Genomic DNA, 113,093 nt, shown 5'->3' with positions numbered 1-113,093 from the left:
GACATGCAGCGCAATATCGACGACATGGCCGTCTCGATGATTGCCCGCCGCCAGCCCATGGCCTCGGACCTGCGCGCCATCATCACCTCGATCCACGTCGCCAACGACCTCGAACGCGTCGGCGACATGGCCAAGCAACTGGCCCGCCGCTCGCTCAAGCTCGAAGGTATGAGCCTGCAACCCACCTTCTACAATGGCGTCAAGAACATGACGGCCCTGGTGCTGCGCCAGATCAAGGATTCGCTGGACGCCTATTCCAGCCGCAACGCGGCCGCCGCCATCCAGGTCTGCAACCACGACGACGAAGTCGATGCCATGTACACCTCGCTGTTCCGCGAACTGCTCACCTACATGATGGAAGATCCGCGCAACATCACGCCCTGCACCCATTTGCTGTTCTGCGCCAAGAACCTCGAACGCATTGGCGACCACGCCACCAACATCGCCGAGCACGCCTATTACCTGCAGACCGGCAAACAGCTCACCAGTGATATCCAGGAACTGCATCGCACCCAGATCAAGGCGTAACATGACATTCGATCCGTCGGAACATTTCGGCCCAATTGGCTAGCATGGTGACAGCGCGCGGATCACTTCCCGGCCTCACCAGGCAAACCGGCCTTCCTTTGTCCTAAAACGGGGTTGCACCCATGCCCGCTACCATTCTCGTTGTCGAAGACGAAGGCGATATCGCCATCCTGCTGCGCTACAATCTCGAAGCCGAGGGCTTCCGCGTTGTCACCGCCGAAACCGGCGACGAAGCCGCCCAGGCCATTCAGGACAAGCTGCCCGATCTGATCCTGCTCGACTGGATGCTGCCCGAAATCTCCGGCATCGAAATGTGCCGTCGCCTGCGCGCCCGCGAGCAAACCGCCCGCGTGCCGATCATCATGCTCACCGCACGCGGTGAGGAGGAAGAGCGCGTCCGCGGCCTGGCCACCGGCGCCGACGACTATGTGGTCAAGCCCTTCTCGGTGCCCGAGCTGATCGCCCGCATCCACGCCCTGCTGCGCCGCGCCAATCCCAATCTGGTCACTGCCGCCCTCAAGGTCGGCGATCTCGAACTCGACCGCACCACCCACCGCGTTCGCCGCGCCGCCCGCGACGTTCATCTCGGCCCCACCGAATACCGCCTGCTCGAATATCTGATGCGCCATCCCGGCCGCGTCTATTCGCGCGAGCAGCTGCTCGATGGCGTCTGGGGCAATGATGTCTATGTCGACGAGCGCACCGTCGACGTCCATATCGGCCGCCTCCGCCGCGCCATCAATCGCGGCCGCGAAACCGACCCCATCCGCACCGTCCGCGGCGCCGGCTATGCCTTCGATGAGCGCTTCGCCCAGGTCGCCTGAGGCTTCCGGGCCCCCGATCTGTCCCTCCCCCTTCAGGGGGAGGCTAGGAGGGGGCGCCCGCCCCCCTCCGCCTCTAAACCTCGGGCACGCTGCGCAGCGGCGTCTCGTCGGCCAGCGGCACGGTCTGCCGCTCGATCATCCGGTGCACCTGTGGCGGGCCATCGCCCTGGTGCAGCGTCCGCAAGGCCAAGAAATTCTCCGCATCCGCCTTGGTGCGCCGCAGATTATGCCGCACATAATCCACCCAGGTCGGCACATGGTAGCTTTCCACCCACAGATCAGGCTGCTCCAGATCGCGCAGCAGCGCCCATTGCCGCGCTCCGTCGCGCAGCCGCACCTTGCGTCGCTCGGTCATCAGCGCCAGGAACCTGGGTATGTCATCCTGGGCAATGCGATAGTCGACCATCACCATGATCGGCCCGCTGCGCGGGGTCAGGTTCAGCCGCAACACCGGTTCGTTGAAGGTGTTGAGCGGGCCCAGATCGCGCGATTCAAACTCCCGCAGCGGCAGGATGAACCCCACCAGCGCGCAAAGCACCAGTACCAGCGCGGCCATGGCCAGCGCCCAGTCAATCCCGAACGCGTCGGCGCTGACGCCCCACAGCCAGCTGCCCATCGCCATGCCGCCAAACGTCGCCGTCTGGTAGAGCGACAGCGCCCGGCCCACCACCCAGCGGGGCGATGACAGCTGGATCGATACGTTGAACAGGCTCATCGACAGCACCCAACACGCCCCCGCCGGCACCAGCACGGCGTGGCTCAGGATCAGGTCGCGGCTGAACCCCAACCCCGCGCAGCTCAGCGCAAAACCGATACAGGCCGCCCGCACGATCCACTCATTGCTGAAAAGCTCGCGCACCCGGCCATTGATGAACGCGCCGCCAATCGCCCCCAGACCGAAGCAGCCCAGCAGGGTGCCATAGGCCAGCGCCCCGCCGCGCACATACTCCGCCGCCACCGAGGGCAGCAGCGCCAGAACCGCAACGGCGGACAGCCCGAACAGGAAGCTGCGGAACAGCACCGTGGTCAGGCTGGGCGACAGCGACACATAGCGAATGCCGGCCAGAATGGCACTGCCAAAGCCTTCGCGCGGCAGGCGGTTGGCGGGCCGCTCCGGCTTCCAGCGCAGCAGCGCGGTAATCAGCGGCAGATAGGTCACCGCATTGAGCGCAAACGCCGCTGCGGCGCCTGCCAGCGCCACGATCAGCCCGCCCACTGCCGGGCCGACGCTGCGCATCATGTTGAAGCCCATGGCGTTCAGCGTCACCGCGCCGGGCAGATCGCTGCGCGGCACGATATCGCCCATCGACGCCTGCCAGGACGGATTGAACAATGCCGTCCCGGCGCCGATCATGAACGTGAGCGACAGCAGCAGCCAGGGACTCATCAGGTTCATGAAGGCCAGCACCGCCAGCAGCAGCGACACCAGCGCCATCCCGCCCTGCGCGATCATCATCACCACGCGGCGATCGAAATTGTCGGCCAGTGCGCCGGCAGCCAGGGAGAAGATCATGATGGGCAGCGTGGTCGACGCCTGCACCAGTGCCACCATATTGTGCGAGTCGGTCAGCGTGGTCATCATCCAGCCGGCACCCACCGACTGCACCAGCCCGCCCAGATTGGACACCAGCGTGGCGGTCCACAACAACCTGAAGGTCTCATGCTTGAACGGCGCCAGTATGGCGGGTCTGTCAGTCATTTCTCATTCTCGTGGCAGACGGCATCACCCCGTCTTGGGCCAGACTGGCCGGTTTGACAAGCCGCTCGCGCTTTCCATACCGCCTATGCAACCTCTCCCGCCTCCCCTACATTGACCCGTCATCTGCAATCAAGCATCGCCGCCCCCGGACTGGCCTTCGGCCTGTCCGACCGCGTCGCCATGGAGCCAAGCTTTGAGTGTTGCCTTTACCAAGGAAGACAGTGCCGAAACGGCTGCGGAAACGCTGCTGCCCGATCGCCCGATTTCCAGCCATGCCAATCTGGTGACCGAAGCCGGTCTGCGGGCACTGCAGCAGGCCCTCGAACAGGCTCGCCTGGCCTATGATGCCGCCAGCACCGTCAGCGATGTCAATGAGCGCCGCCGTCAGGCGGCCATTCCGCTGCGCGACCTGCGCTATTACGCTGAGCGCGTCCGCACCGCCCAATTGATGCCCGAGCCGGCCGCGACCGATACGGTGGCCTTTGGCAGCACGGTCACCTTCCGTCGCGCCGACGGCCGGGTGCAAACCTATCGCATTGTCGGCGAGGACGAAGCCGAGCCGGGCACCGGCACGATTTCCCATGTCTCGCCTGTTGCCCGCGTTCTGCTCGACCGGGCCGTCGGCGACGTCGTCAGCCTGGGTGCCCAGGAATTCGAGATCACCGCCATCGCCTGAGCCGCCCGCCTTCACCATGCGCGGCAACGACAAACGGCCCCTGGCTTGCGCCAGGGGCCGTCCGGAATGTGTCTGCGGCCGATATGGCTTAGCCGGCAGCGGTATAGGCTGTCTTGACCACGGTGAAGAACTCGGCCGCATACTTGCCCTGCTCGCGCGGGCCATAGCTGGAGCCCTTGCGACCGCCGAACGGCACGTGGAAGTCCACGCCCGCTGTCGGCACATTGACCATCACCATGCCGGCTTCGGCATTGCGCTTGAAGTGCGTCGCATATTTCAGCGAGGTGGTGACGATGCCGGCTGACAGGCCGAACTCGGTGTCATTGGCCGTCGCCAGCGCTTCTTCATAGTTCTTGACGCGAATGACCGAGGCCACGGGGCCAAAAATCTCTTCACGGCTGATGCGCATCTGGTTGGTCGCCTCGGTGAACAGCGTCGGCTGCAGGAAATAGCCTTCCGTCGGGGCGTTCACCCGATTGCCGCCCACCCGCAGGGTGGCGCCTTCGGCCTGACCAATGGCGATATAGTCCATATCCTGTTTGAGCTGGCCCGGATCGACCACGGGGCCGATTTCGGTATCCTTGGCCAGGGCATCGCCCACCCGCAGATTCTTGGTGCGCTCGCACAGCGCGTCGACGAAGGCATCGTGAATGCCCTCGGTCACGATCACCCGCGACGATGCCGTGCAGCGCTGGCCGGTCGAGAAGAAGGCCGACTGCGCCACGCTTTCCACCGCCACCTTGAGGTCGGCGTCGTCCAGCACCACGGTCGGGTTCTTGCCGCCCATTTCCAGCTGGAACTTGCGGCCCACCTCGATGGAGGCTGTGGCCACGCGCTTGCCTGTGCCCACCGAGCCGGTAAAGCTGATGGCATTGACGTCCTTGCTGTCCAGCATGGTCTGGCCGACGACCGAGCCCTTGCCCATCACCAGATTGACCACGCCATGCGGCAGGCCGGCGCGATGCAGAATGTCGACAATCGCCCAGGTTGACCCCGGCACCAGATCGGCCGGCTTGATCACCACCGTATTGCCATAGGCCAGGGCTGGCGCCATCTTCCAGGCCGGAATGGCAATCGGGAAATTCCACGGCGTGATGATGCCGATCACCCCGATCGGCTCGCGGGTGATCTCCACGCCCACGCCGGGCCGAACCGATGGCAGCACTTCGCCGGCCAGCCGCAGGACTTCTCCGGCAAAAAAGTCGAAGATCTGCGCCGCACGGGTCACTTCACCAATGCCTTCTGGCAGGGTCTTGCCCTCTTCCCGGCTCAGCAGTTCACCCAGTTCGGCCTTGCGCGCCAGGATTTCCTGGGCGGTCTTGGACAGGATGGCATGGCGTTCGAGAATGCCCGAGCGCGACCAGGCCGGAAACGCCGCCTTGGCTGCGGCAATGGCCTGCTTGGTGTCTTCGACGGTGCCCCGCGCGTAAACGCCGACCACTTCGCTGATATTGGAGGGGTTGATGTTCTCGACGCCGTCGCCGCCAACCCATTCCCCATTGATGAGGTTCTTGTAAATTTCAGCCATTTTTGGTGCCTTTCGGGAGGAGACTAAAGGAGATCTGCCTTGGCCAGGTCGCGCAGCAGATGGCTGCTGCCATAGGTCCAGGGCGGGCATTTGGTGGAGAGGTTCACTGTGTTGGACAGGGTACCCAGACTGGATGTCGAGATTGAGACGACGTCGCCGAGCTTGTGGGTAAAACCCATGCCGGCGCCGCCACGATCCTGCACCGGCGCAAACATGGTGCCCAGATACAGCACCAGCCCGTCGGGATATTGATGATGCGCGCCCAGCGTCGCGGCCACCAGCGATTCCGGGGTGCGCGAAATCTGGCTCATCGAGGAATGGCCCTCGAGCACAAAGCCGTCTTCGCCTTCCACCCGCAGCGCAATCTCGGACTGCTTGATGGTTTCCAGGGTGAAATCGCCGTCGAACAGCCGCACGAATGGCCCCAGTGAAGCCGAGGCATTATTGTCCTTGGCCTTGCCCAGCAGCAGCGCCGAGCGGCCTTCCACGTCGCGCAGATTGACGTCATTGCCGAGCGTGGCGCCAATAATGGCCCCCGCACTGGTCACCAGCAGCGCCACTTCGGGCTCGGGATTGTTCCAGCTCGAACTCGGATGCAGCCCCACTTCAGCGCCATAACCCACCGCGCTCATCGGCTGGCCCTTGGTGAAAATCTCCGCGTCCGGCCCGATCCCCACTTCGAGATACTGGCTCCACACGCCCTTTTCCATCAGCGCCGCCTTGACCTTGATGGCCGCGTCCGACCCCGGCACCAGCTCGCTGAGATCCATGCCGATCAGGTCGAGGATTTCGCTGCGCAGCGCATCAGCACGCGACTTGTCGCCCCGCGCCTGCTCCTCGATGACCCGTTCGAGCAGCGACACCACAAAGGTCACCCCGGAAGCCTTGATGGCCTGCAGGTCGATCGGCGACAGCAGGCTCGGCACGCTGGCATCATGATCGGCCGCCAGGCTATTGGCCAGCACGGCCTGGGCCGAGCCCAGCGACACGCCCGGCGCGCTGCGCACATGCTCTGCCGCCCGGCCGCTCTCGGCAATGTCGCGCACCGTGGCCAGGCCCTTGGCCGTGATGTCGAACAGGTCGCCATCGCGTACCGTCACAATGCGCGGGTGATCATGGCCCGGCACGCGCGCCCGACCCACCAGAATGCCGTCCGGATAATCCATGTCGCTCATCTTGCTGCCTTGAAATACTAGCGCAGTGACTACCCCAGCCGTGCTGCACCATGCAAGCGCAGCGTGGCAATAAATCATACTTATAAGAAGTCGTATCGTGAACGCTTCATCCACAGCGCCGTTCAACCCAGGTTCATCCGTGCCGTAATACTGACGCAATGGATGGGGATTAGTCCCCGCGATCAACTCACGGAGTTATTCAATGCGTCACCTCGCTGCCCTCATTCCCTTCGTCCTGCTCACCGGGCTGACCCTGCCCGCCCTGGCCGGCACGATCACCATTGAAGGCCGCGGCGAAGTTGCTGCGGCGCCGGACATGGCGATGATCAATTCGGGCGTCACCAGCCAGGGCGCCACCGCGCGTGAGGCGCTCGACGCCAATACCGCTGCCATGGCCGAACTGATCGCCACCCTCAAGCAGGCCGGCATCGAGGCGCGCGACATCCAGACCTCGGGGTTCTCGGTCAATCCCAACTATGTCTATTCCGAGCAGCGCGACGCCAATGGCTATACCTTGCCGCCCAAGATCAATGGCTATCAGGTCAGCAACACCGTCACCGTCAAGGTGCGCCAGCTCGATGCCCTGGGCACCATTCTCGATAAATCGGTGACCGTGGGCGCCAATACCGTCAACGGCGTCAGCTTCTCGGTGGCCGATCCGGGCGAACTCTACAACCAGGCGCGCAAGGCCGCCTTCGCCGACGCCAGCGCCAAGGCCGCGCTCTACGCCGAAGCCGCCGGCGGCACGCTGGACGATATTGTCTCGATTTCCGAGACCCAGGGCTTCAATGAGCCGCAGCCATACCCCATGTATGCGCGAGCCGAGATGGCCGCGGGTTCACCGGTACCGGTCGAAGCCGGCGAGTTGAGCTTTGCCATCAACGTCAAGGTCCAGTGGGACCTGGACGACGGTACGAAATAAACGTTCCAATACCCCTCATTGAGGGGGCTTGGGCGGTGGGGACGGTCCTCCGTAGTCAATCCGTCCCCACCAACCCTCCTTATCCGGCCAGCACCTTCCACAGCATGTTCAGGCCGACCAGCACCAGAAAACCCGCGAAGACATATTTCAGCGTCTTCTGGTCCAGCTTGTGTGCCAGCGCCGCGCCCAGCGGCGCGCACAGCGCCGCCAGCACTGCCACCAGCAACAGCGCCACCAAATTGATATAGCCCAGGCTGAGCGGCGGCAGGCCGGCCACGCCCCAGCCCGAGATCACAAATCCCAGCGTGCCCGATACGGCAATGGCGACGCCGATGGCCGCTGAGGTGCCCACGGCCGTGTGCATGGTGGCGCCAAAGGCCACCAGCGTCGGCACCGTCAGTGAACCGCCCCCGATCCCCATCAGCGCCGAGATGAAGCCGACCACGCTGGCCGAGATCCGGTGCGTGAGGGCCGAACCATGCAGATGGCCCATCAGCCTGGTCTGGAAGCCGAACACGATATTGCCGGCGATGATGAAGGCCATCACCGCAAACACGATGCGCAGCACGTCGCCCGAGAACAGGCCGGCCATCAGCCCGCCGATGAATGTCCCCGCCACGATAAACGGCAGCCACAGCTTGAGCGCGGCACTGTCGAGCGAACCGCGCTTGTAGTGCGAGCGCGCGCTGACCACGCCGGTCGGAATGATGATCGCCAGCGAGGTGCCGACCGCCACGTGCTGCACCAGCTCCGAATCATAGCCCATGGCCGACAGGGCCGTCGCCAGCGCCGGCACGATGATCGCCCCGCCGCCAATGCCGAGCAGTCCCGCCGCAACGCCCGAGCATACACCCGTGATCATCAGCCCCACCACGAACGGCCAGTATTGCGCCACCAGATCCACTATCGGTCTCCAATAAGGTGAAGCACCACCTCGCGCCGATGGGGTCGGCGGCGGTGCTCATAAAGATAAATGCCCTGCCAGTTGCCCAGCACCGGTGCCCCATGGCTGACCGGCACGCCGATCGAGGTCTGCGTCAGCGCTGCCCGGATATGGGCCGGCATGTCGTCGGCGCCCTCGGTGGTATGCACCAGCCAGTCCATGCCCTCCGGCACCAGGCGCGCAAAGAACCCGTCAAGATCGGTCTTGACGTCGTCATCGGCGTTTTCCTGGATCAGCAATGAACAGGAGGTGTGCCGGACAAACAGGGTCAGCAGTCCGGTTGCCACGTCAGCGGCGCTGACGAAGTCCTGCACCGCACGGGTAAATTCGTACAGTCCCTGGCCCTGGGTGGAAATGATGATGGTGTCGATGGCTTGCTGCATCCCTTGGGCCTAGCACGGGAACGCCCGCCTCAACAGCGCAACCACAAGCCAATTCGTTCGGCATGCCGCATTCGCGCCACTATCGCCGCGCCTGTGATGACGCGCCAGGGCAGGGAACCATGGCAAACCCCAGGCGTTCTGGCCTTGCGGGATTGTCACATCATATCGCAGTGCACTGAATCCATTCAGACTGCATTCACACTGCCACCGCGATGCTTGGCCCAATCGCCAATCGACTTAAAGGAAAAAACAATGCGCCTTAGAAACTGGCTTCTTACCGGCACCAGCATCGGCCTGATGGCCATGCTGCCGATGACCGCCCGTGCCCAGGACGGTGACCTTGTCACTGCCTATCAGGCCTATACAGCTGCACAGGCATCAGGCGACGCCGCTGCCCTTGCTGCTGCCGAGGGCACCTTCACCGAGGCCTGTATCGTTGCCGGCTATGTCAGCATCGAGGAGTGCATCGCGGCCGTCGAGGCCAATGCCGCCGTCGCGGCTGAACCGGCTGCCCCGGCCCCTGCAGAGGCCGCTCCGGCTGAAGCTGCACCCGTAGAGGAAGCAGCACCGGCTGCCGAGCCTGCCCCTGAGGCAGCCCCCGAGCCTGCCGCCGAAATTGCGCCCGAGCCCGCACCGGAACCCGCTCCCGAGCCCGCGCCTGAACCCGTGGCCGAGCCCGCGCCAGAGCCCGAAGCTGCGCCCGTTGCAGAAGAGGCCGCTCCGGTTGAAGAGCCAGCCCCGGTTGCCGAACCTGCAGCCACTGCAGAAGAAGAACCAGCACCCGCTGCAGAACCAGCCCCGGCTGAAGAACCCGCACCCGTTGCTGAGCCCGCTCCGGCTGAAGAGGCGGCGCCAGCTGCTGCGCCCACCATGGACATCAGCGCCGAGCTGCAGGTCCAGGTCGATCTCTACAACGCCGCCATCGCCGACATGATGGCCGGTGGCGACCAGGCTGCCGCCCAGGCCCAGATGACGGCTGCCCAGCAGGCCATCGCTGACCTCTGCGCCCAGGCTGGCGTGGCTGACGTTACCGCATGCCTGGCCAATTATGGCCTGGAACTGCCGGCCGTCCCCAATATGGAACAGCCCGCAGCAGCCGTCGACCCAGCCGCACCGGCCGAAGAGCCTGTGGAACAGGTAGAGGCCCTGCCAGAAGGCGTGACCGAGGAGCAGGTCGCCCCCGTGCTCGACAGCGCCAAGGATCCCGAAGCGCCGGTCGAGGGCGAAGCATCGGCTCAGCCGGCGCCTGAAGTCGCTGCAGAACCGGCACCGACCGACGATGCCAGCTCGCAGGCCCGCTTCGAGGCCATGGACATCCAGGCCGTCACCGCAGAGGAAGGCCTGATGGTTGAGGCCGCCGCCCTTGAGGAGCCGACGACGCCACAGAACGTGACGATCATCAACCAGACCACCGTCACCAATAACAACACCACCAATATCGACAATACCGGCGCCACGATCGGCCAGCAGCAGAACAACGTCATCACCGAACAGGCGGCTGACGTAGCAACTGGCCAGGCGGCCGGTACCGGCGTTCTGCAGCCTCTCGATCCGGGTCAGGCCATCACCCAGGTGATCCTGCAGATCGGCTCGCAGCTGATCGTCAACTCGATCGGCCAGGATACCGACCGCTTCTACAATGCCCAGGAAGACGAAATCTTCTACGAAAACCTGAGCAATGGCCGCGTGCGCGAAACCATCACCCGTCCCGATGGCAGCCAGATCGTCACCGTCCGCAATCGCTATGGCGACGTGCTGCGTCGCTCGCGCATTGATCCCGATGGCCGCGAATATGTGCTCGCCTATTTTGACGATCGCTATGACAACGACCTCAATGTATGGCGTGACCCGGGTCGTGACCTGCCCCCGCTCAGCCTTAACATTCCGGTGCAGGACTACGTGCTGGATGCTGAATATGCCGACGAGAATGAAGTCCAGGTCTTCTTCAGCCAGCCACCGGTTGAGCAGGTTGCCCGGCTCTATTCCATCGACGAGGTCAAGCGTTCGGCCCGCGTCCGCGACAGCGTGCGCAAGCTCGAAGTGGGCGGTCTGACATTCGACACCGGCGCCGCCACCATCAGCCGTGACCAGGTTGGTGCCCTGTCCAATGTCGCCAATGCCATGCTGCAGCTGCTCGACCGCAACCCCGGCGAAACCTTCCTCATCGAAGGTCATACCGACGCGGTGGGCTCGGAAATCTCCAACCTGCAGCTGTCCGATCTGCGCGCTGCCACTGTGGCGCGCATCCTGACCGACTTCTACGACGTGCCGCCGGAAAACCTGGCTACCCAGGGCTATGGCGAACGTTATCTCAAGATCCGCACCGAGTCGGCAGAACGCGAAAACCGTCGCGTTACCATCCGCCGCATCACGCCGCTGATCACCGTCGCCAACAAATAAGGCGACTGCAATCGAGACAACAGGCCGGGCCATTGTGCCCGGCCTGTTGCTGTTCAGACAGTATCTGGCCCTGCCCCCGACACGGGCGGAAAATCAGCGACAACAGGGTGCAGCACGCTTACTGGCGACCCGGCACGCGGTAACAGCGATCAATTGCCGGTCTTCCGCCCAGGCCGCAGCACCGGACAAAGAAATCTTTTGAAACTGTGATCACGTATTCGGGAACAAAAGCAAATTGCGCGCGTTCTTCAGCCATAGGTTCGAACAGAGGATTACGACTATGGCTACTCCCGAACGCGACACTGTCTATACCAATGATGGCAACCGCACCGTCTATACGCGTGAAAGCAATGGCACGGGCTGGTTTGTTGGCATTATCGTTGCCTTGGCCCTGCTGGCCATCGGCTACCTCGTATTCTCCGCCAATTCCGGCCCAGCGACCACGGTCGACGTGAACACCGCGCCAGCTGTCGAAGCTCCAGCCGATCCAGTCACAGCCCCAGCGCCGATGACTGAAGCACCGGCCATGGCGCCTGAAGCCGCGCCGATGACTGACGCTGCACCAGCCACCGAAACCGCTCCGGCAGCCGAAGCACCAGCCCCCGCGGCTGACCCTGCCACCAGCACGACCACTGAAGCCCCGGCCACTCCCGCCGCACCGGCCCAGTAATCCTGCTGTCGGCAGCAGTCCTGGAACCTCCACCAGGCTGCAATGAAGGCCCCGGTCGCCCCGCCGGGGTCTTTGTTTGTCCAGGCGCTTTGCCGGACAAACCGGCCTCTTGCACTGAGCGTTTTTGTTACCCACATCCCCAGCCAGCACCAAGGGAGCCACCATGTTCAATATCGACCAGATCCTCAATGCGCTTCAGAACGATCCCGATACCCGGCGCACGGCGATGACCGGCGCCGCCGGTATGGCTGCCGGCATGTTGCTGAGCGGTGGCGGTCTGGGCAAGCTTGCCGGCAACGCCGTCAAGCTCGGCGCCGTGGCGGCTGTCGGCGGCCTCGCTTACAACGCCTGGCAGAATTATCAGAACAACCAGCCCGATGGTGCCGCGGCCACGCCCCTGCGCGATGCGTTCATCCCGCCCGCGAGCGACGCCACCAGCCAGGAACAACTGGGCAAGACCCTGGTCCGCGCCATGATCGCCGCCGCCAAGGCCGATGGCCGTATCGATGCCGACGAGAAGGAAGCCATCTTTGGCAGGCTGGAGACGATGAACCTGTCGGCCGAGGAAAAAGCCTGGGTCTTTGATGAACTCTCGACCCCGCTCGATATCAATGCCGTCGTGGCGCGCGCTGATACCCCCGCCCATGCCACCGAGATCTACGCGGCCTCGCTGGTCGCCATCTCGGCCGATACCGCTTCCGAGCGCGCCTATCTCGATGTCCTGGCCACCAGGCTCAAACTCGATCCCGCGCTGGTCGGCGAAATCCACAAGGCAGCGGGCGAACGTGCCCCGGAGCCGACACCGGCTGCCGCCAACCCCTTTGCCTATACCCCCTCGTCCAGCAACGTTTGAGCCGGCCCCGCCGCGCGGTTACATCGCTGTGCGTTCTTGATCGTTCGCCCGGCAGGGTTCATCTGTCGGCCAACCAGGAGCGACCAGATGGAACTCGGCCTTTATTCCTTCGCGGAAAACACCCCCGACCCGCTCAATGGCGGCGCCTTGCAGAGCCCCGCCGAGCGGCTGAGCGATCTGCTCGAGGAGATCGAGCTGGCGGACCAGCTTGGCCTGTCCTTTTATGGCCTGGGCGAGCACCACCGCCCCGATTATACCGCCTCCGCGCCGGTCACCATTCTGGCGGCCGCCGCGGCGCGCACCAAATCCATCCGCCTCTCCACCGCGGTCACCGTGCTGAGTTCGGATGATCCGATCCGCGTCTACCAGCAGTTCGCCACGCTCGACAATCTCAGCCACGGCCGCGCCGAAATCATGGCCGGACGCGGCTCCTTCGTTGAGAGCTTTCCGCTGTTCGGGCTCGATCTGAATGACTACGACAGCCTGTTCGAGGAAAAACTCGAACTGCTGCTCAAGCTGCGCCAGGGCGGCCCGATAAATTGGCCCGGTGGCCAGCACACCAAGCCCATTGCCGGCATTGCGCTCTATCCGGTGCCGGTCAGCAACCCATCCCGCTGTGGATCGCGGTTGGCGGCACCCCCAATTCGGTGGCCCGCGCCGCCTATCATGGCCTGCCCTTGATGATCGCCATCATCGGCGGCCAGCCACGCCAGTTCGCCCCACTGGTCGAATTCTATCGTGAGACCGCAACCAAGGTCGGGCGCGACCCCAAAACCCTGCCGGTTGGCATCAGTTCACATGGCTTCATCGCGGCCGACAGCCAGGACGCGCGCGACCTGGCCTATCCGGCCCATAGCGCGGCCATGAACCGCATCGGCAAGGAGCGCGGCTGGCCGCCGACCAGCCGCAGCCAGTTCGACGCCAGCTCGACGCCCGAAGGCGCCTATTTCATGGGCTCGCCGCAGGAGATTATCGACAAGATCCTGGCCCAGCACGAATGGTTCGGCCATGACCGCTTCGGCCTGCAGCTCAGCGTCGGCACCCTGCCGCACGCCAAGGTCATGCAGGCCATCGAGCTTTATGGAACGGTGGTAAAGCCGGCCATCGACAAGGCGCTGGGGACTACTTCCCCGAGCGCTTGAGAGTCTTGATCTCGAGCGGCGGCATGCCCGATTTCTCCGAGATCAGGCGGTCCTGCTCTTCAATCGCGGCCTTGGCGGGTTCGTCCCCGTCCAGGCCGCCCAGCAGGGCCGCATCGACCTTGCGGTTGGAACGCTGGCTGCCATCGACATAAAATACGTCAAACATCACGAATTCGCTGCGCGCGGTGGGTTTCCTGGCCATGGTTTTATACTCCTATGCGGCAGCATGGCCCCCGCGAACCCTCTCGGTCCGCAGGCGCCCCGGCTGCACCAATAATTCTGTCTGTCGAAACTAGCTGAAAATCTTCTCGCCCTGCTCGTCAATGATCTGCTTGCCCTTGGACAGCGCCAGGGCAGTCAGGTCGTCGCGCGAGCTCATCCGGTCGGCCCGAACGAAGCGATGGGTCTTGAGCACCCCGTCGATGGTCTTCTCGATGGTGCCGGCGAGCTGCAATTCGCTGCCGGCCTTCATTTCGATGGCCTTGATGGCAAAGCCCTTATAGGCCTCTTCGCCCAGCACCTTGTCACCGGCGGGCGCGGCGTCGGCCGCGCCACCACCAAACAGGCTTTTCCAGAACGACATGGCTTCGTCTCCTCTTGCGGCCGATTCAGCGCCTGCGGCGGACCGGCAACGGCAATCGTAATTCGCCGCGTTTTTCCATTTCCTCGCGCAGCCACGCCGGCGAGATGTCAAAGTGGTTCGGCCAAGTCGGCACACCATTGGCCAGTTCGACCGAAGCAAAAAACCGTCGATCCCGCAACGGTTCGGTGCCCTCGCCGCGCTCTCCGATCATGCTGGCGGCATCAAACGTGCCCGAAGACTCGTCTGAAAAACTCACCACCAGCTTGAACGGCACGATGGCCCTTATGGCCGTTACCTTGAGCCGCGCAACGGCCATTCCCAGCCGCTCCTAATTGTCGAGGAAGCTCCGCAGCTTCCGGCTCCGGCTCGGATGCTTGAGCTTGCGCAGGGCCTTGGCCTCGATCTGGCGAATGCGCTCGCGCGTCACTGAGAACTGCTGGCCCACTTCTTCGAGCGTATGGTCAGTGTTCATGCCGATACCAAAGCGCATGCGCAGCACGCGTTCCTCGCGCGGCGTCAGCGACGCCAGCACCCGGGTCGTGGTTTCGCGCAGATTGCTCTGGATCGCCGCATCGATCGGCTGGATCGCGTTCACGTCCTGGATGAAATCGCCCAGGTTGGAATCTTCCTCGTCGCCAATCGGCGTTTCGAGCGAGATTGGCTCCTTGGCGATCTTGAGCACCTTGCGCACCTTGTCCAAAGGCATCTGCAGCTTTTCGCTGAGCTCCTCGGGGGTCGGTTCGCGGCCGATTTCATGCAGCATCTGCCGGCTGGTGCGGACGATCTTGTTGATCGTCTCGATCATGTGCACCGGAATACGGATGGTACGCGCCTGATCGGCGATCGAGCGGGTGATCGCCTGACGGATCCACCACGTCGCATAGGTCGAGAACTTGTAGCCGCGGCGATATTCGAATTTGTCGACGGCCTTCATCAGGCCGATATTGCCTTCCTGGATCAGATCGAGGAACTGCAACCCGCGATTGGTGTACTTCTTGGCAATGGAAATCACCAGGCGCAGATTGGCCTCGACCATTTCCTTCTTGGCGATCGCGGCTTCCCGCTCGCCCTTTTGCACCTTGTGCACGATGCGGCGGTATTCGCCGATATTCAGGCCCGCTTCGGTCGCCAGCGTCGCCACGTCGCCGCGGATTTCGCGGATCGTGTCGGCTTCGCGCTTGGCGAACTCGCCCCAGCCCTTGCCATCGAATTCGGCCAGATTGGCTTCCCAGGCCGGGTTCACTTCCTGGCCGTAATAGCTTTCGAGGAACTTCTCGCGCTTGACGCCATAGCTCTCGGCCAGACGCAGCAGACGGCCCTCAAGCTTCACCAGGCGCTTGTTGATGTCGTAGAGCTGCTCGACCAGATTTTCGATACGGCCATTGTTGAGCGCCAGCGACTTCACGTCGGCGATCACTTCGGCGCGGAAACCGTCAATCTTCTTGCGGTCGGCATCACTGACTTTCGCACTCAGATCCTGCGCATTGCGATCCTGGATCTGGCGCATCTTGCCATAGGCCGTGGCGATCCGGTCAAACGTCTCGACGACCTGCGGCTTCAGTTCGGCTTCCATTGCCGACAGCGACAGCGCGTTCTCGAACTCGTCATCATCGTCATCGGGTGCCGGATCTTCCGGAGCCTTGGGCTCGTCGGGCACATATTCGCCATTCTCATTGGTCGAGCGGCGCGGCGTCTGCGCCTTGATCCGCTCGGCAGCCGATTCCACCGTCTTGGGGGCGATCAGGCTGGCCATGTCGGGCGCCGGTGCGGCCTGCTTGGCGTCGGGGCCGGCATAGGTCGCTTCGAGATCAATGATGTCGCGCAGCAGAATTTCGCCTTCAGCGAGCTGGTCGCGCCAGATGATGATGGCCTGGAAGGTCAGCGGGCTTTCGCACAGCCCTTCGATCATGGTCTCGCGACCGGCCTCGATGCGCTTGGCGATGGCGATTTCGCCCTCGCGGCTGAGCAGTTCCACCGAGCCCATTTCGCGCAGATACATCCGCACCGGGTCATCGGTACGGTCAGAGCCGGACTTGGCGTTGGAGGTGCTGGCGACGGCGGTGCCGGTGGCCGGTGCCACTTCCTGGCCCTGGTCCTCTTCGTCCTTTTCGACTTCGGTCTCTTCGACCTCGTCCTCGTCGACGACATTGATGCCCATGTCCGAGAACATGCTCATGAAGTCTTCGATCTGTTCGGAGCTGACCTCGTCCGAGGGCATCACTGCGTTCAGTTCTTCATAAGTCACATAGCCGCGCTTCTTGGCGACCTTGATGAGCTTTTTGACGGCGGCGTCGTTGACGTCGAGCAGCGGGCTGTCATTCATCGTCGCCTCAGGGGCGCCGGATTCCGGCTTCTCGTTGTCCTTGGTGGTTTTGGTAGCTGCCTTGGTGGCCATCTGGTACTCCGTCGGCACCCGTCTGCGCTCGGGCCCGAATAAGGCTTTAAGTGGTGACACCTCAAAGCAAGGTAAAGGTTCGGTCACCAAGGCGTTAACGCCAGCAGCAACCAGGTCCGTCTCGAACTTATCGCATGATCATATGCGAAATCGCGCGTACGCGCTGGCTTTTAGAGCATTCTCTAAAAACTGCGTGTCGCGCGCCCCGATAACGAACCAAATCCTTCGATCAATGCCTCGGTGCCATCGACAGTGGTAATCTGGTTCTTGATGTCCCGCAGCCTTTCAAAGGTTTCTTCGCTCGGGACTTCGCCCAGCGCTGCTTCGGCTGCTTTAAGCTCTCTATTTAGCTGAACTTTCTTGTTATGCAAGGCCAAGGCATGACTCAATCCGGTCTGGGCATCGGCCAGCGCGATCTCCGAGCCGATCTGCCACACCCCCTGCCGCATCAGCACATCCTCCATCCGGGCCAGCGCTGCGCCATGTCCACGCACGCCCAGCGCCGCTTTCAGGTCATTGCCCGAGATGTCGTGATGGCGCACCACCAGGTTGAGAATCTCGCTCATCACTTTTTGCGCAGCCGGGGTTTCAAAGTCCAGATTGGCCAGCATTTCGAAACTGTCCTCCACCAGCGCCGGGTGATTGACCAGGCTGAGGATGATCGCGGCCTCGCGCGGCGTGGCGTCCGCCACCGAGCCCGGCTTGAGCAGCCGCGAATTGCGCAGGGTGTCCGACACCACCAGCTTGGGCGTGCCCCGGCCGGGATAGCCATAGGCGCCGCTCTGGCCATAGCGCTGCTGGCCGTGGCGCGGCTCGAAGCGATTCTGTCGCACCGGCGCCAGAAAGGCCCGCAGCTTTTCATCGAACGCCTGCCCGTAATGGAACCGCACCGAGGAGTCCTGGATCGAGTTGGCGCGCTCGCGCAGCCGCGCCTGCAGCGCCGCCCGCGCTTCGGGCGTCTCGGGCACCAACCCGCCGGTTTCCATGCTCCAGATCACATCCGACAGGCTGCGCGCCCGGTCCAGCACATCGGCGAACGCGGCGCGCCCCTGCTCCTTGATCAGGTCATCGGGATCCTGCCCTTCCGGCAAGGTGGCGATGCGCACGGTAAACCCCGGCTTGAGATGGGGCAGCACCAGATCGGCCGAGCGTTCTGCCGCCTTCTGTCCGGCCTTGTCGCCGTCAAAGCACAGGATCGGGTCCGGGCTCATCCGCCACAGCAATTGCAGGTGTTCCTCGGTCAGGGCCGTGCCCAGCGGCGCCACCGTACCCTCAAAGCCCGCCGCCACCGCCGCAATCACGTCGAGATAGCCTTCCACCACGACAATCGTGCCACCATCGCGCGCGGCCTGCCGCGCCGTCTGCCCATTATAGAGGGTCTGCCTTTTGTGAAACAGCTCGGTCTCGGGCGAGTTGAGATATTTGGCCGGCACATCGGCTGACAGGGCCCGCCCGCCAAAGGCGATCACCTTGCCGCGAAAATCCATGATCGGGAACATCACCCGGTTGCGGAACCGGTCATAGGGCAGCGGGTCATTCTCGCGCACCGCCACCATGCCGGTATCGATCATGTCCTGCGCCGATACGCCATTGGCCGCCAGGTGTTCCTTGAGCCCGTTGCGGCTGTCGGGCGCAAAGCCGATGCGGAAGCGTGCCTGGCTCTGCGCCGATACCCCGCGTTCCAGCAGATAGCCGCGTGCCCGCGCCCCGATATTATGGCTCAGTGCGGCCTCGAAATATTTCGTCGCCAGTTCCATGACATCGGTCAGGCTCTTGCGCTCGGCGGCCCGCTGTTCCTGCCGCTCGTCGCGCGCCGGCATCGGCAGGCCCGCCATTTCGGCCAGCCGTTCCACCGCCTCGGGAAAGCTCATCCCGACCTTTTCGGTCAGAAAGCGAAAATGATCGCCCGACACGCCGCAGCCAAAGCAGTGATAGATGCCGCGCCGGTCATCAGCATGAAAACTCGGGCTTTTTTCGCCGTGAAACGGGCAGCAGGCCCACATATCGCCCTTGGCCGGCTGGCTCTTGCGCTTGTCCCACATGACGTGCTCGCCCACCACCTGCGTGATGGGCAGCCGTTGACGGATCTCGTCCAGAAACTGATCGGAAAAGCGCATGACATGTTAGATAAGCATTCGCGGGGCCTGAGTCACGGCCCATGTTCTTATCCACAGCATGGACCGTTCCGTGGCCATTTCCAGCAAGTTCCGTTTCCGCAATCTGGTGCTGTTCACCACCCTGCCGGCGCTGCTGGTCGGCGCCCTGCTCTGGCTACTCGCCGGGGCCCTGCCCACCTGCAGCAGCATCGAGCGCGCCCGCCTCACCGCGCCCGACGCGACGTTTGACCTGGTGGTCTTTACCCGCACCTGCGGTCCCGACACCGACCCAAACACCCAGGCGGCGCTGATCCCGGCTGGCGCCGCTCTTGCCGACGACGCCGTCAGCTTTCTGTCCATCGGCGCTGACGCCGATCTGGCGCCGCGCTGGGACGGCTTTGGCAATATCGAATTGACCGTGCCGGTGGCCGCGAAAATCCATCGCCAGGACGATGCCGTCGCCGGCATCGCCGTGATCTACCGCTGATCAGCTGGCGTCCCGGGCGGTGATCTGCTTGAGGAACGCCGCCTCGGCTTCCCGGTAGGGCCGCCCGTCGGCGTGGAACACGTCATGAAACCACGGATCGGGTAGCGCATCCGCATAGGACTTGGTCCAGCTGTCCCACGGATAGAGCGTCTGTGACCGCCCGGCCACCAGCCCCCAGCAATAGCTGGCAATGCGCTCGCGCTTGGCAATCGGCAGGATGCCCTCGAAGGTACTGCCGGGCGTCCGGGCCATGAACTCGGTCAGCAACAGCGGTCGATCCCGCGGCAGGCCGAGAAGCTTGGCCTCGAACGCCTCCGGGGTCTGATAGTCATGGAAGCTGACCACGTCCGAATTCTCGATCTGGATCCGGGCATGCGGATCGTCATAGAGCGTCTTCCCCGCCCAGACCCCTGAGGTCAAAGGCTGGCTCGGCCCGGCATTGCGCGTCCACTCGAAGACGCGCGGCAACAGCGCGCTGATCAGCTCGATCTTGTTGTCCAGCTCGGCGAACCGCCCGCCATTGAGATTGCTCGGCTCATTCCACACGTCCCAGACCAGCACGCGCTCGTCCGTGGCAAAGGCGCCGACCACCCCTTCGACATAGTCCTGCAGCCGCCCATACTGATGGGGATCGGCAAGCGCCCTGCCCGGCCCCTGCACCCATTGCGAATTGTGAACCCCCGGACGGGGCGCCGGCTGCGTGCCCAGGGCAACGTCGGGATTCCACACCGAGTCGAACAGCACCAGCATGGTGCTGATTCCCTGGTCGGCGGCGATATCGAGGTAGCGCTCGATCCGGTCTCTGAAGCCTGCCGGATCATCCGCCCAGAGCAGGTCATGCAGAAACACCCGCATCGAGTTCATGCCCAGTCCGGCCGCCCAGCCGAGCTCACGCGCGATCACCTCCGGGCTGAACGTCTCCTTCTGCCACATCTCGAGCTGGTTGGAGGCGGTCGAGGGCACGTAATTGGCCCCGACCAGCCATGGCAGGCGCGCATACCATTCCCGGGCCCGCGCAGCGTCCCAGCGGCCTGGAGCCGATATTTCCGTCATGTCAGATCGCCCTGTATGCTCGTTTGTCAAACCGACTTGCTGCGCTGATACAGCCGCCAGGCCCAGCCAAACAGCCCAAACGACAGCATGATCAGCACCACACCACCGAAAATCACCCCGATCGAGGCACTCAGCAGCGGGAAGAACAGGAACACCAGGCCAAGCAGTACATAGGACACGCCCGACAGCACCACCGGCCAGATCCGTGCATAGTGCTCACGCTCGCGGGTAATCACCACGATCTGCATGATCCCCACCACCAGCGCGATGATACCGACCAGGCCCGCCATCAGGGTGACCGTGAAGATTGTCGCCAGCAGCGGGCTGAGCAGGATCACCACGCCCAGGATGAGCGAGAGCACATTGGACACCACGTCAAACCAGTAATTGCCGCTCTTGCCGCCGCCAAAGGTCAGGCTCCATAGCCCCAGCACACCGTCAATTGCGAGCAGGATGCCGCCGGCCAGCACCAGGATGGTCAGCGCCTCCGTGGGCCAGATCACCGCATAGAGCCCCGCCACGAGCATGAAAAGGCCGCGCAGTGCCGTTGCATATGCAAAGCGTCGTTTCGTGTCAGCCGATACCGTCATGTTTGCCTCCAGGGCCGCAAGACCATCTGTCCCGGCGCCGAGTGTAACCGAGTTACCGCCATTGCCAAGCCTTCATCGTTGCAGCTTTTCTATAGACGCCCGGGCAATTTGTTGATTGCCGCCTTGCCCCGCCTGTGGTTTGAGGTGGCTTCAATTGAGGCCCGCCTTCGGCGGTCATGCGCCATGTCCCTGCCCCTGTTCGCCCTGTTTCTCGCCGCTTTCGCTTTCGGCACCGCCGAATTCGTCATTGCCGGCGTGCTGCCCGAGGTGGCCGGCGGGCTCAATGTGACCATTCCCGTCGCCGGCTATCTGGTGAGCGGCTACGCGGTCGGCATTGCCATTGGCGGCCCCCTGCTGGCCGTGACCACCAAGAAGATCTCGCGCAAGGCCCTGATCATTGCGCTGGGCGCCGTCTTCACCCTGGGCCAGGTGCTGTGCGCCCTGGCGCCCAACTTTGAACTGCTGATGGCCGCCCGGGTCATCGTCTCGGTCGCCCATGGCACCTATTTCGGCATTGCCGCCATTGTCGCGGTTGGCCTGGTGCCCAGGGACAAGCGCGGCTTTGCTGTCGCGCTGATCCTGTCCGGCCTGACCGTGTCCAACATTCTGGGCGTCCCCGGCGGCACGGCCATCGGCAATGCGCTGGGCTGGCGCGCCACCTTCTGGGCGGTCGGCGCGCTTGGGCTGCTGGCCACGCTGATCATCGCCATCGCCCTGCCCCGCACCGCCGGCGCCGCCGCCACCAGCGGCAGCTTCCGCCGCGAATTCCGGGCGCTGGGCCGCCAGCAGATCATCACCTCGCTGATCATCGTCATGCTGGTGATGATCGGCCAGTACAGCCTGTTCACCTATATCGCCCCGCTGCTGCGCGACGTGACGGGGCTCGACGTCAACATGGTGCCCTGGGTGCTGCTGCTCTATGGCGTCGGCTCCACCATCGGCGTGTTCATCGGCGGCCGTCTGGCCGACTGGAAACTGATGCCCTCGCTCATCGCGATTCTGGGCCTGCAGGTCGTGGCCTTCACCGCGCTGTATCTGGTCAGCCCCTACCCCATCGCCATGGCCATCACGGTGGTGCTCTGGGGTGGCGTCAACTTTGCCTTTGGCTCGCCGGTGCAGACCCGCATTCTGGCCTGGGCTGCCGATGCCCCCAATCTGGCATCCTCGCTCATTCCCAGCGGCTTCAATGTCGGCATCGCCATTGGCGCCGTGCTGGGCGCCGCCGCGATCGAGAACGGCCTGGGCTATCGCGCCCTGCCCCTGATCGGCACCGTGGCGCTGATCCTGGCCGTTGCTGTCGCCATCTACTCCCATCTGCGCGAGCAGCGCAGCAATGCCACCCCGCCGGGCCTCACCGGCGCGGTGGCGGCCCAATAGTCAGCTGAGCGCCGCGCGCACCTTGCCGCTGGCCTTGCCGAAATCGATGCGACCGGGATAGTCGGCCTTGAGCTGGCCAATCACCTTGCCCATGTCCTTGGCGCCCTCGGCGCCGGTCGCGGCAATCGCCGCCACGATGGCGGCATCGACCTCGGCCTCGCTCAGCCCCTTGGGCAGGAACTCGTTGAGGATGTCGATTTCTTCCTTTTCCACCGTCGCCAGATCGGCCCGGCCGGCCTGCGCATAAATGGCAAAGCTCTCCTCGCGCTGCTTCACCATCTTCTGGATGATCGCCAGAATCTCTTCATTGGTCGCCGGGCCGCGATTCTCCTGCCGGATCGCGATATCGCGGTCCTGGATTGCCGCCGTGATCGCCCGCAGGGTGGCGGTGCGCCGCTGATCGCGGGCCCTCAGGGCGGTCTTGAGGCCTTCACTGAACTGGTCGCGCATGGGCATAATCCTCTTGTTGTGCGTAATTCGTGACCCATATAGGCCCAATCGACCCGCGTCGCCACTTGCGCCGCCGCGATCAGGCTTCTAATAGGAGGCCTCAATCGACATCGTCGGATGCGTGGTCAGGAAAAGTTCGACAACTTTTCATGCTTTGGCTGCGCGAGCACCTGAAACCAATTTTTGGAGGCCCCCATGACCGGTTGGCAGCAATCCCCCGCGACCGCAGTTCTGATCCTGGCAGACGGTACGCGCCTGGAAGGCCGCGGCATCGGCGCCATTGGTCACGCCGCTGGCGAAGTGTGTTTCAACACCGCCATGACCGGCTACCAGGAAGTGCTGACCGATCCGTCCTATGCCGGCCAGATCGTCACCTTCACCTTCCCCCATATCGGCAATGTCGGCGCCAATGACGAAGACATCGAGACGGTCAACATGGCCGCCCTGTCGGGCGTCCGCGGCGTCGTGCTCAAGGCCGACATCACCAACCCCTCCAATTATCGCGCCGCCGAAAAACTCGATGTCTGGCTCAAGAAGCGCAACATCATCGGCATCACCGGCATCGACACCCGCGCCCTGACCGCCCTGATCCGCGAGCACGGCATGCCCAATGGCGTCATTGCCCATGCCGCAGATGGCGCCTTCGACGAGCCCTCCATCATGGCCGAGCTCAAGGCCTTTCCCGGCCTTGAAGGTCTCGATCTGGCCAAGGAAGTCACCACCGCCCAGACCTACCACTGGGATCAGACCGGCTGGGTCTGGAACAAGGGCTATGGCAGGCTCGAGGATCCCCAGTTCCACATCGTCGCCATCGACTATGGCGCCAAGCGCAATATCCTGCGCTGCCTGGCCGATCAGGGCGCCAAGGTCACCGTCGTGCCCGCCACCGCCACCGCCGAGGAAGTCCTCTCGCACCAGCCCGATGGCATCTTCCTGTCCAACGGCCCCGGCGATCCGTCCGCCACCGGCGTCTATGCCGTGCCCACCATCCAGGCGCTGATGGCCACCGGCAAGCCGGTCTTTGGCATCTGCCTGGGCCACCAGCTGCTTGGCCTCGCGCTGGGCGCCACCACCTCGAAAATGCACCAGGGCCATCACGGCGCCAACCATCCGGTCAAGGATCTGACCACCGGCAAGGTGGAAATCACCTCGATGAACCACGGCTTTGCCGTCGACAAGGCCAGCCTGCCGGCCGGCGTCACCGAAACCCATATGTCGCTGTTCGATCAGTCCAATGCCGGCCTCAGCGTCGATGGCAAGCCCATCTTCTCGGTGCAGTACCACCCCGAGGCCAGCCCCGGCCCGCGCGACAGCCACTATCTGTTCACGCGCTTCCTCAACCATGTGCGCACCCAGAAGGGCATGGCGCCCGAGCCCGAATACGTCGCCCCCACGGCAATGGCGGAATAACCGGAAAGGGCGCCGCAAGGCGCCTTTTCTCTTAGGTGGACCGCACCACCTCCAGCTGCGGCAGCCCCGCCACCTCAAACCCGAGGTCGCGCGCCATGATGCCCAGCGCCTCGCCACCCCGATGCAGCTTGTAGGGCGTTTCGCCATAGCCCACGCCAGCCGCCAGCGCAGCGCGGTTGATCAGCACAAAGCTCTCCCCCACCCCGTCCAGCGGCAACACGCTGAACACCTTCTGCTCGTTCAGATGGACGCGGTGCTCCCCATCGCCCCGCAGCGCGCCTGTGGCGCCACCATCCTTGTACAGCACCTTGAAACTGCCCCCGTGCCGATAGCGGAACAGCGCCGGGTCCGCGTTGTGCCCAACGCCGTCGACACAGCTGGCCGCCACTACCGGCCGCCGCGCTTCCAGCATCCGCACCAGCGCATCGGCCGGCACCGCGCTGATGGACCCATCCACCAGCAGCACGAACTCAGCCTCGACCGGCCGGGCCGCCAGCATGGCATTGAGCCCTGACGCCGTGCCAACACCCTTGATGGCCGTCACCGGCCCGGCAAACCCCGCCCTCGTCACCGAAGCGCTGATCGCCGCCAGATCAGCAGCATCGGCATCGGCGAAAAACTGCAGCGACAGTTTTTCGCGCGGATAGTCCAGCCCCGCCAGCGCCCGCCCCAGCGCGGGACTGAGCGGAGCCCCGCCCAGCCGTACCGCGACATGCACCAGGGGATAGTCATCGAGAGGCGCCGGCGCCTGCTCGAGATAGGGCGCAATCGGGTCGGGGATGACGATCCTTGCCAGCGCCCGATGCCGCTGCCGCCGCAGCCACCATTTGATGGTCGTGGGCACCTGCAGCACCTCCACCAGCCGGTTCGCCCGCATGTGCCAGGGCACCCAGGTGGTCAGCCATTTGTGCGACACCAGCCGCCCCGTCTCCGCGCCGATCACCGTGCCCAGCCCGGCCAGCAGCTGGCGGGCACGCCCATCGCTGCGCGTCCGCTTGCCATTGGACAGCAGCGGCGACCACACTTCGGGCAACAGCAGCACGGGTCGCTCGGCCCGCGGCAGCCCCAGCATCATCGCCGTGATCATCGACGGTCCGGTGGCGTAGAACGTCTCCTGCCCCACCAGCCCGGGCAGCGCCGCAATGATCTTTTGCCATAGCGCATGGTCGGGCACCGAGCCCATGAAGGCATTGGTGAACAGGAACGGCACCCCTTGATGGATGCGGTCGGGGAAGATGTGTTCGAGCGGTTCGACGCCGATAAAGGCGTCATGCTCGAGCAGCGGCGTCATCGGCGCGAACGGCTCGACATCGAGATCGGCGTAGATCCCCCCCAGCTTGCCCAGCACCAGGTAGCGGAACGCATCGGCCCGCTGGATCATCTTGGGGTAGCTGTCATAGACGGCCAGGAAATCGGGATAGGCCTCGGCCACAAAGGCGCGCATGCTCTCGTCAGTCCACAGCCTGATCTCCCAGTCCGGGTGCAATTGCTGCCACTGGCGGTAATAGGCCGCCATCTCGCGCGGCAGCTCGGTGGTTTTCCAGGTGAAATGGAGCAGGCGCGGGATCATGGCTGGTGTGCTCGGCTGGGACAAATACGTCCAGCGCTATCGCCCGGCACGCCGCGCTTGTCCACCCGTCACCCCGCGCCTGCTGTCGTCACACGCTGCCCGCAAACGTGTCACAAGCGCCGGGATTGCCGGTCGTGAAGCCGCGTTCGAACCATTCCTTGCGCTGCGCCGACGTACCGTGATTGAACGTCTTGGGCACGGCAAAGCCCTGCATCTGCTTTTGCAGCGTATCATCGCCGATCTGGTTGGCCGCGTTCAGCGCCTCCTCGATATCGCCCTGCTCGAGCAGGTTTTCCTGGCCGGCATAATTGGCCCAGACGCCCGCATAGCAATCGGCCTGCAGCTCCACCCGCACCGAATAGGCATTGGCCTCCTCCTGGCTCATGCTGGCGCGCCGGCTGTTGAACTCGGGCAACACGCCGGTGATGTTCTGGATGTGGTGCCCCACTTCATGCGCCAGCACATAGGCCTGGGCAAAATCCCCCGGCGCGCCGAACTGGTCGCGCAACTGGTCGTAAAAGCTCAGATCGATATAAACCTTCTGGTCGCCCGGGCAGTAGAACGGCCCGGTCCGCGAATCCGCCGCGCCGCAGGCCGTGTTCACCTGTCCGGTAAACAGCACCACCACCGGCTCGGGATAATCCTGATTCTGCGCGGCAAACACCTCGGTCCACAGATCTTCGGTTTCCTTGACCACCACGCCGACAAAGCTGCGCAGCTCCGCCTGCTCGGCACTGGCCGGCGCCTGGCTGGACGCGCTGGTCGAACTGCTGCTGCCCGAGCCCGTCAGCATGTCGATCGGGTTCTGCCCCGTCACCAGCCAGATGATGCCGAGCACCGCCACAATGCCGATCAGGCTGCCAATGCCGCCGCGTCCGCCGCGCCCGCCACCCGTCGGCATGCGAAAGCCGCCGCCGCCGCGCCCGAACGGACTGCCACCCAGGCCGCCGCTCTGGCCGCGCCGATCATCAATATTCGAACTCTGCTGCCGACCGCGCCATTTCATGCTGTGCACTTCTCCGTGTGACTTGTTCCTAGCAATAAGGGCCGCCGATGCAAACCGTTCCGGTCCACGCCACCATCCTGCACGATTTACCTGTCCATCTTGTCCCCGGCCCGCAAACCGCGCGCATACTGCTGCCCATCACCCCGCACGGGCGGCCTGCAGGCGAACAGTGGCGGGGTGAGCCGGGTGTGGTCTTTGCCTGCCGCACAGGTTCCAGTCCGGCCGTGTGGGGGCGAGCGACCCCCGTGCCGCCGTACAGTTCCAAAAACCGGCGTCCCGAGGCGGTTTCGTCTCACTATTTTAACTTACCAGAGGCGAAAGCCGTCTCGGGGTCCGCTCACCTGCCCAACCGTCCGGTCCGCCGACCGCGCGGCGCCTTTGCCTGCGCAGTCACAAATTGACCAGCCGATCAAAAATCCCTAGCGTCGAGGTCCAGCCGTCATTCAAGCGTCACCTCAGGACGGCATGAGCATGTTCGCTCCCTCCGGAGCGCCACCGCCGGACACTGCGCCGGTTTTCGGGAGCACTGCGCCCCCGAATGTTCAGTTCACCACATGAACGCCTCAGGGAGACGACCCATGAATTTCCTGCCCAAGATCTCGCGGCGCACATTCCTCGCCGGTTCGGCCAGCGTCGGCGCCATCGCCGCCATGCACCCCTTCGCGGCCATGGCCCAGGCCAATCAGGCCCATCTGCGCATTCTCGAAACCACCGATCTGCACGTCGCCGTCTTCGCCTATGACTACTATGCCGATGCTCCCAACAACACGATGGGCCTGGCGCGCACCGCCTCGCTCATCGAGGCGATCCGTGCCGAAGCCGGCAATTCCATGCTGATCGACAATGGCGACATCATCCAGGGCAATCCCATGGGCGACTACCTGGCCTATGAGAAGGGCCTTGAGGACAATGTGCATCCCATCATCGCCGCCATGAACACGCTGGGCTACGAAGCGGCCACCCTGGGCAATCACGAATTCAACTACGGGCTCGACTATCTCGACAAGGCCCTGGCCGGCGCTGAATTCCCCTTCGTCTCGGCGAACCTGGTCAGGGGCGAACTGGCGGCGGAGCCGCTGAGCGACACCACCTATATCAAGCCCTATATCATCGTCGAAAAGCAACTGGTGGACGGCTCGGGCGCCACCCAGACCATCAAGATCGGCCTGATCGGCTTCCTGCCGCCCCAGATCATGACCTGGGACGCCACCCATCTGGCTGGCAAGGTCAACACCCGCGACATCGTCGAAACCGCCCAGGCCTATATCCCCAGAATGCGCGAGGAAGGTGCCGAACTCATTATCGCCCTGTCCCATTCCGGCATCGCCGCCGATCAGGCGACGGGCGCGGAAAACGCCTCGCTGCAACTGGCCGCCATTGATGGCATCGACGTCGTGCTCACCGGCCACCAGCATCTGGTGTTCCCCGGCCCCGATTATGAGGGCGTTGAAGGCGCCGACATTGCCGCCGGCACACTCAATGGCAAGCCTGCGGTCATGGCCGGCTTCTGGGGCAGCCATATGGGCCTGATCGACCTGCTGCTCGAGCAGGATGCGGATGGCAAATGGACCATCGTCTCCCACACCGCCGAAGCGCGCCCGATTTCCGAGCGCGTCGACGGCAAGGTCAATCCGCTGGTCGAGGATGAGGCCGAGGTGGTTGCCGCGGCCGAACCCGAGCATCTGGAAACGCTCGACTATATCCGCCGCGCCGTCGGCGAGACCGCCGCGCCGCTCTATTCCTACTTCGCTCTCGTCGCCGATGATCCATCGGTGCAGATCGTCAGTCAGGCCCAGACCTGGTACATTGCCCAGATGATGAAGGGTACCGAATGGGAGGATCTGCCGATCCTGTCCGCCGCAGCGCCCTTCAAGGCGGGTGGTCGCGGCGGTCCCGATTACTATACCGACGTCCCGGTCGGCCCGGTGGCCATCAAGAACGTCGCCGATCTCTACCTCTATCCCAACACCATCCAGGCCGTCGTCATCACCGGCGCCGACGTCAAGAACTGGCTGGAGCGCTCGGCGGGCATCTTCAACCAGATCGAGAAGGGCGCCGTTGATGCCGAACTGATCAACAATGACTTCCCGTCCTACAATTTCGACGTGATCGACGGCGTCACCTACAGGATCGACCTCACCCAACCCTCGCGCTTCTCGTCCGACGGCAAGGAAGAGCCCAACCCCGAGGCCAGCCGCATCATCGATTTGATGTTTGACGGCAAGCCGATCGATCCCGAACAGAAGTTTGTCGTTGCCACCAACAACTATCGCGCAGGCGGCGGCGGCAACTTCCCGGGCATCAACGCCGAGGTGATCGTGTTCAAGGGGCCCGATACCAATCGCGACCTCATTGTCCGCTACATCGTCGAACAGGGCACCATCAATCCCAAGGCCGACAGCAACTGGTCCCTCGCCCCGATTGGCGACACCACCGTGCTGTTTGCCACGGGCCCCAAGGCCGCCAGTCACGTCGATGACGTATCAGCGATCAGTATCGAAGCCACTGGCGACACCAATGCCGACGGTTTTGGCCTCTACCGCATCGCGCTCTGACCACCGGCACAGGCCAATTTGCTGAGGGGGCCGCTATGGCTCCCTCACTTTCTCTCGGGCGAGGTGAAGCCCTGCTCGATCTCTGCGTTAGGCCGGCAGATCGCCATCAAGCTGCCGGCGCAGGCGATGCAGGCCATCGCGCAGCATATCCACTGCCTCGCGTTCACCCGCCAGCGCGCCATACACCGCCAGCGGGACCGCCAGCGCCTTCTCGCGCAGCGCCTGCCCTTCGGGCGTCAGAAACACCCGCACCTGGCGTTCATCCACAGCGTCACGTTGCCGGCGCAGCAGGCCACGTGTCTCCAGCCGTTTGACCAGCGGCGTAATCGTGCCGGAATCCAGGAACAACTTATCCCCCAGCCCTTTGACTGTGAGACCATCGGTTTCCCAGAGAACGAGGAAGACGAGATATTGCGGATAGGTCAGGCCCAGTGCGTCCAGCCGCGGTTTGTAGAAACGCGTGAACGCATGCCCTGCGGCATAGACCGCAAAACACAGCATGGAATCGAGGTTGAGCGGGTCGGGTTGGGTCATGCCTGGTTTTACCGTCATTGCCATTTCGTTACCAGTCCATGCCGGATTATCAATTGCACAAAATTCAATTGCGCGCTATGGTAATTTACGAAACACCTGAACCAAGGAGCGCACACATGATCAAGACCCCCATTTATACCGCCCATGCCCACACCACGGGCGGCCGGACCGGTGTCAGCAAGACTGATGACGACCGTCTCTCGGTCACGCTCGATACCCCCAAGGCGATGGGCGGCAATGATGGTCCGGGCACCAATCCCGAGCAGCTGTTTGCCGTCGGCTATTCTGCCTGCTTCCTGGGGGCCATCAAGGCCGTGGCGCGCGGCGACAAGATCAAGGTACCCGACGAAACCACCATCGATGCCAGCGTCAGCTTCGGGGAAAATGCCAATGCCGGTGGCGTCGGCTTCAACATCGCCGTCGAGCTCAAGGTTACCTTGCCCGGCTTCGAGCATGCCGCAGCCGTCGCCCTGGTCGAGAAGGCCCACACGGTCTGCCCCTACTCCAACGCCACGCGCGGCAATGTCGACGTCAAATTGACTGTCGTCTGAACGACTTTCCCGGCCGTCCGCTTGGCGCGGGCGGCCGGCCCAATGCTCGCGAGGCACTCTGGCAGGCACTGGCGAAGAATGGCCACCCCGGCGGTCGGCCTTGGATTTGAGCGCTGGTCTGGTAGTCTGTTGCGCCAGCCCGAACGGCACTGAATCCTGAATATTCGGAAGCCCCATGAACGCCCTGCTGTTTCGCGATGCGACCCCCGCCGATATCCCCGTCATGCTCCGGCTCAGCCATGCTGGCGACGCGCGGGGTGCCGACACCCCACCGCTGGACCCGGCAAGCCTGGATGATCCACGCTACCGCCTGGCCTTCGACGAGATCGCCGCAGACGCCAACCAGCGCCTGATCGTGGCCGAACTGGCAGGCGAAATCATCGGCATGCTGCAGATTACCATCGTGCCCGGCCTGCCCAATTTCGGCATGAAACGGGGCATGCTGGAAAACGTCCATGTCCGCGCCGACCAACGCGGCTCCGGCCACGGCGGCGCCATGGTGAACTGGGCGATTGAACGCTGCCGGGAGCGCGGTTGCGGCACCGTGCAACTGACCTCAAACAAGCTCCGCCACGATGCGCACCGCTTCTATGCCAGGCTCGGCTTCGTCGGCAGTCACGAGGGCTTCAAGCTCAAATTATAGTCAAACCTGCTAATTCAGCGCTGCCAGACCCAAAAGCACCAGCGCCAGCACAATAACGATGCCGACCACCATGATGCCAAAGACGATTTTTGCCAGGAACGCAGCGCCCGCAGCCAGGCCGGAAAAGCCGAGAGCGCCTGACACCAGCGCGATCACCACAAGCAGAATAAGCAGTTTGAGCATGACAGAAGTCTCCAGTTGACGCTGACTTGGTAACGTCCCGCCCCCTCGGGCGTTCCACCATCAATGCTCGAAACTCTTCTAGTCAATAGGAGGCCCCCATGGCCGAAACGGGAACCAGGCTCCGCACCAAAACCGTCACCAGGACCGCCAAGCCACCGCTGCACAAGGTCATTCTGGTCAATGATGACTTCACCCCGCGCGAATTCGTCGTGCGGCTGCTGAAGTCCGAGTTCCGCGTGCCCGAAGCCCAGGCCGCGGTCATCATGCTGACCGCCCACACCAGAGGATCCTGTCTGGTGGCCGTATTCACCAAGGAAATTGCCGAGGAGAAGGCCAACCGCGCAACCGAAATCGCCCGCAACCAGGGCTATCCGCTGCTCTTCACCACCGAACCTGAAGACTAGCCGGTCCTAGAAATTCAGATCGGCAGGTACCGGTGGCGGCTCATCAAGCACAGTGATCTTGATGCGCTCATTGGCCGCCTGATAGGGGTCGTTGGGAAAGAATGGATCGGACGTCGAACGGCCGCTGACTGCCTTGATCCGATCATCGGCAAGTCCGAACTCGCCCAGCAGGGCCCGCACAACATTGGCCCGGTCGCTCGAGAGCTCCCATGAACCGTAGCGCGGATTGCTATAGGTGCCCCCCGCCGCCGTGTGGCCGGAGATGGCAATCTGGTTGGACAGCTTCTGCAGGATCGGCCCGAGCGCCGCAATGGCCTGACGCGCCTCCTCGGTGGGATACTTCGAGCCCTCGGGGAACATCGGGCGCCCGCTTTGATCGGCGATCTGGATATTGAGCCCTTCCTCGGTGATCTCCAGCAGCAGATTGTCCTGGATGCTGGTGATGTCGGGCAGTTCCTGCCAGGCCTGCCGGATGCTGGCGGCAGCACTGTGGAAGGCCAGGTCAGTGGCCGCCTTCAGTTCCGCACTGGCAGTGCCGTCCAGCGCTGCCAGGTCACCCTTTTCGCCGTCCTGGCCGAGGGTATCGGTGCTTGGCGTCCCATGGCTCTGGCTTTCCGGCGTCATCGCCACGTCGCGCATGCCATCGACGGCCGAACCCGCCATCTTGGCACCGTCGATGTCCAGCGCTGTTCCACCCATTATGCCGCCGGCGCCACTGGTCGACAGCGACACATTGGAAGGGGCGAAATAGTCGGCAAGACCTTCCTTCTGCTCCGGCGTGGTCATGCTGATCAGCCAGAGCAGCAGGAAGAACGCCATCATCGCCGTTACAAAATCGGCATAGGCAATCTTCCAGGCGCCACCGTGGTGGCCCGCAGCAACCTTCTTGACCTTCTTGATGATTATCGGCTGATCGTATCCGGCCATGACTTAGTGCTCTCTCAGGCTCAAGTGGAGGCGGGCATATTCGAGGTGACTTCGTCAATCTCGGCAAAGCTGGGCCGATCTTCTGACAGCAGCGCCTTGCGGGCGAATTCAATCGCCATCACCGGCACCTGGCCGCCGATATGGGCCAGCAGGCCAACCTTGAGCGACAAAAAATACTTGGATTCGGCATCGTAGATATTCGTCAGCGCCTGGGCAAAGGGAGCAAAAAAGCCATAGGCCACGAACACCCCGAAGAACGTACCAACCAGAGCGCCACCAATCATGTGACCGAGGATTTCCGGCGGCTCGCTGATCGCCCCCATGGTGTGGATCACGCCCAGCACAGCGGCCACAATGCCCAGTGCCGGTGTGCCGTCCGCCAGAGCCTGTACGGCGCTGATTATGCGGTGGCGTTCCTGATGATGGGTCTCGAGTTCCTCATCCATCAGGGCTTCCATTTCGTGCACATTATTGGAGCCCAATGTCACCATGCGCAGATAGTCGCAGACGAATTCTACGGCATGGTGATTGCCGGCAAATGTCGGGAAGCGCGCGAACAGGGTGGATTCGTGTGGGTTCTCGATATGCTGCTCCAGCGCCAGAATGCCCTTGGATTGCACCAGTTTGTACAGGCTGAACTGCATCGCCAGCAGTTCGACATAGGCTGCCTTGTTGTATTTCGGGCCCTTGAACATGGTCCCGAACACGCCAAGGGTTGCCTTGATGACGGGCCCGGTATTCCCGATTACGAACGCGCCAATGGCCGCGCCCAGAATGATGACAAATTCGAAGGGCTGCCAGAGCACTTGCACATGTCCGCCGACCCCCAGATAGCCGCCAAAAACCGAGGCAAAAACGATCAAAATACCGACGATGAGGCGCATATGCCGAACTTTCGCATTAACAACGCGTCGGCAGTCGCATCAGAAACTTCTGCTGCATCCACCGTACGAACCCGTCGACCCGGCTCGACCCATTCCGGCAGGGCCCGATCTGACTTGGAACGATCAAACCGTTCCCACTGGCGCCACTATCAGGGCTTTGCCTTAACAGTGGGTGTATCTGCGACTCTATTGTCCCGGCTTGGTTGTCGCATCATGGGACATTCGCCGTCCGCTACCGACACCACTTCAGCGGCGCCGACGTGCGCCCTCTTCGGCAGCCCCCATCATCCCCGGTGACACTTTGCGTGAGGACAGAACCAAAAATCATCATGGTTTCCCTTGGATGGATCGATCGAGATCAATCCACGCCCCTTCCCTTTCGTGCTCTTCTCCATTAGACAGCCCACTTAACCACCCCGTCCAAACCTTCCCCATGCGCCGCAACGCCCAGTTGTCGTGCGCGAGTGGTGCGGGTGGCCTGAGCGCCGGGTGATTCTTCCCGCCCGGCCCCCGCGTCCTAGAGCCGAGCGAGAACCATGCCAAAACGTACCGACATCAAATCGATCCTCATCATCGGTGCGGGTCCGATCATTATCGGACAGGCCTGCGAATTCGACTATTCTGGCACCCAGGCGTGCAAGGCGCTCAAGGAAGAGGGCTACCGCATCATTCTGGTGAACTCCAATCCGGCCACGATCATGACTGATCCCGACCTGGCCGACGCCACCTATATGGAGCCCATCACCCCCGAAGTGGTCGCCAAGATCATCGAGAAGGAGCGCCCCGATGCGCTGCTGCCCACCATGGGCGGCCAGACCGCGCTGAACTGCGCGCTGTCGCTGCGCAAGATGGGCATTCTGGAAAAATTCAATGTCGAAATGATCGGCGCCGATGCCGAGGCCATCGACAAGGCCGAAGATCGCGAACTGTTCCGCGACGCCATGAAGAAGATCGGCCTGGAAACCCCGCGTTCCATGCTGGCGCACAACACCATCGAGGCGCTGCAGGCGCTCGAAGTCATCGGCCTGCCCTGCATCATCCGCCCCAGCTTTACCCTGGGCGGCACCGGTGGTGGCATTGCCTATAACCGCGAAGAGTATCTGGCCATTGTCGAGAGCGGCGTCGATGCCTCTCCCACCAATGAAGTGCTGGTGGAAGAAAGCGTACTCGGCTGGAAAGAGTATGAGATGGAGGTTGTCCGCGACAAGAACGACAACTGCATCATCATCTGCTCGATCGAGAACATCGACCCGATGGGCGTCCATACCGGCGACTCCATCACTGTCGCGCCGGCACTGACGCTGACCGACAAGGAATACCAGATCATGCGCGACGCATCCATTGCGGTGCTGCGCGAGATCGGCGTGGAAACCGGCGGCTCCAACGTGCAGTTCGGCATCAATCCGGCCGATGGCCGCATGGTGGTGATCGAAATGAACCCGCGCGTGTCACGCTCGTCGGCGCTCGCTTCCAAGGCCACCGGCTTCCCCATCGCCAAGGTCGCGGCGCGGCTGGCGGTTGGCTATACGCTCGACGAGTTGGACAATGACATTACCGGCGGCATGACGCCGGCCAGCTTCGAGCCCTCCATCGACTATGTCGTGGTCAAGATCCCACGCTTTGCCTTTGAAAAGTTCCCCGGTGCCGACAATCGCCTGACCACTTCCATGAAGTCAGTTGGCGAAGCCATGGCCATCGGCCGCACCTTCCAGGAAAGCCTGCAAAAAGCGCTCCGTTCGCTTGAAACCGGCCTGACGGGTCTCAACGAGATCGGCATTCCCGGCCTCGGCGAAGGCGAAGACAAGAACGCCATCAAGGCTGCCCTTGGCACCCCCACACCCGACCGTCTGTTGCACGTGGCCGAGGCCATGCGCCTGGGCATGTCACTCGAAGACATCCACGAAGCCTGCAAGATCGATCCCTGGTTCCTCGAGCAGATGCAGGGCATCATCGATATGGAAGCCAAGGTGCGCGAATTCGGTCTGCCGCAGGATGCCGTCAATCTGCGCGCCCTCAAGGCCATGGGCTTTTCCGATCCCCGCCTCGCTCAGCTCGCCAATCTCAAGGCATCCGACGTGCGCAAGCTGCGCCATACGCTCGACGTCCGGCCGGCCTTCAAGCGCATCGACACCTCGGCGGCCGAATTCGCCTCGCCGACGGCCTATATGTACTCGACCTATGAAGTGCCCTTCGCCGGTGCGGTCGCTGATGAATCCCGGCCAACCGATCGCAAGAAGGTGGTCATTCTCGGCGGTGGCCCCAACCGTATCGGCCAGGGCATCGAGTTCGACTATTGCTGCTGCCATGCCGCCTTCGCACTGGCCGACGCCGGCTACGAAACGATCATGATCAACTGCAACCCCGAGACGGTTTCGACCGACTATGACACCTCCGATCGCCTGTATTTCGAGCCGCTGACCGAAGAAGACGTCATCGAAATCCTTGAGCGCGAAAAGCAGAACGGCACCTTGCATGGCGTCATCGTCCAGTTCGGCGGCCAGACCCCGCTCAACCTGGCTGAAGCCGTGCAGAAAGCCGGCGTGCCGATCCTGGGCACCCAGCCCGACGCCATCGATCTGGCCGAAGACCGCGACCAGTTCTCCAAACTGCTCAACCGGCTGGAACTGACCCAGCCCAAGAACGGCATCGCCTATTCGCTGGAACAGGCCCGCATCGTCGCCGAACGGCTGGGCTATCCGCTGGTCATCCGGCCCTCCTATGTGCTGGGTGGCCGAGCCATGGCCATTGTCCACTCATCAGGCGAGTTCGAGCGCTATGTGCAGGATACGCTGACCGGGCTGGTGCCGCCGCACATCATGCTGCGCTATCCCAATGACAAGACCGGCCAGATCAACTCAGTGCTGTCCGACAACCCGTTGCTGTTTGATGCCTATCTGTCGGGCGCCACCGAAATCGACGTTGACGCCCTCTGTGACGGCAAGGACGTCTTTGTCGCCGGCATCATGGAGCATATCGAAGAGGCCGGCATTCACTCCGGCGACAGCGCCTGCTCGCTGCCGCCGCAGAATCTCAGCCCCGAAGTCATGGCCGAACTCAAGCGCCAGACCGCCGAACTGGCCTTTGCCCTCAAGGTTGGCGGCCTGATGAACGTGCAATATGCGCTCAAGGACGGCGTCATCTACCTGCTCGAAGTCAATCCGCGCGCCAGCCGCACCGTGCCCTTCGTCGCCAAGGTGATCGGCCAGCCCATCGCCAAGATCGCCAGCCGCATCATGGCCGGCGAAAGCCTGGCCAGCTTCGGTTTGGTGGAGAGGACCTTCAAGCACGTTGCCGTCAAGGAAGCCGTCTTCCCCTTCAACCGCTTCCCCGGTGTCGACACCGTGCTCGGCCCTGAAATGAAGTCGACTGGCGAGGTCATCGGCCTCGACACCGATTTCGCCATGGCCTTCGCCAAGTCCCAGATCGGTGCCGGCTCCAAGGTGCCCACCAGCGGCGCCGTGTTCATCTCGGTGCGCGATGCCGACAAGCAGTACATCGTCGATATGGCACGCCATCTCGTCGAGGGCGGCTTCACCATCATCGCCACCGGCGGCACGCAGAAATACCTGGTCGAGAACGGCATTGCCGCCACCAAGATCAACAAGGTGCTCGAAGGCCGGCCGCATATCGTGGACTCGATGAAGAATGGCGGCGTGCAGTTGGTGATCAACACCACCGACGGCATGAAGTCGATCAGCGACAGCCGTGATATTCGGCGCACCGCCCTGTTCGCCAAGATCCCCTACTACACCACCATCGACGGCGCCCTCGCCGCCGTGGAAGGCATCGTCGCCTTGCAGAAGGGCAATCTGACCGTGCGCCCATTGCAGAGCTACTTCGCGCTCTAACCACGAATATGGGGCGTCGCGCATGCTGTGCGACGCCCCAATTGCCGGCTGAGCCGTCAGATCTCTATTGGGCCTCAACGGCAAAGAACTCTGCTACCACCATCAAGGCGCCCTCGACCGCTGCATCGTCGACATCAAGATGGGTAACCCAGCGCTGCTGCCCATAGCGCCCGGTGACGCCAACGCCGCGACTAGCAAGAAAGTCAGTGAAGCGGGCGCCAAGTTGGCGTTCCATATCCACAAAAATGATGTTGGTATCGGGCACGGTGACCGTCAGCGCGGCAAATGCTGCCAGCCCTTCAGCCAGCTTCCGCGCACGGCGATGATCCTCGGCCAGCCGCTCGATATGGTGATCAAGCGCATAGAGCCCGGCAGCCGCCAGAATGCCGGACTGGCGCATGCCGCCCCCCAGCATCTTGCGATGGCGGCGCGCCTTGTCGATCAGATCCTGCCGCCCGACCAGCACCGAGCCAACCGGGGCGCCGAGCCCTTTGGACAGGCAGATCGAGACGCTGTCGAAGGGCGCCGTAAACACAGCGATGTCCATCCCCAGCGCCACGCAGGCATTGAACGCCCGGGCACCATCGAGGTGCAGGCCCAGTCCATGGCGCTGCGCGATGGCCGCAACGCTCTGCATGTATTGGACCGGCAGGACCTTGCCGCCAAACGTGTTCTCCAGGGCGATTACCGTGGTGCGGGCATAGTGGTTGTCATCCGGCTTGATCGCCGCTTCGATATCGTCGAGCGCCATCGTGCCATCAGCCTGATGCGCAATCGGCTGCGGCTGGATCGATCCCAGCACCGCGGCGCCACCTGCCTCATGGCTGTAAAGATGGGCATTCTGCCCGGCGATATACTCGTCGCCGCGGCCGCAATGGCTCATCAGCGCCAACAAATTGGATTGCGTCCCCGAGGGAACGAAGAGCGCCGCATCCTTGCCCAGCATCGCCGCCATGCGCTGCTCGAGCCGATTGACGCTGGGGTCGTCGCCAAACACGTCGTCGCCGACCTCGGCTGCTGCCATGGCCTGCCGCATGTCGGCCGATGGCCGGGTGACGGTGTCGGATCGAAAGTCAAAGCGGATCGCGTTCATGGCAGTTTCCAGTTGAGATCAGACCAGCCTAGCTGCTTCGTCCTGCTCCTGCATACTGCCTATGCCGCGACATCACCGCCCGCACCCGCACCATCATTGGCAGCATGGACATCGAGAGGCGGCTTGCGCGCCACCACCAGCAGGCCATTGATCGGCGCACCGCGATCAAACCGCAACACCACGGCTTCAAAACGCAGGAGTTCAAGCCCGGCCACGACCACCGCATCGCGCGTCGCGCTGGGGCCATGGGCGTAGCGCAGGGACGGCCGCAGGAACACCGCCTCCTCCCCATCATGGGCTTCCAGCGAAAATGCCACCACTCCGCCTGGCCGCAGGGCCGGCACCAGGGCGGCCAGCACAGGTTGCAGCGCGCCGCAGTAGATGAACACATCGGCAGCAGTCACCAGATCGGCATCGGCCCGTCGCCCATTCAGCGCGGCCACCAGTTCGGCCTTGTCCAGACGATCGTAAATGCCCTTGCGGGCAGTTTCGGCAATCATGGCGGCAGAGATGTCGATACCTTCGAGGTAGGCGACCTTGCCACGCAATCTTTGCCCCATCAGGCCGGTGCCGCAGCCCAGATCGAGGCCGCGCTCGAACTGCGCAATACCCAACCGGCCCATTTCTTCGGCCACCAGATCATCAAGCATTTCGGGGACGCGATAGCCGAGCTTGCCAACCAGCGAGTTCTCGAACTTGGGCGCATATTGATCAAACAGCGCTTCGACATAGCTGACCGCCGTGCCCTCCCCCGCTGGGCTGGCGCCGTGCAGCGCCAGTTTCAGCCGCGCACCAAAGACGCCTGCATCATCAAGCGCTTCCAGATGCCGCCAGGCCGCAATAGCTCCGGCAACGTCGCCCGATTTGTCATGGTAATCACCCAGCAAATCCCACCCGGCGGCCCAGTTGGGCACCAGCTCAAGCGCCTGCTGCATCAGGTCAGCGGCGGCAAGCAGCTCACCATCTGCGGCGAGCAGCCTGGCATAGCCCGCACGACGGTCCGCGATGACATCGCCGGAAGAGTAGGACGCCGTGGTCAAGACGATGTGATCTCTGATGGTTTACCGACCCCAATGGCCCGGCGCGCGGTGATTTGCGCCAATTTTGCCGCGAATGCAAGCCTGTCGATCGCCCCGATTATCAAGCCCTGCCCGATGACAGGTTTTCGCGGCGCAGTATTGCGCTATGCTGGCATTGCTCGGTTCGGCCCCACGAGGCTGGATGGGCACGCGACGCCATTGGATTGGGCAAGGCCTGGCATGGTCAGCCAGTCCGGCGCGCGTCTGCTCCAGGCTCTCGAATTCTGGTGCAAATACTTGACGACGCTTTGGTTTGCCCTGACGAGAACAGTGTTCCGCCGGGTTTTTCGGTATGTCTATACAGATATTGAACAGCCCTATGTTTGGCGCTAAGCTGACTGGATCGAATATTGCGGCCGACTGATCTGATTACGCGAACTTTCCTTCGCTTCTGCTGACGTCAATTTCCGTTACTCGATATCACCGATGGCCGGAGCCAATAGTGGCTGCGGCCAGCTACCAGCAGACTGCACGAGGGAACGCGCATCATGGCAACTGGCACTGTAAAGTGGTTCAACGGCCAAAAAGGCTATGGCTTCATTCAGCCGGACGAAGGCGGGGCTGACGTATTCGTTCACATCTCAGCTGTTCAGCGCTCTGGCCTGAACGGCCTGGATGAGGGCCAGAAGGTCAATTACGAGATCGTCAAGGACAAGCGCACGGGCAAGGCCGCTGCCGACGAACTGACCGGCGCCTGAGCATCAGACAGCCAGCTATCGGGAGGGGCGCGTCTACTTGGAGGTGACGCGCTCCTTTTTGCTGGTCATGTCGATGCCAGCTATATCCGACCCAGTTCTTCGGTCCGCTTCCGGGTCTCACTGACTGTGCGATCCATCAGTTCAATCAGGCCATGGCTGCCCATCAGCACCGCCAGACCCGCAGCCGTTGCGCCCTTGGGCGACGTCACATTCTCCCGCAACACCGTCGCCGAGACGGTCCCCGCATCCATCAGGGCGGCTGCACCGATCACGGTGCCCCGCGCCAATTGCTCGGCAATATCGTCAGGCAGGCCCTGCCGTTTGCCAGCGGCGGCCAATGCTTCAACCATGTGGAAGATATAGGCCGGGCCCGAACCCGACACGGCGGTCAGCGCATCCAGTTGCGCCTCGTCGTCGAGCCAGATCACCTGCCCGGAAGCCGAAAGCAAGGTGTCCATCGCTACCTTATCTTCCGCCGTCACATCGGGGCCGGAAACCACCCCGATCATGCCCTTGCGTACCTGCACCGGCGTATTGGGCATGGTGCGCATTACCCGCTGCGTCCCGGCCTTGCTGGCCAGCCGCGCCAGATCAATGCCCGCCGCAATCGACACCACCAGCGTATGCGGCGCGATGACGGGCGCCAGCGACTCCAGCACCTCATCCATGACCTGCGGCTTGACCCCGACCACCAGCACATTGGGCGACAGTCCGCTCGCTTCGGTACTCAACGCCAGGCCATAGTCGCGCGCCAGTTCCAGCAGGTCCTCACCGGGCCGCGGGTGCACGATAACCAGCTGGCTTGCAGCCAGGCCCGCGTCTAGCCAGCCTCGCGCCAGCGCCACGCCCATCTTGCCGGCCCCCACCAGCATGATCGGACCAATTCTGTTGAGGGCCGTGTTCATGCCTCGCCAACCGTTTCAAACATCACATGGCTCAGCGCCTCGGCGGCCGACTTGCCGGCCCAGACCACAAACTGGAAGGCCTGATAATACAGATCGCAGCTATCGGTGGCCGAGCGCAGCAATGCTTCGCACTGCTGCGGCGACACCTCGGCGCCACCCGTCAGCAGGTGCGAGTTGCGGAACAGCACCACGCCTTCCTTGTTCCAGATATCGAAATGACCAATCCACAATTGTTCATTGACCAGCGAAATCAGCTGTTTGATCTCGCCGCGCCGGCCTTCGGGGACTTTCAGATCGAAAGCGCTGGCAATATGCAGGCTCTCCAGATCTTCCATCCAGTTGAATGAAACATGGTAGTCGCACCAGCCACCGCGCACCGAAATGGAAATTTCGTCGGCGTCCTGTCGCTCGAAAGTCCAGTCATTGATCGAGGCGATATGCTCAATGATGTCCACGGGGTGAACATTGCGATCGAGCTCGACTTGGATGAGTGACATTGACGTCTTCCGTCCTGGCAACGCGGAGTATGGATTCATGCTGCCCGATGGGCCGGCAATTCTGGGGTACTCAGGGAACTGTTTGCAGGCACAACGGCTTACGAATCGTCCTGATGAAAACAACCTACACGTGCCAACTGATTCAGGGCACGGGAGCCGTTTGCCGGACGACAATCTCTTGTGGATGATGATCGGGGGCTTAGGGTTAACAGGCTGTTAACAGCGAACCCGTATCAACTGCTGCTTCTGCCTCAAAACGGGGCGGATTGGGCCCAGCCCGAGTTCAGAACCTCCGCCCAGGCCGCAAATCCATTGGCGACGACCTGCGCGGCGGCCGCTTCATGATCATACTCAACCACGCGCAGCGTGGTGAACCACCTGCCGCCACGCCGTTCGATCACGGCATAGCGCGCATCGGGCGACCCATGCACGAGCTGAAACCCCACCGCTCCTGGATTGATGATCCGCCGCCCATCACGCAACCGTACCGAGCGGGCCAAATGGGTATGGCCGCACAGCATGATCGGATAATTGATCCCCTCAGCCGCCGATGTCACCCACTCTTCGTTGGGCAGAATAGCAGCACGGCCAGTATACCAGCCATCGATCCAATTCTGCTCGTCACTGGCCGGGGTGCCGTGACAAAGGAAAATTTCATTGTTGAAAACGGCCGTGGCTGGCAGGGCAGCAAGCCATTTGTGCTGCACCTCGCTCAACTGTTCTGCGGCAAAGCGATCGACCGTGCCCTGCCCGCTTTGGCGCGGCTCAACCACCCAGCGATCATGATTACCGGCGATCATCGGGCCGTCCAGGGTCATCAGGCGCTCAGCGACACCAGCAGGATCCATCGGTCCACTGACGTGGTCGCCCAGACACAGCGTGGCATCAACACTCTGGGTGACGATATCTGCCAGAACGGCGTCAAGCGCCACTGCATTTCCATGCACATCCGAAAGGACCGCGAGGCGCATGCCTACTTGGCTTTGCCCGAACCGCCCTTGAGCGCTGCCAGGTCCTTGCGCAGCGTGTCGATCTCTTCGCCCTGCACCTGCACCAGTTCGCGCAGCGCGTCGAAATCCTCGCGCTTGACCAGATCCATATCGGCCACCAGACGCTGAACCTGCGACTTGACGGCGGTTTCAACTTCCCGGCGCACTCCATCCGCGACACCCGCGGCTTCGTTCATCACCCGCCCGAGGCCATCAAAAATCTTGTTGCTCTGGTTCATTGCACACTCTTTTGGTTGACCTGTTGCGTTGATATTTAGGTGATGGATGCTCACTTGACCAGAGAGAGCGAAGCGGCAATGGTCCCGCCGATTGCCGCAGGAGCCCGCGCGTGCCATTTCCCAATATCGATCCTGTCGCCCTCGCCATTGGTCCCATCGCCATTCGCTGGTATGCGCTGGGCTATCTGTTCGGCGTCGGCCTGGGCGCCGGCTATGGCTACTTGCTGCTGGCCAATTCACGCCTCTGGCACAAGGGGCAACTGCCTTTCAAAGCTGCCGATATCTGGGACTTTGCTTTCTGGACCATGCTGTCGATCGTGCTCGGCGGTCGGCTGGGCTATGTGCTGTTCTACAATCTGCCATTCTATCTGGAGAACCCCGCCCAGATCCTCAACACGCTTGATGGCGGCATGTCTTATCACGGCGGCATGCTGGGGCTGATGCTGGCGGCCATCGTCTTCACCCGCTCCAAACAGGGCAATTGGCTGAGCGCGCTGGATCTGATTGCCTCGGTCAGCACTATCGGCATCTTCCTGGTCCGCATCGCCAATTTCATCAATGCCGAGCTCTACGGCGCCCCCACAACCCTGCCCTGGGGCGTGATCTTTCCCACCGACCCCGAACAATTGCCGCGCCACCCCAGCCAGCTCTATGAAGCTGTGCTCGAAGGCCTGCTGCTATTTCTGATCATCCGCGTCTTCACCCACGTGTTCTATAGCCTGCGCCGCCCCGGCATGGTCGCTGGCGTGTTCGGCATCGGCTACGGCCTGTCGCGTATCGCCGTCGAGTTTGTCCGCTTGCCTGATGCCCATATCGGCTACCTGTTTGGCGGCTGGCTGACCATGGGCATGCTACTCAGCCTGCCGCTGGTGCTCGCTGGCATTGGCCTTGTGATCTATGCGGCGACGCGCAGCCAAAGCGCATTGCGAGCTTAACATGACTGAGCAAACGCCTCCCACCCTGCCCGAACTCATCGACATGCAAATCCGCACCACCGGTCCGATGTCGGTGGCCACCTATATGGGCCTGTGTCTAACCCACCCGACCAAGGGCTACTACAAGACCGCCGACCCGCTCGGCAGCGCCGGCGACTTTGTCACTGCACCGGAAATCAGCCAGATGTTCGGCGAATTGATCGGCTTCTTTGTAGTCAATCTCTGGCAGCAAATGGGGAGCCCAAAAGCGTTCACCCTGCTCGAACTTGGCCCCGGCCGCGGCACGCTGATGGCCGATATCCTGCGCGTTGCCTGCCGCGCCGAAGGACTTCGCGACGCGCTGGACCTGCGCCTGTTTGAGACCAACCCCGCGCTGATTGCCGAGCAGAACGCCCGGCTTGAGGTCTATGGCGCCAAGTGGATCGATGGCTTTGACAAGGTCGGCCCCGGGCCATTGCTGGTCATTGCCAACGAATTCTTCGACGCCCTGCCGATCCGCCAATTCGTTCGCACCGAGGATGGCTGGCACGAACGCATGGTCGGCACCAATAATGGCCGCCTGGTATTTGGCCTCAGCCCCACCCCGATCCCGGCCTCGGCCATGCCTGATACACTGGCAGGGGCCGAACTGAACGCCGTGCTCGAAGTAGGGCTGGCCAGCGGTGAGGTGATGAACCGCCTCGCCACCACCATCTCCACCCAGGGCGGCGCCATCCTCGCCATGGACTATGGCTATGCCCGCACCCAGACCGGGGAGACCCTGCAGGGCGTCCGCCGTCATCAATATGCCGACGTGCTCGACGCGCCTGGCGAAGTGGACATCTCGGCCCATGTCGACTTCGAGGCGCTGGGCACCATTGCCGCCAAGGCCGGTTTGGCCGTACAGCCCTTGGCCACCCAGGGCCAGTTCCTCACCCGCATGGGCATCAATGAACGCACCAGCGCCCTGATCGCCGCCAATCCCGGCTCGGCCGAAGATTTGTCGACCGCCAGAGCCCGGCTGGTGGATCCAGACAAGATGGGCAATCTGTTCAAGGCCTTCTGCGCCGCCAGCCCGGGTCTGCAGCCGCCCGGATTTGAATGATGGGCGCGCCACCTTTTGAGACCAGTGCCGCGCTGGGCGGCCTGCGCCACGGTTTTTTTGGCCGGGCGGGCGGGGCGTCCAGGGGCGTCTATGCCAGCAACAATGTTTCATTCACGACCGGTGACGACCCTGCCACCGTGACGGCCAACCGCGCCCGCATCGCCGCCACCATGGGCTACGCCCCCGCCGACCTGGTCATCCTCAGGCAGACCCACACGGCCGACGTCCACGTGGTCCGCCGCACCATGGCGCCCGACGAAGTGGTCGAAGCCGATGCCATGGTCACCGACCGCCCCGGCCTGCTGCTCGGCATCCTGACTGCCGACTGCACGCCAATTCTGTTTGCCGATGCCCAGTCTGGCGTTATCGGTGCGGCTCATGCTGGCTGGAAGGGTGCGGCCTCGGGCATTGTCGAAGCAACTATCGCCGCCATGGTCTCGCTGGGCGCAAAGACTGACCGTATCGTCGCCGCCATCGGCCCCACCATTTCCGGGCCCAACTACGAGGTCGGTCCGCAGTTTGCCGCCGATCTGTTGGCCCTCCACCCTGATGCTGACAACCGCATTTTCGTGCCCGAAGGCGGCATCGAGCACTTCGACCTGCCGGGCTTCGTCGCCGATCGCCTCACTGCAGCCGGCGTCCAGAGCATCGACCGCGTAGGCGGCTGCACCTATGGCAACCCCACGCGCTATTTCTCGCACCGCCATGCCACGCACCAGCAGACCAGGACGGGCCGACAGCTCGCTGTCATCGGTCTGACGTAATTCTTTACCCAAGACTAATTGCGACATTGCGAGTCCGGGATGGACTCGCTAAAGCTGCCGCGAAACTGGAAGGCCTCGCTCCCGGAGGCCAGTTGAGACAGGATCGCGCCCCATGAAGCTGGTGACCGGCAACTCGAACCGGGCCCTTGCCCAGGCAATTGCCAGCTATCTCGAACTCCCTTTGACCGACTGTACGGTCAGGCGTTTTGCCGACAAGGAAGTCTATGTCGAGGTGCATGAAAATGTGCGCGGCGAAGACGCTTTCATCCTGCAGTCGACCAGCTTTCCTGCCAATGACAATCTGATGGAATTGCTGATCCTGACCGATGCGCTGCGGCGCTCGTCGGCTCGGCGAATTACCGCGGTGATTCCCTATTTCGGCTATGCCCGCCAGGATCGCAAATCGGCCCCGCGCACACCGATTTCGGCCAAGCTGGTGTCCAATTTGATCACCCAGGCCGGCGCCAATCGCGTGTTGACGCTCGACCTGCATGCCAGCCAGATTCAGGGTTTTTTCGATATTCCCACCGACAATCTGACCGCCGCACCGGTCATGGTGCGCGACATTCAGGACCATTACGACGTCAAGAATGTCATGATCGTTTCGCCCGACGTTGGCGGGGTGGTCCGGGCGCGCAATGTCGCCGGTCGCATTGGCGCCAATCTGGCCATTGTCGACAAACGCCGCCCCCGCGCTGGCGTCTCCGAAGTGATGAACATCATCGGCGATGTGCGTGGCCAGGCCTGCATTCTGATTGACGATATCGTCGATAGCGGCGGCACCCTGGTCAATGCCGCCGAAGCCCTGCTCAAGGCCGGCGCCAGTGAAGTCTCCGCCTATATCACCCACGGCGTGCTCTCCGAAGGCGCCTCCGAGCGCATTGGCGGCTCCATGCTCAAGGAACTCGTGGTCACCGATTCCATCGAGGAGACCGAGGCCCAGCGCCTGGCCGGCAATATTCGCCGCCTCGCCATCGCCCCGCTGATTGGCGAAGCCATCGCCCGGACCGCCAGCGAGCAGAGCGTCTCCAGCCTGTTCGACTAAACCGGCATCCTGCGCCCTTGCCCTTTGGGGGATGGGCACAAGCCACAAGCCTGCGGCCAGCCTCATTGGCGGCCCGGCTTGCTTGCGTTGAACACCCGACCGTGCCGCTCGCCGGGATGCATTTTCCATTCTGCTTGCCCGTCACCTGCCTTTGGTTTATAGCCGCCCCATGAAGCGCTCGTCACCCCTGGAGGACGGGCGCGTATGCTGTTGTAGTGACGCATACACCAACCGGAATGGATATTTCCATGTCTGAAACTAAAGTGCTCAATGCACAGGCGCGTGACGGAGTTGGCAAGGGGGCCGCTCGCGAATTGCGTCGTCAGGGACTCGTTCCTGCTGTTATTTACGGTGACAAGAAGGCTCCTGTTGCCATCTCCCTCGCTTACAAAGATGCCTACAAGTTCATCTATGCTGGCGGCTTCCTGTCCCACATCCTCGAACTCAATGTGGACGGCACCAAGCACCTCGTGATCCCCCGCGACTACCAGCTTGATGCGGTCAAGGATTTCCCGCTGCATGTGGATTTCCTCCGCATCGGCAAGGACACGCGCCTCAATGTTCAGGTGCATGTGCACTTCATCAATGAAGAAGCCAGCCCAGGCCTGAAGCGCGGCGGCACGCTCAATGTTGTGCGTCACACCGTGGAAGTGTCGGCACCAGCCAATGCGATCCCTGAAGAGATCACCGTCGACATGTCCGGTTTTGATATCGGCGATTCGATCCACATCTCGACAGTGACCCTGCCCAAGGGCGTTACCCCAACCATCACCGACCGCGATTTCACCATCGCGACCATCGTGGCGCCGTCGGCACTCAAGTCGGCTGGCGATGACGGGGAAGCCGAAGAAGAAGCGCCTGCTCCGGCAGCCGAACCAAAGGCCGAGTAATCGACCTGCGCGCCTTCTGCTATATGTTCGAGGCGGCCTTCGGGTCGCCTCTTTCGTTTCTGGAGTGAGTGATGAAGCTGCTTGTCGGCCTGGGCAATCCAGGTAGCCAATACCAGGCAAACCGCCACAATATCGGCTTCATGGCGCTTGACGCCATTGCCCGCGCCCATTCCATTGCGCCATTCCGTACCAAGCACTCGGGCAGCCTTGCGGAAGGTACGATTGGCGGCGAGAAGGTGATCCTGCTCAAGCCGCAGACCTTTATGAACCGCTCCGGCGACAGTGTGCAGCAGGTCGCCAAGTTCTACAAAATCGAGCCCGCCGACATCATCGTGTTCTATGACGAACTGGACCTGGCGCCAGCCAAGGTGCGGGTCAAGATCGGCGGCGGCAATGGCGGTCACAATGGCCTGCGCTCCATCGATCCGCAGATCGGGACGAACTACAAGCGCGTTCGTCTCGGTATCGGGCATCCGGGCAAAGAGTATGTCACCCACCACGTATTGGGTGACTTCGCCAAGGCCGACCAGATCTGGCTAGACCCCCTGCTCGATGCCATTGGCACGCATGTCGGTCTGCTGCTCAAGGGCGACGATAGCGGCTTCATGAACAAGCTGGCTCTCGCCACCAAACCAGCCGACGATCCCGACGCCAACACCAAGTCCACGCGCGAGGCCAAAGCTGAGCCGGGCGCCGCACCCAAAGGCCAGAGCCATATCCGGCAGGCCCGGGCCGCCAAGCCGCAGGCCGCACCGCCCAGCAGCGGGCCCATGGCCGATATGCTCAAGCGGCTGTTCAAGGGCGACTGACAAGCAAACGGCGCGCCGACCTGCATCGACGCGCCGCAATCAAAACCACCTCGGCAGCAATCAGGCTGCCGTCACGCGCCACACGGCATCGCCGACATCATCGACCGCCAGCAGCGCGCCGTCCTTGGCCATCGCTACACCCACCGGACGGCCGCGTGAGAATTTTTCGTCCTCGGCCAGAAATCCGCTCAGGATATCAACCGGCGCGCCTTGCGGCAGGCCATTGGCAAACGGCACCAGAATGACTTTGTAGCCGCTCAGCTTGGAGCGGTTCCATGAACCGTGCTGACCGATCACCATGCCCGAGGGCAGGCCCGGCAGCGTGTTCTCGGGCAGCCAGCACAGCCCCAGCGAGGCGGTATGACCACCCAGCGCATAGTCGGGCGCCAGTGCACTGGCGACCTTGGCGGCGTCCTGCGGCACCCGGTCATCGACCGTCTGCCCCCAATAGCTGAACGGCCAACCGTAAAAGCCGCCATCCTTGACCGAGGTCAGATAGTCGGGCGGAGTTTCATCGCCCAATCCATCGCGCTCATTGACCACAGTCCACAGCAAGCCATTGGTCGGCTCCCAGGCCATGCCAACCGGGTTGCGTAGACCACCTGCAAACTCACGGTGCTTTTCGGTCACCAGATCGAGTTCATAAATGCAGGCGCGACCCGCTTCAGGCTCCAGGCCATTCTCGGCGATATTGCTGTCAGAGCCGACGGCCACATAGAGCTTGGAGCCATCGGCGCTGGCAATCAGATTGCGCGTCCAGTGGCCACCGGGCTTCATTTCCATCAGCTTGCGGCCGGGCGCCGTAATCACGGTCTGGCCGGTTTCATAGGGGAAGGCGACCACGCTATCGGTATTGCCGATATAGAGCTGGTCACCCACCAGAGCCATGCCGAAGGGTTGGCTGAGGTCCTTGAGGAACACTTCGCGGACTTCCGGCACGCCATCGCCATCGGCATCACGCAGCAGGGTGATCTGGTTGGCGCTGGGGCGTGTGGCGCCGGCCCGGCGCATCACCCGGTTCATCGCATAATCGCGCACATTCTTGACGGTTCCGGGCAGCGATGACGACTCGGCCACCAGCACGTCGCCATTGGGCAGCACATAGGCCCAACGTGGATGCTTCAGATTGGTCGCAAACGGCGTCACCTTGAGGCCCGCGGCCACCACAGGCTTTTCGCCCGGCTCCCAGCCCCTGGCCGTCGGCATTTTCAGCATCGGCAACGCCCCCTGCGGCTTGGCCTTGGGAATGGCAGGGCTTGTGCCCATCGCCGGCGTGAACGAGCCCATATGGCGGCCGCGATAGAACCACCACAAGGCTACGGCCGCCAGGGCGGCCAGGATGACCAGAAAGAAAAACAGGGTCATGCGACGCCTCCGACACGGGAATGAGAAAAACTGGTATGTTAGTGCTAATAGGCCGCAATGACCGCCGCGACAAGCCAGCTTTGCCGCGCCACGCATTGACTTCTCTTCCTATCCGAACGAAGTGAAGGCCAACAAATTCCGGAGCATTCCCCATGGGTTTCAAGATGGGCATCGTCGGCCTGCCCAATGTCGGCAAGTCGACCCTCTTCAACGCGCTGACCCGCACCGCTGCCGCCCAGGCCGCCAATTTCCCGTTCTGCACCATTGAGCCCAATGTGGGCGAAGTCTCGGTGCCCGATGCGCGGCTCGACAAGCTTGCCGAAATTGGCAAATCGATCAATGTGCAGCCCGCCCGCATGAGCTTTGTCGACATAGCCGGTCTGGTCAAGGGCGCCAGCCAGGGCGAAGGCCTAGGCAACCAGTTCCTCGCCAATATCCGCGAATGCGATGCCATCGCCTATGTGCTGCGCTGTTTTGAAGACGGCAACGTCATCCACGTCGCCAACAAGGTCGACCCGCTGGCAGACGCCGAAGTGGTCGAAACCGAGCTGATGCTGGCCGATCTGGAAAGTCTCGAGAAGCGCCGCACCGGCGTCGAGAAGAAGGCCAAACAGGGCGACAAGGATGCCAAGCTGACGCTCGAACTGATCGATCGCGCACTCGTGCTGCTGCGCGACGGCAGGTCGGCCCGCTTCGTCCAGCGCGACGCCGAGGAAGAAAAGGCCTTCCAGGAACTGCAATTGCTGACCTCCAAGCCCGCGCTTTATGTCTGCAATGTCGATGAAGGCTCGGCTGCCACCGGCAACGCCATGAGCAAGCTGGTCGAAGATTACGCCAAGGCCCACGATGCCGGCGTGGTGGTGATCTCCGCCGAGATCGAATCCCAACTTGCTCAACTCCCCGATGCCGAGGGCGCTGAATATCTGGAATCGCTGGGCCTGCACGAGGCTGGTCTGAACCGGCTGATCCGGGAAGCCTACGATTTGCTTGGTCTGCAGACCTATTTCACCGTCGGCCCCAAGGAATCGCGCGCCTGGACCATCCACAAGGGCGACAAGGCTCCCGCGGCTGCCGGCGTAATCCATTCCGACTTCGAGCGCGGCTTTATCCGCGCCCAGACCATTGCCTATGATGACTTCGTGGCCCTGGGCGGCGAAGTGGCCGCCAAGGAAGCGGGCAAGGCGCGCGACGAAGGCAAGGAGTATGTCGTCAAGGATGGCGACGTGATGCTGTTCAAGTTCAATACCTAGGGGTGTTCACTCTCGCGCCAGTCACCCCGGACGCGGCTGGCTTTGACCGATTGCTGGCCGAGAGCCGCGCCGGTGGCCATCAGATGTTGTCGTACTTTGACGAGAACTGGCGCAGCGGCGCCAACACTTTTGATCGTAACGGTGAGATCGTGTTCGGCGCCTGGGATGGCGAAACGCTGGTGGGAACCTGCGGTCGTAATGTCGACCCCTATGATCCGCACCCGCGAGCGGGCCGCATCCGCTACCTCTATGTCGCCGAACAGTACCGGCGGCACGGCATTGGTCAGCTCCTGATCGGTGCAATGCAGCGCAATGCCGCGACCTATTTTGATTATCTCAACACCAACGCACCCGAGGCCGCCTTTGCCTTCTACCAGCGCCTCGGCTTCGTCGCTCTCAGCAGAGAATACGCAACGCACCGCTATGTGCTGACGTAAGTCCAACCCCATAATGTCCGTACCGATAAGGCATGATACCCAGCGTAAACGAGCAGGCGCCGATGGATCTGCCCGAGGCACAAAAGCGACGATCACACCGCCGCATTGAACATAGTGCCAGCGCACTGAGCGCCCTGGAAGCAGGGTGTCAATTAGTACAAGCCCTTATAATCGCTATATTTATTTTGAAAATCAGTCACAGATGTGATGCACGCTCCAGACATTGTTAATGATGCATTAACCATACCGCGCCATTCTAATGCCGTTCCGGACGCAACATTGGGGGCTCGGAAAGTGACACCATGCACAATCTCAACACCTCTGTTCAGGCGCCTAATCCGCTAGCCGCTGAAGCCTTGGTCGGTTTGCAGGTTGCGGAGGTTGAACGCGACCTGATCCTGGCAACGCTAAGACATACCGAAGGTAACCGGACCCGGGCCGCCATCATTCTGGGTATTTCAATCCGTACCATGCGCAACAAGCTCCGGGAGTATGCCGAAAGCGGCGTCGATATCCCCGGCCACCTCGCGCACGAGATCTGAACGACCACGACCCACCGTTGCCAACGCGCCCTTGGCGGTGAGCAATCTTTTTCGACGAGCCGGCAGTGGTGGCTGGGATCGGTACGCCCCCCCGATCGTACGCCCCCGCTTGCCAGCAACACTACCAGCCGACCTTCTTTAGGCGTGCGGTCCACAACTCCTCTGTACCTTCACGTCACCTGCGGCTACCAGTCGGTCCGTGACAACCGGGTTGCCTTGCACGGCCAAAACGGGCAGAACGTCGATTGACGTATAGGGCAACCCAATGACCAATCCAGTCACCAAAGACCGCCGCCATTTCGAGGATCTCGCCATTGGAGAGGTGATCGATCTGGGCCGCATTACGGTGAGCAAGGCGATGATTATCACCTTCGCCACCGAGTTTGACCCCTTCCCCTTTCACCTCAATGAAACCGCAGCCAAGGCAAGCCTGCTCGGCGGTCTGGCCGCCAGCGGCTGGCAGACGGGCGGGCTCGGCCTGCGCATGCTGGTCGACAGCTTTCTCAGCACAATCGCCTCGGCCGGCGGGCTCGGATTTTCCGATCTCAAATGGAAGAACCCGGTCATGGCCAACGACACCATTGGCGGCACGGTCACCATTGTCGACCTGCGCCGCTCCGGAAGCCACCCGCAATGGGGTATTGTCACGCTGGAGTTTGACATGCGCAACCAGAGGGGCGCTTCGGTTCTGAGCATGCGCCTGGCCAATCTCGTCGATACCCGCACTCCCGGAGCAGGCACATGACCCGCTGGTTCGAGGATATCATCATCGATGAGGTGTTTGTGCTGGGCAGCCACACCTTCGACGCCGAAGAGATCGTGCGCTTCGCCACGCTGTATGACCCGCAATACTTCCATCTCGATGCAGAGGCAGCCAAGCACAGCCATTTTGGCGGTCTGGTGGCCAGTGGCTGGCACACGGTCAGCGTCGGCCATCGCCTGATGGTTGACACCCTGTTTGCCGAGGAAGAGCGTTTGCGCGCCATGGGGCTGGAACCGGGCGTCTCTGGCCCCTCGCCCGGCGTTAACAGCATGGATTTCAAGGTACCCGTGCGGCCCGGCGACACGGTCAGCTACGAACTGGTGGTCACCGACAAGCGCCCTTCCAATTCCATCCCAGGCTGGGGCCTGTTGTTCAACAAGCTCACCGCAATCAACCAGCATGGTGAACTGGTCTATCGCGCCAATCTCGTCGGTTTCTCGAAATTGCGCGACTATCAGATGCCGCTCAGGCTCAAGATCATGTTGGCCCTCAGCAATCTGCCTGTATTGGGGCCCCTGCTCAAACGCCGCGCTTGAAAGCCGCGCCCTGGCCCGGCACTGTGGACGCATGCGCCGAATCGCCCTGATAGCTGCCCTCACCGTCCTGTCCGCCACTCCATCGCTCGCCCAGAGCTTTGAGGGCAATTGGGGCTGCCGCGACGCCACCAGCGCCAAGGCTGGCATTCTGACTATTTACGGCAATGTCTACGGTTTTGCCTCGACCGTGCCGGGCGATGCCGCTTCAGGCACCGGCACCGTAACCGGCTATGAAGACGGCGTCGGCTTCGTTGACGGAGGCCTCAGGGCCGCCCGCAACATCACGGCCGGTCGGGTTATCCCCGACCCGAACCATGGCGCGGCCATTCAACTCGAAACCGCCGAAGCCATCGTCATGCTGTGCACGCCGCGCTGAGAAGTTTTTTTTGCGCGCGGGGCTTGAAATTCTGGCGCCAGATCACACTTAGCCCAAGTGGCGCCGGGCCCCTCTGGCGAGAACTTTGATGTTCTCGTGATGTCGGAGCCACTCCAAACGAACATGGAGATGGTCCGGCGATGGAAACGCTGCTTAGCGCCCTGATGGGTGAATTTCTTGGTACACCAATTTATTTCTGGGTCGCGTTCATCGCGATTGTCATCGGCCTGCTGGCCTTCGATCTGGGTATCCTGCATCGGGATGAACATGAGATCGGCGCCCGCGAAAGCCTGAGCCTGTATGGCTTTTACGTCGCCATTGCCATGGCTTTTGGCGGCTGGGTGTGGTGGCAGCGCGGCGCTGAATCCGGGCTCGAATTCTACACCGCCTATGTGATCGAGCAGTCCCTGGCGATGGACAACATGTTTGTCATCGCGTCGATCTTCACCTTCCTGTCCATTCCCCGCATCTACCAGCACCGTGTGCTGTTCTGGGGCATTATCGGTGTTGTGGTGCTGCGCGCCATTCTCATCGGTCTGGGTGCCGCGCTGGTGCACCAGTACAGCTGGATATTGTTCTTGTTTGGCGCCTTTCTGATATTCACCGGCATTCGCATGTTCAGCCACCAGGGGGAACAGCCTCACATCGAGGAGAACCCGGCATTCCGCTTCTTGACCAAGCATTTCCGCGTCACCAAACAACTGCATGGGCATGACTTCACGGCGCGGCAGCCGCACCCCAAGACCGGCAAGCTGGTGTTGTGGCTGACGCCATTGGGATTGGCCCTGATCATGGTGGAACTCGTCGACCTGGTCTTTGCCGTTGACTCCGTCCCGGCCGTCTTTGCCGTTACGCAGGATACCTTCATCGTCTACACCTCCAACATCTTTGCCATTCTGGGGCTGCGTGCGCTGTACTTTGCCCTGGCCGCAGCAATGAGCCGCTTTCGCTATCTGCAGATATCGCTGGCGATTGTTCTCGTCCTGGTCGGTATCAAGATCTTCCTGGTGCCCCTAGGCATCAAGATTGACACCCTGCTCTCACTGGTGGTGACCATCAGCATTCTGGGTGGCGGCATCGCATACTCGCTCTGGAAGACCCGCAACGACCCTGACCCCGCTCTGCAGGAGGCACCCCAATCCAATCAGTCCTGACGCCGACCTGAACGGCGGACGGGTCCCCACGCCGGGGGCCCGTCCGCCGCTGCTGACAGAGACTGTCACCACCAACCGGCAGAGTGCAGGGCACCGTCAAGGAGACCTGCCATGCTTTTGTTCGCCACCTGCCACTGCGGCGCCACCTCCATTGCCCTGCCGCACCTGCCGACCCAGGCCAAACAATGCAATTGCAGCTACTGCGCCCGCACCGGCGCCGTGTGGGGCTATTTTGGCTCTGACGAACTGGACATCCGTGCCAATGATGACGAGCGCACCTATTCGGCCAGCGACGGCGTCAACCAGCACCATTTCTGCGGCCATTGCGGGATGCAGACCTGGGGGGAGTCGCCGGATTGGGCCTCCATGTACAATATGGATGGCACGCCCAAGAATCCCGATGCCACTGGCATTCCGGCAACGCGCAGCTATGCCGTCAATCTCCGCCTGATCGACGATCTGGACTGGTCAAAGCTGGATATCGAACAGATCGACGGGCGCAATAGCTGGTAGGCTTTGTCGAGGCCTCCTTGGGAGCTCACTGCCAATGGCGGACTGGCGCCTCAGTGGCCCTCAAACGCCATCAGGGCACTGACTTCAACGCCCTCCGCCGCCAGCTTGGCAGCGCCGCCAATCTCGGGCAGGTCGATGACGAAAGCCGCGCCCTTCACCGTCGCGCCCGTGCGGCGCAGCAGACCGACAGCAGCGATGGCCGTACCGCCCGTGGCGATCAGATCGTCAACCAGCAGAACCACATGCTTTTCGTTCAGCACGTCGGCATGGATTTCGATGGTATCGACGCCATATTCCAGCGCGTAGTTCTGTCCGATGGTCTCGCCCGGCAGCTTGCCCTTCTTGCGCACTGGAATGAAGCCAACACTCAGCGCAATGGCCACGCCGGCGCCAAAAATGAAGCCACGGGCTTCAATGCCGGCAACATGGGTAATTCCCCGCCCCCGATACTGACGCGCGATCTGCTCGACACTCTCCTTGAACCCCTGGGGGTGCTCGATCAGCGTGGTGATGTCCCGAAACAGTATGCCCTTTTTGGGATAGTCTGGAATCGTGCGCACCAGAGCCTTGAGATCGAGCGACATAGAAATCCTGGGGGCGTGGGCGTTCAGGGAAGGCGGCGGCCAACCAGATGCCGGGCAACAACGCCGGCATTATAGGCGGCCTTGCGGGTTACACTGATCGCGGTCTCGCGGGTCTTGGGATTGCTGGTCACCGCATGAATACCGGCGCGTACCACCGGATTGCGGGACAGGCTGACGGCAGCACCGACGACGGTCACGGCAAGACGAATAGCGGACATCAGGGCTCCCTCGATAGCGGACCGACATGTTCAAGCATATTGCGACCCGGAGCGAAAATGGCAAGTCCCTGTTGCCGATGTGATGCGTAGATACGAAAAAAGGGCCCAGATGGGGCCCTCTATCTGATTGTCCGTCGAGCGGAGCTCTACGGGCCCAGTTGCCTGAAAACGCGCGACTGGCGCGTTTTCGCCCCCGAGCGGCCGGCAACTAGTGTTCGATGCCCGCCCAGATCTTGCGCTTGGTGCCATACATCAACCCGGCGAATACCACCAGGAACAGCAACACGACGAACCCAGTCTGCTTGCGGCCCGACAAGTGGGGCTCGGCCATCCACATCATGAAGGCAGCCACGTCGGTAGAATACTGGTCCACTGTTTCTGGCACGGCGGTTTGGCCTTCCGCCACCTCATAGGTGATCTGGCCATCCGACAGCGGCGGCGCCATGCCAATGGCGTTGCCGGGGAAGACATGGTTGTAGTATTTGCCTTCTGGCAGTTCGAAACCTTCCGGCGCTTCATCTTCATAGCCAGTCAGCAGACCGTGAATATAATCCGGGCCGCCTTCGGAATAGCCGGTGAAGTAATTAAAGATCCAGAATGGGAAGGCATCGTGCACGCCACGAGCCTTGGCCAGCACCGAGAAATCCGGTGGAAGCGAGCCGCCATTGGCATCACGGGCGTCCTGTTCCGTTTCGAACGGCGACGGCCATCTGTCGGCCGCTACACCTGGACGCACACCACCTTCGGCAGTCGCATCGGCGATTTCATACTCTGCGGCCAGCGCCTTGATCTGGGCTTCAGAGAAGGACGGACCGCCCTCTTCGGCCAGGTTGCGGAAGGCGATCAAGCGGGCGCCATGGCAACTGGCGCACACCTCATTGAACACCTGGAAGCCGCGCTGCAGCTGGTTCTGGTCATAGGTGCCAAAGATGCCAGCAAAACTCCAGCTCTGCTTTTCGATATGTACGACTTCGCCAGCCGCCTGTGTCGCCGACACGCCGGATAGTCCGGCCAGTACGGCCAATGTAGCGAGAACTGTCTTGGTATTGAACATATTACCTGCCCCTCCCTTACGCGTGTGACTTGGCCAGCACGCTTTCCGAGATGCTGGTCGGCAGGGGCCGAGGCTTCTCGATGCGGCTAAGCACGGGCAGGATGACGATGAAGTGGATGAAATAGTAAGCAGTGCAGATCTTGGAGAACAGCACGCCGGTAGCATCGGCAGGCTGCGCACCCAGATAGGTCAGCGCGACGAAGTTCACCACGAAGAGCCAGTAGAACCACTTGAACATCGGACGGAAATTGCCCGAGCGTACTTTCGATGTATCCAGCCATGGCAGCAGGAACAGGATGACGATCGAGCCACCGAAGAAGATCACGCCCAGCAGTTTGGAGTCGATGAAGAGCAGGTTGAAGTCGATGGCGCGCAGGATCGCGTAGAATGGTAGGAAATACCATTCGGGCACGATATGGGCGGGCGTCACCTGGCTGTTGAACTCGATATAGTTGTCCGGGTGACCCAGAATGTCTGGCGCAAAGAAGGCGAACCAGACAAACGGGATCATGAACAGCACCATGCCGAAGGCGTCCTTCATCGTGTAATACGGATGGAAGGGCAAGGTATCGCGGCCATCCTTGACGTCCACACCGGTCGGGTTGTTGTTGCCCGGCACGTGCAGCGCCCAGATATGCAGCGCCACCACGGCGGCGATGACGAAAGGCAGCAGATAGTGCAGCGAGAAGAAGCGGTTGAGCGTGGGATTGCCCACCGAGAACCCGCCACGCAGCAGTTCGAGCAGCGGCGTACCGATAATCGGGATAGCCGCAAAGATATTGGTGATCACGGTCGCGGCCCAGCCAGACATCTGGCCCCAGGGCAGCACATAGCCCATGAAGGCGGTTGCCATCATCAGCACGAAAATCAGCACGCCCAGGATCCACAGGATCTCGCGGGGTGCCTTGTAGGAACCAAAATACATGCCACGGAAGATGTGGATATAGACGGCGGCAAAGAACATCGACGCGCCCACCGCGTGGAACGACTGGATCATCCGGCCGCCATTGACGTCACGGCGGATATGCTCGACCGAGTCGAAGGCCATGGCGATATTGGGCGTATAGTGCATCGCCAGGATCACGCCGGTAACGATCTGGATGCCCAGGCACATCACCAGAATGGCCCCGAAGGTCCACCAGTAATTGAGGTTCTTGGGCGTCGGGAAGTCCATCAGGTGCTCTTTGGAGAACCGGATGATCGGCAGCCGTTCATCGAGCCATTTCTCGACGCCGGAGCCGGGAGTGTAAGTTGAGTGTTCTGACATCGCGGTAGCCCCCACTAACCGATCTGGATCAGCGAATCGCTGATAAATTCATATGGTGGAACGACCAGATTGGTCGGTGCGGGACCCTTGCGGATACGGCCGGCGGTATCGAACTGCGACCCGTGGCATGGGCAGAACCAGCCATCAAACTCGCCCGATTCACCGGTTGGAATGCAGCCCAGATGGGTGCAGTTAGCAATCATCACCAGCCACTGCTCGTGACCTTCCTTGGTACGCTGCTCATCGGTCTCGGGGTCTTTCAAATCGGCCAGCGCAACCGCTTTGGCCTCTTCGATTTCCTTGGCGGTGCGATTACGCACAAACACCGGCAGACCGCGCCACAGAATGGTCACAGACTGTCCCTCTTCGATGCCGTTGAGGCTGAACTCGATGCTGGCGACCGCCAGGGTCGAGGCATCAGGGTTCATCTGATTGATCAGCGGCCAGACAGTTGCCGCCGCACCGACGCCTGCCACCGCGCCAGTTGCTACGAACAGGAAATCCCGTCGTGTCGTTGATTGTTGAGCTTCCGTGGCCAAGGTCCGTTCCCCGTACTATCAGATCAGACGCGGCCGGTAGCAGTGGTGTAGTTCACGCATGTGCGGAATCACCAGCCAACCACCCTCAAGCGGCCCGTCAGTTGGCGTCTTTTTGCACTGTCCCAAGCGCTTGTCCAGTGATCCGCGCCCCGACGGCGAACAACTGCGACACTATACCCGACAAAACCCCGCCTCTGCAGGTTAGGCTGTACTCCACTTGCTGGGGATTGTGATGCCGGTCGAACTTGCCCTTTATCAACCCGATATTGCCAACAATACCGGCACGCTGATCCGGCTATGTGCCTGCCTGGACACGGCCATCCACATCATCCACCCCACAGGCTTTGCGTTTTCTGCCAAAACCCTGGCCCGCGCCGGCCTGGACTATCTCGACCACGCCGCCGTCCGCGAGCACGCCAGTTGGAGTCACTTCGACCAGTGGCGCCGTACCGAAAATCGCCGCCTGGTGTTGCTCACCACCAAGAGCGCCAATTCGGCCTATGCCGCCAGCTTCACGCCCGCCGATATTGTCATGGTGGGTCGCGAGAGCGCTGGCGTCCCCGACGCGGTGGCGGATACGGCCGATCTGGCCTTGCGCATTCCCATGCGGCCCGGCCTGCGCTCGATCAATGTCGCGCTGGCCGCCACGCTTGTCCTGGGCGAGGCAAAAAGACAGACCAATGGCTTTACAGAACTCCAATGACGGTTCATTTCACGGATACCATGACACTCCCTCCCGATATCGACGACAAGAAGATCACCGCCCAGCACTGGTTCCGCACGCTGCGCGACCGCATTTGTGCGGAGCTTGAGGCCATCGAGGCTGCCGTGACCGGCCCCCACGCCGAACGGCCGGCGGGCAAGTTCGAGATCACCCCCTGGGATCGTCCGACCGGCGGTGGCGGGGAGATGGGCATGCTGCATGGCCGGGTCTTTGAAAAGGCCGGCGTGCATATCTCCACCGTGCACGGTGAATTTTCCGAGGATTTCGCCAAGCAGATGCCGGGCACCGAAGCAGGCACCCAGTTCTGGAGCTCGGGCATTTCGCTGATCGTGCACCCCTGCAATCCCCATGTCCCAGCCGTGCACATGAACACGCGCATGATCGTGACAGGCAAACAGTGGTTTGGCGGCGGCGCCGATCTGACCCCGGTGCTGGACCGACGCCGCACCCAGGACGATGCCGACACCGTGGACTTCCACGCCGCAATGCGGGCCGCCTGCGTGGACCGACCCGGCGTGGACTATGATCGCTACAAGGCCTGGTGCGACGAGTATTTCTTCCTGCCCCACCGCAATGAACCACGCGGCACGGGCGGAATTTTCTACGACCACCACAATTCGGGCAACTGGGACGCTGACTTCGCATTCACCCAGGCGGTGGGCGAAGCGTTCGCACAGATTTACCCCATACTGGTGCGGCGCAATTTCGAAACGCCCTGGACCGAGGCGGACCGGCACGAACAATTGGTGCGACGCGGCCGCTATGTCGAATTCAACCTGCTCTATGACCGCGGCACCACCTTCGGGCTCAAGACCGGTGGCAACGTGAATTCGATTCTGTCATCGATGCCGCCCGAAGTCCGCTGGCCCTGAGAGTGCGGCCATGGTGCTGACCGACGTTCACTTGGCCAATTACCGGTCGATCCGCAGCATAAGTTTCCCCGTGCGCCAGCTATCGGTGCTGGTTGGCGCAAATGGCGTCGGCAAGACTAATCTGTACCGCGCGCTCGAACTGGTGCGCGCGGCTGCAACGGGTGACTTTGCTCAGGAAATCGCCCGCGAAGGCGGCCTGGCTTCAGTCATGTGGGCCGGCGAACGCCGCACACATGAACCGCCCCGGCTAACCCTGCGCGTCAGCATGGATTCGATCGATGGCGAGGGCGACGGTCCGCCCTTCAGCTATGAAATCGAGCCGGGATTCCCCAGCAAGGTGGATGCCGCATTTGACTTGGAAGCCATGGTCAAGCGGGAGGCACTGACGCTGACCGGACGCCGGCCGGTGGCGCTGCTGGAACGCAAGGGGCCGGCGATCTGGGTGCGCAATCACCAAGGGGCGCGCATCCAGGCCGATGATGTCCTGCTCTCCAGCGAAACCGCCCTTGCCGGGGTGCGTGGCTATCCTGAAATTGATCGGGTACGTGAAGCCATTACCGCCTGGCGCTTCTATCACGGGTTTCGCACCGACGCAGAATCGCCGCTGCGCCAACCGGCCCGTGCCGTTACGGCTCCCATGCTCGATACCAATGGAGCCAATCTGGCGGCGGTCTTTGCCACACTGCGCCACATCCGGCAGGACAGCATTGATCTCGACAGGGCTATCGACCACGCCTTCCCCGGCGCACAGCTGGATGTGCCGATGCCCGAGCGCTTTGCCAGCTTTGCCATGCGTTTTGCCGACATGCCCAAGCGGACTTTCGCGGCCAATGAATTGTCCGACGGCACCCTGCAATTTCTGGCACTGATGGGCGCACTGCTGGCTTATCGCCTGCCCCCCTTGATCGCGCTGAATGAACCCGAGACCAGCCTGCATCCCGACATGCTGCCCGCACTGGCGCGCATCATTGCCCGCGCCGCTGAACGCACGCAGGTCTGGATTGTCACCCATTCAACGGTTCTGGCCCAGGCTCTTGCAGACGAAACCGGCATATTGCCCCGCCAGGTTATCCGCCAGAACGGCGGCACCTGGTTGGAAGGTCTCAGTCCGCTCGGTCAGTTTGTCGACGATTGAACCGGGTTCTCGAGGTCACGCTTGCGCGCCAGTCGCGCCTGCCGCAGGGTGCGAAACCGCGTCACCACGAGCCGCACCACCACGTAGAATACTCCATACACAAGAACCGCCAGCGGCAGGCCGCCGACCAACATGGTCTTGAAGGTTGGCCAGATGGCGTGAAGTCCGCCTGAGAACAGGCCATTGCTGAGCTGGGCGCCGGTGGCTTCCAACTCAGCCACTTCGGACGCATTGACGCCCCCACCACCCGTCAGCCAGTCGCCGACGGCGTAGGAGGCAGCAAAAAAGAACGGAAAGGTCAACGGATTGCCCCAGGCTGTGCCAATGGCAGCAGCAATCATGTTGCCGCGCGTGGCAAAGGCCAGCACAAATCCAAGCACAAAATGGACGCCAATCAGCGGCAACATTGATACAGCGGCACCCGAAGCCACCCCTGCGGCAATGGCGTGTGGGCTGGCCGATAGTCGCATCACCCGCTTGCGCAGATACAGGCTGTAACGCCGCATACCCATGCGGGGCCACAGATTGTCGCGAATTCTGTTCCACAAGCCTGCGCGCATGCCCGGCGGGTTCTCCTCGTCGTCTCGGCTGAACCTATATATAAATCATGGCTATGTGACAGCAAAAGCGCATTGCTAATGGCAATATGATTGGAACCTTCGCAATTGCCGCGCGTTATTTCGACACAGTCGAACACGGGAGCGCATCATGAAACGATTTGAAGCTGCCTCGCTCATTCCCGGCGCCACTTGGCATGCCGAGGCCGAGAGCGAAGCCGAGCTTGTTCGCAAAGTGGTCGAAAACCTGCGCAGCCTGCATGGTGAGACCGAAGTACGACCCGACATGATCGACCGGATCAAGGCCCGGATCGTCGATTCCGACGAAGCGCCAATTCGGCTCTAGGGTTGGGCCAGCTTCAATAACGCACCCTTGTCGAGCACAAAGCCGCTGTCGATCCAGGCCCGTTCCAGCCGCGCCAGCGCATGCCCCATGTCCGGTCCCGGCGCCATGCCGATGCCAATCAGGTCGCGCCCGCTGATTGGAAAATCCGGCACCACGACTGCAGCCAGTGCCCGCGCGGCCTCGGCCAGCCGAGCCGAACCCCAGCCATCACGTGCCGCAACCATGGCCAATCCCTCGACCGCGCTCTCGCCATGGCGATAGGCCGCCTCGCCCACCCGATCGTCCGCCAAAAGGGTCGCTGCGAGGCCTACCTCACGGGCAGCGGTTACCGTCTGACTGGACAGGCGCCAGCGCTCTCGGGCCTGCTCAAGATCGTCACCGGCCAGCAAGGCCAGCCGCGTCGTCGCCGCCCGTCCGCCCAGTGTCTCATAGGCGGCCAGCGCCCTGGCAATTTCATCGCTGAAACGCAACAGGCCCACTTCGGCCATCATCAGCAGTGTCAACGCAACCTGCGGCAAATCCAGCATGCGCATAATTTCGTGCCCGACACGTTCGCGCGACAGGTGCGCAAGCTGATCGACCGCAGCAACGCAGGCGGCTAACCCATCGCCATCAAACTGCTGGCCGCCATGACTGGCCGAGAAGCGGAAGAACCGATAGACCCGCAGTCCGTCCTCCTTGATCCGTTGCCCGGCATCCCCAATGAAGCGCACCCGCCCCGCCAGCGCATCGTCGACGCCGCCCAGCGGATCAAACAGCGCCCCGTCCGCGCCGCAATAGAGCGCATTGAGCGTGAAATCGCGCCGGCTGGCATCCTTGGTCCAGTCGGTGCCGAATGCCACCACCGCATGACGGCCATTGGTCTCGATGTCCTGCCGCAGCGTGGTCACCTCGGCCAGCGTATCGCCCAGCTTGAGGGTCACCGTGCCATGCTCGATCCCGGTGGGATAGGAGGCGATCCCCGCCGCTGCGGCGCGCTTGATCACCTCGTCAGGCAGAAGCTCGGTGGCCAGATCAATATCGGGATTGACGCGCTGCTGATCCAGAATGGTGTCGCGCACGACCCCACCCACAGCGCGGGTTCGACCTTGCGCGCCATCCAGCGCGGCAAAAATCGTCTGGGTTTCCGGCCGCAACAGCCATTCGGCAGTTTTGAGCCTGGAGACGCTCATGCCCCAACCTCATTCATCGCCAAATCGCGGAATTGGCGTGTGATATTGGCGGTAATGCCCCAGATGCGGTGCCCATCGTGGTCAATCTGCCAGGATCGCAGCTCCTTTCCGCCCTGTTTCATGCGGAATTGGGCATAGCTCTCGGGCTGCATGATGCGCTGCAAGGGCACCTCAAACACGGAGTGCACCTCCCCCGGATTGGGTACGAAGGGCCCGCTCGGCTCCACGATCGCCACAACCGGCGTAATCAGATAGTTGGTGCCGGTGAAATAGGTCGGCATGAAGCCCATTACCTGCACATCATTGCGCACCATGCCCACTTCCTCAAAGGCCTCGCGCAGGGCGGCTGCGGCCACGTCTTCATCCTGCCGATCCACTTTGCCACCCGGAAATGCCACCTGCCCCGAATGCGCCCGCAGATCGGGCGAGCGTTCGGTATAGAGCACGGTAAAACCCTCCGGCCGTCGCACCAGCCCGATCAGGACGGCAGCAGGCACTGGCGGACGTTCGAATGGCCGGGGCGGTGCCCAGTCGGGCGTCAGCGTCTCGGGCCCCGGCAGAGTCGGCGGTACGCGCAGCAGACGCGCAGCAAGGCGCTCGATAATGGAATCGTCGGGGGGCAAACAAACACCACACACTACGTCGGAACCAGCAGCTTAGAGCACCACACCCCAAGCGGTCCACTGCGTTCGACCCCGGCACCGAACGGCGCCAGGCCAACGCTGCGCCCGGGTCAGCCCTCGATAAAGGCCTCGATGGGGCCTGCCAGGGTGTTGGCCAGACTCTTGTCCTCGGCAAACAGCAGCACGCGGGTTGGGTCAACCGGACCGGGAAACTCGATATTGCCCAATGTGGTGGGCGCCCAGCCGAGTGGGCAGTAATAGTCCCGATCACCCACCAGCATGACAAACTGCCCCTCGCCGCGCGCCAATGCCCTGGTCGCGACTTCGCGCGCCAGCAATTTGCCGGCGCCCAGCTTGCGGAAGTCGGGGTGGGTCGCCAACGGCCCCAGCATATAGCCATTGATCCCGCCAATGGAGATCGGCGTCATCCACACCGAACCACACGGCGTACCATCGACCTCGGCGATCAGGCTCAGGCTCATATCAATGGGGAACCGCTCGCGAATACGAAACGCCGTGCGGGCAAACCGCCCCGGACCAAAGGCTAGCGCCTGCAATTCCTCGATGAATGCATCGTCACCCGCACGGGTCGCAGGACGCACAGTGGGAACCCGACCAGCATTGGGGGAGGCAGCAGCGGCCGCAGCCGGAGGGGCAGAGACAAGGGACATGGCAATAATCCAGGACAGGGATGCGTAGGACAGACCCGGCTCTCCATGAGAGCCGCTTCAGAAGACCACTCAGGGTCGTCGAATTACCTGCAAAACCTTCGCCATCCTGGGCGCCTCCACGCCGAGATTTCCGCTTAGCACCGCAGCAGCGGAACGTAAACAAAAACTCATGCTCAATCCTCGCCAACCCGCGATACGCATCGCGTCTGTGTTCAAAATGCATAACGCTTCGTTACGCCAATGCGGTCTTATCGTTGGCGCGCTCAGCCGCTATGTGTCAGTCAACGCAAGCGACGCCTGTAAGTTCATCTGACAAAGCGTCGGCAACATGACGGAAAGGTTCGCCCATGGGACAACTGATCGACGGCAAATGGTCCACCCAGTGGTACGACACCAAGAAAACCGGCGGCAAATTCGAGCGCAGCCAGGCGGGCTTCCGCAATTGGGTCACGACCGACGGCAGCGCCGGGCCGTCCGGCGAAGGCGGCTTCAAGGCCGAAGCGGGACGCTATCATCTCTATGTGTCGCTGGCCTGCCCCTGGGCCCACCGCACCCTGATTTTCCGCCAGCTGAAAAACCTCGAAGACCTGATCTCGGTCTCGGTTGTTTCGCCCAAGATGCCCGACGAGACCGGCTGGACCTTCGACCAGGCCAGCGGGTCGACCGGCGATCACCTGTTCGGCAAGGACAATTACTGGCAGATCTATACGCAGGCCGTGCCTGACTATACCGGGCGTGTGACCGTTCCCGCTCTCTGGGACAAGCAGACCGGCACCATCGTCTCCAATGAGAGCTCGGAAATCATCCGCATGTTCAACTCGGCTTTCAACGAACTGACCGGCAACACGGATGATTACTATCCCGAGCAATTGCGCGCCGTGATCGATCCGATCAATGCCCGCGTCTATGACGACATCAACAATGGAGTCTACAAGGCCGGCTTCGCCACCACCCAGAGCGCCTATGACGAAGCGGTCACCACGCTGTTCGAAGCGCTTGACTGGGTCGAGAATATTCTGGGCGAGACATCATATCTGACGGGCGACACCATCACCGAGGCCGATTGGCGCCTGTTCACCACGCTGGTGCGCTTCGACGCGGTCTATGTCGGCCACTTCAAGTGCAATCGACAGCGCATCGCCGATTACCAGAACATCTCGCACTACCTCAAGGCTCTGTACGAGGTGCCCGGCATCAAGGAAACGGTCGATCTCGACCATATCCGTACGCATTACTACTGGAGCCACATCACCATCAACCCGACCCGGATCATTCCGATCGGGCCTGATCTGCCGTTCCTGTCCTAGTTCGATGCCGGCGCATGCCGGGCATCTGGATTCAGTAACCCCAGATGTCGCGGCGCGGTGTCCTGTCAAAATACTCGTCAATCCGTTGCGACGTCGCCGGGGTGATTTTCTCCGGCAGCGCCGCGCGGTCAAACCAGCGTGCCTCGGCTATTTCGCGATTGGGTTTGAACACAAAATCACGCTCAAACTGCCTGGCCACGTAGAACACGACATGATCGCGGTCGGTAACGGTGCTGGTATTGTGATAAATGCCGAACAATTCTATCGTCCCAGTGACGCGATAGCCCGTTTCTTCCAGCGCCTCGCGCCGCGCTGCCAGCTCAATGGTCTCGCCGGGATCGACGCCGCCGCCGGGAAATTGCCAGCCAGGCGCATAGGTGTGGCGGATCAGCAGCACCTTGTCGCCGTCCACCAACATTACCCGGGCGCCAACCGTCAAACGCTGCCAAATGCCCTTGAGGGTCAGAAATATCTTGGCGCGCACCCGCTGAAAGCGATTCATCTGCATGGACGAGACTCCTTTGCAGCTACGGGTAGCAGGAAGTTGACCGCGACAAAATTGACGCTGCGGACGATTGAGCATTTTCTTGCTGCGCCGGTTCTGGCATTACCCGAGCAATGATCAATCTTGCCCACATCTCCGACATCCACCTTTCCCCGATGCCCCAAGTGGGCTGGCGCGACCTGTTGGGCAAACGTCTCACGGGCTATCTGAACTGGAAGCTGCGCCGCCACGACGAGCTCAACAGCGAGACACTGGCCAGCCTGATCAGCCATCTGCAGAGCCAGCAGGTCGACTTCACCGCCGTCACCGGCGATCTGGTGAACCTGGCCCTACCCGCCGAAATCGAGCGGGCCGGCGCCTGGCTCAACGCTCTGGGCCCGACCGACAAGATTGCAGTCTGCCCGGGCAACCACGACGCCTATGTGCCCGGCGCGCTCGAAGCAGCCCAGCAGAACTGGGGTGAGTACCTCAAGGGCGAAACCCTCGATGATGGGGCGTTCCCGTTCGTCCGCCGTATTGGAGAACTGGCCGTCATCTCATGCTCCAGCGCTGTGCCGACACGCCCGTTTCTGGCGGTTGGCCGCTTTGATGAGCCGCAGGCCCACCGGCTCGGCCGCATACTCAAGGTGATGGGCGAGGCGGGCTATTTCCGCACCGTGCTGATTCACCATCCACCCAATCCCGAATTGCAGCACCCCTCATTCGGTCTCAAGGGCCACAAGCTGTTCCGTCAGGTTATTGCCGAGCACGGCGCCGAACTGATCCTGCACGGTCATACCCACCGCTCCTCGATCCATTCCATTCCCGGCAGTGGCGGCGAAGTACCCGTGGTGGGCGTTGCCGCCGCCAGTTCTGCCCAGGGTGGCACGCTGGACGATCCGGCACGCTACAATCTGTTCCGCATCGAGCGCCAGGGTGACGGCTGGAGTTGCACCATGCGCGAATACGGCTATCAGCGCCTGGGCACCGAAATTGTCATGCGCCTGCAGATGCGGATTCACTAGCCACCAAGTTTGTCGCGGTTCTGCTGGTGGATAGCAGCGGCGTCGGGCGTGCCCACGGCGTCGAAATCGGCCATCTCGAACAGTGGCCGGATCTCGATTTCGCTGGGCCCGGGCATCGGATTGGGACAACGTTTCACCCATTCTACAGCGTGATCCATGTCGCGCACCTGCCATAGCCAGTAGCCAGCCACCAATTCCTTGGTTTCGGCGAACGGTCCATCAATCACCGTACGGCTGGCACCATTGAAGGCCACCCGCTTGCCATCGACGCTGGGCCTGAGCCCATCGCCCGCCAGCATGATTCCGGCATCGACCAGCTCGGCATTGTAGCGGCCCATCGCCTCAAACAATTCTGTGGACGGCATGATACGCTTCTCACTGTCCGCTGTTGCCTTCACTAAAACCATCACACGCATTTTCTCTCTCCTTGGTTTTCCCGGCCAAACAGGCCCTTCAACAAAGCGACGAACGGTCTGCGACGATTCCGACATGCGGGACATCGCGACCCCTCTCCCCCCAGGCGCACAAATCACCTATATGTCGATCAACCGCGAGTAACCCGCTTTGACCGATCAATTTCTTATCGAGTGCCCCCATTTCGATCCAGCCACTGGCCAGGCTCGCTTTACCTATGCTCTGGACGGGCTGCGCTTTGTCGAGACCCTGGATCTGCCCAAGGGCGCCGACATAGCTGCCGCAGCCAGTCCCAATTTCAGCAAACTGCTCGATCTGACCGCGATCGTGCTGGGCGTCAGCTATTTCAAGCTCAAGGCGCCCTTCGAGATCGCCGCCCCCGATATTGCATTGAACGAGGCCGAGCGCGCCTTTACCATCGACGTCTATGAGAACGGAATGGGCGAATTCTACGCCCGCAATAATCTGCTGCGCTTTGGCAAGCTGACCATCACCGCGCCCCATGACCCCAGTGAACACCAGCCGGCTATCACCCTGCCCCAGCGCACATTGCTGCCGATAGGCGGCGGCAAGGACTCCCTGGTCAGCGTCGATCTGCTCAGCCATACCGGCGTTCCGTTCACCCCTTTTGCGGTGAACCCCAAGGGTCCCATTCTGACCTCGGTCGCCACCATCGGCACGCCACCGATCTATGCCACCCGCACGCTCGACCCCGAAATGATCCGGCTGAGTCAGCAGCCCGGGTTTTACAACGGACACGTACCTTCGACTGCCATGAACTCGATGATCGCCGCCCTCTGCGCGGTCCTCTTTGGCTATAACCAGATCGTGCTCTCCAATGAGCGTTCGGCCAGCGAGGGCAATGTCGAGTTCGACGGTCGCGAGACCAACCACCAATATTCCAAATCGCTGGGCTTCGAACTGCTGATCGCCGCCATTCTGAGCGATGCAACCGGCGGCGCGCTGAAATACTTCTCGCTGCTGCGTCCCTATTCGGAGGCGCGAATTGCCTCCCTCTTCACCCACGAAACCCGGTTCGACCGGGTATTTTCCAGCTGCAATCGCAATTTCCGATTGACCGGCAATGACGGTCCGCTCTGGTGTGGCGAGTGTCCCAAATGCCATTTTGTCTTTTTGATCTTTGCTCCCTTCATGCCCAAGGAACGTCTGCTCGCCATTTTCGGCAAGGACCTGCTCGACAATCCGGCACACGAAGCCTCATTCCGGGAACTGGCGGGCCTGGCCGGCCAGAAACCCTGGGAATGTGTCGGAGAGATTCTTGAAGCTGCAGCCTGCCTCTACACCCTTACTCGCCATGCCGATTGGCACCAGGCTGCCGTGGTGCGCGCGATCAAGGCCGATCTGCTGGCTCAATATGGCGAACCCAAGCTGCAAGCGGCCATGGCTGAATGCCTGACCGATAGTCATGATCATCATATTCCCCCGGCCCTGGCCGCCAAGGTAGCCGCCTATGCGGTTTGAAGAACCCATTCTGCTCTACGGCGCCGGCCGCGAGGCACTCTCCACCCGCGCCTTTCTCAAGGCAAGCCAGCCCGATCTCGAGGTATTTGTAACGGTCGATAGCGGTGCTGCCGATATCCCCGATACCGCCTTCATGGCGCCCGAAGACATCAAGGACGCCATTCGCGCCCACCGGTTCGGCGATATCATCAAAAGCCCCGGCGTATCGCGCTATAAGCCGGTATTCGACATCGCCCGCGATGCCGGTATCGCCGTCACCTCCAATTTGAACCTGTGGGGCCATGTGTTTCGCGATGGCCGCACCGTGATCGCCATCACCGGTACCAAGGGAAAATCGACCACTGCCACCCTGCTCCATCTGATGCTGACCCGCTCGGGCATTGACGCGGGTCTGGCCGGCAATGTCGGGGTGGCTCCGCTCGATATCGCCGACACCCACGCCGTGGTGATCTTCGAGCTGTCGAGCTACCAGACGGCGGACATGAATTTCCTGCCCGACATCGCCGCCGTGACCAATCTCTATCCCGAGCATGTCGACTGGCACGGCAGCGTCGAACGCTATTATCACGACAAGCTGCACCTGATTGACCGCGATGGCGGCTTTCCGGTGGCGCTGGGCGCGCCTGCCAGGCGCAACGCGCTCGTCGCCAAAGCCATCCGCGACCCCCGCCGGCTGCTGCCCGATCTCAACAGCGATGACCAGGCGACGATCACCGCCGCAGTAGCCCGCTCCCGGCTCAAGGGCGCCCACAATCTCGACAATGCACTGCTGGCCGCGCAAATCGCCCGCGCCGCTGGCGGCACGCTGGATGGCATTGTTCAGGGCATTGCGGCGTTCATGCCACTGGCCCACCGGCTCGAAGAGCACAATTTCGGCGGCACGTTGTTCGTCGATGATTCCATCGCCACCACCCCCGAGGCCACCAAGGCCGCGCTGGCTTCCTATCCAGGCCAGCGACTGGCGCTGATCGCCGGCGGCCACGAACGCGAGCAGGACTATACCGAATTGGCAGGCCTGCTGCTTGGCTATGGCGTAACCACCCTCGCCTGTCTGCCGGTGACAGGCACGCGTCTGGCCACTGCGACCCGAAATGCAGCGCCCTCCATAGTGGTGCTGAGCCCACCCGATCTCGAAACGGCCATGCAGATGCTGCATGCAAGGCGAGATCAATTCGATGCGGTCATTCTGTCGCCCGGCGCACCTTCCTACAACCAGTTCAAGAACTTCGAGGAGCGCGGCCGACGTTTCATCGAACTGGCCGAGGCGCTCTTTGCGTCCCCGCTGACATGAACGGCGCCGTCCTTCTGGCCATAGCCATCATTGGCGAAGTGGTGGCCACCTCATTCCTGAAGGCCTCCAACGGCTTTACCGAATTGGTACCGACCTTGGTCGTGGTGATCGGCTATGCCATCACCTTCTACTTCTTTTCGCTGGCCCTGCAGACCATCCCCGTGGGTATTGCCTACGGCATCTGGTCGGGCAGCGGCATTGTCCTGATTGCGCTGATTGCCTATTTCGCGCATGGCCAGACGCTGGACCTGCCCGCACTGATCGGCATGGGCCTGATTATCGCAGGGGTGATGGTCATCAACCTGTTCTCGCAATCATCACCGCATTAGCGCGAGATTGGTGGCACAGATCCGTCACCGACCAATGTCCCCTAAAAGGCAGCGTTGAGCGCCTGCTCCGGTGCCCCGGCAGCAACCAGCGCCCCGCGGATCTGTTCGAGCAAGACCGGGTCCTGCACGCGCTCGCGCAATCGGGGCAACACGCCTTGGGCGCGAAAACTGGCGACATCGAGCACCTGCGGCAGGTAGCGATTGACAACGGTGCCATCCCCGCTGCGCTGCCCGGCCAGGATGGCAAGAATTGGTCCCAGTTCGGGGTCAGCCCGCGCATAGCGTTCTGCATCCTCGATCGCTTGAGCATTATCGCCTGACCGCAGCGCCAGCATGGCCGGCACACCAAAATACCAATCTGGTGGGTCGGGCGTCCCGTCAACTGCATCGCGCGCCATGCTCTCGGCCCCAGCGGTGTCACCGCCAAAGGCCAACAGCCGCGCATAGCTGGCCAGGGCATCCGCATTGGCCGAGTTGAGCTGGACGGCCGAATCGTAGCCGATCCTGGCGGTATCAAACTGCCCCATTTCCTGGCGCAACCGCCCATACTGTTCCCAGACAAACGCGCTGACGGGCGACAGGACGATGGCCTGATCCAGGCTGGCTTCGGCCGCGCGCCAGCGTTCAGCCTGGCTCATCGGCTCCACAGAGCGGCCAATAGCTTGTTCGACCAGCAGGCTCGCCGAGATCGCCAGGCCGGCCGCCGACGCCCGCTCGCTTTCCGGCAAGCTCGCAATGCAGTCAGCGGTCTGCGTGGCGGCCGCCGTCGTGCCGGTTTCCCGGTAGAGATGAAACAGCATGCGGCAGAGATAGGGGCTGCTGGCGCCATTGTCTGGCGGTGCCAGCGCCAGCAACTCGCGCGCCTTGACATGCAATGGCCCGCGCGGACTGCCCAGGATGAGGCTGAGGCGGCGTGACACCTCGTCGAGCACGTCGGGCTGGGTCGCGGCAGCAGCAGGCACCGCGATGGCGTGGTTCCACACGACCGTGCCGGTACCGCTGTCAGTGAGAATGGCGCTGTACTGCACCAGCGCCTGATCCTTGCGCACGATACCGGTCAGAACATAGTCGCTGACATCGTCATCGGCGATCGCAATACTCAGGTCGCTGCCACCGCCATAACGGGCATCAATATCCTCGAAGTGATCGAGATCGGTCACCAGTTCGATAGCCAGGCCGGCCACCTTGGGTGCATCGCTGTCCGGACGGGTAAGATTCTGGAACTCGACAACCCGCACGCTGGGACGCTGCAACCCGCCTGTGCTGATCGCCGTCCGACCGGGAAACGGTCCAAAGATCGCAACGCTCATCACCAAGGCGCCCAGCGATATCGCTGCGAGCGCAAACCACGAGAGATACACACCGCCGGTCGCCCGGGCCCGCGCTGGCGCCGGCTCAGACTCAGGCTGCGTTGCCATCTGGTTGAGCTTGCTGGCCGTCACATCGGCATCGGCCGACCCTTCTGCCATGCAGAATTCCGGCACGTAGCGCCCCACCGGCAAGGCAATCCTCACCAAATCATCCCTGCCCGGCCCACGATAGTATTCGTCGATCAGGGTACGCAATCGCCGCGCCTGCACGCGCACAATGGGGTCTGATTGAGGATCGAAATCAGCCGGGCGCCCCAGCACATCTACCGCAATCGAGTACGCCTTGATTGACTGCTCATCCCCGTCCAGTTTGAGCCGTACAATGTAGTCGAGAAATTTACCCAACTGCGGCGAGCGGGCAATCTCCGGCCATGCCAGCAACTGCTCAAGAGCGCCCAGAATAGTTTCGCGCTGTTGCGTTGAAGCGGCCAAACCGACCTCCGAACCAGTTCGCCAGACTGTCGCGCTTTACATGTAAAACGCAAGCTGTAGTTACATCAGATTTACCTGAACTTGCCTAGCGACCTCGTGCAAATTGGCTCATAGGGCCGGCGTCGCCGTCATTGATGCGACATTATTCTCGGTCGGCTAGGCCCCTTCTGAGACCATTGACCACCCAGTTGGTACATCATCGCCAGTGCGTATTCGTACGTACCGGCTGCAATGATTCACTTGTCCGCACCACAACAGCGGCTCTTTGAGGTATGCGGTGAACGTCTCTGCGGATTACACGTCATTTGTGGCGTTGATTGATGATGATGTGCACTCAGCCCACCTGCTGACACGGGCGCTGCTGATCCAGGGCGCGTCAAGTGTGCAGCACTATGGCGATGCGGTCAGCGCTCGCGCCCGCTTGCAGACTGATCTTGGCAAGGCCTCGCCCGAACAACCAGGCTTGATCGTTGTCGATCTCAAGGCCCATAGCGGGGCCAATCTCGAATTCTTGATCGCCGTACAGCAGCTAATGCGCGCCAGCGGCGTTCCTGTTGTGGTCCTGGCGCCCCGGCTTGGCGAGCAGAGCCGCCACGCCTTGCTCGAAAATGGCGCTGCTGCAGTTTTCGTCCGCCACGCCGAACGCGACGCCTATCACCGCGTGGCAGCAGACATTGTTGAACTCTGGGCGCTGACACAGCGCCCCGAAGCAGTTGGCATGTAGCTCCTGCGTCCACAGGCTGCATGCCTCGGCCGGACGGGGCGCTGCAAGTCGGTTTTCGAACCGCCCTGCATTCCCAGGCGTCCCTCCGGCCACCTCCTACCCTCTTGCCTTGCGGGCACCGCAGGTTGAGAGGGGGTGCCGGCCCTACTCCAAGGGGGTCAGGTACAGGCGAGCGCGAGCGCGACACCTCCCGTTGCGCGCGCACGGGGGGAGAGGCAGCGATGGTTTGGCACTTGTCCCTCGGGTGCCTGAATCAACAATCCTGCCTCTCCCCACGGCCCAGCGGACCGGCATCATTGCAGGCTGAAAAGTGTGCTACCGCTCGTTTCGCTCGACCTTCTCACGGGCCCTACGACGGTCAGCGCCAATCACCTGATGCGAAATGGCGCGCAGTGCGGCCAACACCATCACCGCCAGCACTGCCACCCCCGTCGCCACAACGTAGTAGCCCAGCGCGGTCGCCACACCGACCGCACCGGCGAGCCACATGCCCGCACCGGTCGTCAGGCCCTGCACACCCGCACCACTGCGAAAGATTGCCCCCGCACCCAGAAAGGCAATCCCCGCTGTAACCGCTTCGACCGCGCGGATAGGGTCAGCCCTGCTTTGCTCACCTGCAGGCAGGGTGTGGTAAATCTCGAACGCCAGAATGGTGAACAGCGCCGCAGCAACGCCCACCAGAATATGGGTGCGCAGCCCAGCCTCCGCAGTGTGCAACTCGCGCTCAAAGCCAATGAGCCCGCCCAGCACCGCGGCAATCACCAGGCGAATGCCCATGATATGCTGCGGCAGATAGGTCTCCACCAGACCGAAGGCGTTCCCAGTATCCATTGTGGCGTTTCCAGCTTGTTGAATATGCTGACAAAACCCGCGCAGCACTCATTTGTTCCCGGGGCAGCAGCGGCCAGGGATGGCCGGTGGCCTTGCCCATTTTTGAGCCCGGCGCGCCATCCGCCGAAACTTCACACCGTCTGCAGCCAGCCGCCATCGACGAAATAGGTCGAGCCAGTCGAATAACTGGCCTTGTCCGAACACAGGAAGACAAAGAAATTGGCCAGCTCTTGCGGCGTCGCGAACCGCTTCATGCCGCCAGCCTCATTGGCGACGCCCTGCAGGTGGGCCTGCCAGCCATCCTCTCCGGCGATCTGCTTGGCGGTCTTGATCCAGTCCGGCGTCAGCACCAGACCCGGATTGACGGTGTTGACGCGGATATTGTCGCCCACCACCTCGGTTGACAGCGTCTTGGAAAACATCATCAGGGCGGCCTTGGTGGTATTGTAGATCGGCTCATACCACAGCGGCTGGACGGCACAGATCGAAGCATTGTGCAGCACCACGCCACCGCCCCGCGCCTTCATCGTCGGCACCAGCCCGCGCGCCAGCCGCACCGCCGCCATCACATGCAGGTCCCAGTAATACTGCCACTTGGCGTCGTCGGCCTCGGCGATAGTCTCGTTGGAGCCCGTGCCTGCATTGTTGATCAAGATATCGGCGCCGCCAAAGGCTTGCTTGGTGCCATTGACGACTGCGTCACACCCCTCGGCTGTCGCGACGTCAGCGGCAATCGCCGTGGCAGTGATGCCGAACCGCTCGGCGATCCGCACCGCCGCACCATCGTTCCGCTCCTTGTTGCGGCCCGCCAGCACCAGATTGGCGCCCTCGGCGGCCAAGCCCTCGGCCACCGCCAGCCCGATCCCCACCGTACCACCGGTGATGACCGCAACCTTGTCGCGCAAATTCAGGTCCATCTTGTTTCCTCTCTTGGGCTTGCCCGCTACTGCGCGACACGGATCTGGAGCTTCACATCGCTTGGCCGCGCCTCAACGGCGCGATCAAACGCCGCTTTGGCATCTTCAAAGGCAAAGGTCTCCGAGATCAGCGGCTTGAGATCGACCTTGCCCGAGCCGATCAGCGCGATGGCCCGGTCATATTGATGGGCGTAGCGGAAGACGTTCTCTATCCGCAACTCCTTGACCGAAGCACCAGCAATATCGACCGCTACCGGTTCAACCGGCAGGCCAACCACGACAATCGCCCCACCCGGGCGCGGCAGATCCATGATGGTCTTCCAGGCGTGCGGCGAGCCCGAGCACTCGAACACCACATCGGCACCCCAGCCCTCGGTGAGTTCGCTGACCGCCTCGACAACGTCCCTGTCGCGGATGTTGACGGTGATGACGCCCTGATACTGTCCGGCAATGTCGAGCTTGGGCTGGGCCAGGTCGGCCACGATAACCCGGGCGCAGCCGCCCGCCAGCGCCGCCAGCGCCACCATGGTGCCAATCGGCCCAGCGCCCAGCACCACCGCGGTGTCGCCCGGGGTGATCCGCGCCTTGGCCGCCGCCTGCATGCCCACTGCGAAAGGCTCCACCATCGCGCCTTCGGCAAAGCTCACATGATCGGGCAGCTTGAACGTGTAATTGGCCGGATGCACCACTTCGGCGGTCAGCACGCCATGCACCGGCGGCGTTGCCCAGAACTGCACGGCCGGATCGACATTATACATGCCCAACCGGCTGGCGCGCGAATTGGGGTCAGGTACGCCTGGCTCCATGCAGACCCGGTCGCCCACCTGCAAATGGGCCACCCCGGCACCAACTTCACTGACCACCCCAGCGGCCTCGTGGCCCAGTACCATCGGCGCATTGACCACGAACGGGCCGATCCTGCCATGGGTGTAGTAGTGCACGTCCGAGCCGCAGACCCCCACCGTGTGGATGGCGATCTTGACCATGCCGGGCCCGACCTCGAGCGGCAGATCGATTTCGCGCAAGGCCAGTTCGTGCTGGCGTTCAAGGACAAGGGCGCGGACTTTGGTCATCATCAGGTTCCCGGAGCATCGACAAGACAGCGGCGACCAATGCAAGGCATGGTGGCCCGCGCACCCTATCGCAGGACGACCGGGAGGCGAAGGCGGCAAACGCTATTTTGCCGCGTCCACGATCACGAAGCTGACGCCGCTTGCGCAGGCGGCTCCATCGCGCCGGTCATGATCGCCACCGCATCGGACATGGTATGGTCCTTGGGACTGATGACCGCGATCCGCCGGCCCAGCCGGTGGATATGGATGCGATCAGCCACCTCGAACACATGAGGCATGTTGTGACTGATCAGCACAATAGGCAGCCCGCGCCGCTTGACGTCCAGCATCAGTTCCAGCACGCGCCGGCTTTCCTTGACGCCCAGCGCCGCCGTCGGCTCATCCATGATCACCACGCGCGAACCGAACGCCGCCGCGCGCGCCACTGCAACGCCCTGTCGCTGGCCGCCCGACAACGTTTCCACCGACTGGCCGATATTCTGAATGGTCATCAGCCCCAGCTCGGTCAGCTTCTCGCGGGCGATCCGGTTCATACCGGAGCGGTCGAGCAGGCGGAAAATGTCGCCCAGCGGCCCTTTTTTGCGCATTTCGCGGCCCAGAAACAGGTTGTCGGCAATCGACAGCGCCGGCGACAGAGCCAGATTCTGGTACACCGTTTCGATGCCGGCCAGCCGCGCCTCCATCGGCGATTTGAAGGCGATGGGCGAGCCATCAAGCTTGATAGTACCGGCATCGGGGATTACCGCACCGCACAGCGTCTTGATCAGGGTCGATTTGCCCGCACCATTGTCGCCGATCACCGCCAGGATTTCTCCAGGGTAGAGATCGAAATCGGCGTGGTCGAGCGCCACCACCTTGCCGTAGCGTTTCTGCAGATTGTGGGCGCTGAGTATCGGCTGCGGCCCGGCGATCGGCGTGGCGGTCAGGCCTGCTGCTGTCTGGTCCAGGCTCATGCCGAGATCCTTCTGATCCACTGATCGGTGGTGACAGCAATGATAATGAGCGCGCCCACCGCAAATTCCTGCCACAACACATCGACACCCGAGAGGGCCAGGCCATTGCGGAACATGCCAACGATCAGCGCACCCAACAGCGTGCCGACGATCGAACCGCGGCCACCGAACAGCGACGTGCCGCCGATCACCACGGCAGTGATCGAATCCAGGTTGGCGGTCTGGCTGCCCAGCGGCGACACCGCCCCGACGCGCCCGATCAGCACCCAGCTGGCCAGTGCGCAAATCAGCCCGGCCAACGTGTAGACGCCAATCAGCGTCCAGGTGGTGTTGATGCCGGCCAGCCGGGCCGATTCCGGGTCATCCCCCGTGGCGTAGATATGACGGCCAAACGCGGTGCGGTTGAGCACATACCAGACGCCCGCCGCAATCAGCAGCATCACCATGGAGCCAATGGTCAGGATCGCCCCTCCCCCCAGCGCCACGCGCGCCCCCATCCACTGCAGCATCGGGGCAATCGCGGCGATATCCTGGCTACGGATGGTCTCGGAGTTGGAGATGAAGATGATCATCGACCCGTAGATCGACCAGGTGCCCAGCGTAACGATGAAGGGCGGCAACTTGACGAGCGCGACCAGCACCCCGTTGATGAATCCACAGAGCACACCGGTGGCAAGTCCCATGACAAAGGCAATTTCCACCGGGACGCCGGCAACGACCGACAGTCGACCCATCACGATGGAGGACAAGATCATGATGGCGCCAACCGACAGATCGATGCCGGCGGTCAGGATAATCAGCGTCTGGGCGATACCGAGTACGCCGATAATCGTGACCTGCTGCAAGACCAGCGACAGGTTGAACGGGGCAAAGAACTTGGAACCCGCCGCAAACGAGAAGATGGCGATGCCGACGATCAGAACGATAAAGGGAATCGCGGTCGGGTAGGTGTGCAGGAAGGCCTGTATCCGCCGGATCAGGCCCGGTCTCTCCGTGTCAAAACTGGCGACGGTCTGCGCGGCGCCCGTCAGGCCATGTTCCGCAGTCGCCGAACCGGCTGCATCGTCACTCATCAACACCCCTCCCCAGGGTCAATATCCATCGGTGGTGGGCCGCCGATGGCGGCCCACTGCTCTGTAAGCGTGGTTCAGCCCCAGCAGAGCTCGGCCCCCTTGGTGGTATCGATCGATTCGACGCCGGCAACGGGTGCGTCGGTGACAAGCTGCGCGCCGGTGTCGAAGAAATCGAGACCTTCGGTGACCGCGGGTTTTTCACCCGTGTCGACGAAGTTCTTGATGGCTTCCATGGCCATTGAAGCCATCAGCAAAGGATACTGCTGACTGGTCGCGCCGATGACACCATCCTTGATATTGGCAACGCCGGGGCAGCCGCCATCAACTGAGACGATCAGCACCGAGCCGTCATCCTTGCCGATCGCCTTGAGCGCCTCATAGGCGCCGGCGGCGGCGGGCTCGTTGATCGTATAGACGACGTTAACATCCGGGCATTTCTGCAGCAGGGTTTCCATTGCGGTACGGCCGCCATCCTCGGCACCGCCTGTCACTTCATGGCCGCAAATGCGCGCATCGTCCTCGTCGCCATAGCGGTTGGGATCCTTCACATCGATGCCAAACCCTTCCATGAAGCCCTGGTCGCGCAAATAGTCGACAGTCGGCTGGTTCACGGCCAGGTCGAGCATGGCGATCTTGGCATTGGCTGCTTCCGCACCCAAGGTTCCGGCCGCCCACTGCCCGATCAGCCGCCCGGCCTGGCGGTTGTCGGTGGCAAAGGTCGCATCCGCCGCGTCGATCGGATCAAGCGGGGTATCGAGCACGATCACCAGCAGTCCGGCGTCGCGCGCCTGCTGGATGGTGGGCACAATGGCCGCAGAATCCGATGGCACAATCGCAAAACCCTTGGCGCCAGCAGCAATGAGGTTTTCGATGGCCGCGATCTGGCTGTCATTATCGCCATCAAACTTGCCGGCAAAGGTGCGCAGATCCAGCCCCAATTCGTCGGCCTTGGCCTGGGCGCCTTCGCGCATCTTGACGAAGAAGGGATTGCCTTCTGTCTTGGTGATGAGGCCGACCACCTCCTGGGCATAGGCGGCAGTGCCGCACATCAGACCCAGCATCACGGCTCCGGCGGCCGCGACTTTCAATAACTTACCCATCGATCTACTCCTCCCAATGAATGTTCGCAGGTCCCGATCGGTGTTCACCCGTCCGTCGACCATCAGGAGAACTGGTTCAGCGCTCCCGTGCCACCTGCTCTCCGGCTTCCATATCAGTGGAACTGACCGGGCGTGTCAATAAGTTATTCCAAGTGATTTATTAATTGACAGGGAGGATGCGTGGCCTTTTGATGGGCCGTCGACTTCCATCACACCCAAGCAAACGATTGCAATTTGACGGGTAATCCGGCCTAAAGCCGCAGGACAACAACTTGCAAATGTTAACATAAGGCCATTGTCGATGGTGAGTTCAGGCAGGCGAGCCGCAGGCTCGGACCAACTCAGTCGCGGCACCAACCAGACTGGCGTGCGCCTCTACAATGAACGCTTGGTGCTGTCTTTAGTGCGCCGGCACGGCAGTCTGCCCAAGGCTGACATTGCCCGGCGCACTGGCCTGTCACCGCAGACCATTTCCACCATCGTAAACGCGTTGGAAGCTGATGGTATTCTGCTTCGCCTCAATCCCCTGCGTGGCAAGGTGGGTCAACCCCTAGTTCCCTATGCACTCAATCCGCGCGGTGCCTTCTTCCTCGGGCTCAAGATCGGCCGACGCAGTTCCGATATCGTATTGATGGATTTTGCGGGTACCGTGCGGGGCCGCATCCACCAGCCTCACCCCTATCCGACGCCACAGATCATGCTGGACCTGACCCGCCGAGGCATTGACGAGCTCACTGCCGGGCTGAGCCCAGCAGAGCGCCAACGCATCGCCGGCTTCGGCATCGCCTCTCCCTTCGAGCTGTGGAACTGGGAGTCCCAGTTGGGCGCACCGGCCGATGTTCTTGCCGCCTGGCGGCAAGCCGATATTCGCGCCGAAATCGCAGCGATCAGTCCATGGCCGGTCTATTTCCACAATGACGGCACGGCAGCCTGCGCCGCTGAACTGGTGCTGGGCAATGGTCAGCACGGCGAGGACTTTCTCTACATCTTTCTCGGTTCTTTCATTGGCGGCGGCGTGGTGCTCAATAGCCATCTGTTTCCCGGGCGCACCGGCTATGGCGGCGCCATCGGCCCCCTGCCGGTGCCAGCCCCTTCCGGGGGATTTCAGCAGCTACTACGCAGTGCGTCGATCTATGTTCTTGCCGACAGGCTGACCGCTGCCGGTCAGGACCCGAGCACCTTGTGGCGCGACCCCGGCGATTGGGGTGAAATTGGTCCACTGCTTGATGAGTGGATCGCCGATGCCGCCCAAAGCCTGGCTCTTGCGGCCATCAGCGCGGTATCCATCATCGATTTCCGCACGATAGTGATCGATGGCGCTTTTCCGGCCGGCATACGCCAGTCCCTGGTCCAGGCCACACGCGAAGCCACGCTCGGCTTTGACCTGCAAGGACTGGCCCCGTTCACCATCGCTGAAGGTACCATTGGATTTGGGGCGCGCGAAATTGGCGGTGCGTGCCTGCCGCTGCTCGCCAACTTCACTCAGGATCGCGAAGTTCTCTTCAAGGAAAATGGCTGACCAGCAAAAACACCAGAAATCTCAATCTGGTAACTACTCGGCAATCTCAGAAGCGCTAATATCGAGGCCCCAGCGTCCTTTACCGATATTTGATGCCCGACACGCCGCCGAAAACCAACCGCCGGCAGTCCTCCCTCGCCATGCTACTATCAGTAGTGTTGGCGTTGGTCATCACGGCCGCCTCATTCCTGGCTTTTATCGTCTGGGTCACGACCAATATCGACCAGCGCGCCGTAGAGCGGCAGCGCACCTTGGTCACCCACATCATCGATGGCCGCCAGAAAAGCCTGCTACAACAGCTCGAAAGCGTCGCTGTCTGGGACGACGCCGTCGTCAATACCCAATTCAGAATCAATTTCGACTGGATCGCGGACAATCTGGGCGTCTGGATGTACGACTTCTACCGGATTGATCGCATTGCCATTTTCGACAAAGATGCGGTGCCGATCTACCTGATGGATGCTGGCGTCTCACTGGAGCCTGCAGAGCACCCCGAGCTGACGACCGTGTTCACGCCATTTCTCGGGCGACTCCGATCATTCCCCCCGACCCATTTGCCGCCCGGCATGTCCACGCCTGTCGGTTTGACTGATCTTGCTATCATCGCGGGGCAACCTGCCATGGTTGCGGCCATGCCTATTGTCACCCACTCTGGTGCGCTGCCCCAACTCAAGGGCGCCGAGTCGGTGGTGCTGGCCCTGGAATTCCTCGACGAAGCTGCCGCTGACAAAATCAATGGTGAGTATCTGATCGAGAATGGCCGCTTCTCGCTGGTCGAGAGCAACGACCCGAGCGGCGCGGCCCATCCCATTGAGAACACTGCTGGACGCTTTATTGGTTTTTTTGAATGGGACAGTGACCATCCAGGCACATTGATGCTGCGTCAGACAGCGCCGGCCCTGGCCATCGTATTCACCATCGGCGCCTTTCTGGCTTTCCTGTTGCTCCGGCGGTTGCGCGGCACCGCTATCGCGCTCGAAGCGGAGCATCAACTGGTCGAGCATCAAGCTATGCACGACAAGCTGACGAGTCTGCCCAACCGTATGGGATTTGACGTCAAACTGGCCGAGGCGATAGCTGAAAGCCACAACCAGAACGCACAGCTGACGCTATTCATGCTTGATCTCGATCGCTTCAAGCAGGTCAACGACACCTTGGGCCACCAGGTTGGCGACGAACTGATCGGCGCGGTGAGCGACCGGCTCCACACCGTGTTTGGCGCCGATGCGATAATCGCCCGCTTGGGAGGGGACGAATTTGCCATTCTGACCGCCAATCATGATGAACTTGACGATGTATTGGCGCTCTCGGCCCGCGTCATCGAGTCGATCGGTCGTCCGTTCCTCTTAAACCGCGCCAAGGCCCATGTCGGCGCCAGCATCGGCATCGTCCGGGCGCGGGGCGACGATGCCGAGCCCAGCGAATTGTTCCGCAAGGCCGATATCGCGCTCTACGAGGCCAAGGCCGGTGGGCGCAATCGTGCCGTGGTTTACGAGGAGCACATGAACGAGCTGCTGCAGTTGCAGCACACCATCGAGGGCGAACTGCGCGAAGCTCTCGGCCGCGACGACCAGCTGTCGGTGGTCTTTCAACCGCTGATCGACCAGTCATCCCGCAAGGTCATTGGCGCTGAGGCGCTGGTGCGCTGGCATCATCCAAAATACGGTCAGATCGCCCCCGGACGCTTTATCTCGGTCGCAGAAAGTACCGGCCTCATCGAAGTTCTGGGCGAGTTCGTCTTGCGCCGCGCCTGCCAATTGGGCGCCACAGTTCCCGGGCGCACCATTGCCGTCAATGTTTCACCAATGCAGCTGCGCAACCCGCGCTTCCCCAATCTGGTCTTTGACATTCTTCATCACACGGGGATGCGGGCTGTTGATCTTGAGCTTGAGATCACCGAATCCATCCTGCTCGATGAAGAACACATCTCGGCGCAGAACCTGCGGGCCTTCCGCACCGCGGGCATTCAGATCGCCCTTGATGACTTTGGCACTGGATACTCGTCGCTGAGCTACCTCAAGCGCTATCCTGTTGACCGCATCAAGATCGACCGCTCCTTTGTCAGCCAACTGGCCGATGGGCATGTCTCGGTAGCAATCACCGATGCCATCGTCACCCTGGCGCACGCCATGGAGCTCGAGGTTACCGCCGAAGGCGTCGAAACCGAGGAACAGGCAACAATACTCGGCAGGTTGGGGTGCAACACCTTGCAGGGCTTCCTGTTCTCGGCTGGCGTCTCCGCAGACGAGATCACCGCAATGTTCAAGGCACCCGACAACGCCGCTCTCACCCGTCGACAACGTCGTCGTCCACCCCCCAGTGCCTGAAGGCGCTTTTGCTCCACGACAATCGCGTCGCGCTGCAGGCTAACCGATCGCCGCCAGTACCGCCCCCAGGCGCCCTTCGCGGGCCAGGAGTCCACGCCGGTTTGCGCCAGAGGTCTCCCACAACGGCTTGAGCTTGCCATCGTTGAACAGTTTGAACAGGCAGGGTGCAATATAGGATTTCCGGCTGATCATCGGCGTATTGCGCAACACACTGGCCACCTCGCGGGCCACCTGCTCACGCCCCGCCGCCGGCGCTCCAAAGTCAGAGCGTCCCGTCCAACCCTGATCAGCCGCACGGTGATTATGCCGCGCCCGATTGGGTCATGGCATAGACCAGATAGATCACAGCGAAGAGCACAACGATCCCGATCAGTGAACTGATCAGGACGCGCAGGTTCATTTTGCGCGGGTTGGCCTGGCGCACATCGGTATCGGATTTGTGGGGATCATAGGTTTCCATGCTGCACTCCGTTAAACTCTTATTTGCAACGTGCGCCGGCCCACACGGTTCCAGTACCAGCTTGACCTATCGCCCGGATGCGTCGACCCTCGGCGCCTCCCAGACCCAGGAATGTTTGATGACTTCTGCCCAGACCCTCACCCGCATGATCATGGCTGGCCAGGGCAAGGTCCCCGCCGACACTGTGATCAAAAATGTACGGATGCTCGACGTCATCACCGGCGCAGTAACCACCACCGACATCGCCATTGTCGCTGATCGCATCGTGGGTACCCATGCCAGCTATCAGGGCAACACCGTCATTGACGGTGCCGGCCGCTTTGCGGTGCCCGGCTTCATCGACACCCATTTGCACATCGAATCCTCGCTGGTCACCCCGCTGGAATTTGACCGCTGCGTGTTACCCTATGGCGTCACCACGGTAATCTGCGATCCCCACGAAATCGCCAATGTGCTGGGCGCCGAAGGTATCCGCTACTTCCTCGACAGCGCCGAGCAGACGGTGATGGATGTGCGCATCAACCTGTCGTCCTGCGTGCCCGCCACCGGCTTTGAAACCTCCGGCGCGGCGCTCGAAATCGAGGATCTCGAGCCGTTCCGCAACCATCCCAAGGTCATTGGCCTGGCCGAAATGATGAACTTTCCCGGCGTACTGAACGCCGATCCGGGCATTCTGGCCAAACTGGTGGCGTTTCAGGGCGGCCATATCGATGGCCACGCCCCGCTGCTGCTGGGCACGGCGCTCAATGGCTATCTCGCTGCCGCGATCCGCACCGATCACGAGGCCACCAGCGCCGCTGAAGCGCGCGAAAAGCTGGCCAAGGGCATGGCCATCCTGATCCGCGAAGGCTCGGTCTCCAAGGATCTCAAGGCGCTCGCCGAAATCCTCGACGAAAACACCTCCAGCTTCGTGGCGCTGTGCACCGATGACCGCAACCCGCTCGACATTGCCGAGGAGGGACATCTGGATAGCTCCATCCGCCGCCTTATCGCCATGGGGCGGCCGTTGCACCACGTTTACCGCGCCGCGAGCCATTCGGCCGCCCGCATTTTCGGCCTCACCGATCGTGGCCTGTTGGCCTCCGGCTGGCGCGCCGATATCGCCCTGCTCGACAACCTTGAAGACTGCAGCGTTTCCGACGTGATCACCGCTGGGCGCCTGGTGGTGCCGGCCCTGTTCGACGCCCGCCAGCCGGTCCTGCCCGTCGGCCTCACGTCGATGAAGGCCACTCCGGTCAGCGCCGACAGCTTCATCACCGAGCCCCGCCCCGGCCAGAACAGCACCCCGGTGATCGGCGTGCGCCCCGGCCTGATCCTGACTTTCCGCGAGGAAGCAACCCTGGCCTCTACCGAGCGCGGGCTGCAGCCCGATCTGGCCGCCGATATCATCAAGCTTGCGGTGATTGAACGGCACGGCAAGAACGGCAATATCGGCCGCAGCTTCGTCACCGGCTTCGGCCTCAAGCGTGGCGCCATCGCTTCCTCCGTCGGCCACGACAGCCACAACATCACCGTGGTTGGTGCCAATGACGACGACATGGCAGTCGCCGTCAATCGCCTGATCGAACTGGGCGGCGGCTTCGCCGTGGCCGATGGCGGCAGGATAACTGCCGAACTGGCTCTACCCCTGGCCGGGCTGATGAGCCTGGAACCGTTCGAGACCGTTTCTCATGATCTGCACATTCTGCGCGCTGCCGCACTGGCGCTGGACTGCGTCCTGCCCGAGCCGTTCCTGCAGGTGGCGTTCCTCGCCCTGCCGGTCATCCCCCATCTCAAGATGACCGATCGCGGCCTGTTCGACGTCGACAAGTTCGACTTCGTATCCTGAGGAAATGTGGTCGGCGGCCTGCCGCCAACCAGTGCGCCCCATCAAAGGCCTGAGCGTTTTCGCCGCTTCAACGACACGGTGACGTGCTCTAGTGGGAGTCGCGCGCCTTGACCTTGCGGCGAGCGGCATGCAGCAGCGGCTCGGTATAGCCACTGGGCTGATCGGCCCCATGCAGCGCCAGATCGAGCGCTGCCCGGAACGCGACGGACTGGAAATTGTCAGCCATCGGTCGATACTGCGGATCGCCAGCATTCTGTTGGTCGACCACGGAGGCCATGCGCTCAAATGTCGAGGTGACCTCGTCGCGGCTGACCAGTCCGTGGCGCAGCCAGTTGGCCACCGCCTGTGACGAAATCCGGCAAGTTGCGCGATCTTCCATCAGCCCGACATCATTGATGTCCGGCACCTTGGAACAACCAACGCCCTGCTGCACCCAGCGCACGACATAGCCCAGAATGCCCTGCGCATTGTTTTCCAGCTCGCGGGTGATTTCTTCGCGGCTGAGCGAGAACGGCGCCTGTACCGGCATCGAAAACAGTTCGGTCAGCTCCGGCAAAGCCTCGTTGTGACGGCGGCGCTGGGCGGCGAACACATCGATCTGGTGATAGTGCAGAGCGTGCAGCGTCGCGGCTGTCGGGCTTGGCACCCAGGCGGTGTTGGCCCCGGCATTGGGGTGGCCACTCTTGGCCTCCATCATCGCCGCCATGTCATCGGGCCGCGCCCACATGCCCTTGCCGATCTGCGCCCGTCCCGACAGGCCACAGGCCAGCCCGATCAGTACGTTGCGGTCTTCATAGGCCGCAATCCAGCGCTCATTCTTGATCTCATCCTTGCGCAGTACCGGCCCCGCTTCCATGGCGGTATGGATCTCGTCGCCCGTCCGGTCCAGGAAGCCGGTATTGATGAAGAATACGCGGCTGCGCGCTTCGTAAATTGCCGCTTTGAGGTTGGCCGAGGTGCGGCGTTCCTCATCCATAATGCCGATTTTGATGGTGTTGGGCTTGAGACCCAGCATGGCTTCGACCGAGGCAAAAATGGCGCAGGCAAAGGCCACTTCCTCAGGTCCATGCATCTTGGGCTTGACGATATAGACCGCGCCCGTCGTGCTGTTGACCTTATCCTGCATGGCGCACAGCACCGTCACGGCCGCATCCATCAGCCCTTCGCCGATCGGCTTGTTGTTCCACAACACCGCATCGGTAGTCATCAGATGGCCGACATTGCGCACCAGTTGCAGGGCCCGCCCCTTGAGCACCATCTCGCTACCGTCGACGGCGGTAAAGACGCCATCCTGCTTCAGCCGGCGGGTCATTTGCTTGCCGGACTTCTCGAAAGTTTCTTCCAGCATGCCGGTCATCAACCCAAGCCAGTTGCGATAGACGCCAACCTTGTCCTCGGCATCGACGGCAGCAACCGAATCCTCACAATCCTGAATTGTCGTCAGCGCCGATTCCACGATGACGTCGCTCAACCCGGCCGCATGCGCACTACCGATAACGCTGCCCTTGTCGATCGCCAGGATCACATGCAGCCCATGGTGGCGCAGCACGATCTCGGCCTTGTTGCCTTCGCTGTCATCGCCGTAACCGACAAAGGCCGCCGGGTCCTGCAGCGTTGCTGGACCAGTCGACGTGTTGATGGCAAGCTTTGCCACGCCGCCAGCGGTCTGCACTTCATAGGAAGTCACGTCGCTATGGCTGCGAGTGCTGAGCGGAAAACTGGCGTCGAGAAACGCCGCAGCCTTGGCAACCACGGCGGCGCCACGAACTGGATTGTAGCCCTTGCCGGGCGCCAGCTCACCGTCGCGAGCGATCACATCGGTGCCGTAATAGGCGTCATAAAGACTGCCCCAGCGCGCATTGGCAGCGTTCAAGGCATAGCGGGCATTGGACACCGGCACGACCAGTTGCGGTCCGCACAGCGTAGTGATTTCGGGATCAAGCCCTTCGGTCTCGATGGTGAAATCGGCAGGCTCGGGCAACAGATAGCCAATTTCCCTGAGGAAGAACTCATAACCCTGCGGATTGCTGGCGACCGGCCCATATTTGTGGTGCCAGTCGTCGATCTGGTTCTGCAGGCTATCGCGCCTGGCCAGCAGCGCCGCATTGGTCGGCGCGTGTTCGGCGACCAGAGCCGCAAAGCCCGTCCAGAACTGGTCAGCTGTGACGGCAAGGCCGAGGAGCGCTTCTTTCTCGACAAAGTCGACCAACAGAGAATGCACCGAAAGGCCGAATTTTGTCTGATAGTCGCTCATTGGGCTTTGTCCTTCTTGTCGTGCCAGAGATTTAGGCCAAGGCCGCGATCGTCACAACCCGTCTAAAGTCGACTTGGCCTGTGCGCCAGCGACATAGACCTCGGCAATCGCCCGGTCATCGCCCAGCGTCTGGAGCAGAAACAATTCCTCAACCAGTTGCGTCGCCGTCTGCATGCGCAGCGCCATGGCCGGCGTCGCCGCCGCGTTCAGCACCACCAGATCGGCCGCACAACCCGGCGCGATGGTGCCGATAGTGCCTTCCAGTGACAGCGCCCGGGCATTGCCCAGGGTCATCATGTAAAATGAATTGAACGGCGTCAGCCGCTGCCCTCTCAATTGCAGCACCTTGTAGCCTTCGTCGAGCGTCCGCAGCATGGAAAAGCTGGTGCCGCCGCCGATATCGGTGGCCACGCCGATCCGCACCCCATGCTGCTGCAATCGCGCGCGGTCGAACAGGCCGGAGCCCAGAAACAGGTTTGAGGTCGGGCAGAACACCGCCACTGCGCCAGTATCGGCCAGCAATTCGGTCTCGCGATGATCGAGATGGATGCAATGGCCGAGCAGCGTCTTGGGCCCGAGCAGGCCGTAGTGCTCATATATCCCGGTATAGTCCGGCGCCTCCGGGTAAAGCTGCAGCGACAGCGTAATCTCGGCGTTGTTCTCGCTCAGATGGGTCTGCACATAGCACTCAGGGTGCTCAGCAACCAGACTCTGTGCCGCCGCCAGCTGTTCGGGCGTCGAGGTAATGGCAAAGCGCGGCGAGATGGCGTAGAGCCCGCGACCACGCCCATGCCAGCGCGCGATCAGTGTCTTGCTGTCGTCATAGCTCGACTGCGCCGTATCGCACAGCGCCTCGGGCGCATGGCGATCCATCATCACCTTGCCGCCGATCATCAGCATGTTGCGCTTTTCGGCTTCGGCGAAATAGGCGTCAACCGATGCGGGGGCGCTCGAACAATAGGCCGCGGCTGTGGTTGTACCATTGCGGATCAGCTCGTCATAAAACGCACTGGCGATGGTTGCCGCATGCCCCTGCTGGCTGAACTTCTGTTCCTCGATAAACGTATAGGTGTTGAGCCACTCCAGCAGCGAGCCAGCATAGGAGGCCACTATCTGGCTCTGCACATAATGCAGGTGCGTATCAATGAAACCCGGCATGATCAGGTGCGGCCGGTGGTCAATGACCTCCCCGTCACCCACCAGGGCAGCGTCGAAAGTTCCAACCGCGACGATCTTGCCGTCGACGATGGAAATCGCCCCATCCTCAATGTAGCGGTAGCTTGCCGTGTCATCGAGCCCCTGCGGCTCGCTGAGAAAACTCAGCACCCTGCCGCGCAGAATTCTCATGCTCACTGCCCCGAGCCCTCGCGGAACCAGGCCACCAGCAAAGCCCGCTCCTCTGGGGTCATCTCGCTGGCATTGCCCGGCGGCATGGCATGGGCGTAACCCGCCTGCATGACGATCTCCGTCGCGTGACTGGCGATGGCGTTGTCATTGTCGAGGATCACGTTCTTGGGCGCCTGATATACCCCTGGCCAGGCCGGCTCGGCCGTGTGGCACATGGCGCAACGGGTCTGTACGGTCAGGCTGGCAGCCTCGAAATGGCTTGCACTGAGAAAGGATTCGGCCGCCCGGGACGCCACCGCCTCTCCTGCCGCACCCGGCAGCTTGGGTCCGCTCGATAGCCAGGCAATGATGATGAACAGCACCACTGCTACCGCCCAGGTCCAGTGCGGATTGCCTTTGCGAGCGTGGCGCGTGTTGAAATAATGCCGGATCACCACCCCGATCAGGAAGATCAGCGATGCGATGATCCAGTTCCACTGCGTGGCGAAGGCCAGCGGATAGTGCGAGGACAGCATGAAGAAGATGACGGGCAGCGTCAGGTAGTTATTGTGCAGGCTGCGCTGCTTGGCAATCTTGCCATATTTGGCATCGGGCACCCGGCCCGCCTTGAGGTCGCCCACGACAATGCGTTGATTGGGGATGATGATCATCACCACATTCACCGTCATGATGGTCGCTGTGAACACGCCCATATGCAGCATCGCCGCGCGTCCGGTGAACAATTGGGTATAGCCCCAGCTCATCGCCACCAGAATGGCGAACAGCACCAGCATCAACCCGGTCGTGGACTGCCCAACCGGCGATTTGCACAGCGTGTCATAGAGCACCCAGCCCAGCCCGATAGAGGCCAGCGACAGACCGATGGCCTGCCAGGCCGGCACGTCCAGCACGGTGCGGTCAACCAGATAAAGATCGGCGCCGACATAATAGATCAGCACCAGCAGGATGAAGCCGGAGATCCAGGTCCAGTAGCTTTCCCATTTGAACCAGGTCAGGTGCTCGGGTAAAAAATCCGGCGCCACCAGATATTTCTGGATGTGGTAGAAGCCGCCGCCATGCACCTGCCACTCCTCGCCATGCGCCAGTGGCGGCAGACTCGGGGTTTTACGCAGGCCCAGGTCGAGCGCGATGAAGTAGAATGATGAGCCGATCCAGGCGATGGCCGTGATCACGTGCAGCCAGCGCACCGCAAACATCAGCCATTCATAGAAAATCGCAAAATCGCCCATGCTCTAGCTTCCTTCCTGCCCTCGCCGCTCGCGGAAAAGGGGCAGCTACGACGTCGATGACCCGACGCCGTTCGTGAAAAGAGGCGGGCCAAGGCCCGCCTCCCTGGATTATGAATATCGGCGCTTAGGCATTGACGCCTTCGACATACCAGTCCATCGCCCACAGACCGGCATCGTCAACCACCGCTCCGGCCGCGACACGCTCGGTGCCGGCATTGTCGACAATCGGACCGGTGAACGGGTTGAGCGTACCATCGACAATGCCGTTCTTGACCGCTTCGGCGGCTGCGACAACATCGGCGGGGATCTTCTCGTTATAGGGCCCGATCACCACTTCGCCGGCGGCAATGCCAGGCCAGCTGTCATCGGATACCCAGGTCCCAGCCATCACGTCATTGACGACCTGAATGTAATGGGGTGCCCAGACGTCGATGATGGCGCTCAGATGCGACTTGGGCGCAAATGCGCTCATATCGGCGCCCTGGCCGAAGCCACCGACAATACCACGCTCTTCAGCAACCTGCAGGGCCGCCGGACCATCGGTGTGCTGCACCAGGATGTCGGCACCCTGATCAATCAGCGCGCGGGCGGCGTCGGCTTCCTTGGCCGGATCGTGCCAGCTCGACAGCATGACCACGTTGACCTTGATGTCGGGGTTGATCTTGCGGGCCGCCAACGTGAACGCGTTGATGCCCATCACCACTTCGGGGATCGGGAATGAGCCGATATAGCCGATGGTGTTGGTCTTGCTCAGATGGCCAGCCAGCGTACCCATGACGGCACGGCCTTCATGGAAGCGGGCGTTATAGGTGCCCACATTGTCCGAACGCTGATAGCCCGTGGCGTGCTCGAAGATCACGTCGGGGAACTCGCGGGCCACCTTGATCACATAGTCGCCAAAGCCGAAGCTGGTGGCAAAGATGATCTTGTTGCCCTGCTGGGCCAGTTCGCGCAGCACGCGTTCGCAGTCCGGGCCCTCGGGCACGGTTTCCACGAAAGTGATTTCGATCTTGTCGCCAAATTCGGCTTCCAGCGCCTTGGCACCGGTCCAGTGGCCGAAGGTCCAGCCATTGTCGTCCTTGGGGCCAACATTGACAAAACCGATCTTGAGCGGCCCGTCCTGCGCCAGAACGGCCTGGCCGAGCAGCGGCAACGCCAGGCTGGCGCCACCGATCTTGAGTACGGAACGGCGAGTGAAGATAGCCATGCGTAAATTCTCCTTCTGACGTCTTCTAGTTGGTTGGTAGAAATGGTTTGCCCAGGCATGCCGGGGCCGCCGAATGGCCCGAACGCCGCAGCGAAATTAGCACCAGGACGGCAATGGTCGCCAGATAGGGCAGCGCCGCCCAGAATTCGGAGGGAACGCCCCCCGTACCGCCCGAGGCCTTGGTGTAGAGCTCGATCGTCATCACCAGCCCGAACAGATAGGCCCCGCCAAACAGGCGGAAGGGCCGCCAGGCGGCGAACACCACCAGCGCCAGCGCAATCCAGCCGCGCCCGGCGGTCAGTCGCTCGGCCCATTGCGGGGTGAGCAACAGCGGAAAGCAGCTGCCGCCAATACCGGCCATCGCGCCGCCAAAAGCCACTGCCGCATAGCGCACCCCGATCACCGAATAGCCGATCGAGTGGGCCGAAAGATCATTCTCGCCGACTGCGCGCAGGATGAGTCCAGCCCGGGTCTTTTTGAGGAACCACCACACCGCCACCACCAGCAGCAGCGAGAAATACACCAGTGGGCTGTGCCCGAACACCAGGCGCCACAGCGGATGGGTGGCCAGCGCCTCGGGAAATATCGAGCGGAAAATGCTGATGGGCTTACCGGTATAGGCCTGGCCGAACAGCGCCGAGAAGCCGGTGCCGAAGATGGTCAAAGCCAGCCCGGTCGCCACCTGATTGGCCGACAGCGACAGGGTAAGGAAGGCAAAGATCATCGACGCGGCGGCGCTGGCGGCGGCGGCCAGCAGGATTCCCAGCCAGGGATTGCCGGTGGTGTAGGTCACCGCAAAGGCTACCACTGCACCGATCAGCATCATGCCCTCAACACCCAGATTGAGCACGCCGCTCTTTTCCACCACCAGTTCGCCCAGCGCGGCAATCAGGATCGGGGTCGAGGCGCCGATCAGCGTGATGATGATGGGGACGACCAGATCCATGTTCATGGTGTGACCTCCACCCGGTTACTACCCACCATGCGCACCCGGTAGCGCACCAGAAGGTCGCTCGCCAACAAGAAGAACAGCATCATCGACTGGAAAATACCCACGGCTGCAGCCGGCAACTGGATTGTCGTCTGCGCCACCTCACCCCCCACCACGGCAACCGCCATGGCCAGCCCGGCAAAGATAATGCCGATCGGATGCAAACGCCCCAGAAAGGCGACGATGATGGCGGTAAAGCCGTAATTGGTCGGAAAGGACGGCACCATGCGCCCGAAGGGGCCGGCCACTTCCAGTACACCCGCGAGTCCGGCCAGGGCGCCGCTGGTCAACAGCGCCATCCAGATGGTGCGATTGACCGAAAAGCCGCCATAGCGCGCCGCATTAGGTGCCGACCCGACCACCTTGATCTGATAGCCGAACACCAGCCGGCTCATCACGAACCAGGCCGCGAGGGCCACCACCACCGCAATGGGCACGCCCATATGCACAATAGTGCTCGGAATGATGTGTGGCAGCAATTGGTCTGCGGTGAACATGCGGGTCTGCGGAAAGCCAAAGCCCATCGGATCCTTCCACGGCCCGATCACCAGATAGTTGAGCAACTGGATGGCCACATAGGTGAGCATCAGGCTGGTGAGGATTTCATTGACCTGCAGTCGCGTGCGCAGCAAGGCCGGCAGGAATGCCCAGGACATCCCCCCCACCATGCCGGCGACGATCATCAGCGGCAATATCCATGGCCCGGAAAAGTCCCGCGTCAGCAAGGCCACGCCGGTCCCCGCCAGCCCTCCGAGAATATACTGCCCCTCGGCGCCGATATTCCACACATTGGCGCGGTAGCCGATGGCCAGACCCACCGCAATGATGATGAGCGGCGCGGACTTGACCGCCAGATCCTGCCATTTCAGCGGATTGAGAATGGGGGTGACGAAAATCTCGCGCACCGCGCGGACCCCGTCATAGCCGATCAGCGAGAAGATGATGGCGCCCACCAACGCGGTCAGCAGCACAGCCCCGATCGGCGTCAGATACAGCATCGCCTTGCTGGGTTCGGCGCGTTTTTCAAGCCGGAATTGCATCGATCACCTCATCAACCCCGTGCACGCCACCCATGAGCAGTCCGATTTCTTCGACACTGAAGTCAGCCGTGGGCCGCGCCGGGCTGAGCCGCCCCATATTGATCACCGCCAGCGTATCGCTCAGCGCCCGCAACTCATCGAGGTCCTGGCTGATCACCACGATGGCCGAACCGGTCGCGGCCAGATCGACCAGCGCCTGATGGATCGCCGCCGCCGCCCCGGCATCGACGCCCCAGGTCGGCTGGCTCACCACCAGCACGGTGGGCTTCTGCATGATTTCGCGACCCATAATGTATTTCTGCAAATTGCCGCCCGACAGCGATCCGGCCATCGCGCCGGGCCCCAGCGCCTTGACGGCAAATTCGGCAATGACCTGGCCGGTATAGGTTTTGGCCGCGCCCGAATTGATCAATCCCAGCACCACCATGCCCAGTCGGTCGCGGGCCGTCAGCACGGTATTGTCCGACAGCGAGAAATCGCCCACCGCCGCATGGCCATTGCGTTCTTCGGGGACCGCGCACAGCCCGTGTTTGCGCCGGCCAGTGGTATCGAGCAGCCCGAGAGGATGGCCATCCAGTGTCACGCTGTGGCTGTCGCCCCCGTGTACTTCCCCCGAAAGCGCGTCGAGCAAGGCGTTCTGCCCATTGCCCGCCACCCCGGCAATGCCGAAGATTTCTCCGGCCCGCACGGTAAAACTCACATCGTCGACCGGCACATCGAAATGCCCGAGCTTGAGCGTCGACAGCTTTGTCACCACCAGCTTGGGCGGCCCCATGATGCGGTCGGCACCACGCACGATATCCTTGAGCCCGGCGCCGATCATCTTCTCGGCCATCGAGCGCGAGGTTTCCACCTTGGGGTCGCAGGTATCAACCAGCTTGCCGCCGCGCAGGATCGTTGCCGTATCGCACAGCGCTTTGATTTCATGCAGCTTGTGCGAAATGTAGAGAATGGAACATCCTTGCCCGGCCAGCGTGCGCAACACGCCGAACAATTGCTCGACCTCCTGCGGCGTCAGTACTGAAGTGGGCTCGTCCATGATCAGCAGTTTGGGATCGAGCAGCAGGGCGCGGACAATTTCAATGCGCTGCCGTTCACCCACTGACAGCGTCGCCACCGTGCGATGTGGATCAAGCAGCAGGCCATATTTGGCCATCACCGCGCGGATCCGTGCTTCCAGCTCCCGGCCCGGAATCTTGGCATCCATGCCGAGCGCGATGTTTTCCAGCACCGTCAGTGCTTCAAACAGCGAAAAATGCTGGAAGACCATGCCGATGCCCAGCCGGCGCGCCGCCTTGGGATTGGCCACTGTGACGCGCACACCATCCCAGTAAATTTCACCGGAATCAGGTTGCATGATCCCGTAGATCATTTTGACGAGCGTGGATTTTCCGGCGCCGTTTTCGCCCAACAGGGCGTGGATTTCGCCTGGTTTGACGGCAAAGCTGACGTGATCATTGGCCAGAACGCCGGGAAAGCTCTTGGTAATTCCCCTCAATTCCAGCCGCGGCAGCATACTAGCGTCCATTCACCACCCCCAATGGTTCAGGGATGTTTGCGCCCATAATTTCAGCTTCCCGTCGTCCAATGTGAACCATAATTTCAGCTGCCGCCAGCGCCGCAATAACTTCGGGGCGCTTATCCCCAAGGCCCTGCTGGCCAATGGGCAGCACCAGCCGCCCCAGCGCTGCGGCATCCCCGCGTTCGCCCAGAAACCAGTTATTGAACCGCGCGCGTTTGGTGCGTGAACCCACCATGCCGACATAGGGGCTGTCGCGGCGCCCCAGCGCTTCCTGCGCGATCAGAAAATCGAGCGCATGGTCGTGGGTGACAATGACAAAACTGCTCCCGCTCGGTGCGCTGCGCACCACCGCTTCGGGCATCGCCACTGCCCTGGCATCAATATGGCCGGGCAGTAGGGCCAGCTCCTCCTGCCGCGTATCGATCACGGTCAACCGCACGGGCAACATCGCCAGTATCTGTGCCAGTGCCCGCCCGACATGGCCGGCGCCGAATACATAAACCGGTGGCAAGGCGGCATCTTCAGCGCTCACCTGCGCCACCAGCCGGGCGCGCGCCGCCGCATCGGCATAACCCAGGCTGACGCCGACCCGGCCACCGCAGCACTGGCCAATTTCAGGGCCCAAAGGCACGTCCATGGCATCCTCGGCGCGTCCCGAAACGATAAGCCGCCGCGCATGCTCGATCACCATATACTCCAGCGCCCCGCCACCAATGGTCCCGAACAGTGCGGTCTTGCTCACCAACATGAATGTGCCCTGCGACCGTGGACTGGACCCGCGCACTGAGGTCAGTTCGCAAAGAATGGCGTCAGTGTTGGCGGCGAAGAAAGCGGCGAGTTCGGTGGTGCGGGCGGTCATGGCGCGGACCCCGTAACCACGGGGCCAGTCGCCCCCCACCCCAGCCCTCCCAGCAGGGGGGAGGGCTGGGGTGGGGGGCGGTGGCATTGACGCGACCGAGCAACAGACCGGATGCGGTACCTCATTCCCTGCGGGGGAGGTTGTGAGGGGGAATATGCCGGCGCGAACCAAGCCCTCACTGCCGCCCCCCCTTCAGCCGTTCGCAAGCCATCAGCACCCGCTCGGGCGTTGCCGGGGTGTCGAGCCGCGGCGCGATGGTGTAATCGACCACACTGGCCACCGCCATCGACAGTGCTTCCACCACGCTCATCGCCAGCATCAGTGGCGGCTCACCCACCGCCTTCGAGCGCCCGATGGTCGGCTCCTTGTTGACCGACCATTCGGCCAGCTTGACGTTGAACACTGGCGGCACATCGCTCGCCAGCGGGATCTTGTAGGTGGACGGTGCCTTGGTGCGCAACTGGCCCTTGTCGTCCCACACCAGTTCTTCAGTGGTCAGCCAGCCCATGCCCTGAATGAAGCCACCCTCGATCTGGCCGATATCAATAGCGGGGTTAAGCGAACGCCCCACATCATGCAGGATATCGACCCGATCCACGGTATATTCGCCGCTCAGCGTGTCGATGGTCACTTCGCTGACCGCGGCACCATAGGCGAAATAATAGAACGGATGGCCACGTCCGGTGGCCCGATCCCAGTGGATCTTGGGCACCTGGTAAAAGCCTGCCGCCGATAGCTGCACCCGGTTCAGATAGGCCGAAGCCGCCAGCTCGGCGAAGGGTACGAATTTGTCGCCCGCCTGAATGCCGCCGGCCACCCACTGCACCGAGGCTTCGCTGCACTGGTAAAGCCGGGCGGCATGTACCACCAGCCGTTCCTTGATCTGCCGCGCCGCATCCCAGGCCGCCATGCCATTTAGGTCCGACCCTGATGAGGCGGCTGTGGCCGAAGTATTGGGCACCTTGCCGGTGCTGGTGCCCATGATCTTGATCACGTCCAGCCCGACGCCGAAGGCATCGGCCAGCACCTGTGCCACCTTGACGTACAGCCCCTGCCCCATCTCGGTGCCGCCATGGCTGAGATGGATCGAGCCATCCTTGTAGACATGAACCAAAGCGCCGGCCTGATTGTACCAGGTGGCGGTGAACGAAATGCCGAATTTGACCGGCGTCAGCGCAATGCCTTTTTTGAGGATCGGGCTGCCCGCATTGTATTTCACGATCGCCGCGCGCCGTGCCTGATAGTCCGACGACGTCTCGAGCTCATCAACCACCCGATGGACGATATTGTCCGCCACTGTCTGGTGATAGGGCGTCACATTGTTGGTATCGGTGCCGTAGAAATTGGCCTTGCGGATTTCCAGCGGATCCTTGCCAAGATCATAGGCAATATCCTCGATCCAGCGTTCCGCCGCCAACATGCCCTGCGGCCCACCAAACCCCCGAAACGCGGTGTTGGAAACCGTATTGGTGTAGAGCGGCTCACTGCGCACCCGCACCGCCGGATACCAATAGGCATTGTCGGCATGAAACAGCGCCCGGTCGGTGACTGGCCCGCTGAGGTCCGAGGAAAACCCGGCCCGTGCGCCATACACCGCGTCAACCGCCACGATCTTGCCGGTGTCGTCATAGCCGACATCATAGTCGACCACGAAGTCATGGCGCTTGCCGGTGGCCGTCATGTCGTCATCGCGGTCGGGGCGCAGCTTGCAGGCGCGGTTCCATTTCTTTGCCGCCAGCGCTGCTACCGCAGCAAACAGATTGCTCTGGGTTTCCTTGCCGCCAAAGCCGCCGCCCATGCGTCGCACATTGACCGTCACCGCGTGATGGCGAATGCCCAGCACCTGCGCCACCATCAACTGCACCTCGCTGGGGTGCTGGGTCGAGGCAAACACGGTCACGTCCTCGTCTTCGCCCGGCACGGCCATCGAAATCTGGCCCTCGAGGTAGAAGTGGTCCTGCCCCCCGATCGCCATGCTGCCCTTGACCCGACGCGGCGCTGCCGCCATGCCGGCCGCCACATCACCGCGCTCCAGCTTCAGGGGTTCGGTGACCAAGGCGCCACCCGCTGCCTGCGCTGCCCGCACATCAAGGGAAACCGGCAGATCCTTGTAGGTCACCTTGACCAGATGGGCCGCCCGCCGCGCCTGATCGCGCGTCTCGGCGATCACCGCAAATAGCGGCTGCCCCCAGAACTGAACCTTGCCGGAAGCAAAGATCGGCTCGTCATGCTTGTGGCTGGGGCTGACATCATTCTCGCCCGGAATGTCGTCCCCGGTCAGCACGCCGATTACCCCAGGCGCCGCTTTGGTTGCGGAGAAATCAATGTTGATGATCTCGGCATGCGCGTTGGTGGAGAGCCCGAGATAGGCATGCATCGTGCCCGCTGGCTCAATCATGTCGTCGATATATTCGGCCGTGCCAGTGACGTGCTTGGGCCCGCTATCGTGACGGACATCCTTGTGCAGCGAGGCCAGAGTGATGGCGGGTTCCAGCTTGTTCATGCCACCTCCCGCCGCAGCCGCTGGCCGTGTCCGGTTGTTTCCAGAAAGAACCGCTTCAGCAGGTTCTGTGCGCTCAGCAACCGATAGTCGGCGCTCGCCCGCATATCGGAGATCGGCTGATAATCCTCGGCAAATGCCGCCACAGCGGCATCAATCGTCTCCTGCGTCCACGGCCGACCCACCAGCGCCGCCTCGACTGCTTTGGCCCGCTTGGGCGTTGCCGCCATGCCGCCAAAGGCAATCCGGGCCATGCCCACCGTGCCACCATCATTGACGAACACCCGGAACGCCCCACACAGCGCCGAAATATCTTCCTCGCGCCGCTTGGAAATCTTGTAGACGGCAAATTTCTCGCCGGTCGGCAGCAGTGGCAGCGTCACGCTCTCGACGAACTCACCAGGCTGCCGGTCCTGCTTGCCATAGGCGATAAAATAGTCTTCCAGCTTGATCTCGCGGCGATGCGATCCGCGCCGCAAGGTCAGCCTGGCGCCCAATACGATAAATGGCGGCGGCGTATCGCCAATCGGCGAGCCATTAGCGATATTGCCGCCAAGGGTGCCCATATTGCGGATCTGCTCGCCGGCGATCCGGTTCCAGAGCTCCGCCATATCCGGGAAATTCTCGGCCAGTACCGGCAGCGCTTCCGAATAGCTCACCCCGGCATAGAACCGCACTTCACTCGCATTGTCGGCGATAGCCTTGAGCTCTTGCAGGTGATTGATGAAAATCACCGGCCCGATCGGGCGCATGAACTTGGTGACCCATAGCCCTACGTCGGTCGACCCATTGACGATAGTGGCTTCGGGATTGGCTTCATATACAGCTGCAAAATCGTCCAGGCTGGCTGGCACAATGATGCGCTCGGCGTCCTCGCCCAGCTCAACCCGCCTGCCGTCATGAATCGCCTTGATCTTGTCCTTGAGCGCAATGCGCTCGGCCAGCAGCGGATCACCCTGCGGCAGGCCATAGCTCGACATCGCCTTGCCTGCCCGGATGATCGGCGCATAGCCGGTGCAGCGACACAGATTGCCCTGCAGCGCCTTTTCGATGGCGCCCTGGCTTGGGTCAGGATTGCGCATCCACAACCCATAAAGGCTCATCACAAAGCCCGGCGTACAGAAGCCGCACTGGCTGCCATGGTGATCCACCATCGCCTGCTGCACCGGGTGCAGATTGCCTTTTTCGCCGCGCAAATGCTCAATCGTCACCACATGAGTGCCGTGCAGGCTGCCCATAAAGCGGATGCAGGCGGTCACCGAGTCATAGATGATCTCGTCATCCATCAAGCGCCCGACCAGCACCGTGCAGGCGCCACAATCGCCCTCGGCGCAACCTTCCTTCGAGCCGCGCAGCCGCTGCTCCAGCCGCAACCAATCCAACAGCGTTGTTTCGGGCCTGATATCTGTGAGGCTGATTTCCTCGCCATTGAGAATAAAGCGGATGGCGCCCGAAACAGCAGTCATGCCCTAGCTCCCCCGATAGGTTGAATAGGCAAACGGGCTGACCAGCAGCGGCACATGGTAGTGCTTGTCTTCGCCGATAGTGAAGCGGACCGGCACTACGTTCAAAAACGGGTTGTCGACCCCAACATCGAGCCGCTCGAAATACTGCCCGACATGAAATCGGATTTCAAATTCACCCAGTTGGAACTGCTCACCCTCGAGCAGCGGCTGGTCGACCCGGCCATCGGCATTGGTATAGCTGTCAGCAATATGGTGGGTATGATCGCCGTGCACATAGTGCAATTCAATGCGCATGCCGCGGGCCGGCGTGCCGTGCATCGTATCCAGTACGTGCGTGGTAAGGCGACCACTTCCCGCCATTATGCTGCTCCCGTTTGTCGTCCCCACCAGCAAGACTAGCGCATCGTCACCGATGCGCAATGCCCATTTTTTACCAATTGGTCCATTTTTGAGCATCTTGATTGCTGGCGGCAGGCCCATACTATCGCCAGACCACTCCGTCGAAAGCACTTCACCCATGCGCTACCCTCGCGATATGCACGGCCACGGCCCCACCCCGCCTCATGCCAACTGGCCCGGGGGGGCGCACATCGCGGTGCAATTCGTGCTCAATTATGAAGAGGGCGGCGAAAACTGCATTCTGCACGGCGATGCCGCTTCGGAAGCATTCCTTGCCGACGTTATCGGCGCCGCGCCCTGGCCCGACCAGCGCCACGCCAATATCGAATCCATGTATGAATATGGCGCGCGCGCCGGGTTCTGGCGCCTGCATCGCCTGTTTACCGAGGCCCAGCTGCCCCTCACCATCTATGGCGTCGCCACCGCCCTGATGCGCGCGCCCGCCCAATTGGCCGCCATGCAGGAGGCCGGCTGGGAAATTGCAAGCCACGGACTGAAATGGGTGCAGCACAAGGACATGCCGCCCGACGAGGAGCGGGCCCAGATTGCCGAGGCCATCCGGCTGCACACCGTTGCCACTGGCACCCCGCCGCGCGGCTGGTACACCGGGCGCTCCAGCCTCAACACCATTGATCTGGTCTCAGAGACTGGCGCCTTCGCCTATATCTCGGACACTTATGATGATGACCTGCCCTATTGGCGCGTTCACCAGGGCAAGCCGCAACTGATCATTCCCTATACGCTGAGCGCCAACGACATGCGCTTTGTCACCGCGCCCGGCTTTGACAATGGCCAGGAGTATTTCCAGTTTCTCAAGGACAGCTTTGATTGCCTCTATGCCGAAGGCCTGGCCGGCAGTCCCAAGATGATGTCGCTGGGTCTGCACTGCCGCCTGGTCGGCCAGCCCGGCCGTTTCCAGGGCCTCAAGCAATTCGTCGACTACATCAGATCCTTCGACAAGGTCTGGATCCCGACCCGTCTGGCCATCGCCCAGCATTGGGCCGCCACCCATCCCTATGTGGCGCCCGAAGTCATCCCCTCCCAGCTCGCCAAGGCCGATTTCGTCGCCCGCTACGGTTCGATTTTCGAGCATTCCGCCTGGATCGCCGAGCGCGCCTGGGCGGGCGAACTCGGCCCGGCCAATGACACTGCCATCGGCCTGCACTTCGCCCTGCGCAGCCAGTTCCGCATGGCCAGTGCCGAAGAACGGCTGAAAGTGCTCAACGCCCATCCCGATCTGGCCGGCAAGCTCGCCGCCGCCCAGCGCCTGACCGCCGAATCCACCGCCGAACAGGCTTCGGTTGGCCTCGACGCGCTGACCGATGGCGAGCGGCAGCGCTTCACAATGCTCAATACCGCCTATGTCGACAAGTTCGGTTTCCCCTTCATCATCGCCGTGCGCGACAACACCAAGGCCTCCATTCTGGCCTCCTTTGAAGCGCGCCTGAAGCATACGCCTGAGGCTGAGTTTGCCGCCGCCTGCGCCCAGGTCGAGCGCATCGCACTGTTGCGCCTCAAGGCAATCCTGCCCTAGTCATTGCAATCAAGCAATCGAGGCCCCGTCCATTCGCGCTCCCGGAACCCCGTCCATGTACACACTCATTATCGGCAACAAGAACTACTCGTCCTGGTCTCTGCGCCCCTGGCTGGCGCTGCGCGCGCTCGACATCCCTTTCACCGAAGAGCTCCATGCCTTCGTCGCGCATGGCAGCCACGATACCTTCCGCGCCTTTTCACCAACCGGCCGTGTGCCCTTGCTGGTTGATGGCGAAATCCGCGTCTGGGACTCGCTGGCCATTGTCGAATATGTCGCTGAAGACCATCCCCAGCTCTGGCCTGCCGACAGGGCTGCCCGGGCCTTTGCCCGCGCGATCAGCGCCGAAATGCACTCAGGCTTTTCCACCCTGCGCGACATTTGCACCATGAATTGCGGCCTGCGCGTCAAGCTCAACACCATAGGCCCAGCCCTGCAGGTCGATCTTGACCGTGTCGACGAAATCTGGACCGACGGTCTCACCCGATTTGGCGGCCCTTTCCTGGCGGGCGCCAGCTTCACCGCCGCCGACGCTTTCTTCGCACCGGTCGCCCTGCGCCTGCAGACCTACGGGCTGGTGCTGAGCCAACCTGCCAATGACTATGCCGCCCGGCTGCTGGCCCTGCCAGCGCTACAGGAGTGGTATCAGGCAGGCTTGGCCGAGACCTGGCGCGAGCCCGATCATGAGCGCGGTTTCGAGGCCGTCGGCACCATCACCCAGGATCTGCGGCGCGCACCCTAGCCGCAGCGCCCCTGACCTGCCAGTTTCGCGGCAGAGCAGCTGCACCGTCCATCGAACCATTCAGCTCAGGCGACACCAACCATGAACGAGCCAGTTTACGCCTCCCCCAGCGCAGGCCTGCCACCGCAAACCGCGCTGCATACCGGCCGGGCAGTGTTCACCGAGGCCTATGCCGTCATCCCCCACGGGGTAATGCGCGACATCGTCACCAGCTTTCTGCCGCATTGGAACGATACCCGCGCATGGGTCATCGCCCGCCCGCTCTCGGGCTTTGCCGAGACCTTCTCGCAATACATCGTCGAGGTGCTGCCCGGAGGCGGCAGCGACCGGCCCGAACCCAACCCCGAAGCCGAAGGCGTGCTGTTCGTCGTCGCCGGCCAGGCCAGCCTAACCATTGACGGCCAGGACCATATGCTCACGCCCGGCGGCTATGCCTTCTTGCCCCCGACCTGCGATTGGAGCCTGCGCAACAAGAGCAGCGAGCCGGCCCGTTTCCACTGGATACGCAAGCGCTACGAATCCGTGGACGGCATCGCCATGCCCACCGCCTTTGTCAGCAATGAGAATGATGAACCGATCCGCTGGATGGCAGGCACCAATGATCGCTGGGGCACCACCCGCTTTGTCGATCCCACCGATCTGCGCCACGACATGCACGTCAATATCGTGACGCTCGAGCCCGGCGCGGTCATCCCCTTCGAGGAAACCCATGTCATGGAGCACGGTCTCTATGTGCTGGAGGGTAAAGCGGTGTATCGCCTCAACCGCGATTGGGTCGAAGTGGAAGCGGGGGATTTCATGTGGCTGCGCGCCTTCTGCCCCCAGGCCTGCTATGCCGGTCCCGGCCGCTTCCGCTATTTGCTGTACAAGGACGTCAACCGCCACATGAAGTTGGGGCTTTGAGCCAGTGAGCACCATTCTCATCGAACCCCTGACCGCCGACAGCTTTGCACCCTTCGGTCAGGTCATCGACCTCGATGGCGCCGAGCATTTCCCCATCAACAATGGCATGACTGAGCGCTACCACGATCTGGCGCGGGTCGAACTGGGCGGCGAAGGCTCCCGGCCCCTGATTTCTGTGTTTCGCGGCCAGCCCTATGATCTGCCACTGAGCCTGCGCCTGATGGAGCGCCATCCGCTGGGCAGTCAGGCCTTTTATCCGCTGGGTGACCGACCGTTTCTGGTCATCGTCGCAGGCGATCTGTCGGGCATTCCCGACCTGCCCCGCGCCTTCATCACCCGGCCCGGCCAAGGCGTCAACATCGCCATGAACACCTGGCACGGTGTGCTCACGCCGCTCGAAGTAGCCAGCGACTTTCTGGTGGTCGATCGCGGCGGCGACGGCAACAATCTTGAAGAATACCATTTCGATGTACCGCACCTTGTGCGCCATCCCCAAGCTGGCGAACGAACATGACCATGAATACCGCCGATCTCGTCTCCCGCATGCTAGACGTCATTGAACACGACATCGCGCCAATCACCCGCGCCGGCGTTGCCCATGGCAACAAGCTGTTTGGCGCCGCCATCCTGCGCAAATCGGATCTGTCGGTCGTGGTTGCCGAGACCAACAACGAGACCGAAAATCCGCTCTGGCATGGCGAAATGCACGCCATCAAGCGCTTCTTCGAACTACCCGCCGACCAGCGCCCCGACGTCAAGGATTGCCTGTTCCTGGCTACCCATGAGCCCTGTTCGCTCTGCCTGTCCGGCATCACCTGGTCGGGCTTCGACAACTTCTATTACCTGTTCAGCTATCAGGACACCCGCGACAGCTTCGCCATCCCCTATGACATCGCCATCCTCAAGGCAGTTTACGCCGTGCCCGAGCCCGAGACCGGCATCGTCTCGCCCGATCGCCCGCTCTACAATCGCACCAATCAGTATTGGACCAGCCACAACATCGCCCAGATGATTGCCGGCCTCGACCGCGATCATCGCGAAGCGCTGGTGGCCCGCCTTGACGACATCAGCGCACTCTATGGCGAACTCTCGGCAGTCTATCAGAAAGACAAGGGCACCAGGGGCATCCCCTTGGCATGAAGCCTAGCCCGTCGTCGATACGCTGGGCAGGAACTCACTACGGGGCACCTCGGCGAACGAGGCAGCAAAGGTCAGCAGGCTCAACACCAGCGCAAACATCACTGTCAAAAGGATTTGGGTCATGGGGCGCGATCCGGTTGCGGTGGCGGTAGGCATTGCAGTCGGACCTCGGTCTAGCGGCTCGGTTGTGAACGCCCGATCAATGCGTCAGTCAGCCCGCATTCAGAATAGCCGATGCCGCATGCCAGCCATGTCAACGTTCGCGGTTCCCGTCATCGAACCAATTGCCGCCTCATACGTTACCTTAGTGAATAAGTCCCAGTGAGGCCGCACAATGCCACAATCAGCTCCCGTCGCCACGCCGCCGGCGCAACTCGCCATTTTTACCGATTTTGACGGCACCCTGGTCGAACTGGCCGAGACCCCCAATAGCATAGATGTACCCGATACACTGGCCGAGCAGCTCGGCCAGACCGCCCGAGAGTTGAACCTGGCGTTCGCCGTGCTGACGGGTCGCGAGATCGCCGACATTGACAGGTTTCTGGCCCCTCTGGTGCTGCCCGTTGCTGGTGCCCATGGCACCCAGCGGCGGCGCGCCGATGGCGTCCTGGAAGCCATAGACCCCGATTCACTGGAGGGCGCGGAACGTGTCGCCGAAGCCCTTGGACCCCTGATCGCCGCTTATCCCGAACTCATCCTTGAGACCAAGCGAGGTGCAGTCGCCGTGCACTTCCGCCAGGCGCCCGAGCTGGAAGCAACTGTGCATGAGGCCATGCAGGGCGCCATCGAGATCAACAACCATTTCGTATTAGTGCCCGGAAAAATGGTCTACGAGGCCCGCCCACGCGGCGTCAGCAAGGGTGAGGCCCTGCGGGCCTTCATGCTGGAGGAACCCTTTGTCGGTCGCACGCCGGTGTTCATCGGCGATGATGTGACCGATGAGGACGCTTTCATTGCCGCTCAGGATTTGGGCGGCGTCGGCATCAAACTGGGCGATGGCGACACCGCTGCGCGCATGCGTATCGCCGATGTTGGCTCGGTTCGTGCCCTGTTGCAGGGGCTGGGCGATATTGCCGCGCGGGAACAGGAATTGGTCGTGCCCGAACGGGAAACAATTGAGCCCGAACAGGAATTGGCACATTGATGCATATGCATGAGGCCGGGGCGCACACTGATGGGTAGATTGATCATTGTTTCCAACCGCACGCCGGGCAAGGGTCCTGCAGCAGGCGGCTTGGCCGTTGCCCTGCGCAAAACCCTGGCCGAGCGCGAAGGCTTCTGGTTTGGCTGGTCCGGCAAGCTGGTCGATGCGCCCTCATCCGAGGCCCGGTTTGAGAGTATCGATGGTCTCACCGTCGCCCAGATCGACCTCACGCGCCCCGATCACCACGCCTATTATGCCGGCTTTTCCAATTCGATCCTGTGGCCCAGCTTTCACTTGCGGCTCGATCTGGCCACCATTGAGGGCCATTGGTACGAGGGTTATCGCGCCGTCAATCAGCAGTTTGCCAGGGCCCTGCTGCCCCATCTCCGGCCCGACGACATCATCTGGGTGCACGATTATCATCTGATCCCACTGGCCAGCGAGTTGCGCAATCTGGGCGCCCGCAACCGCATCGGGTTTTATCTGCACATCCCCTTCCCCACCGCTGATGCGCTCTACGCCATTCCGCACCACAACGAGTTGATGCGCGACCTCTCGCGCTACGATCTGGTGGGGATGCAGGCCAAGCGCGACGTTGCCGCCTTCACCGAATTTGCCGATCACCAATCGCCGTCTTCCATCTCGGGCAATCCGCTCAAATCGGTGGATTTCAGCCGCAGCGAAACCGCAGCATTCCCCATTGGCTCTGACCCGGATGCCTTCGCCAGTCTGGCGGTCAGCCCGGCCGCTACCAAGATGGTCAAGCGGGTGGAACGGACATTGCGCGAGCAGCGGCTGATCCTGGGGGTTGATCGTCTCGACTATTCCAAGGGCCTGCCGCAGCGCGTCGAAGCCTATGAAAAACTGCTGGCCAATGACGCTCGCTTCCGCCGTGTCACCCATTTGATGCAGATTGCGCCGCCCTCGCGCGACAGCATCAAGGAGTATCAGGAAACCAGCGACGCACTCGACGCCATTTGCGGCCGCGTCATGGGCCGCTTTGCCGAGCCCGATTGGTCACCCCTTACCTATGTCAAACGCGCCTATGGCCAGCCCAGCCTCGCCGGCCTCTATCGCCTTGCTCGCGTCGGCCTGGTCACCCCCTTGCGCGACGGCATGAATTTGGTCGCTCACGAATTCGTCGGCTCGCAGGACCCCGCCAATCCGGGCGTTCTGGTATTGTCGCGCTTTGCCGGCGCCGCCGAGATCTTTCCCGACGCCATCATGGTCAATCCCTTCGATACCGATGAAACTGCCGAAGCCCTACGCATGGCGCTCGACATGCCGCTGCAAGAGCGCATCGATCGCTGGACCACGCTGATGGCGGCGGCGCGCAAATACAGTGTCGACAACTGGTCGCGCAATTTCCTCGAACGCCTGGCCCCGGCGACGACCAGCGATAGTGCGACGGCGCGCAGAACCGCCTGAGCCGAATTTCCCGCCGGCGCCGTTCCCAAATGGCCGTTTACCTGACGGCGTGACGGACTGCGCAATGCTCTGCCGAGCCCTCCCACAGGTCACCTGTTGCAGGCATCCAGTTACCCCAACAACAAAAAAGGGCGGCCAGAGGCCGCCCTTCGTCAAATCCCGTATCGCTTATCAGCCGTTGCTGCGGGCAACCCGGCCAGCATCTTTCTGGGTCTTGCCCCAGCGCTGCTTGCCGGCCGGCTTGGCCGCCATTGGCTTGCCGGTTTCCATGTCGCGGCGCACGCCACGCACTGGCTGGGCACTGTCAGGACGGGTGCGTGGCGCATCGACCGGACGGGTCCGTGGTGCATCGGCAGCGCGGCTGCGCTGACCATCGGCGGCCGGGCGCGTGCGCTGGCCTTCAGCTGGCCGGCTACGCGGCGCGCTCTTGGGCGCACCTTCCTTGCCGAATTCGGCAAATGGCCGGCGCTCGGCTGGTGAACGGCGATCACCCTGAGCTGGACGGGCACTCTTGCCACGACCCGCACCGGGACGACCGCCCGATGGCTTCTTGTAGGCCGACCGTGGCGCTTCAATAACGCCGGTATCATTGGCCAGATGCAGATCACCCGTGTAGGGCAGGGTCCGGCGGATCAGCCGCTCGACATCGCGCAGCTTGCCACGCTCGGTACCGTCACACAGGGTGATGGCAAAGCCCGACGCGCCATTGCGGGCGGTGCGGCCGATGCGGTGCACATAGTTTTCAGGATCGTCTGGCAATTCATAGTTCACCACATGGGTGATGCCGGGCACGTCGATACCGCGTGCGGCGATATCAGTCGCCACCAGGATGCGGACATCGCCATTGGTAAAGCCCTTCAGGGCCGCCTGACGAGCGTTCTGGCTCTTATTGCCGTGGATCGCAGCCGCCTTGTGGCCGTCGATTTCCAGATTCTTGGCCACCCGGTCGGCGCCATGCTTGGTGCGCGAGAAAATGATCACGCGTTCCATATTTTCGTCGTCGCTGCCCAACAGCTCATTGAGCACGCCACGCTTGGCCTTGGCGCCGGACAGGATCACGCGCTGGTCGATCTTGACCACGGTGGACCCGGCAACAGAAGCATCGACACGCACGGGTTCCTGTAACAGGCTCTTGGCCAGATTGGCTACTTCAGGGGCCATGGTGGCCGAAAACATCATGGTTTGGCGCTTGATGCCGATGGCCTTGACCACGGCACGAACCGGGGCAATGAAGCCCATGTCGAGCATACGGTCGGCTTCGTCCAGCACCAGCCAGCGGGTTTCCGCCAGCTTGATCTTGCCGTCATCCATCAGGTCCTTGAGGCGCCCGGGTGTCGCCACCACGATATCAACGCCGCGCTCGAGGCGCTTGACCTGATGGTAGCGCGACACGCCGCCCAGCAGCAGCACGGTGTCGAGCTTCATCTTGGTGCCGGCATATTTACGGATGGCTTCGTCGATCTGCACGGCAAGTTCACGCGTCGGCGCCAGGATCAGCGCGCGGGTCGTCAGCGGCCGGGGGCGACCGGTCAGGGTCAGCAAACCAGCCAGAATAGGCAGGCCGAAAGCGGCAGTCTTGCCCGAGCCGGTCTGGGCAATGCCCATCATGTCGCGGCCTTCGAGCAGCTTGGGAATGGCTTCGTTCTGGATTTTGGTGGGCGTGGTGAATCCGGCCGCAGTCAGGCTGTCGGTCAGGATTTCGGGCAGGCCCAGGGAAATAAAGTCGTTCAAAGAACAGGTCTTTCTGCGCCAGATTGGCGCTGCAACGCGCGCAGAATACTGCCGCGCGTGACGCCACTCGCACATGCGAATGGCGGGTCAACAAATGCAATCGGGCGATAAATGAGGGGTATCGCGCGGGTGCTGGCTCGAACCCGGACATCTTTGAGCATCTTCGGGAGTAGTGGTCACCGGAGTTCCGGTTCGAAGACGCGACCAAGGTAGTTTCCGGGCTGACTTCGCCGCTCACCGCAAGGGGAAGAAGTGAAGTCCGTCACCACAATTCTGGCGCCAGCGGATCCCGTGAAGGTCCATGCGCCGGTGACGATGCCGCTGATATGGGGCAAGGAGCCTGAAATAGCAAGGCAATTCGCCGTGCGTCACTGCATGGCGGGTCTGCGTTCTTCCTTGTCTCGTGCGAAAGAAGCTGTTCGAAGGGCAGATCAGGGGGCTCGAAAGCCTATCGCGCCGGAGCTGCGGCCACCTTCCTCAACCTTCCCTCAAGCGGGAGAAAGGCCCGGAAGAGCAATGTCGGCAGGCGCTAAAGGCAGAGAGAGACCCTCAAATCCCCCCATACCAGTCATAGCCCAGATCGGGCCAATAGCCCCCCTTGCCCTTGCCGAATGCTGACAGGTCATCCACCAGTTCGATGGTGTGCAGATATTTCGGCTGCTTGTAGCCCAGCGCCCGCTCAATGCGCAGCCGTACCGGCGCGCCATTGGCCACCGGCAGCACCTGATCGTTCAGCCCATAGCTCAGCAGCGTCTGCGGATGATAGGCATCCACCAGATCCGAACTCTCATAATAGAGAATGTCCCCGGTCAGCGTGCGCTGGATATTGTCAAAGCAGTGATAGACGGCAAAGCGCGCGCCCTGTTGCACCCGCGCCATGTCGAGGATCGGTCCCAACGGCGTCCCGGTCCATTTGGCAATGCAACTCCAGCCTTCCACGCAGTCATGTCGGGTAATCTGGCTGCGCGACGGCATATTGCGCAACTCGGCCAGCGTAAACTCCAGCGGTCGCTCCACCATGCCGGTAACCTTGAGCGTGTAGCTGGCGAAGTCCTGCGCGCGCAGAAACATGTATTCCGGCGTCGTCGGATCGGTTGATCCATTGGGGCGCTGCCCCTGTCGGATCTCGCTGGCGGCATAGGTCCGCGCCAGCGTCTGGTCACCGATCAACGCCCGCTGCGCCCGGTAGGTCAGCACATTGGCCCGCTCCATCGCCTGGCGGACCGGGTTGTCCCGTGAACCGAGGAAATCGAACTGGTCGCAGCCCGCCAGCACCAGGCCCGTCCCGGCCAGCGCCGAACTGCGCAGAAAATTGCGCCGTGTGATGATGCCGCTCATGGCCTGTCTCCTTCACTGCTCGGCGTGCCTGGGCTGGCGCGATACCACCCGGTGATCATCGAGCGCAGCGCGTTGATGGGGCCAGCCGCCAGCACCATGATGATGTGCACCACAAAGAAGGTCACCAGCAGCAGCATGACGCCGAAATGGATGGTACGCGCCGTCTGCCGCCCGCCAAACAGATCCAGCAGCCAGGGCCATGCAGCATTCATCCCCGGGCTCATGGTCAGGCCGGTCAGGACGATCAGCGGGAACAATATGAAGAACACCCCGAAATAGGCGATGCGCTGCAGCGGGCCATAGCTGCGCCCATGCTTGAACTTCAGCGTCGCATGCTCGGCTACGTCGCGCGGCACCCCCTTGAGGTCGACCGGTCGCACCAGGATGTCGCGCTTGATATGGCCGTTGATGAAGCTCGCGAGAAACCACACGAACATGGTGCCCACAAACAGCCAGGCAAAAAAGAAGTGGATCACCCTTCCGGTACCCAGATCGCGGAATGACGGGATCGTCACGGCGGCGGGAAAGCCGACAAAGCTGGGCCGTTCCGCCGATCCGCTCATCCCCAGCACGCCGGTGGTGTCAAACTGCTGGCCAAAAATCGTCGTGCGCCCACGCGGGCCATCGGGTGTATTGAATGCCCCGATTTCCAGGATGGCGTTCTCGAACTCAAACCCCGATTGCTGGCCGATATAGAGCGCCGGATGCGCATTGAAGATCTGCAACCCGCTCAACAGCAGGAAAAACAGACAGATCGCCCAGATCCAGTGGGTCGTCCGCGTCCAGATCGATTGGCGATAGATCAGCGGGCCCGTGTTGGCCGTTTCTGCTGCTGTGGTGTCGCTCATCTTTTCCCCAATCGATCCCGCACCAACTGCCCCACACTATGCGTAACGGGTGCGGGCGGAGCAAATGACGTTTAACACGAAATTGTTATGGTTTTGCTGGCGCCATTGCGTCGGTGGCCATGGCGTCAGTGGCCATGGCGTCCTGGGCGAAACTGTTCGACACCAGGGCGACAGCGAAGGTGGCTACCGTCAAGGCTGAAAGCGAAAGGCTGCGATGCGCAAACGTCATGATCTGTCTCCGGAATGGTGCCACGCCCCGTTGGCGCGGTGATGTCCTGCCATTCGTGGAGACCTTGAACGGGGTTACCTCATCACGCGTTCGTGAACACCAATAGGGCGTTCCAAAATTCTACGCCGCCCTGTAACCATAACGCCGCAGGGAGCGAATGATGCGACGATGGACACTGCTTTGATCGAGACGCGGTTGCGAGGCCTGATGATCGCGGCACTGGACGGGGACGCTGCCGCCTATCGCACGCTGCTGGCCGAGCTCAGTCGCCATCTGCGGCCCTATTTCACCCGGCGTCTCACGCCCGCCTTTGCCGCGCACGCGGAGGACCTCGTGCAAGAAACCCTGCTCGCCATCCATACTCGCCGCATGACCTATGACCGCACTCGCCCCTGTACCGCCTGGCTGCATGCCGTGGCCCACCACAAATTTGTCGACCATGTCCGTCGCCAGTCGATCCGGCTGACCGTGCCGCTCGAGGACGACGCGCCCATTTTCGCCCATGATGACAGCGCCGATGCACTGGCAAAACGAGATTTGAATGTCGTTCTCGATACCATTCCCGCCCGCACCGGCGATCTTATCCGGCGCACGAAGATCGACGGCGCTTCTATTGCCGAAGCCGCCGCGGCACACGGCATGACCGAGACTGCCGCCAAGGTATCCATCCATCGCGGCCTCAAGGCGCTGGCCACGCGCTTTGCGGGAGGTCAAAAATGACCGACGACCTCATTAGCCGCCTTGCCGACGATCTCAAGCCCGTCCGCCCCAGGGCCTTGCAGCGCCTGCTGTTGGGCGCCCTGCTCTTGAGCGGCATTGTCGCGGTCGTCACCATGCTGATGCTGCTCGGTATGCGGCCGGACATGGAAACGGCCACCACCACCTTGGTCTACTGGACCAAGTTCGGCTACACGCTGGCGCTGGCGCTGCTCGGGCTTGCGGCGACGCTGGTGCTGGCCCGCCCCGATGGGCGCACGCGCTGGCCCTGGCTGACCGCCATAGGCCTGCTGGGCGCCCTCCTGATCCTTGCGGTCATCCAGCTCGCTCGCGCCGATGACATGATGCCACTGATCATGGGCTCGTCCATCTTGCGCGCCCTGACCTACATCCCGCTATTGTCGCTGCCCGTGCTGTTCGGCGCCCTGCTGGCCTTGCGGCGTTTGGCGCCACGCAACCCCGCCCTTGCCGGCTTTGCCGCCGGCATCATGGCTGGCGGCACTGGCGCTTGGGTCTATGCCTTCGCCTGCGCCGAAACCGGCATGATGTTTCTGGCGCTCTGGTACACGCTG

The 113,093-nt window shown here is 62.2% G+C and carries 113 protein-coding genes and 2 pseudogenes (2 of these 115 running past the window's edge); 54 read left to right on the top strand and 61 right to left on the bottom strand.

Features of this window, described 5'->3' with window-relative positions; translation table 11 throughout:
* Positions 1 to 528, top strand: the 3' portion of a protein-coding gene (gene phoU, locus ABFY71_RS09885; RefSeq protein ID WP_305579858.1) for a phosphate signaling complex protein PhoU. The gene continues 183 nt to the left of window position 1, outside the view; only the last 528 of its 711 coding nucleotides appear in the window; its start codon lies off the left edge, out of view; its stop codon occupies positions 526 to 528.
* Positions 529 to 650: 122 nt separating this feature from the next.
* Positions 651 to 1,352, top strand: a complete 702-nt coding sequence (gene phoB, locus ABFY71_RS09880; protein ID WP_305579859.1) for a phosphate regulon transcriptional regulator PhoB — start codon at positions 651 to 653, stop codon at positions 1,350 to 1,352.
* 73 nt (positions 1,353 to 1,425) lie between these two features.
* Here the strand turns inward: phoB and ABFY71_RS09875 are convergent, their stop codons facing one another.
* Positions 1,426 to 3,051 (bottom strand): MFS transporter, encoded by a 1,626-nt coding sequence (locus ABFY71_RS09875; RefSeq protein WP_347945818.1) that lies wholly within the window; start codon positions 3,049 to 3,051, stop codon positions 1,426 to 1,428.
* 193 nt (positions 3,052 to 3,244) lie between these two features.
* On the opposite strand from ABFY71_RS09875, the gene greA reads away from it, so the two are divergent.
* Positions 3,245 to 3,727: a transcription elongation factor GreA gene (gene greA, locus ABFY71_RS09870; protein ID WP_347945817.1), complete on the top strand. Its 483-nt coding sequence runs from the start codon at positions 3,245 to 3,247 to the stop codon at positions 3,725 to 3,727.
* An 88-nt stretch (positions 3,728 to 3,815) separates the two neighbouring features.
* Here greA and ABFY71_RS09865 read toward each other — a convergent pair whose 3' ends face one another.
* Entirely contained in the window at positions 3,816 to 5,255 is a 1,440-nt protein-coding gene (locus ABFY71_RS09865) for an aldehyde dehydrogenase family protein (protein WP_305579865.1), read from the bottom strand.
* A gap of 23 nt (positions 5,256 to 5,278) precedes the next feature.
* Positions 5,279 to 6,430, bottom strand: a complete 1,152-nt coding sequence (locus tag ABFY71_RS09860) for a fumarylacetoacetate hydrolase family protein (RefSeq protein ID WP_347945816.1) — start codon at positions 6,428 to 6,430, stop codon at positions 5,279 to 5,281.
* 202 nt (positions 6,431 to 6,632) lie between these two features.
* Here ABFY71_RS09860 and ABFY71_RS09855 point away from each other — a divergent pair, with 202 nt between their 5' ends.
* Positions 6,633 to 7,352: an SIMPL domain-containing protein gene (locus ABFY71_RS09855; RefSeq protein ID WP_347945815.1), complete on the top strand. Its 720-nt coding sequence runs from the start codon at positions 6,633 to 6,635 to the stop codon at positions 7,350 to 7,352.
* A 79-nt stretch (positions 7,353 to 7,431) separates the two neighbouring features.
* Here ABFY71_RS09855 and ABFY71_RS09850 read toward each other — a convergent pair whose 3' ends face one another.
* Together ABFY71_RS09850 and ABFY71_RS09845 are read right to left on the bottom strand one after the other, a co-directional pair.
* A complete protein-coding gene (locus ABFY71_RS09850; protein ID WP_347945814.1) occupies positions 7,432 to 8,256 on the bottom strand; it encodes a sulfite exporter TauE/SafE family protein in 825 nt (274 codons plus the stop codon).
* A complete protein-coding gene (locus ABFY71_RS09845) occupies positions 8,256 to 8,678 on the bottom strand; it encodes a secondary thiamine-phosphate synthase enzyme YjbQ (protein ID WP_305579869.1) in 423 nt (140 codons plus the stop codon). Before ABFY71_RS09845 ends, ABFY71_RS09850 begins: the two co-directional genes overlap by 1 nt.
* Positions 8,679 to 8,930: 252 nt before the next feature.
* On the opposite strand from ABFY71_RS09845, the gene ABFY71_RS09840 reads away from it, so the two are divergent.
* The 4 genes and pseudogenes from ABFY71_RS09840 to ABFY71_RS09825 all read left to right on the top strand — a co-directional run bounded on the left by ABFY71_RS09840 (position 8,931) and on the right by ABFY71_RS09825 (position 13,743).
* Complete coding sequence (locus ABFY71_RS09840; RefSeq protein ID WP_347945813.1) at positions 8,931 to 11,078, top strand: OmpA family protein; 2,148 nt, start codon at positions 8,931 to 8,933, stop codon at positions 11,076 to 11,078.
* A 280-nt stretch (positions 11,079 to 11,358) separates the two neighbouring features.
* Positions 11,359 to 11,748 (top strand): hypothetical protein, encoded by a 390-nt coding sequence (locus ABFY71_RS09835; RefSeq protein WP_347945812.1) that lies wholly within the window; start codon positions 11,359 to 11,361, stop codon positions 11,746 to 11,748.
* Between the two features lie 163 nt (positions 11,749 to 11,911).
* Positions 11,912 to 12,601 carry a tellurite resistance TerB family protein gene (locus ABFY71_RS09830; protein ID WP_347945811.1) on the top strand — a complete coding sequence of 230 codons (690 nt, stop codon included), beginning with the start codon at positions 11,912 to 11,914 and terminating at the stop codon, positions 12,599 to 12,601.
* Between the two features lie 87 nt (positions 12,602 to 12,688).
* Positions 12,689 to 13,743 (top strand): annotated as a pseudogene (locus tag ABFY71_RS09825) (Atu2307/SP_0267 family LLM class monooxygenase).
* Here the strand turns inward: ABFY71_RS09825 and ABFY71_RS09820 are convergent.
* The 5 genes from ABFY71_RS09820 to dnaG all read right to left on the bottom strand — a co-directional run bounded on the left by ABFY71_RS09820 (position 13,724) and on the right by dnaG (position 18,838).
* Positions 13,724 to 13,945, bottom strand: a complete 222-nt coding sequence (locus tag ABFY71_RS09820; RefSeq protein ID WP_305579874.1) for a hypothetical protein — start codon at positions 13,943 to 13,945, stop codon at positions 13,724 to 13,726. The pseudogene ABFY71_RS09825 and the gene ABFY71_RS09820 overlap by 20 nt on opposite strands.
* 90 nt (positions 13,946 to 14,035) lie before the next feature.
* The gene (locus ABFY71_RS09815) at positions 14,036 to 14,326 is read right to left on the bottom strand and encodes an HlyU family transcriptional regulator (RefSeq protein WP_347945810.1); all 291 of its coding nucleotides are present in this window, start codon (positions 14,324 to 14,326) and stop codon (positions 14,036 to 14,038) included.
* A 25-nt stretch (positions 14,327 to 14,351) separates the two neighbouring features.
* The gene (locus ABFY71_RS09810; RefSeq protein ID WP_305579876.1) at positions 14,352 to 14,642 is read right to left on the bottom strand and encodes a DUF2442 domain-containing protein; all 291 of its coding nucleotides are present in this window, start codon (positions 14,640 to 14,642) and stop codon (positions 14,352 to 14,354) included.
* 12 nt (positions 14,643 to 14,654) lie between these two features.
* Entirely contained in the window at positions 14,655 to 16,721 is a 2,067-nt protein-coding gene (gene rpoD, locus ABFY71_RS09805; protein WP_371136195.1) for an RNA polymerase sigma factor RpoD, read from the bottom strand.
* A 182-nt stretch (positions 16,722 to 16,903) separates the two neighbouring features.
* Positions 16,904 to 18,838, bottom strand: a complete 1,935-nt coding sequence (gene dnaG / locus ABFY71_RS09800) for a DNA primase (RefSeq protein WP_347945809.1) — start codon at positions 18,836 to 18,838, stop codon at positions 16,904 to 16,906.
* A gap of 70 nt (positions 18,839 to 18,908) precedes the next feature.
* Between dnaG and ABFY71_RS09795 the strand changes: the two genes are divergently transcribed.
* Positions 18,909 to 19,304 carry a hypothetical protein gene (locus ABFY71_RS09795; protein ID WP_347945808.1) on the top strand — a complete coding sequence of 132 codons (396 nt, stop codon included), beginning with the start codon at positions 18,909 to 18,911 and terminating at the stop codon, positions 19,302 to 19,304.
* Here the strand turns inward: ABFY71_RS09795 and ABFY71_RS09790 are convergent, their stop codons facing one another.
* Entirely contained in the window at positions 19,305 to 20,357 is a 1,053-nt protein-coding gene (locus tag ABFY71_RS09790; RefSeq protein WP_347945807.1) for a glycoside hydrolase 5 family protein, read from the bottom strand.
* A 26-nt stretch (positions 20,358 to 20,383) separates the two neighbouring features.
* Positions 20,384 to 20,947 carry an HdeD family acid-resistance protein gene (locus ABFY71_RS09785; protein WP_347945806.1) on the bottom strand — a complete coding sequence of 188 codons (564 nt, stop codon included), beginning with the start codon at positions 20,945 to 20,947 and terminating at the stop codon, positions 20,384 to 20,386.
* A 183-nt stretch (positions 20,948 to 21,130) separates the two neighbouring features.
* Between ABFY71_RS09785 and ABFY71_RS09780 the strand changes: the two genes are divergently transcribed.
* Entirely contained in the window at positions 21,131 to 22,324 is a 1,194-nt protein-coding gene (locus ABFY71_RS09780) for an MFS transporter (RefSeq protein ID WP_347945805.1), read from the top strand.
* Here the strand turns inward: ABFY71_RS09780 and ABFY71_RS09775 are convergent, their stop codons facing one another.
* Entirely contained in the window at positions 22,325 to 22,774 is a 450-nt protein-coding gene (locus ABFY71_RS09775) for a GatB/YqeY domain-containing protein (protein WP_347945804.1), read from the bottom strand.
* Between the two features lie 195 nt (positions 22,775 to 22,969).
* Between ABFY71_RS09775 and carA the strand changes: the two genes are divergently transcribed.
* A complete protein-coding gene (carA, locus tag ABFY71_RS09770; protein ID WP_347945803.1) occupies positions 22,970 to 24,184 on the top strand; it encodes a glutamine-hydrolyzing carbamoyl-phosphate synthase small subunit in 1,215 nt (404 codons plus the stop codon).
* Between the two features lie 31 nt (positions 24,185 to 24,215).
* On the opposite strand, the gene ABFY71_RS09765 is transcribed toward carA, so the two are convergent.
* Positions 24,216 to 25,754 (bottom strand): glycosyltransferase family 32 protein, encoded by a 1,539-nt coding sequence (locus tag ABFY71_RS09765; protein ID WP_347945802.1) that lies wholly within the window; start codon positions 25,752 to 25,754, stop codon positions 24,216 to 24,218.
* A gap of 88 nt (positions 25,755 to 25,842) precedes the next feature.
* The gene (gene ypfJ / locus ABFY71_RS09760; protein ID WP_347945801.1) at positions 25,843 to 26,760 is read right to left on the bottom strand and encodes a KPN_02809 family neutral zinc metallopeptidase; all 918 of its coding nucleotides are present in this window, start codon (positions 26,758 to 26,760) and stop codon (positions 25,843 to 25,845) included.
* Between the two features lie 578 nt (positions 26,761 to 27,338).
* On the opposite strand from ypfJ, the gene ABFY71_RS09755 reads away from it, so the two are divergent.
* Complete coding sequence (locus ABFY71_RS09755) at positions 27,339 to 29,315, top strand: bifunctional 2',3'-cyclic-nucleotide 2'-phosphodiesterase/3'-nucleotidase (protein ID WP_347945799.1); 1,977 nt, start codon at positions 27,339 to 27,341, stop codon at positions 29,313 to 29,315.
* 87 nt (positions 29,316 to 29,402) lie between these two features.
* On the opposite strand, the gene ABFY71_RS09750 is transcribed toward ABFY71_RS09755, so the two are convergent.
* The gene (locus ABFY71_RS09750) at positions 29,403 to 29,867 is read right to left on the bottom strand and encodes a MarR family winged helix-turn-helix transcriptional regulator (RefSeq protein WP_347945798.1); all 465 of its coding nucleotides are present in this window, start codon (positions 29,865 to 29,867) and stop codon (positions 29,403 to 29,405) included.
* A gap of 98 nt (positions 29,868 to 29,965) precedes the next feature.
* Between ABFY71_RS09750 and ABFY71_RS09745 the strand changes: the two genes are divergently transcribed.
* Positions 29,966 to 30,400, top strand: a complete 435-nt coding sequence (locus ABFY71_RS09745) for an organic hydroperoxide resistance protein (RefSeq protein WP_305581850.1) — start codon at positions 29,966 to 29,968, stop codon at positions 30,398 to 30,400.
* Between the two features lie 175 nt (positions 30,401 to 30,575).
* A complete protein-coding gene (locus tag ABFY71_RS09740; protein WP_347945797.1) occupies positions 30,576 to 31,043 on the top strand; it encodes a GNAT family N-acetyltransferase in 468 nt (155 codons plus the stop codon).
* Between the two features lie 9 nt (positions 31,044 to 31,052).
* On the opposite strand, the gene ABFY71_RS09735 is transcribed toward ABFY71_RS09740, so the two are convergent.
* The gene (locus ABFY71_RS09735; protein WP_305581845.1) at positions 31,053 to 31,226 is read right to left on the bottom strand and encodes a DUF1328 family protein; all 174 of its coding nucleotides are present in this window, start codon (positions 31,224 to 31,226) and stop codon (positions 31,053 to 31,055) included.
* A 98-nt stretch (positions 31,227 to 31,324) separates the two neighbouring features.
* Between ABFY71_RS09735 and clpS the strand changes: the two genes are divergently transcribed.
* Entirely contained in the window at positions 31,325 to 31,630 is a 306-nt protein-coding gene (gene clpS / locus ABFY71_RS09730; protein WP_305581843.1) for an ATP-dependent Clp protease adapter ClpS, read from the top strand.
* Positions 31,631 to 31,636: 6 nt separating this feature from the next.
* Here clpS and ABFY71_RS09725 read toward each other — a convergent pair whose 3' ends face one another.
* Both ABFY71_RS09725 and motA read right to left on the bottom strand, forming a co-directional pair.
* Complete coding sequence (locus ABFY71_RS09725) at positions 31,637 to 32,557, bottom strand: flagellar motor protein MotB (RefSeq protein WP_305581841.1); 921 nt, start codon at positions 32,555 to 32,557, stop codon at positions 31,637 to 31,639.
* A 20-nt stretch (positions 32,558 to 32,577) separates the two neighbouring features.
* Entirely contained in the window at positions 32,578 to 33,441 is an 864-nt protein-coding gene (gene motA, locus ABFY71_RS09720; protein ID WP_305581839.1) for a flagellar motor stator protein MotA, read from the bottom strand.
* 536 nt (positions 33,442 to 33,977) lie between these two features.
* Here motA and carB point away from each other — a divergent pair.
* Positions 33,978 to 37,289 (top strand): carbamoyl-phosphate synthase large subunit, encoded by a 3,312-nt coding sequence (gene carB, locus ABFY71_RS09715; RefSeq protein ID WP_347945796.1) that lies wholly within the window; start codon positions 33,978 to 33,980, stop codon positions 37,287 to 37,289.
* A gap of 64 nt (positions 37,290 to 37,353) precedes the next feature.
* Here carB and ltaE read toward each other — a convergent pair whose 3' ends face one another.
* Entirely contained in the window at positions 37,354 to 38,382 is a 1,029-nt protein-coding gene (gene ltaE, locus ABFY71_RS09710; protein ID WP_347945795.1) for a low-specificity L-threonine aldolase, read from the bottom strand.
* Positions 38,383 to 38,441: 59 nt separating this feature from the next.
* Positions 38,442 to 39,422 carry a class I SAM-dependent methyltransferase gene (locus tag ABFY71_RS09705; RefSeq protein ID WP_347945794.1) on the bottom strand — a complete coding sequence of 327 codons (981 nt, stop codon included), beginning with the start codon at positions 39,420 to 39,422 and terminating at the stop codon, positions 38,442 to 38,444.
* A gap of 33 nt (positions 39,423 to 39,455) precedes the next feature.
* On the opposite strand from ABFY71_RS09705, the gene ABFY71_RS09700 reads away from it, so the two are divergent.
* Complete coding sequence (locus tag ABFY71_RS09700) at positions 39,456 to 39,794, top strand: hypothetical protein (protein ID WP_347945793.1); 339 nt, start codon at positions 39,456 to 39,458, stop codon at positions 39,792 to 39,794.
* Positions 39,795 to 39,949: 155 nt separating this feature from the next.
* The gene (locus ABFY71_RS09695; RefSeq protein ID WP_305580759.1) at positions 39,950 to 40,159 is read left to right on the top strand and encodes a cold-shock protein; all 210 of its coding nucleotides are present in this window, start codon (positions 39,950 to 39,952) and stop codon (positions 40,157 to 40,159) included.
* 80 nt (positions 40,160 to 40,239) lie between these two features.
* Here the strand turns inward: ABFY71_RS09695 and proC are convergent, their stop codons facing one another.
* From proC to ABFY71_RS09675, 4 genes are all read right to left on the bottom strand, one after another.
* Entirely contained in the window at positions 40,240 to 41,064 is an 825-nt protein-coding gene (proC, locus tag ABFY71_RS09690) for a pyrroline-5-carboxylate reductase (RefSeq protein ID WP_347945792.1), read from the bottom strand.
* Complete coding sequence (locus tag ABFY71_RS09685) at positions 41,061 to 41,561, bottom strand: type III secretion system chaperone family protein (protein ID WP_347945791.1); 501 nt, start codon at positions 41,559 to 41,561, stop codon at positions 41,061 to 41,063. The genes proC and ABFY71_RS09685 overlap by 4 nt, the downstream gene beginning before the upstream one ends.
* Positions 41,562 to 41,812: 251 nt before the next feature.
* Positions 41,813 to 42,532 (bottom strand): metallophosphoesterase family protein, encoded by a 720-nt coding sequence (locus ABFY71_RS09680; RefSeq protein ID WP_347945790.1) that lies wholly within the window; start codon positions 42,530 to 42,532, stop codon positions 41,813 to 41,815.
* A gap of 2 nt (positions 42,533 to 42,534) precedes the next feature.
* Positions 42,535 to 42,789, bottom strand: coding sequence for an accessory factor UbiK family protein (locus ABFY71_RS09675; RefSeq protein ID WP_305580750.1), 255 nt, complete (start codon positions 42,787 to 42,789; stop codon positions 42,535 to 42,537).
* Between the two features lie 110 nt (positions 42,790 to 42,899).
* Between ABFY71_RS09675 and lgt the strand changes: the two genes are divergently transcribed.
* From lgt to pth, 6 genes are all read left to right on the top strand, one after another.
* Positions 42,900 to 43,724 carry a prolipoprotein diacylglyceryl transferase gene (gene lgt / locus ABFY71_RS09670; protein ID WP_347945789.1) on the top strand — a complete coding sequence of 275 codons (825 nt, stop codon included), beginning with the start codon at positions 42,900 to 42,902 and terminating at the stop codon, positions 43,722 to 43,724.
* 1 nt (position 43,725) lies between these two features.
* A complete protein-coding gene (locus tag ABFY71_RS09665) occupies positions 43,726 to 44,808 on the top strand; it encodes a class I SAM-dependent methyltransferase (protein WP_347945788.1) in 1,083 nt (360 codons plus the stop codon).
* Complete coding sequence (pgeF, locus tag ABFY71_RS09660) at positions 44,808 to 45,572, top strand: peptidoglycan editing factor PgeF (RefSeq protein ID WP_347945787.1); 765 nt, start codon at positions 44,808 to 44,810, stop codon at positions 45,570 to 45,572. The genes ABFY71_RS09665 and pgeF overlap by 1 nt, the downstream gene beginning before the upstream one ends.
* Before the next feature lie 112 nt (positions 45,573 to 45,684).
* Complete coding sequence (locus ABFY71_RS09655; protein WP_305580742.1) at positions 45,685 to 46,617, top strand: ribose-phosphate pyrophosphokinase; 933 nt, start codon at positions 45,685 to 45,687, stop codon at positions 46,615 to 46,617.
* A 248-nt stretch (positions 46,618 to 46,865) separates the two neighbouring features.
* Positions 46,866 to 47,507, top strand: coding sequence for a 50S ribosomal protein L25/general stress protein Ctc (locus ABFY71_RS09650; RefSeq protein WP_305580740.1), 642 nt, complete (start codon positions 46,866 to 46,868; stop codon positions 47,505 to 47,507).
* 71 nt (positions 47,508 to 47,578) lie between these two features.
* Positions 47,579 to 48,316, top strand: a complete 738-nt coding sequence (gene pth / locus ABFY71_RS09645; protein WP_347945785.1) for an aminoacyl-tRNA hydrolase — start codon at positions 47,579 to 47,581, stop codon at positions 48,314 to 48,316.
* 60 nt (positions 48,317 to 48,376) lie between these two features.
* Here the strand turns inward: pth and ABFY71_RS09640 are convergent, their stop codons facing one another.
* Complete coding sequence (locus ABFY71_RS09640) at positions 48,377 to 49,681, bottom strand: PQQ-dependent sugar dehydrogenase (protein ID WP_347945784.1); 1,305 nt, start codon at positions 49,679 to 49,681, stop codon at positions 48,377 to 48,379.
* 152 nt (positions 49,682 to 49,833) lie between these two features.
* On the opposite strand from ABFY71_RS09640, the gene ychF reads away from it, so the two are divergent.
* The 8 genes and pseudogenes from ychF (at position 49,834) to ABFY71_RS09600 (ending at position 55,252) form a co-directional block, all read left to right on the top strand.
* On the top strand, positions 49,834 to 50,931 hold the full coding sequence (ychF, locus tag ABFY71_RS09635) for a redox-regulated ATPase YchF (protein WP_347945783.1): 1,098 nt from the start codon (positions 49,834 to 49,836) through the stop codon (positions 50,929 to 50,931).
* 2 nt (positions 50,932 to 50,933) lie between these two features.
* Positions 50,934 to 51,368: a GNAT family N-acetyltransferase gene (locus ABFY71_RS09630; RefSeq protein ID WP_347945782.1), complete on the top strand. Its 435-nt coding sequence runs from the start codon at positions 50,934 to 50,936 to the stop codon at positions 51,366 to 51,368.
* Positions 51,369 to 51,721: 353 nt separating this feature from the next.
* Positions 51,722 to 51,910: pseudogene (locus tag ABFY71_RS09625) on the top strand (helix-turn-helix domain-containing protein); the annotation flags it as partial.
* Between the two features lie 265 nt (positions 51,911 to 52,175).
* The gene (locus ABFY71_RS09620) at positions 52,176 to 52,655 is read left to right on the top strand and encodes a MaoC family dehydratase (RefSeq protein WP_347945781.1); all 480 of its coding nucleotides are present in this window, start codon (positions 52,176 to 52,178) and stop codon (positions 52,653 to 52,655) included.
* On the top strand, positions 52,652 to 53,209 hold the full coding sequence (locus tag ABFY71_RS09615) for a MaoC family dehydratase (protein ID WP_347945780.1): 558 nt from the start codon (positions 52,652 to 52,654) through the stop codon (positions 53,207 to 53,209). The genes ABFY71_RS09620 and ABFY71_RS09615 overlap by 4 nt, the downstream gene beginning before the upstream one ends.
* Before the next feature lie 31 nt (positions 53,210 to 53,240).
* Positions 53,241 to 53,585, top strand: a complete 345-nt coding sequence (locus ABFY71_RS09610) for a hypothetical protein (RefSeq protein WP_305580726.1) — start codon at positions 53,241 to 53,243, stop codon at positions 53,583 to 53,585.
* A gap of 140 nt (positions 53,586 to 53,725) precedes the next feature.
* Positions 53,726 to 54,739: a TerC family protein gene (locus ABFY71_RS09605; RefSeq protein ID WP_347945779.1), complete on the top strand. Its 1,014-nt coding sequence runs from the start codon at positions 53,726 to 53,728 to the stop codon at positions 54,737 to 54,739.
* 111 nt (positions 54,740 to 54,850) lie between these two features.
* Positions 54,851 to 55,252: a GFA family protein gene (locus ABFY71_RS09600; RefSeq protein WP_347945778.1), complete on the top strand. Its 402-nt coding sequence runs from the start codon at positions 54,851 to 54,853 to the stop codon at positions 55,250 to 55,252.
* Between the two features lie 50 nt (positions 55,253 to 55,302).
* On the opposite strand, the gene ABFY71_RS09595 is transcribed toward ABFY71_RS09600, so the two are convergent.
* From ABFY71_RS09595 to petA, 5 genes are all read right to left on the bottom strand, one after another.
* Positions 55,303 to 55,836: an adenine phosphoribosyltransferase gene (locus ABFY71_RS09595; RefSeq protein ID WP_347945777.1), complete on the bottom strand. Its 534-nt coding sequence runs from the start codon at positions 55,834 to 55,836 to the stop codon at positions 55,303 to 55,305.
* 23 nt (positions 55,837 to 55,859) lie between these two features.
* Positions 55,860 to 56,054: a hypothetical protein gene (locus ABFY71_RS09590; RefSeq protein ID WP_305580718.1), complete on the bottom strand. Its 195-nt coding sequence runs from the start codon at positions 56,052 to 56,054 to the stop codon at positions 55,860 to 55,862.
* Positions 56,055 to 56,262: 208 nt separating this feature from the next.
* Positions 56,263 to 57,108, bottom strand: a complete 846-nt coding sequence (locus ABFY71_RS09585; RefSeq protein WP_347945776.1) for a cytochrome c1 — start codon at positions 57,106 to 57,108, stop codon at positions 56,263 to 56,265.
* A 16-nt stretch (positions 57,109 to 57,124) separates the two neighbouring features.
* Positions 57,125 to 58,375: a cytochrome b gene (locus tag ABFY71_RS09580; protein WP_305580714.1), complete on the bottom strand. Its 1,251-nt coding sequence runs from the start codon at positions 58,373 to 58,375 to the stop codon at positions 57,125 to 57,127.
* A gap of 14 nt (positions 58,376 to 58,389) precedes the next feature.
* On the bottom strand, positions 58,390 to 58,914 hold the full coding sequence (gene petA / locus ABFY71_RS09575; protein ID WP_305580712.1) for a ubiquinol-cytochrome c reductase iron-sulfur subunit: 525 nt from the start codon (positions 58,912 to 58,914) through the stop codon (positions 58,390 to 58,392).
* A gap of 232 nt (positions 58,915 to 59,146) precedes the next feature.
* Between petA and ABFY71_RS09570 the strand changes: the two genes are divergently transcribed.
* The 3 genes from ABFY71_RS09570 to ABFY71_RS09560 are packed head-to-tail and all read left to right on the top strand — an operon-like array spanning position 59,147 to position 61,645.
* Entirely contained in the window at positions 59,147 to 59,617 is a 471-nt protein-coding gene (locus ABFY71_RS09570; protein ID WP_305580710.1) for a tRNA (cytidine(34)-2'-O)-methyltransferase, read from the top strand.
* 20 nt (positions 59,618 to 59,637) lie between these two features.
* A complete protein-coding gene (gene hemF, locus ABFY71_RS09565; protein ID WP_347945775.1) occupies positions 59,638 to 60,510 on the top strand; it encodes an oxygen-dependent coproporphyrinogen oxidase in 873 nt (290 codons plus the stop codon).
* 10 nt (positions 60,511 to 60,520) lie between these two features.
* On the top strand, positions 60,521 to 61,645 hold the full coding sequence (locus ABFY71_RS09560) for an AAA family ATPase (RefSeq protein WP_347945774.1): 1,125 nt from the start codon (positions 60,521 to 60,523) through the stop codon (positions 61,643 to 61,645).
* Here the strand turns inward: ABFY71_RS09560 and ABFY71_RS09555 are convergent.
* Positions 61,627 to 62,205, bottom strand: coding sequence for a DUF2062 domain-containing protein (locus ABFY71_RS09555; RefSeq protein ID WP_305580705.1), 579 nt, complete (start codon positions 62,203 to 62,205; stop codon positions 61,627 to 61,629). The genes ABFY71_RS09560 and ABFY71_RS09555 overlap by 19 nt on opposite strands.
* Before the next feature lie 148 nt (positions 62,206 to 62,353).
* Here ABFY71_RS09555 and ABFY71_RS09550 point away from each other — a divergent pair, with 148 nt between their 5' ends.
* Positions 62,354 to 62,548, top strand: a complete 195-nt coding sequence (locus ABFY71_RS09550; RefSeq protein WP_305580703.1) for a DUF1059 domain-containing protein — start codon at positions 62,354 to 62,356, stop codon at positions 62,546 to 62,548.
* On the opposite strand, the gene ABFY71_RS09545 is transcribed toward ABFY71_RS09550, so the two are convergent.
* The 3 genes from ABFY71_RS09545 to ABFY71_RS09535 all read right to left on the bottom strand — a co-directional run bounded on the left by ABFY71_RS09545 (position 62,545) and on the right by ABFY71_RS09535 (position 65,014).
* Positions 62,545 to 63,720 (bottom strand): CCA tRNA nucleotidyltransferase, encoded by a 1,176-nt coding sequence (locus tag ABFY71_RS09545; RefSeq protein ID WP_347945773.1) that lies wholly within the window; start codon positions 63,718 to 63,720, stop codon positions 62,545 to 62,547. The genes ABFY71_RS09550 and ABFY71_RS09545 overlap by 4 nt on opposite strands.
* Entirely contained in the window at positions 63,717 to 64,343 is a 627-nt protein-coding gene (locus tag ABFY71_RS09540) for a CoA pyrophosphatase (protein WP_347945772.1), read from the bottom strand. Before ABFY71_RS09540 ends, ABFY71_RS09545 begins: the two co-directional genes overlap by 4 nt.
* A gap of 110 nt (positions 64,344 to 64,453) precedes the next feature.
* Complete coding sequence (locus ABFY71_RS09535) at positions 64,454 to 65,014, bottom strand: GNAT family N-acetyltransferase (RefSeq protein ID WP_347945771.1); 561 nt, start codon at positions 65,012 to 65,014, stop codon at positions 64,454 to 64,456.
* 347 nt (positions 65,015 to 65,361) lie between these two features.
* Between ABFY71_RS09535 and ABFY71_RS09530 the strand changes: the two genes are divergently transcribed.
* The gene (locus ABFY71_RS09530; protein ID WP_347945770.1) at positions 65,362 to 66,321 is read left to right on the top strand and encodes a glutathione S-transferase family protein; all 960 of its coding nucleotides are present in this window, start codon (positions 65,362 to 65,364) and stop codon (positions 66,319 to 66,321) included.
* A gap of 31 nt (positions 66,322 to 66,352) precedes the next feature.
* On the opposite strand, the gene ABFY71_RS09525 is transcribed toward ABFY71_RS09530, so the two are convergent.
* Positions 66,353 to 66,829: an NUDIX domain-containing protein gene (locus ABFY71_RS09525; protein WP_347945769.1), complete on the bottom strand. Its 477-nt coding sequence runs from the start codon at positions 66,827 to 66,829 to the stop codon at positions 66,353 to 66,355.
* 110 nt (positions 66,830 to 66,939) lie between these two features.
* On the opposite strand from ABFY71_RS09525, the gene ABFY71_RS09520 reads away from it, so the two are divergent.
* Complete coding sequence (locus tag ABFY71_RS09520; RefSeq protein ID WP_305580691.1) at positions 66,940 to 67,830, top strand: metallophosphoesterase family protein; 891 nt, start codon at positions 66,940 to 66,942, stop codon at positions 67,828 to 67,830.
* Here the strand turns inward: ABFY71_RS09520 and ABFY71_RS09515 are convergent.
* Entirely contained in the window at positions 67,827 to 68,246 is a 420-nt protein-coding gene (locus ABFY71_RS09515; protein WP_347945768.1) for a YciI family protein, read from the bottom strand. The genes ABFY71_RS09520 and ABFY71_RS09515 overlap by 4 nt on opposite strands.
* Positions 68,247 to 68,394: 148 nt before the next feature.
* Here ABFY71_RS09515 and ABFY71_RS09510 point away from each other — a divergent pair, with 148 nt between their 5' ends.
* The 3 genes from ABFY71_RS09510 to ABFY71_RS09500 are packed head-to-tail and all read left to right on the top strand — an operon-like array spanning position 68,395 to position 71,346.
* Positions 68,395 to 69,726: a MurL-like N-terminal domain-containing gene (locus tag ABFY71_RS09510; protein ID WP_347945767.1), complete on the top strand. Its 1,332-nt coding sequence runs from the start codon at positions 68,395 to 68,397 to the stop codon at positions 69,724 to 69,726.
* Complete coding sequence (murD, locus tag ABFY71_RS09505; RefSeq protein WP_347945766.1) at positions 69,716 to 71,017, top strand: UDP-N-acetylmuramoyl-L-alanine--D-glutamate ligase; 1,302 nt, start codon at positions 69,716 to 69,718, stop codon at positions 71,015 to 71,017. The genes ABFY71_RS09510 and murD overlap by 11 nt, the downstream gene beginning before the upstream one ends.
* Positions 71,014 to 71,346: an SMR family transporter gene (locus ABFY71_RS09500; RefSeq protein WP_347945765.1), complete on the top strand. Its 333-nt coding sequence runs from the start codon at positions 71,014 to 71,016 to the stop codon at positions 71,344 to 71,346. Before murD ends, ABFY71_RS09500 begins: the two co-directional genes overlap by 4 nt.
* Positions 71,347 to 71,387: 41 nt before the next feature.
* Here ABFY71_RS09500 and ABFY71_RS09495 read toward each other — a convergent pair whose 3' ends face one another.
* Positions 71,388 to 73,148: a hypothetical protein gene (locus ABFY71_RS09495; protein ID WP_347945764.1), complete on the bottom strand. Its 1,761-nt coding sequence runs from the start codon at positions 73,146 to 73,148 to the stop codon at positions 71,388 to 71,390.
* 277 nt (positions 73,149 to 73,425) lie between these two features.
* Here ABFY71_RS09495 and ABFY71_RS09490 point away from each other — a divergent pair, with 277 nt between their 5' ends.
* Positions 73,426 to 73,872: a response regulator gene (locus tag ABFY71_RS09490; RefSeq protein ID WP_347945763.1), complete on the top strand. Its 447-nt coding sequence runs from the start codon at positions 73,426 to 73,428 to the stop codon at positions 73,870 to 73,872.
* 315 nt (positions 73,873 to 74,187) lie between these two features.
* On the opposite strand, the gene ABFY71_RS09485 is transcribed toward ABFY71_RS09490, so the two are convergent.
* From ABFY71_RS09485 to ABFY71_RS09460, 6 genes are all read right to left on the bottom strand, one after another.
* The gene (locus ABFY71_RS09485; protein WP_347945762.1) at positions 74,188 to 74,703 is read right to left on the bottom strand and encodes an MgtC/SapB family protein; all 516 of its coding nucleotides are present in this window, start codon (positions 74,701 to 74,703) and stop codon (positions 74,188 to 74,190) included.
* Positions 74,704 to 74,834: 131 nt separating this feature from the next.
* Entirely contained in the window at positions 74,835 to 75,620 is a 786-nt protein-coding gene (locus tag ABFY71_RS09480) for an SDR family NAD(P)-dependent oxidoreductase (protein WP_347945760.1), read from the bottom strand.
* Between the two features lie 26 nt (positions 75,621 to 75,646).
* On the bottom strand, positions 75,647 to 76,693 hold the full coding sequence (locus ABFY71_RS09475) for an NAD(P)-dependent alcohol dehydrogenase (RefSeq protein ID WP_347945759.1): 1,047 nt from the start codon (positions 76,691 to 76,693) through the stop codon (positions 75,647 to 75,649).
* 122 nt (positions 76,694 to 76,815) lie between these two features.
* Positions 76,816 to 77,646 (bottom strand): ATP-binding cassette domain-containing protein, encoded by an 831-nt coding sequence (locus tag ABFY71_RS09470; protein WP_347945757.1) that lies wholly within the window; start codon positions 77,644 to 77,646, stop codon positions 76,816 to 76,818.
* Positions 77,643 to 78,719: an ABC transporter permease gene (locus ABFY71_RS09465; RefSeq protein ID WP_347945756.1), complete on the bottom strand. Its 1,077-nt coding sequence runs from the start codon at positions 78,717 to 78,719 to the stop codon at positions 77,643 to 77,645. Before ABFY71_RS09465 ends, ABFY71_RS09470 begins: the two co-directional genes overlap by 4 nt.
* 74 nt (positions 78,720 to 78,793) lie before the next feature.
* Positions 78,794 to 79,819, bottom strand: a complete 1,026-nt coding sequence (locus tag ABFY71_RS09460) for a sugar ABC transporter substrate-binding protein (RefSeq protein WP_347945755.1) — start codon at positions 79,817 to 79,819, stop codon at positions 78,794 to 78,796.
* A gap of 301 nt (positions 79,820 to 80,120) precedes the next feature.
* On the opposite strand from ABFY71_RS09460, the gene ABFY71_RS09455 reads away from it, so the two are divergent.
* Both ABFY71_RS09455 and ABFY71_RS09450 read left to right on the top strand, forming a co-directional pair.
* On the top strand, positions 80,121 to 81,338 hold the full coding sequence (locus tag ABFY71_RS09455; protein WP_347945754.1) for an ROK family transcriptional regulator: 1,218 nt from the start codon (positions 80,121 to 80,123) through the stop codon (positions 81,336 to 81,338).
* Positions 81,339 to 81,430: 92 nt separating this feature from the next.
* Entirely contained in the window at positions 81,431 to 83,665 is a 2,235-nt protein-coding gene (locus ABFY71_RS09450) for a putative bifunctional diguanylate cyclase/phosphodiesterase (RefSeq protein WP_347945753.1), read from the top strand.
* 39 nt (positions 83,666 to 83,704) lie between these two features.
* Here the strand turns inward: ABFY71_RS09450 and ABFY71_RS09445 are convergent, their stop codons facing one another.
* Positions 83,705 to 83,896, bottom strand: coding sequence for a hypothetical protein (locus ABFY71_RS09445; RefSeq protein WP_347945752.1), 192 nt, complete (start codon positions 83,894 to 83,896; stop codon positions 83,705 to 83,707).
* A 70-nt stretch (positions 83,897 to 83,966) separates the two neighbouring features.
* Positions 83,967 to 84,125 carry a hypothetical protein gene (locus tag ABFY71_RS09440; protein ID WP_347945751.1) on the bottom strand — a complete coding sequence of 53 codons (159 nt, stop codon included), beginning with the start codon at positions 84,123 to 84,125 and terminating at the stop codon, positions 83,967 to 83,969.
* A gap of 118 nt (positions 84,126 to 84,243) precedes the next feature.
* Here ABFY71_RS09440 and ade point away from each other — a divergent pair, with 118 nt between their 5' ends.
* Entirely contained in the window at positions 84,244 to 85,953 is a 1,710-nt protein-coding gene (gene ade / locus ABFY71_RS09435) for an adenine deaminase (RefSeq protein WP_347945750.1), read from the top strand.
* Between the two features lie 88 nt (positions 85,954 to 86,041).
* Here the strand turns inward: ade and ABFY71_RS09430 are convergent, their stop codons facing one another.
* The 11 genes from ABFY71_RS09430 to uraH form a co-directional block, all read right to left on the bottom strand.
* The gene (locus ABFY71_RS09430) at positions 86,042 to 88,207 is read right to left on the bottom strand and encodes a malate synthase G (RefSeq protein WP_347945749.1); all 2,166 of its coding nucleotides are present in this window, start codon (positions 88,205 to 88,207) and stop codon (positions 86,042 to 86,044) included.
* A 51-nt stretch (positions 88,208 to 88,258) separates the two neighbouring features.
* The gene (guaD, locus tag ABFY71_RS09425; RefSeq protein ID WP_431021523.1) at positions 88,259 to 89,554 is read right to left on the bottom strand and encodes a guanine deaminase; all 1,296 of its coding nucleotides are present in this window, start codon (positions 89,552 to 89,554) and stop codon (positions 88,259 to 88,261) included.
* Between the two features lie 2 nt (positions 89,555 to 89,556).
* A complete protein-coding gene (locus ABFY71_RS09420; RefSeq protein ID WP_347945747.1) occupies positions 89,557 to 90,783 on the bottom strand; it encodes a urate hydroxylase PuuD in 1,227 nt (408 codons plus the stop codon).
* A gap of 124 nt (positions 90,784 to 90,907) precedes the next feature.
* Positions 90,908 to 91,990, bottom strand: a complete 1,083-nt coding sequence (locus ABFY71_RS09415) for a BMP family ABC transporter substrate-binding protein (RefSeq protein ID WP_305579273.1) — start codon at positions 91,988 to 91,990, stop codon at positions 90,908 to 90,910.
* Between the two features lie 25 nt (positions 91,991 to 92,015).
* Positions 92,016 to 92,936, bottom strand: a complete 921-nt coding sequence (locus ABFY71_RS09410) for an ABC transporter permease (protein ID WP_305579281.1) — start codon at positions 92,934 to 92,936, stop codon at positions 92,016 to 92,018.
* A 2-nt stretch (positions 92,937 to 92,938) separates the two neighbouring features.
* Entirely contained in the window at positions 92,939 to 94,021 is a 1,083-nt protein-coding gene (locus ABFY71_RS09405) for an ABC transporter permease (protein WP_347945746.1), read from the bottom strand.
* Positions 94,005 to 95,549, bottom strand: coding sequence for an ABC transporter ATP-binding protein (locus ABFY71_RS09400; RefSeq protein ID WP_347945745.1), 1,545 nt, complete (start codon positions 95,547 to 95,549; stop codon positions 94,005 to 94,007). The genes ABFY71_RS09405 and ABFY71_RS09400 overlap by 17 nt, the downstream gene beginning before the upstream one ends.
* Entirely contained in the window at positions 95,539 to 96,402 is an 864-nt protein-coding gene (xdhC, locus tag ABFY71_RS09395; protein WP_347945744.1) for a xanthine dehydrogenase accessory protein XdhC, read from the bottom strand. Before xdhC ends, ABFY71_RS09400 begins: the two co-directional genes overlap by 11 nt.
* 175 nt (positions 96,403 to 96,577) lie before the next feature.
* The gene (gene xdhB, locus ABFY71_RS09390) at positions 96,578 to 98,905 is read right to left on the bottom strand and encodes a xanthine dehydrogenase molybdopterin binding subunit (RefSeq protein WP_347945743.1); all 2,328 of its coding nucleotides are present in this window, start codon (positions 98,903 to 98,905) and stop codon (positions 96,578 to 96,580) included.
* Complete coding sequence (gene xdhA / locus ABFY71_RS09385) at positions 98,902 to 100,368, bottom strand: xanthine dehydrogenase small subunit (protein WP_347945742.1); 1,467 nt, start codon at positions 100,366 to 100,368, stop codon at positions 98,902 to 98,904. The genes xdhB and xdhA overlap by 4 nt, the downstream gene beginning before the upstream one ends.
* A 3-nt stretch (positions 100,369 to 100,371) precedes the next feature.
* Positions 100,372 to 100,728: a hydroxyisourate hydrolase gene (gene uraH, locus ABFY71_RS09380; protein WP_305579282.1), complete on the bottom strand. Its 357-nt coding sequence runs from the start codon at positions 100,726 to 100,728 to the stop codon at positions 100,372 to 100,374.
* A gap of 157 nt (positions 100,729 to 100,885) precedes the next feature.
* Here uraH and puuE point away from each other — a divergent pair, with 157 nt between their 5' ends.
* The 7 genes from puuE to ABFY71_RS09345 all read left to right on the top strand — a co-directional run bounded on the left by puuE (position 100,886) and on the right by ABFY71_RS09345 (position 107,658).
* Positions 100,886 to 102,301 carry an allantoinase PuuE gene (gene puuE, locus ABFY71_RS09375; RefSeq protein WP_347945741.1) on the top strand — a complete coding sequence of 472 codons (1,416 nt, stop codon included), beginning with the start codon at positions 100,886 to 100,888 and terminating at the stop codon, positions 102,299 to 102,301.
* Between the two features lie 55 nt (positions 102,302 to 102,356).
* Positions 102,357 to 103,043, top strand: a complete 687-nt coding sequence (locus tag ABFY71_RS09370) for a glutathione S-transferase family protein (protein ID WP_347945740.1) — start codon at positions 102,357 to 102,359, stop codon at positions 103,041 to 103,043.
* A gap of 81 nt (positions 103,044 to 103,124) precedes the next feature.
* Entirely contained in the window at positions 103,125 to 103,946 is an 822-nt protein-coding gene (locus ABFY71_RS09365) for a bifunctional allantoicase/(S)-ureidoglycine aminohydrolase (protein ID WP_347945739.1), read from the top strand.
* 4 nt (positions 103,947 to 103,950) lie between these two features.
* A complete protein-coding gene (locus ABFY71_RS09360; RefSeq protein ID WP_347945738.1) occupies positions 103,951 to 104,460 on the top strand; it encodes an ureidoglycolate lyase in 510 nt (169 codons plus the stop codon).
* Positions 104,457 to 105,086: a nucleoside deaminase gene (locus tag ABFY71_RS09355; protein WP_347945737.1), complete on the top strand. Its 630-nt coding sequence runs from the start codon at positions 104,457 to 104,459 to the stop codon at positions 105,084 to 105,086. Before ABFY71_RS09360 ends, ABFY71_RS09355 begins: the two co-directional genes overlap by 4 nt.
* A 334-nt stretch (positions 105,087 to 105,420) precedes the next feature.
* Positions 105,421 to 106,230, top strand: a complete 810-nt coding sequence (gene otsB / locus ABFY71_RS09350; RefSeq protein ID WP_347945735.1) for a trehalose-phosphatase — start codon at positions 105,421 to 105,423, stop codon at positions 106,228 to 106,230.
* A gap of 30 nt (positions 106,231 to 106,260) precedes the next feature.
* Entirely contained in the window at positions 106,261 to 107,658 is a 1,398-nt protein-coding gene (locus ABFY71_RS09345; protein ID WP_347945734.1) for an alpha,alpha-trehalose-phosphate synthase (UDP-forming), read from the top strand.
* 171 nt (positions 107,659 to 107,829) lie between these two features.
* Here the strand turns inward: ABFY71_RS09345 and ABFY71_RS09340 are convergent, their stop codons facing one another.
* The 4 genes from ABFY71_RS09340 to ABFY71_RS09325 form a co-directional block, all read right to left on the bottom strand.
* Positions 107,830 to 109,389, bottom strand: a complete 1,560-nt coding sequence (locus ABFY71_RS09340; RefSeq protein ID WP_347945733.1) for a DEAD/DEAH box helicase — start codon at positions 109,387 to 109,389, stop codon at positions 107,830 to 107,832.
* A 549-nt stretch (positions 109,390 to 109,938) separates the two neighbouring features.
* Entirely contained in the window at positions 109,939 to 110,727 is a 789-nt protein-coding gene (locus ABFY71_RS09335) for a molybdopterin-dependent oxidoreductase (protein ID WP_347945732.1), read from the bottom strand.
* Positions 110,724 to 111,575, bottom strand: coding sequence for a cytochrome b/b6 domain-containing protein (locus tag ABFY71_RS09330; RefSeq protein WP_347945731.1), 852 nt, complete (start codon positions 111,573 to 111,575; stop codon positions 110,724 to 110,726). The genes ABFY71_RS09335 and ABFY71_RS09330 overlap by 4 nt, the downstream gene beginning before the upstream one ends.
* A gap of 85 nt (positions 111,576 to 111,660) precedes the next feature.
* On the bottom strand, positions 111,661 to 111,804 hold the full coding sequence (locus ABFY71_RS09325) for a hypothetical protein (RefSeq protein ID WP_347945730.1): 144 nt from the start codon (positions 111,802 to 111,804) through the stop codon (positions 111,661 to 111,663).
* Between the two features lie 195 nt (positions 111,805 to 111,999).
* Here ABFY71_RS09325 and ABFY71_RS09320 point away from each other — a divergent pair, with 195 nt between their 5' ends.
* Both ABFY71_RS09320 and ABFY71_RS09315 read left to right on the top strand, forming a co-directional pair.
* A complete protein-coding gene (locus ABFY71_RS09320) occupies positions 112,000 to 112,524 on the top strand; it encodes a sigma-70 family RNA polymerase sigma factor (RefSeq protein ID WP_347945877.1) in 525 nt (174 codons plus the stop codon).
* Positions 112,521 to 113,093, top strand: the 5' portion of a protein-coding gene (locus ABFY71_RS09315) for an NrsF family protein (protein ID WP_347945729.1). 60 nt of this gene lie beyond the right edge of the window; the window shows 573 of its 633 coding nt (coding positions 1-573); the start codon lies at positions 112,521 to 112,523; its stop codon lies off the right edge, out of view. Before ABFY71_RS09320 ends, ABFY71_RS09315 begins: the two co-directional genes overlap by 4 nt.

It is taken from the genome of Devosia alba (genome assembly GCF_039938915.1).
Lineage (GTDB): Bacteria > Pseudomonadota > Alphaproteobacteria > Rhizobiales > Devosiaceae > Devosia > Devosia alba.
Note: the sequence above shows the minus strand (reverse complement) of the source record. Positions and strands in the feature narration are given on the sequence as shown.

Coding starts and splice junctions, on each gene's coding strand:
- puuE (WP_347945741.1), top strand. CDS start 100,886: ATGCGCTACCCTCGCGATATGCACGGCCACGGCCCCACCCCGCCTCAT.
- ABFY71_RS09450 (WP_347945753.1), top strand. CDS start 81,431: ATGCCCGACACGCCGCCGAAAACCAACCGCCGGCAGTCCTCCCTCGCC.
- ABFY71_RS09545 (WP_347945773.1), bottom strand. CDS start 63,720: ATGAGCGTCTCCAGGCTCAAAACTGCCGAATGGCTGTTGCGGCCGGAA.
- ABFY71_RS09555 (WP_305580705.1), bottom strand. CDS start 62,205: ATGCGCGCAGGCTTGTGGAACAGAATTCGCGACAATCTGTGGCCCCGC.
- ABFY71_RS09570 (WP_305580710.1), top strand. CDS start 59,147: ATGCCGGTCGAACTTGCCCTTTATCAACCCGATATTGCCAACAATACC.
- xdhA (WP_347945742.1), bottom strand. CDS start 100,368: ATGACTGCTGTTTCGGGCGCCATCCGCTTTATTCTCAATGGCGAGGAA.
- xdhB (WP_347945743.1), bottom strand. CDS start 98,905: ATGAACAAGCTGGAACCCGCCATCACTCTGGCCTCGCTGCACAAGGAT.
- guaD (WP_431021523.1), bottom strand. CDS start 89,554: ATGAGAATTCTGCGCGGCAGGGTGCTGAGTTTTCTCAGCGAGCCGCAG.
- ABFY71_RS09680 (WP_347945790.1), bottom strand. CDS start 42,532: ATGCGCCTCGCGGTCCTTTCGGATGTGCATGGAAATGCAGTGGCGCTT.
- ABFY71_RS09785 (WP_347945806.1), bottom strand. CDS start 20,947: ATGACGGTATCGGCTGACACGAAACGACGCTTTGCATATGCAACGGCA.
- ABFY71_RS09835 (WP_347945812.1), top strand. CDS start 11,359: ATGGCTACTCCCGAACGCGACACTGTCTATACCAATGATGGCAACCGC.
- ABFY71_RS09345 (WP_347945734.1), top strand. CDS start 106,261: ATGGGTAGATTGATCATTGTTTCCAACCGCACGCCGGGCAAGGGTCCT.
- otsB (WP_347945735.1), top strand. CDS start 105,421: ATGCCACAATCAGCTCCCGTCGCCACGCCGCCGGCGCAACTCGCCATT.
- ade (WP_347945750.1), top strand. CDS start 84,244: ATGACTTCTGCCCAGACCCTCACCCGCATGATCATGGCTGGCCAGGGC.
- ABFY71_RS09535 (WP_347945771.1), bottom strand. CDS start 65,014: ATGTCCCTTGTCTCTGCCCCTCCGGCTGCGGCCGCTGCTGCCTCCCCC.
- ABFY71_RS09335 (WP_347945732.1), bottom strand. CDS start 110,727: ATGAGCGGCATCATCACACGGCGCAATTTTCTGCGCAGTTCGGCGCTG.
- ABFY71_RS09820 (WP_305579874.1), bottom strand. CDS start 13,945: ATGGCCAGGAAACCCACCGCGCGCAGCGAATTCGTGATGTTTGACGTA.
- ABFY71_RS09815 (WP_347945810.1), bottom strand. CDS start 14,326: ATGTCGTTCTGGAAAAGCCTGTTTGGTGGTGGCGCGGCCGACGCCGCG.
- ABFY71_RS09330 (WP_347945731.1), bottom strand. CDS start 111,575: ATGAGCGACACCACAGCAGCAGAAACGGCCAACACGGGCCCGCTGATC.
- ABFY71_RS09685 (WP_347945791.1), bottom strand. CDS start 41,561: ATGTCACTCATCCAAGTCGAGCTCGATCGCAATGTTCACCCCGTGGAC.
- murD (WP_347945766.1), top strand. CDS start 69,716: ATGCGGTTTGAAGAACCCATTCTGCTCTACGGCGCCGGCCGCGAGGCA.
- ABFY71_RS09485 (WP_347945762.1), bottom strand. CDS start 74,703: ATGGATACTGGGAACGCCTTCGGTCTGGTGGAGACCTATCTGCCGCAG.
- ABFY71_RS09615 (WP_347945780.1), top strand. CDS start 52,652: ATGACCCGCTGGTTCGAGGATATCATCATCGATGAGGTGTTTGTGCTG.
- motA (WP_305581839.1), bottom strand. CDS start 33,441: ATGCGCCTCATCGTCGGTATTTTGATCGTTTTTGCCTCGGTTTTTGGC.
- ABFY71_RS09750 (WP_347945798.1), bottom strand. CDS start 29,867: ATGACGGTAAAACCAGGCATGACCCAACCCGACCCGCTCAACCTCGAT.
- ABFY71_RS09585 (WP_347945776.1), bottom strand. CDS start 57,108: ATGTTCAATACCAAGACAGTTCTCGCTACATTGGCCGTACTGGCCGGA.
- ABFY71_RS09620 (WP_347945781.1), top strand. CDS start 52,176: ATGACCAATCCAGTCACCAAAGACCGCCGCCATTTCGAGGATCTCGCC.
- ABFY71_RS09430 (WP_347945749.1), bottom strand. CDS start 88,207: ATGAGCGACTATCAGACAAAATTCGGCCTTTCGGTGCATTCTCTGTTG.
- ABFY71_RS09475 (WP_347945759.1), bottom strand. CDS start 76,693: ATGACCAAAGTCCGCGCCCTTGTCCTTGAACGCCAGCACGAACTGGCC.
- ABFY71_RS09840 (WP_347945813.1), top strand. CDS start 8,931: ATGCGCCTTAGAAACTGGCTTCTTACCGGCACCAGCATCGGCCTGATG.
- ABFY71_RS09460 (WP_347945755.1), bottom strand. CDS start 79,819: ATGGGTAAGTTATTGAAAGTCGCGGCCGCCGGAGCCGTGATGCTGGGT.
- ABFY71_RS09790 (WP_347945807.1), bottom strand. CDS start 20,357: ATGACGGAAATATCGGCTCCAGGCCGCTGGGACGCTGCGCGGGCCCGG.
- ypfJ (WP_347945801.1), bottom strand. CDS start 26,760: ATGAAATGGCGCGGTCGGCAGCAGAGTTCGAATATTGATGATCGGCGC.
- clpS (WP_305581843.1), top strand. CDS start 31,325: ATGGCCGAAACGGGAACCAGGCTCCGCACCAAAACCGTCACCAGGACC.
- rpoD (WP_371136195.1), bottom strand. CDS start 16,721: ATGGCCACCAAGGCAGCTACCAAAACCACCAAGGACAACGAGAAGCCG.
- ABFY71_RS09355 (WP_347945737.1), top strand. CDS start 104,457: ATGACCATGAATACCGCCGATCTCGTCTCCCGCATGCTAGACGTCATT.
- ABFY71_RS09455 (WP_347945754.1), top strand. CDS start 80,121: ATGGTGAGTTCAGGCAGGCGAGCCGCAGGCTCGGACCAACTCAGTCGC.
- ABFY71_RS09640 (WP_347945784.1), bottom strand. CDS start 49,681: ATGACCCTGTTTTTCTTTCTGGTCATCCTGGCCGCCCTGGCGGCCGTA.
- ABFY71_RS09525 (WP_347945769.1), bottom strand. CDS start 66,829: ATGCAGATGAATCGCTTTCAGCGGGTGCGCGCCAAGATATTTCTGACC.
- ABFY71_RS09440 (WP_347945751.1), bottom strand. CDS start 84,125: ATGGAAACCTATGATCCCCACAAATCCGATACCGATGTGCGCCAGGCC.
- ychF (WP_347945783.1), top strand. CDS start 49,834: ATGGGTTTCAAGATGGGCATCGTCGGCCTGCCCAATGTCGGCAAGTCG.
- ABFY71_RS09465 (WP_347945756.1), bottom strand. CDS start 78,719: ATGAGTGACGATGCAGCCGGTTCGGCGACTGCGGAACATGGCCTGACG.
- ABFY71_RS09420 (WP_347945747.1), bottom strand. CDS start 90,783: ATGGGCGATTTTGCGATTTTCTATGAATGGCTGATGTTTGCGGTGCGC.
- ABFY71_RS09560 (WP_347945774.1), top strand. CDS start 60,521: ATGGTGCTGACCGACGTTCACTTGGCCAATTACCGGTCGATCCGCAGC.
- ABFY71_RS09775 (WP_347945804.1), bottom strand. CDS start 22,774: ATGCGCGACCAGTTCAGTGAAGGCCTCAAGACCGCCCTGAGGGCCCGC.
- ABFY71_RS09550 (WP_305580703.1), top strand. CDS start 62,354: ATGAAACGATTTGAAGCTGCCTCGCTCATTCCCGGCGCCACTTGGCAT.
- ABFY71_RS09780 (WP_347945805.1), top strand. CDS start 21,131: ATGTCCCTGCCCCTGTTCGCCCTGTTTCTCGCCGCTTTCGCTTTCGGC.
- ABFY71_RS09610 (WP_305580726.1), top strand. CDS start 53,241: ATGCGCCGAATCGCCCTGATAGCTGCCCTCACCGTCCTGTCCGCCACT.
- ABFY71_RS09675 (WP_305580750.1), bottom strand. CDS start 42,789: ATGAACCAGAGCAACAAGATTTTTGATGGCCTCGGGCGGGTGATGAAC.
- ABFY71_RS09515 (WP_347945768.1), bottom strand. CDS start 68,246: ATGCGTGTGATGGTTTTAGTGAAGGCAACAGCGGACAGTGAGAAGCGT.
- ABFY71_RS09530 (WP_347945770.1), top strand. CDS start 65,362: ATGGGACAACTGATCGACGGCAAATGGTCCACCCAGTGGTACGACACC.
- ABFY71_RS09365 (WP_347945739.1), top strand. CDS start 103,125: ATGAACGAGCCAGTTTACGCCTCCCCCAGCGCAGGCCTGCCACCGCAA.
- ABFY71_RS09410 (WP_305579281.1), bottom strand. CDS start 92,936: ATGGATCTGGTCGTCCCCATCATCATCACGCTGATCGGCGCCTCGACC.
- ABFY71_RS09860 (WP_347945816.1), bottom strand. CDS start 6,430: ATGAGCGACATGGATTATCCGGACGGCATTCTGGTGGGTCGGGCGCGC.
- uraH (WP_305579282.1), bottom strand. CDS start 100,728: ATGGCGGGAAGTGGTCGCCTTACCACGCACGTACTGGATACGATGCAC.
- dnaG (WP_347945809.1), bottom strand. CDS start 18,838: ATGCGCTTTTCCGATCAGTTTCTGGACGAGATCCGTCAACGGCTGCCC.
- ABFY71_RS09830 (WP_347945811.1), top strand. CDS start 11,912: ATGTTCAATATCGACCAGATCCTCAATGCGCTTCAGAACGATCCCGAT.
- phoB (WP_305579859.1), top strand. CDS start 651: ATGCCCGCTACCATTCTCGTTGTCGAAGACGAAGGCGATATCGCCATC.
- hemF (WP_347945775.1), top strand. CDS start 59,638: ATGACACTCCCTCCCGATATCGACGACAAGAAGATCACCGCCCAGCAC.
- ABFY71_RS09325 (WP_347945730.1), bottom strand. CDS start 111,804: ATGACGTTTGCGCATCGCAGCCTTTCGCTTTCAGCCTTGACGGTAGCC.
- ABFY71_RS09865 (WP_305579865.1), bottom strand. CDS start 5,255: ATGGCTGAAATTTACAAGAACCTCATCAATGGGGAATGGGTTGGCGGC.
- ABFY71_RS09590 (WP_305580718.1), bottom strand. CDS start 56,054: ATGTCCGCTATTCGTCTTGCCGTGACCGTCGTCGGTGCTGCCGTCAGC.
- ABFY71_RS09650 (WP_305580740.1), top strand. CDS start 46,866: ATGTCTGAAACTAAAGTGCTCAATGCACAGGCGCGTGACGGAGTTGGC.
- ltaE (WP_347945795.1), bottom strand. CDS start 38,382: ATGAACGCGATCCGCTTTGACTTTCGATCCGACACCGTCACCCGGCCA.
- ABFY71_RS09370 (WP_347945740.1), top strand. CDS start 102,357: ATGTACACACTCATTATCGGCAACAAGAACTACTCGTCCTGGTCTCTG.
- ABFY71_RS09745 (WP_305581850.1), top strand. CDS start 29,966: ATGATCAAGACCCCCATTTATACCGCCCATGCCCACACCACGGGCGGC.
- ABFY71_RS09600 (WP_347945778.1), top strand. CDS start 54,851: ATGCTTTTGTTCGCCACCTGCCACTGCGGCGCCACCTCCATTGCCCTG.
- ABFY71_RS09735 (WP_305581845.1), bottom strand. CDS start 31,226: ATGCTCAAACTGCTTATTCTGCTTGTGGTGATCGCGCTGGTGTCAGGC.
- ABFY71_RS09500 (WP_347945765.1), top strand. CDS start 71,014: ATGAACGGCGCCGTCCTTCTGGCCATAGCCATCATTGGCGAAGTGGTG.
- ABFY71_RS09595 (WP_347945777.1), bottom strand. CDS start 55,836: ATGTCGCTCGATCTCAAGGCTCTGGTGCGCACGATTCCAGACTATCCC.
- xdhC (WP_347945744.1), bottom strand. CDS start 96,402: ATGACCGCCCGCACCACCGAACTCGCCGCTTTCTTCGCCGCCAACACT.
- ABFY71_RS09875 (WP_347945818.1), bottom strand. CDS start 3,051: ATGACTGACAGACCCGCCATACTGGCGCCGTTCAAGCATGAGACCTTC.
- ABFY71_RS09580 (WP_305580714.1), bottom strand. CDS start 58,375: ATGTCAGAACACTCAACTTACACTCCCGGCTCCGGCGTCGAGAAATGG.
- ABFY71_RS09665 (WP_347945788.1), top strand. CDS start 43,726: ATGACTGAGCAAACGCCTCCCACCCTGCCCGAACTCATCGACATGCAA.
- ABFY71_RS09400 (WP_347945745.1), bottom strand. CDS start 95,549: ATGGACGCTAGTATGCTGCCGCGGCTGGAATTGAGGGGAATTACCAAG.
- proC (WP_347945792.1), bottom strand. CDS start 41,064: ATGAACACGGCCCTCAACAGAATTGGTCCGATCATGCTGGTGGGGGCC.
- ABFY71_RS09810 (WP_305579876.1), bottom strand. CDS start 14,642: ATGGCCGTTGCGCGGCTCAAGGTAACGGCCATAAGGGCCATCGTGCCG.
- ABFY71_RS09725 (WP_305581841.1), bottom strand. CDS start 32,557: ATGGCCGGATACGATCAGCCGATAATCATCAAGAAGGTCAAGAAGGTT.
- ABFY71_RS09740 (WP_347945797.1), top strand. CDS start 30,576: ATGAACGCCCTGCTGTTTCGCGATGCGACCCCCGCCGATATCCCCGTC.
- ABFY71_RS09765 (WP_347945802.1), bottom strand. CDS start 25,754: ATGATCCCGCGCCTGCTCCATTTCACCTGGAAAACCACCGAGCTGCCG.
- pgeF (WP_347945787.1), top strand. CDS start 44,808: ATGGGCGCGCCACCTTTTGAGACCAGTGCCGCGCTGGGCGGCCTGCGC.
- ABFY71_RS09845 (WP_305579869.1), bottom strand. CDS start 8,678: ATGCAGCAAGCCATCGACACCATCATCATTTCCACCCAGGGCCAGGGA.
- ABFY71_RS09605 (WP_347945779.1), top strand. CDS start 53,726: ATGGAAACGCTGCTTAGCGCCCTGATGGGTGAATTTCTTGGTACACCA.
- ABFY71_RS09700 (WP_347945793.1), top strand. CDS start 39,456: ATGGCCCGGCGCGCGGTGATTTGCGCCAATTTTGCCGCGAATGCAAGC.
- ABFY71_RS09520 (WP_305580691.1), top strand. CDS start 66,940: ATGATCAATCTTGCCCACATCTCCGACATCCACCTTTCCCCGATGCCC.
- ABFY71_RS09755 (WP_347945799.1), top strand. CDS start 27,339: ATGAATTTCCTGCCCAAGATCTCGCGGCGCACATTCCTCGCCGGTTCG.
- ABFY71_RS09655 (WP_305580742.1), top strand. CDS start 45,685: ATGAAGCTGGTGACCGGCAACTCGAACCGGGCCCTTGCCCAGGCAATT.
- ABFY71_RS09480 (WP_347945760.1), bottom strand. CDS start 75,620: ATGGACCTGAATTTGCGCGACAAGGTTGCGGTCATCACCGGTGGTACG.
- ABFY71_RS09405 (WP_347945746.1), bottom strand. CDS start 94,021: ATGCAATTCCGGCTTGAAAAACGCGCCGAACCCAGCAAGGCGATGCTG.
- ABFY71_RS09855 (WP_347945815.1), top strand. CDS start 6,633: ATGCGTCACCTCGCTGCCCTCATTCCCTTCGTCCTGCTCACCGGGCTG.
- ABFY71_RS09470 (WP_347945757.1), bottom strand. CDS start 77,646: ATGAGCCTGGACCAGACAGCAGCAGGCCTGACCGCCACGCCGATCGCC.
- carA (WP_347945803.1), top strand. CDS start 22,970: ATGACCGGTTGGCAGCAATCCCCCGCGACCGCAGTTCTGATCCTGGCA.
- pth (WP_347945785.1), top strand. CDS start 47,579: ATGAAGCTGCTTGTCGGCCTGGGCAATCCAGGTAGCCAATACCAGGCA.
- ABFY71_RS09415 (WP_305579273.1), bottom strand. CDS start 91,990: ATGGCTATCTTCACTCGCCGTTCCGTACTCAAGATCGGTGGCGCCAGC.
- ABFY71_RS09695 (WP_305580759.1), top strand. CDS start 39,950: ATGGCAACTGGCACTGTAAAGTGGTTCAACGGCCAAAAAGGCTATGGC.
- carB (WP_347945796.1), top strand. CDS start 33,978: ATGCCAAAACGTACCGACATCAAATCGATCCTCATCATCGGTGCGGGT.